The sequence below is a fragment of the Bacteriovorax sp. As-1 genome, assembly GCF_058446905.1.
Genome location: NZ_CP184341.1, coordinates 398,760 through 512,345 on the forward strand (window position 1 = coordinate 398,760; position 113,586 = coordinate 512,345).

Sequence of the window (113,586 nt, forward strand, 5' to 3'; positions counted from 1 at the left end):
TATGGTGAAAAACTTTTAAAAAGAAAAATCATGGACACCTCGATTTACCGTGGAATCATCGAGCGTGGAATAAAGATGAAGAGAAAACTAGGGATCATCGAAGGGCAAGTCTTTGAGGCCATCAGGCATTTTCCTGCTCATAAAGAAGAATTTGAAGCGCTTTTAGAAGAAGCACAAGCCGCTCTGGCCTGATTAACCTTTACAAAATGGATTGAGTTGAATCAAATCTGAAATCTCTCCACCATCTTTCTTTTTTAAGTGTTGCCAGTAAGAGCTCGAACCTCTTCCCCAAATCTCACCGTTACCTTTATATTCACCTTGTTTTCCCTTAAGTAACTCTTCCAGAATATCGAGTCCACAACGCAAGTTCTCTTTTGGATTGCTTACAGATTTAACACCGCAATTTGGGCCACGCCATTTTCTGGCCGAAGATCTTTCATCGAGCTGAAGAAGACCTACGGCCGTACCGTTTGTCGCTTGCCCATTTCTGGCCTTTGGATTACATGTCGATTCGATATGGGCAATGGATGCCATAACCCACACCCAAAAGTGCTGCTTTTCATCTTTATTCATCTTCTCCCAATTAGGGCAAGCCTTTATACCACTGCTCATCCCATTGAGGTCATTGCTATAAAAAATAGAGTCATCCCCTTTAGCTTCGAGATAGCTGACGATTTCCCGGCCCCATGGCCCATAACCTCCGGACTCAGTGGTAGAGATGAACTTGTCACAATCTGCTGACTTGTCATTGAATTCTTCTGCCAGCGGTGGACACGCTGGATTGTCTTTATCAAGTGTACTAGCGCAGGCAACTGGAGGAATCCCGGCCTCTTTAACCGTGATTAAAACTTCTTCGATACATCTTTTAGTTCCTAGCTCTGTCGAGCTATCACAAGCGTTGGGATTGTTGGCCCAACTTGATGTCGAAATCATGAATAGAGTAAAAAATAAAAACTTCATCTATTTTTTTCTATTGTAGTGACAACTATAAGTTGTTTTCTTTTTATTCTGAGAAACGAATTCATAATTATAAGTCAGTTTATTATTATTCAAATTGAGGCTTTCATTAATCAGTCCATTCTCGGCGACATCCGGACAGTTTGTCCTGATCGTTTTAGCCGTGAAAGAGTCTACTTTGATTTCGTAATTGACTTGATAAGAGCATCCGCCTTCAACCACTTCCTTGCTCTCTCCTTTATCTTCAAGAGAAAGTGCAAAACTCAAACTTGAACCGAATAAAAGAACACGCTCTTTTTCTTTTAAATGAGATTTGATCCCCAGGTTTCCTGTGGCACAGATATCGGGTCCGCTGATTTTTTCAAACTCTCCCGCAAGTTCAGCATGGAGATTAAATGAAACAAAAAGCAATGATAACAGTAAGAGCATTTTCTTCATAAGTTCTTGTTTACCTTCGATTCTTAAACATTTCTAAGGTTGACTCACTAATTCTAAAATCATCCTGGATTTTAGAAAAGCATTTATTTATGGCTTTTGAATAATTTTGAGCAATTAAAGCCCTTAGAGGGACAAAATTTCCTCGGGAGCTTCCTCTAAAAAGTGGCAATGCTCCCGTGAAATTTGTGAAAACTAAGCTCGTTGCTCAACCTTCTTGGAATTTCCGTAGATCACTTCAAGAAGAGAATTGACCACCTGATGAGTGTTTGAAACCTGAACTTTTAATTCATCTGCGGCCAGTGAACACTGTCTTGAAGCATCGGCGTTCTGATTAGTCGCCAGACCAATTGACTCCAGGGCCGAGTTGATTTCACTCACTCCCATCGACTGCTCTTTTGTGGCCTCTGTAATTTGCTTACTCATCGACACCATTTCAGTGATGTCGTTATTAATTTCATCTAAGGCGCGCTTACAACCATCGGCCGTGCGCACTCCTGCCAGAACCTTATCTTCCCCTTGAGTGATCAGTCTTGTAACATTCTCTCTTGTGGCACTAATAATGCTCTCGACTCGCGCATTACTTTGCTCAAGTAGAGTCCTGATTTCTTCGGCCGCTCCACCTGACATCTCTGCTAATTTTGACACTTCCTCAGCAACGACAGCAAATCCTTTTCCGGCCTCACCCGCTCTTGCCGCTTCTACAGAAGCGTTGAAAGAAAGAAGCTTCGTCTGGAAAACGATTTCATTAATAACTTTTGTTTTTTCGTTGATGTTGTTAATCAAGTCAACTATCTCTCTCATTTCATTGTTACTCTTTTCAACTTGTTCACTGATTTCTCTGTTTGATTTAGAGATCGCATCAATTGAGGCGAGCATATTATTAACTGCGTTTTGCCCGTTAATCGCTGATTGTTTACTAGACTCTGCTTTAGCAAGGCTGTTTTGCGTGTTTTCTGCCGTCGTCTGAATCATACTCGCTACCTCGGTTGTCGCTGTCACTGTTTCCTGAAGTGCTGAAGCCTGCTCCGTCGTACTTGATGAAAGACTATTTGAAGCATCACTCACACGGTCAGCATTTTTTCCTACTTCATTTGAACTAGTGCTCAGCTGATCGGCAATGTACTGAAGAATTTTGCTGAGGCGTAAAGAAAAGATCATCGCCCCAACAATAGAGATAGCAATGGTTAAAACGGCAATCACGCTCATGAGAGTTTTTGATTTCATCGCCAGTTCATTTGAATCTTTTGACCACTGAGCACTTGACTCAACAATATAGTCATCCAGGTCCAGAAGTCTTTTTTGATGGTCTAATGCAGTCGACTCGATCCCTACCAGGACCTCTTTCATTTTTTCAACTTTTCCAGCTTCATTTGAATTAAAAAGCGCGAGTACTTTTTCTCCCGCCGCCAGAACTTTAACTGCTTCTTCATCGACACTGCTTAATTTCTGCTCTTCTTCTTTTGAGAAGAATGTTTTTTCTTTATATTCTTTAGTGATCTCGCGGTAACGAGTGATTGACTTATTTAAACCTTCAATTGCTTTTTTTGATTCTTCTGCATTTTCTGCAAACAGGGTCAGCTTAAGTGAATCAGCACGCAACTGTGCAGCACGAGCGCGTAATCCTGAAATATCCCCTAACTTCGGAACGCTTTGGATAACTAGTTTTTCGTATTCTTTTACAACATTGTTTAAACTCAAATAGCCAGTCAAGGCCAGAATGATTAACCCCAAACAGACAAAGATCATCCCTGCCGTTAATTTTCCTTTTAAACTCATGCACACTCTCCTTAGCTAAATAACTAAGTCTAAGTATACTTTATAAACAAAAAACTTCTAGACTGAATCGAGCTCTTGAGGTGTGATTATCTTTTTACTTGAGCTAATTGATACCCCAATTGAAGCGAAGATAATAAGAGCAATGGCCATACACTGCACAAAAGACAAGCGCTCTTGTAAAAAAAATAATCCTGAAAGAGCTGCACACACTGGTTCAAGGCTCAAAAGAATTCCAAACTTTTTTTTTGGAATGCGCTTAAGTGAATACATCTCCAGTGAGTATGGAATCGCACTTGAAAAAAGAGCGACGCCAATACCAAAAGGCAGAATGCTCCAGGTTAAAAAACTCATGCCTTGTGAAGCAATGCCTACTGGTACGACAACAATTGCGGCCACAATCATCCCAACTGCCGATACTACGCCAGATGAATGATCTTTTCCTGCACGTACACCAAAATGAATGTAAAGGGCCCAGAAGAAGGCCGCAAGGAAGGCCAGAAAAATCCCCAGACCATCAAGGGCGTTTTGAATATCTCCTAGCGGAAGAATTAAAAGCACTCCAACAGCTGCAAGCAGCACCCAAAAATAATCTAAAAGCTTTTTAGAAGATAAAACTGTGATAGCTAAAGGGCCGGTGAATTCAATCGCGACAGCAATCCCCAGAGGGATACGGGCAATGGCCAGGTAGAAAAAAAGATTCATTAAACCCAAGCTTCCACCGTAAAAAATAAGTTCTTTCAGATCTTCTTTTTGAAATGTTGATCTCCAGGGTTTCCAAATCGCGCCGAGGATGACGGCTGCAAAAAATAATCTCAACGCCGATGTCCCCATTGCTCCAGCGACCGGGAAAAGGTGCTTAGCAAGTGAAGCTCCTGACTGAATAGAAATCATTGCCAGAAGAAGAACCATAATGGGAAACAGAGTTGATTGTGGAGAAACTATTTTTTTAATCATCAGCGCTATTATAACAGTTCTTTTTCTAAAGTCAGGAGTTTCTCTTTGACCTTCAGCCCTCCAGCATAGCCAGTCAGTGTACCATTGCTTCCTATTACCCTATGACAGGGAATAATGATGCTAATAGGATTTTTTCCGTTGGCCGCACCTACGGCCCGTACCGCCTTAATGTTTTTTATTTTTTTGGCGATATCAGTATAGGTGCAAGTTTTGCCATAAGGAATTTCAAGCAGGGCTTCCCAGACGCTTTTTTGAAAAGTCGTTCCCTGCAAATCAAGCTTGATGGTAAAAGTTTTGCGTTTCCCGACCAGGTATTCCGACATCTCCTCGACGGTTTTTTTCAGTACCTGATGTTCAGAAATATCTTTGATATAAGGAATGTCTTGTTTCTTCCAGAAAGCTCCCCTGAGTCCGTCTTCCGAAGCCACCAGATAGATTGGACCAACTGCTGAGTGAAATTTCCATTGAAAGAGTTTTGTTTTCATAGAGGGATTGTATCTGAGGAAAAAGAATTTGAATGGCGGGATTCGGACGTGGACAAAAAAAAGCCGGCACATAAAGTGCCGGCCGTATTTCAAACAATTACTTGTTGATTACTTTTTGGATCCACTCTTGTCCGTAAGCTACGTTTGAGTAGATTCCGTATTTCTTAGCTCTGGCACAACCTTCTCCAAAGCTTACCACTCCAATAAGAGTTTGTTTTTTAGACACTTCATCTTTTACGATTAGCGGTCCACCAGAATCACCTTGGCAAGAGTCCTTTCCACCTTGGTCGTATCCAGCAGCGATCATCGATTCATTGATAGCTCCGTTATAAGCTTCACGAGCGTTTGCTCTCTCACGGCTAACAAGTGGAACATCTACCATTCTCATCACAGATGGCTGGCTTCCGTTTTCACGAGTTACACCCCATCCAAGAACTGTCGCTACAAGACCTTCTTCTAAACCACCTGATGTTTCAAGGTTTGAGTCTGCCATTTCGATTTTTGAAAGCTTAGTGTTTTCGAAATCGATTGGAGATGCAAGCTCAAGAAGAGCGAAATCGTTTGAGCTCTTTGAAGATGAGTATTCCGGGTGAACGTATGACTTTAGAACCTTAAGTTTTACTCTGTCTGAAGCATATAGGTTAATGCTTCCACCAGTTACTGCGCGTGTGAAAAGCGACTTACAGTGAGCTGCCGTCAGAATCCATTTAGCGTCGATGATGCTTCCAGCACATCCACCGCCAATGCTTACGATAAAAGAAGCATCAGTTTTAGAATCTACTTCAACTCCACCAACGATTTTTGGAACTACTTTAAAAGCTGGAAGAGCTGCATTTACAGACGTCATTGTCAGAGTTGCGAGCATAAGGAAAATCATTTTCATATTTAAACTCTCTTGGTTTGAAGTGATTTAATGATTTTTCTACCTTCACCATTCTCTGACAAGCGACGAATAAAGATGTGATTTAAAGTTAGAAAGAGGCAAAACCTTTCACTCGGGTATTACATTCCCTTACTTTTCTCTTCTTGACCGTCAAAAATCCCTCGGGCAACATGGACATTCGTGGAGGTTTTATATGGGTAAACAATCTTTTCTTACTAGTCGTCCTCATCCGTGGCATGGAATCCAGATTGGAAAAGGGGCCCCGAAAGTGGTGAAGGCCTATATTGAAATTGTTCCCAACGATGCTATTAAATACGAAATCTGCAAAGAGACGGGTTATATCAAGGTCGACAGGCCACAAAAATTCTCCTCTCTTCCCTCGGTTCTTTATGGATTTGTCCCTCAGACTTACTCTGCTGAGAAATCTACGGCCCTTTCTAAAGTCGCCACTCATGGAGATGGTGACCCCGTCGACATCTGCGTCCTTTCTGAGCTTTCTATCGAGCGCGCTGACATCATTATGGATGTCAGGATTATTGGTGGGATTAAACTCATTGATAATGGAGAGGTCGACGACAAACTTATCGCCGTTCTTGACGGTGACCCTTTTTACGAAGGTATTAACGACATTTCAGAAATACATCAAGTCATCATTGATCGCATGAGACATTACTTTTTAAGCTATAAAACCATTCCAGGTGAACCTCCAAAGACCAAAATTGAAGCGGTCTATGGGCATGAAGAGGCTTTCAAAGTTGTTCACGCCGGAATGGAAGATTACAAAAATCACTTTGATTAATCAGCGTAACTTTTGATCTCTGAATTATGCAGTCTACGGTAGAGATGAGAGCGATTTAAGTCCATATGAGACTTAAGCCCCATGGCCCCAAGCATTTCAGCGACAATCTTAAGTGTTTCCTGGTGATAGTTTTTCACCCTCAAACGTTTACTAGGCACATGCAGCCCCTGAGCAAGATCTGGGTTTTGAGTGGCAATCCCTGTCGGACAATTATTAGTGTTGCATTTAAGCGCCTGAATGCAGCCCAAGGCCAAAAGCATGGAGCGGGCACTGTAAACAGCATCGGCCCCCAGACATAAAAGCCTGACGAGATCAAAGGCCGTGGCCACTTTTCCTGTCGCAATGATTTTGATTTCATCTCTAAGCCCTGCTTCCTTTAATTTGTCAGCAACATAAATCAGGGCGTCTTTCCCAGGTGTCCCGATATGATTCGAAAACTCCAGCGGAGCTGCTCCGGTTCCTCCTTCGGCACAGTCCACGACGATAAAATCCGGGTAAAGCGCAAGCTTTTTCATCGTGCTGATTAGTCCATCAAACTCATGGGCATGGCCTAAGCACATTTTTATCCCAATGGGCTTTCCTCCTGAAAGTCCTCTGAGTCTTTGAATAAACCAAATCATAGATTCAGGATCGTGAAACGCTGAATGTCCTGGAGGAGAAATAACATCTTTATTCATCGGAACATTTCTGATCTTTGAAATTTCCTCTGTCACTTTTCTTGCCGGTAAAATCCCTCCGTGTCCCGGCTTTGCCCCTTGAGAAAGCTTAATTTCAATCATCTTCACTTCAGGTCTAAGCGCATTGAGCTTAAAATAATCCGGATCAAATTTTCCTTCTTCATCACGGCATCCAAAATACCCGGTTCCAATCTGCCAGATAATGTCTCCCCCATTTTTGAGGTGGTGTGAAGAGAGTCCTCCTTCTCCTGAATTGTGGGCAAACTCTCCATCGCGTGCTCCACCATTAAGAGAAAGAATAGCATTTTTTGAAAGTGAGCCGTAACTCATGGCCGAAATATTTAAAAGTGAGGCCGAATAGGGTTGCGTACAAAGCTTGCTGCCAATGCGCACCCTGAGCGTTTTTGGATCAATATGTGTTGGATAGAGAGAATGAGTCACAAACTCATACCCTTCTTCATAAAAATTTTGTTGAGTCCCAAAAGCAATAGTGTCCACTTGTTTTTTTGCCCTCTGATAGACAATCGATCTGGCCTCACGGCTAAAAGGTCTCCCTTCAGTATTGGATTCAATGAAGTACTGATTAATCTCTGGCCTGATTTCTTCCAGAAGGTAGCGCAAGTTTCCCACTACTGGGTAATTCTTCTTAATCGCATGAGAGTTCTGCCATAAATCTCTCAGTCCAACGATGGCCAGAGGTAATAAAATAATTAAAAGTACCAGCGCCCATGGCATAAAAAAATAAGCGAAAACTGAAAGTGCAGAAACACAAACCAAATACAAGTAGAAGAACTTCTTCATAAAGATTCCTAAAAAGTTGTCTTAAAAAATGTGAGGGAATCAATGGGGTGACTGGGGTAAGAAATCCAGTCCTAACTATAGTGTGATAGTTTTTCTAGAAGAAATTTGAAAAAGTGATGTGTGTCTCATGCTCATGGCCAGAGATATTAGCAGAATAATTTTTTAGGTCAACCGTAAGCTTTGACTCAATAAAATTATCATTTTAAGATCGCTTTATGGAATTTGGGAAACTAGAAAATATTGATTCCGTCCATTGGGAGCTTCCGATTGAAGATCCGGGCAATGCTTCGAGGGTTTCCCCGGGGCATGATTTTACCCTGCATTTTGGGTCCCCGGCCTGGGGGGCCAAAAATTGGCTTGGGAAAATCTATCCTCCTAAAACACCGCCGCAGGAATTCCTTTATTACTACTCTCGCAATTTTAACTCCATTGAGCTCAATACCACTCATTATAGAATCCCGGACAGTAAAACTATCAGTGAGTGGCTTTCAGCGGTCCCTGCTGATTTTAAATTCTCTCCAAAGCTGCACAAAGATATCTCCCACGCTAGAAATGGTTTAGTAGACACTACTCTCTTATCTCACTGGTGGGAATTTCTAAGCGGAATTCAAAACAACCTTGGACCTTGTTTTATTCAACTTCACGAGATGTTTTCTTATAAAGATAAAATGCTTCTTTTTCGTTTTTTAGAAAACTGGCCTTCGGAGTTTAAACTCTCACTCGAACTTCGCCATCCCAGCTGGTTTCAAAACGGAGTGATTCTTCCTCCGTTGGCCGATTATTTAAATAGAAAAAATATTGGTTTAGTTAAGGTTGGATTTGTCCCATTCGCCCCGATTGAAAATCGTTAAAGGCTTCCTGGATCTCGTTCATCGTGTTCATGACAAAAGGTCCATACCCTACAATTGGCTCATTGATCACTTCTCCACCCAGGAAAAGGATCTTAGCGTCCTCAGTGGCTTCGATTTCAAAAGTTGTTCCTTCTGTTTCAAGCACTGCGATCTCAGCGGCCTCTACCACTTTCCCTTCTGGGAGTTTAACTTTCCCACTCAGGACTAAAAAAGCGCTCGTATGGTTTTCCGGAACTGTGAAAGTTTTTCTATGCCCCTTACTTAAGCGAATGTCCCACAGGTTCATCGGTGTAAAAGTCATCGCAGGCCCTTTGTGCCCTTCAAATTCTCCGGCAATCACGCGCACGCTTCCAGCACTCGACTCAATTTTTGGAATATCGCTGTCTTTAATTCCCTGGTAACGAGGCTTCGTCATTTTATCTTTTTTAGGTAAATTTACCCACAATTGAACCATTTCAAACATTCCGCCTTTTTTGGCGAATTCTTTTCCATGTTTTTCAGTGTGAATAAGTCCACTCGCCGCCGTCATCCATTGAACATCTCCGGGACCAATAAGGCCTCCGCCGCCAGACGAATCTCTGTGTTCAACTTCTCCAGAGTAGACAATCGTCACTGTTTCAAAACCTCTGTGTGGGTGCTCACCTACGCCTCTGATGTGCTCACTTGGAGCAAACTCATAAGGGCCGGCATAATCCATCAGTAAAAATGGTGAAAGATGGCGTGCCTGGTTGTTGTAAGTGAACATGGATCTTACAGGAAAACCATCACCAACCCAGTGAGACTCGTGACTCTTAATCGAAAATAACATCTTTTTCATAACATAATTCCTTCCCTGGGATAGATAGGGGTCAGGGAGTAGCTTAAGTCTTTATTATACTAAATTTTTTGAGAGTTGATTAGAGAGGCAGGCAAGAAAGACTTTTCAGGCTATTGGATAATCCGCCCCGACTTTTCAGGGCGGATATTTATCCTAGGGAATTAGAAGTGTTTTTTTACAGTGTCGCAAACATACTGAAGCTCTTCAGTCGTGATGTAAGCAAAACATGGAAGGTTTAAAACCGCTTGAGAAATGTAGTGAGCATTTCCGTTGTCGATTTTTCCAGCTAAATAAGCAGGAGCTCCTGATTGCATGCTCATGGCACCAGGATAAATCGTCCCGAAACCAACGTTTGCTTTTTTAAGCGATTCAATAAGTGCAGGCCTTAGAGATGGATCAATCATCCCTACTGCACAGTAACCGTTTTCTTTTACGTTTTTAGTTGCACGAACTGGCTTAAATGGAAGACCTTTTAAAGCTTCTTCATAGAAGTTTACTGCGTTCATACGGCTCTTAATACGAGCGTCGATGTGCTTAAGTGACATATTTAAGAATAGCGACTCATAAGCACCAATGCGCGAGTTCCATCCGATCATTCCGTGAGAGTAGTGATCAGTTCTTCCGTGGTTAATGAGTGTACGGCAGTTTTTTGCGTACTCATCATTTGATGTAAAGATTGCTCCCGCGTCCCCTGAAGCCCCAAGAACTTTTGCAGGGTAAAAACTTGTTGTTGAAATTAAAGCTGTTCCTACAACTGATTGCCCGTCGATTTCTGTACCAAAGCACTGAGCTCCGTCTTCAATTAAAATAACACCTGCGTCTTTAGCAAATTTTCTGATCTCTAGAGTTTCTGGAGTGACCCATCCGTAAAGGTGAACCATGATGGCCGCTTTAGGTTTGAATTGCTCTACAGCTTTTTTAAAAGTTGCCAAGTCCCAGTGACAAGCTTCACGGTTAACGTCAACAGTAACCGGATTTGCTCCTACGTTAACAACCGCTTCGAATGTCGCCCAGAAAGTCATATCAGGAACAAGAACTTTGTCGTTCTTATCAACACCAACTGCACGTAGAGCAATTTGAATAGCGTCCGTTCCGTTAGCACAACCAATTGCGTGCTTTGATTTTGTGTATGTCGCAAGGTTGCCTTCCATTTCAGCAACAATCGGCCCGCCAACGAATTGAGTTTTATCAAAAAGTGAAGCCACTCCAGCTAAAAACTCATCGCGGAAACCTGGCTCAAAACGATTTAAAGTAATAAATGGAACTTGTTGAATGCTCATATGTATTCTCGAGGATAAAGTGTTAAATAACGCCTCAATTATCCAGTAGCTCTATCGAAGATGCAACCTCTCAGATGGGGATTTTTAATAACGCCAATAGCAATCCAGAGCTGTTAGTGCGTACATTTTCTAAAAAGCCAGGCGTTTTTCAATGAATTGTGAAAGCGCCTTGGTTTCTTCTGCTGAAACACTTGCTCTGCCTTCCATATCTCTTAACCAGGCCACACATCCAGTCAGATCAGCGAGTTTAAAAGCAAGTTCACGGGCTTCAGTTTCTAAGGCCACATCTCCCGCTTTATATAACTCCATTACCCATTGGTTGAGTTTCTTTAAACTCTCTTCGACTTTGCTTTTATCAGCGCGTTTAGATTTCTCTAATTCCGTTTTTAAGAAATTAATGAGAAGAGGCCACGACTGATCTTTTTTTAGAGCGCGAAGAAGATCTAAACTAAGAACATTCGTCGTTCCTTCCCAAATAGCAAACACTTGATTGTCTCGGTATAAAAGAGGAATCCCTGTGTCTTCGATATATCCTGCTCCACCAAAAACTTCTAAAAGTTCACTCGTCCATTGAACCGTTCTTTTTGCCGTATAAAGTTTTAAGACGGGAGTCAGAAGACGAAGAATCTTATTTAAGTCTTCTCTACTTGCTTTAAAAATATTGTTATCTTGATAAACTTCTTCATTGCCAAAAATTTCAGCAACTAAAAAAGTAAAGTGAAAAGCACCATTAAAATCAGATCGTGCTGAATCAAGGAGTCTTGCGGTTAAAGGATGTTGATCGATAATTTTTTCAAAGGCCCTTCTTCTCGTTGAATAATCTGTGGCAAGAGCAAGAATTCTTCTAAAGGCCGCAATAGATGTGACCGAATTATAAAGTCTCGTGACATTAAACATCGAAGCGATCTGCTTAACACCTTCGCCAACATTTCCGACCAGCTTTGCTTTTGCTCCGTGGAGCCTTAATTCTGCCGTCGGTAGTGCTTTTGTTCCCAATTTATCTTTTAAACGAAGAACTTCGATATTATTTAAAGATCCATCTGCTTTTTTTATTTCAATATAAAAAAGAGAAAGACCGCGGCTTCCTTTCACTGCATTGCCGTTTTCATCTTCAATGCGGGCAAGGGCCATCGACATCTCACTGGTGATCGCTGACGTAAACCACTTTGTTCCAAAGAGTCTCCACTCCCCATCAATCTTGCGGGCAATGGTTTCAGTATGAGAGACATCTGATCCACCTGTTCGCTCAGTCATCCATTGTCCTGAAGTCCAGAACTCTTTTGCCACATCAGACGTCAGGTGATTGTAAGTCGACTTTAACTCCTGATCTCCATAGAGCTCAATGAGTTTTGCCGCTCCATCAGTCATTGCTAGCGGGCATGAATAAAAAGCGCTCGAAGGGTGAAAGAGATAAAGTTTTGCAAATTGAACGATGCGCGAGTGGCTTCCGTATTTTCTTTCATAGCCAAGTTTGACGATTTGCTCTTCAGCGCTCACTTGGTGCAAATCAGTCCAACCGCGGTCAACCACAACAGTGTCGATGCGTTTTCCCCAAGGATCAAACTGCACAAGCTTAGGAGGATTGCTCTCAGCACTCTTGGCCATCTCTAAAACATCTTTAGTGACTCTTTCACCAAAGCGTTTTAAATCAGCTGTGACAGTGGCCTTCATACTCGCCGGAAGTTTTTCTTCGATGTAATTTTTTAAGACTTGATCATTATCAAACTGATTTCTTAAAACAGGACCATCTTGAAAAAATTCTTTCATCGCTCGCTCCCTAATGAGTTTTACCGTCCAAGTTTAACAAAGGAGAGCGTTTTTTCCAAACCTGCATTACCTGAGTGGAAGACTACAAAAATGAGAGTCTAATCCTGACGCAGGAATATGACCTGCGTCCTGGATAAAATGCATAAATGTTTTGACGAGCGCTGAGTTATTTTTCGTGTTCCAATAAGCGTAAATTTTCATCTTGGCCGAAAAGTCTTCTAGCGGAACAAAAACGGCATCGTGACGTGACTCCACCATTCGCTTAGATGTAAGTAAGTGACCTTTCCCGATAACCACTAAGTTTGCACAGCCTTCATTGTTTTTTTTGTAATAAGGTCTGATGATAACTCTATTGCCTCTTAAAAACTCCTGAAAGTCTTTTTGAAAGCCGAGATTTTCTGATTTTGGGTGAAAAATAAAAGGTTCATTATTGAGATCAGCTAGCTTAATTTTCTTTTTCTTTGAAAAAGGATGAAGGCGATTCACCCAAAGCCCCAGTTCTTGAGACTGAACTTCTCTGCAAACAAGACCTGGATCATTTAATCGCGAAATCGTAATGAGCACATCCACATCACCGCTTTTTAAACTTGATAGTTGATCGACATAAAAAAAGAAGGAGTACTCTTCAGAGGTTTTTTTGAAAATGGACAATCTGTACAGGCAAAAAAAGTTATCCTCGCTCACGGAGTTAAAGATGACCTCGATAGCCTTCCCAACCTTCTCGAATACTGGGGAGAAACAGCGATTCACTGCCCTTACTGCCATGGGTATGAACTCAAAGGATCTGATTTCGCCATCGTCGGTGAACCAGAGTACACTTTATATATTGCCGGGATTGTTAAACCGCTTTCAAATTCAATCAGCATTTTTGCCAATGGATCACAAAGATACAGCGAAGAGAATTTAAAGTTTATTCAGGATAAAAAGATTGAATTTCATCCAGAAAAAATTATACAACTCTTAGGAGCTAGTAAAAACTAGAAAGCCTCACTCTGGAAAATGGTGAAACGTATAAAAAGAACGCCATAATGATCAGACCATCAACATCTCTAAGCTCTGACTTAGGCGTAAAACTTGGGTGCGCTTTAACTCCTGAAGGAAATTATCCTGTCGAGATGAAAGTTAAATCAAGTATTGCCGGAGCTTTTGCTTGCAGTGAAATTGGTCACGAAGAACTTTAAATCAATTTAAAGTCTTTAGGGAAGTGGCTCCATTTATCAAGGTCACTTTCCTCTACTTCTTCTTCCGTCGCATTTCTTGCATTCCAAGCAATATTCACATGATGAATAAGGTGCTGCATGGATTTGTAAAAATCCTCATGAGCATACTCTTTTCCACTTTGGATTTTTTTCAACATGATTTCGATTTCTTCCTGAGCTTCCTGGAGATTGTAAGCGATATATTTGACGTTCATTTGTCTGGCCTTTTTTTGTGGTTTCTAAACAAAATAGTGCTCCTTTTTCCTATAAAAGACATGATGCTCATCGCAAAAAGCCCCTTTTCCTTTCCAGATGAAAGAGGACCTTGCTATCCTAGGCCGGTGAGTCTCAAAAAAATCAATCTTGATGTCAGACATTTTGCCCTTCCCGCTCCGCTGGTCGGAAGCATTGAAGTCCACTCTGGATTTGGTGGCACTCCTCACTCTGCTTTAGAAATTCATCAGATTTATCAAAAAGACAGCGCTAAAAAACGACCAGGCTATACGTCTGAAAAATTCTTAACATTAGGATTTGAAAAAAAGCCTTATGAGTTTGTCGTTTCGGGACGAGCTGATGGTTTTATTGAATCACCGACTCCGCTTTTTGAAGAAATCAAAACGGCCTTCAATGCTGAAGAGTTAAAAGAAAAACTCATTGAAGACAAAAATCATCCTTACCGTTGGCAGCTTCGCACTTATGGTTATCTTTATTACCAACAAACAGGCATCATTCCTGATTTAAAATTTATTCTTATTTCAACCCGTAACTTCAAAACAGTTGAGCTTGATATTGAACTTGATACTTTAGGTTATGAAGAATGGCTTGCACGCCGTTTAGAAGAGTTGGTAAAAGAAACGAAAGTTAAAGAAAAAATTTATAACAAAAGATTGGAAACTGCAGAGAGCATGCCCTTTCCTTTTCCTCACCCCAGACCTGGACAAATGGAATTAGTGCAAACCATTTTAGAAAGCTTTGCTGAGACTATTCCTCTTTTAATTGAAGCTCCAACAGGTCTTGGAAAGACAGCTGGCGTTCTCTACCCTTCACTCAAAGAGTCTCTTTCCCGCGGACAAAAGACTGTTTTTGTTACACCAAAAAACTCTCAGCACCAGGTGGCCGAAGCCGCCGTTGAACTGATGCAAGAAGGTGGAGCAAAAATTAAGAGTGTGACCATTACTTCTAAAAGCAAAATGTGCTTAAAAGAAGAAGTGCTCTGCAATCCAGAGTACTGTGAATTTGCCCGCGATTACTATACTAAGCTTGCTGAACATGACTTAGTTAATAAAGTCGCCAAAGTCAAAAAACTTACGATGAGGAAATTAAAGGCCCTTGGAGAAGAATATAAAGTCTGTCCTTTTGAACTTTCTCTTGAGGCCATCGACCGCTCAGAAGTTGTGATTGGTGATTATAATTACGTCTTTTCACCAAGAAGTTTAATCGGAAGGCTCACAGAGCCGATGATTAAGCCTAAAGAAAAACCTAACCTGATTATTGATGAAGCCCACAATCTTCCTTCAAGAGCTCAGGATTACTTCTCTCCTGCTCTCTCACTTGCAAATATCAAGAAGATTGAACTTGCCATGGCCCAGTCGCTCTCTTCAGAACATTTTTTAGATGAAGGAGTCGCGCTCACTCAATACCTGGCCGCTTTAATCAAAAAATATGCTGAGGGTGGTTCGCGCAAAATTACTATTGATCCTAGGCCATTTTTAGATATGGCCCAAAGTGTGCGCGAGTTTGTCACCCGCTATTTAGAAAGCGATGCCGATATCCGCGCCCATGATCCAGTGCTGGAGCTTTCAAATTTGATGAGTGGTTTTGTCGAAAGCCTCGAATTAAATGGAGACGAATTCTTTCAGACGTATCAGAAAACATATAACGATGAATTGTTAAAAATCACTTGTTGTGATGCCAGCAAAGAGCTGGCCCTTGCTTATAAAGAATTTAAAAACACTGCCGCTTTTTCAGCGACACTTAAGCCTTTTTCTTATTATCAACAACTCATGGGGTTTAATGAGAAAACAAAATGCGTGGAGTTCTCTTCACCTTTTGACCTGGATAACCGCAAGATCATGGTGATCCCACAAATTTCCACCAAGTACAAAGACCGTCACCAGAGTGCTCCAAAAATCAGTGAAGTCATTGAACGAATCCTTGCCGTTAAGTCAGGCAACTACATTGCTCTTTTTCCAAGCTTTGAATTTATGAAGATGGTTGAAGATAAAATCACTCTTCCAGGCTATCAGGTTCTTACTCAAAAAAAAGAAATGAAGATCAACCTTATTAAGGATTATCTGCATGAATTAAGAGAGGGACAAACCCCGACTCTTCTTCTAGGGGTGCAAGGAGGAGTTTTCTCTGAAGGTGTCGACTACCCGGGCGATATGCTGATCGGGGCCTTCGTTGTAGGTCCAGCTCTTCCTAACTTTGATTTTGAACGCGAACAAATTAAAAGTTATTACGAGAAACGCTACGGCAGTGAGAACGCTTTTGACTACGCATATGTTTTTCCGGCCATGGCCAAAGCGATCCAATCCGCTGGTCGAGTTGTCCGCACAGAAACCGATAGAGGGATCATTATACTGATTGACCCGCGCTTTTTAGAAGAAAGCTATTACCAGACGATGCCTAAGGAATGGTTTCAAGAGACGCCAAGAGAGCTAGTCTCTCAAAAAATTCTTCAAGACATTAAAGATTTTTGGGAGAAGAGTTCATGAAACTAAGTAGTCTTCCTCTTTTTTTCCTCGACCTGCAAACCACTGGCCCAAAACCAGGTAACGCTCATATTTTAGAGATGGCCTATGCCACCCTTACCTCTCCTGTCGAAAACTTCTTCGTAGAGCAACCGCAAGGTCTGGAAGTTCCAAGACGAATCCAAATGATCACAGGAGTAAGTGCCGAGAATATGAAGACGGCCATTGCCTTTCCTGAAGCAATGAGAAGACTTTCTTCTTTTGTTGAAAAGATTTCTTCTGATAAAAAAGCTATTTGCGTGATTCACTTTGCCCAATTTGAAAAACCGTTTCTGATGTCGGCCTTTGAGGCCATAAAAGAAGAACTTCCTTTTGTTATTCTTTGCACCCATGAAATCGCCAAGCGCCTTCTTCCCAATTTACCGACCAGAGGAATTAAAGGTCTCGCCGGGTATTTTGGATATGATGCGGGTGAATTGAAGCGCGGCCACTCTCACGTTGAGGCCACAAGGCTTATCTGGGATAAACTCCTTTCTCTTTTGGCCGAAAAAGAAATTTCAACTTTCGAAGAATTAGAAAACTGGCTTTCCATAACTCCAAAGGCGACAAGAACCAAATACGAATACCCACTTCCCAAAGAAAAGCGACTGACACTGCCTGATGTCCCTGGCATCTACCGCATGCTTAACTACAAAGGCGAAGTGCTTTATGTCGGTAAGGCCACGTCGTTAAAATCCAGAGTGAATAGTTATTTCCGCGGACAAAAAAAGCGCGATCCAAAAAAATTGGAAATGCTCACTCAGGTTCTCGATTTAAGAGTCACTGAATGCGCGACTCCACTGGAAGCGGCCCTGATGGAAACTGACGAGATTAAACGTTTAAATCCGCGCTACAATATCGCTCTTAAAAAAGGACAACGCTCACTTGTCTTTTTTGACCGCGACTTTATTTCCCTCTCTTCTACGCCAGATGATCTTCATACCATCGGTCCTTTTTCCCATGCCATGGTTTTTGAAGCGATGATGAAGTTTATCGAGTATTTAAAAGAAAAAGACCAAGGACTGCCCGATGAAAATACTTTCTTTGATCCCATGGACCCTGGGCTGATAAAAGCGGGGTTTGATCTTTTCTGTGAGACTCATGGCTTCTCTCCTGAAACTTTTACTTCAATGAGATCAATCATCGCTCAAGGCATCCTATGGCATAGACAAGAAGAACCAGAAGAAGAAATCGCCGACTTTGACGAAGAGACCATTGAAGAAATCGAAGAAGAGCTGGAGGAAGCAGAAGTTGTTCTCACTCCAGAAGATGTGGCTGCAAAGTTTGAAAGGCATTTCACTCGCATTGGCCACAGCTACCTGCGTGCGAGAAAAATTAACCGCATGTTAAACACTGATATCGATTATGCTCCCTTAAATTACCCGGCACGCTCTTTAAAAATCAGGAATGGTTACCTGGACAATGATGAGCATTCACACATTAATCACAGCTGGGCCGATCATTCGATTGAGACTTATGACCGCATGACAGTGCTTTTAAGTGAACTCGACAGGATTCGTTCACAAAATGGAACTTATCACATCTCTTTTATTTAATTTTTTGTGAAAAGTTATTAGCATCCTCTTCTAATAGACATTGTCTTTAAATTTTCTTATTCATAAACTTTCACTCTATGAAAACAAAAATCTTAACAGCACTAATGTTCTCTTTTATCACTCTAAACGCACATGCAGTAAGAACCCTTAACTGCACACCTTCAATTGACGATCGCCTGGGCCTGACTATCACTTTTTCAAAAGACATCTCTCCTGAAAAACCGTTTATTGGTTTCTATGAATTCGGCGCCACTCTAAAAGTCAAAAACCTAAATTCTAACCAGTCCTATACCAATTCAAATATCCGCATCACTCCTGAATTTTATACAACCGACTTAAATCTACGTGGAGATGCCGCAGGCGTTTACTTGAGACTGTCCCCACACTTTAGCGAGCACAATGTTTTTACTCATTACACAGGACAAGTGTTAATTAACGACCTTGATGTAAGAGCTTATTTCAATTTCACAGACAGGAATGGACAACCAGGATTACTTTGTAGGTAACTTTTAGGCGTCGGCAAATTTTAAAATCACTGAGCCAAGAACAATACAAAGAATGCCCAGGACATGGGCGATTTCGATTCTTTCCGAATAAAGAAGCCATCCGATTAAAACAGCAACCGCTGTTCCCATCCCTGACCAGATTGCATAGGCCGTTCCAATAGGAATGGTTTTAACGACTAAAGAAAGCATATAAATCGTCAGCCCATAAAAGAAAAGCACACCAAAATTGGGCAGCCAGTTCGTCATACCGTTTGAATGTTTTAAAGAAACTGTTCCTAAGACTTCAGAGACAATAGCGATCGTAAGATAAACCCAACTCATACGTTAAACATACTGTTTAGCTCCTGTGAAATTTCTTCCACAGAATAAAGCGTAGACTCAAAAGGTTTATACATTAATCCTTTATCTTCTTCTAAAAAGAAGCCATCACTATCAATGCTGGAAATATGATGATCAGCAAAGCCCTCTGCTAAAAGGGAAAGTTCGATTGGCGATACTGGAGGATTCACTTTCATGCCTTCAATAGAAAGCGATTGGAATTCATTTGGATTAGTGAAATAGCGGGCAAAATCATTCTTTAATAAATAGAACGCATAGTTGCTCGTCTCTTCAAGTTCCTGCATCTCTTTGTGGATGGCAAAGAACTGAGATGCCATGCGGTTGTAGCGAAGATCTGTTGGTGAAAACAGGATCAGGCGGCCCATGATCTCAACTGCTTCAAGACCCTTACTCGCGTAAAGGCCTGCGCGATTATAATCTTTAAGGCCCCTGTTTTTGATCTCAAGATTATTTAGGTAAAAAAGAATCTCTCCCTCTGTTGATAAGACGAAAGGGAGATTTTGAGACATCGGGAAATACTCATTGTAGTGCTTGGTTAAAAGCGTGAGAGTTCCCTGGTTAGTGCTCTTTAAAAGCACTCTGGCATTTCTGGCCGTTTCCATTATTAGCCCTGTGCAAATGTTCCCGGACGACCCTTTGGAATTGCACCAATTAACTTCTGCGTGTAAGCGTTTTGTGGATTGTTGTAGATTGTTTCTGCATCTGCAAGTTCAACAATCTTACCGCTGTTCATAACAGCGATTTCATCCGACATGTACTTAACAACTGAAAGGTCGTGAGAAATAAAAATATAAGTCAGCCCCATCTCGTCTTGCAGGTCCTGAAGCAGGTTTAATACTTGAGCCTGAACAGACACATCGAGAGCAGACACTGATTCGTCACAAATTAAAAATTCTGGTTTTAAAGTCAGAGCGCGCGCAATACAGATACGCTGTCTCTGTCCACCAGAGAACTCGTGCGGGTAACGGTTTAGAGCATCGGCCGAAAGACCTACTTTCTCTAAAAGCATCGCCGCTGTTTCCAGGCGCTCTTTTTTCGTCCCGATATCGTGGATCACTAGAGGTTCAGTGATGATATCTCCAATCGTCATTCTCGGGTTCATTGATGAGAACGGGTCCTGGAAAATGATCTGCATTTTTCTTCTTAGTGCACGCATCTCTTCCGGGTTTTTCTCAATGATATTTTCACCCATGTAAATGATTTTCCCTTCAGTAGGTTCAATCAGACGCAGGATCGTTCTTCCCAGAGTTGTTTTACCGCATCCAGACTCTCCTACCAGACCGAAAGTTCTTCCCTTTCTGATTTTGATAGAAACATCATCAACTGCTTTAAAGTCTTTAACTTTGCGGCCAAATAGTCCGCCTTTAATCGGGTAGTATTTCTTTAAGTTTTGAAGCTCAAGAATGACTGGGTTTTTTGCTTCATCAATTGATCTTGGAACTTTGTAATCTACCAGTGCCTGGTAGAAAGCTTTTTCATCTTTTAGGATTTCCTCAACAGTCGGAAGACGTCTTGGATTTTTATCTAGCTTTGGTCGACACGCCAGAAGGCCTTTGGTGTAAGGGTGCTCTGGGTTTTCGAAAAGCTCTTTACAAGTTTTTTGCTCTACCATGTCTCCACGGTACATAACTGCAACCTGGTCTGCGATATCAGCAACAACTGAAAGATCGTGCGTGATAAAGAGCATACTCATCTTGTGTTTTTTCTGAAGTTCAATCATCAGGTTTAAAACCTGCTGTTGAATCGTTACATCTAGAGCAGTTGTCGGCTCATCACAGATTAGAAGCTCAGGCTCACATGCCATTGCCATCGCGATCATTACACGTTGTTTTTGTCCACCCGACATTTCGTGCGGGTAAGCGTTTACTTTGTTTGATGGATCAGGAATTCCTACTTCAGTGAGTAGTTCAATTGTTCTTTTTCTTGCTTCTTCACGCGAGATATCCTGGTGAAGAAGAATGGTTTCATCGATTTGCTGACCAACAGTGAAAACCGGGTTTAAGCTGGTCATCGGTTCCTGGAAGATCATAGAGATCTTGTTTCCTCTCACCTGTCGCATATCTTTCATTGAAAGATTTAAAAGGTTCTGACCTTTGTATAAAATTTCACCGGTGATTTTAATCCCACCGTGATCTGGAAGCAGTCTCATGATTGCCAGAGATGTTACAGATTTACCTGAACCAGATTCACCTACTAGACCGATAGTCTTTCCGTGAGGAATATTAAGGTTTAAATCTTTAACGGCCTTAACCACTTTTCCATCAGAGATGAAAGTGACGTTAAGATTTCTGATCTCAATTAAGTTTTCTTGATTTGTACTCATAATAAATTCTTCTTATCCTCTCTATTTTTCCTATAAGAGAACATTGTAGCTGGCATCGGGCGAAGTTGAACGAAAAAAAGACAAGAATGCTGGATGAGTGTATTAGAAAAAGTTTGATAGGTCAAACATTAGTATTCCAAATTAAATCACAAAACATTTAACGAGATAATGCGACTCAAATTAACTCATTCGCGTAAATGCTTGGCCTCTTCAGGAGTTAAAAACTGCTTTTCTATCATGATGTGGTGCGAACCAAAATATAAACGCTGATCCACAAGCAAAGTATGGGAGGCCACACGCTTTCCGCCAAAATGGATTCCATTTTTTGAATTGAGGTCATAGACCTGAATAAAATTATTGGGATCAATCTCAATCATACAATGAGTTGAGGAAAGACTGGGATCATCAATAGCAATATCATTTTCCTGGCTACGGCCAAGATAAGTTTTCTTTTTTAGCTCAACAGTCGTGAGCTTCATCTCGCCTTGATAAAAAGCAATATGAATAGACATGCAATGACTCCTCTATTGTTAATCATTGACCTGAGATAATTTACTGTCAATTGTGAAAAGATTTTTTTTCGACTTCTTACTCGGACACTGAAAGGATTAACCTCTATGAATGAAGCTCTTGTGAATTTTGATACGATTTGTGAAAACTTCTGTGCATTAAAAAACCGACTAAAGCACTAACAAGCCAGATACTTCCCCCAATGAGAATAGACGTACGGACTGATGTCGTACGGATTAACCAAGGTGAAATGAGTGTAAAAAACAGAGTCATAGTCGACTCTGAGGCCAGGCGCAGTCGAAACATTTTGGTCAAGTCCTGCACTTTAAATTTTTTCTGAAGCATATCGATGAAGGCCAAATCATTCATCGGTCCAAAGAATCCAGCAAAGGCCGAGGCCAGGATAATCCACTCAACATCGGGGGCCAGTCCAATCAAAATGAAACCTATCCCTAAAAAGAGAAGCCCGTAAAAATAAAGCTCCCATAACCTTTTTCTTTCCCTATTCCCAAAATAAAGGGCACCAATAAAGTTCCCTACCCCGTATGAGGCCATAACCAATCCGAAATAACGAGGGTCATTGCCACTCATCTTATGCACTAGAAGTGGAAAGCCAATCGCGATAACCAAGTTCCAGCAACCGGCAGTGACGGCCTTAGAAAAGAAAACGTAACTCATTCCTGGAACACTGCGGGCCAGGTGAAAACCAGAGAGCACTGCCGTTTTAAAATTGCTCTTGGGCATCTTCGAGTAATCCATTGGCGGAAGGTATTTTTTTAACGAGTAAACGCAGTAAGCTGACACGCAAAATGTCACAGCATCAATAGTGAAGAAATGAATCATTGGAATAAAGGCAGATAAAAGTCCAACGATGGCCGGACCTATCATGCGGGCCATGCGAATGGTAGTGCTCATCAAACCATTCGTTGACTGCATCAGCTCAGTGTTGCCGGCAAGAATAGGAATAAGACCTTGAGTGGCTGGATCAAAAAAAGCACTGAGTCCGGCAAGTGTAAAGGCCATAACCCACAATAGGACCAGTGGTGTCGGCATAAAAAAAGAAACGACTACAGGAGTAAGAACAATCAATGCGCGGATGAAATCCACACACATCATCGTTCGCCTGGGATTCCAGCGATCGGCCCACTTGCCTCCGATAAAAGAAAGCAGCATAAGCGAAGCAGTCTGTCCTGCCGCCAGATAACCTGTGTCGGGACCCATAATCCCCACAGCAAGCCAGATAAGACCTACCCGGTAGATTTCATCTCCAATAGAAGAGAAGGCCTGGCCAAACCAGAGACGCAAAATTTGAGGCTGCTTAAGTGCCTTGATCATAGAAGATAAATTAGCACTTATTTCAGAAGTCGCCTCGATAAATATATCCGAGCGATGCACTTTTATTTCTGCGTAATATTTGTTTAAAGACGCTTTTATCCGATAGGGTTTTCATGAAAAAATTAAACATCACATTCTTGTTTTCTTTGCTTATTCTTAACTCTGGATGCGCTCAATTTTCTGAGTCAGAAAGAATCCCCGCTTCTGGAGCAACAAATATTGTTTCAACTCCCAAGAGCATTGGTTTTATCTTTTTAGGGAAAACAAAATCATTAAGAGAAGAGATCTCTTCGGCCAAGTATGTTTTAGGCGAAGACATAGAGCGCGATAGATTAATCCAAAAAGACTGGACGCCAATTGGCGACTTCATTGTCAGACCTGGAACAGTTTTAAAACTGACAAAAGACACCTATATGTACACCAAGGCAGCAGACATCATCCGCGGTGTCGATAAAAATAGCGCGCTTTTTCTAAAAGAAGGCACTAAGGTGCGCATTCTTCAATACAACCAAAGCTCTCTGACGGCCACGACGGCCATAATTGAAGTAATAGACTAATTCTCACACTGCAACATTCTACTTATTATCTTCATTTTTTCTAAATATCTTAATATAGTATTGGGCATAACAATTTTTTGGAGATTTTATGAAGAAGAGTTTATCCCTGATCGCTATGTTGGCCGCAGCACTTGTGGTTTCAAGCTGCGCAAGCAACAAAACAACATCTGAAAAAGTAGAACAAGAAGTAAAGGCCGTTCCTGCTTCAATGACAAAATCAATTGAGCACACTGTAAAGGAACAAATCCAGACGTCTACTCTTTCTCAAGACAAAAAAGACAAACTTCTTGCTCTTGAAGAAAAAGCAGCAGCTGAGCGCAAAGAAATTACAGAAGAAATCGAAAAAACAAAAGTTGTGATGATTGAAACTGTTCTTGCTCCAAAAATGAACGAGAAAGAGTTCAATTCGCTAAGAAGCAAAATCATAGCTCTTGATAAAAAGAGACTGGACAATGGTTTTAAAACTCTAAGAGAAGTTCGTAAAATCATCGACCCAAAATCAGCAGATCACCAAGAAATCTACAAAGCAGTTATTGAAAACCGCCTAAGAGGCTTCTAATATCAAGGCCCGCTTTAAGCGGGCCTTTTTTTTGCAATCTTTTCTCTTAAGGAATAAACCTTAGGGGATAACAATGGATTTGCGCTCTTCTGAAAATTTCTGGCCGATCAAAAATGGACTTTTGGGGATTTTTCCCTCACTCAAGCAATCACTCAAAGGCGACATTGCCATCATGGGGGCCGGTATTTCCGGGGCCATCATGGCCGACGCTCTCTGCAAACTTGGATTTGACGTCATCATGCTGGACAAGCGCCACTGTGGATTTGGCAGTACAGCTGCAAGCACTGCCCTCATCCAATATGAGATCGACACTCCCCTTTATGAATTAATAAAAAAACGCGGAGTCAATCATGCCGTCCAAAGCTACAGGCTTTGTGTCGAGGCCATCGGGCATCTTGAAACCCTGGCAAAACAATTTCCCCAAACCGGATTTAAACGTCATCCAAGCTTTCAATTTACTTCCTCAAAATCTCATCTTCACGACCATCAAAAAGAAGAAGAACTCAGAAAGCTCTACCATATTTCAGACACCGAATGGCTCACCTCTGCCGATATCAAAAAAATGTTCTCTTTTAATAAGCATGGGGGAATATTCTCAAAGGACGGAGCTGTTCTTGATCCCTTTCAGCTCACGTATGCTCTTATCTCCTCTCATCATAAAAAAAACCTGCGCGTCTTCGACAACACAGAGGTGCTCGATATCATCCACCACCAAAAAGGCGTCACTTTACAATGCCATTCAGGTTTGAAGATTGAAGCTAAAAAACTCATCATTGCCTGCGGGTATGAATCGCAAAAATATCTTCCAAAACAAGTTGAAATTCCCAAAACAACTTATGCGATTTTAAGTGAAGTCATGGATGAAAAATTCTTCTGGCACAAAGAATCCCTTATCTGGGAGACTGCAACTCCATACCTCTATCTAAGAACAACCGGTGATAAACGAATCCTCATTGGCGGAAAGGATGACCCCTCCCACAATCCTCGAAGACGGGATCAAAAACTTCCGATAAAACAAAAAGCTCTCGAAGAGAGTTTCAAAAAACTCTATCCGCACATCCCCTTTAAAACTGATTTTTCATGGGCCGGAATTTTTTGTGGCACCAAAGATGGACTGCCTTACATCGGGGCTATTCCCGAGAGGAAAAATACCTACTTCTCATTGGGTTTTGGTGGAAACGGAATCACATATAGTTTGATTGCCGCTCACATTATCGCCGATCTAATCCAGGAAAAGCGCAATGAAAACGCTGAGATTTTTACTTTTAACCGGGATTAAATTCTTTTAATTCGTTTTAAATTTCTTCTTAATCTCCCGAGAGCAAGATGGCCTCATGAACAAAGCCATTCATGGTGAGTGACTTTCATCGAAGGAGAGATTTATGAAAAATGCACTAGTTATTATGGCCTTAACACTTTCATCAATGAGTGCTTTTGCTGGAACAAAAGTTGAACACAATAAAGAACTAAGAAAAGCGGCCTACGAATCATGTAAGGCAGAAGGCAAAATCAAAAAAGAATTAAAAAACTGCGTGAAAGAAAAACTGGCCCAACCATCCACACAATCTACTGTTAACAAATAGTAGATCTTCTCCCCCCTCATAGAGACAGCAGTGGGAAGTAACCCTTCCCACCTTCCCTACGCGCTCTGCCCAAGATAAAAGCCTATAATATATCCAATCTCTTAGGGTAATTACCCGTCGCATATAAAGGTTTAAACTTTAAACTTCCCGAATCAAGTGATAAGTTTGCCTTATGAAACATGCAATTGATCCAAACACTTTCAAACGCTTTAGTACTCGTACCGTTGTTATTCCAGTTGTCGGCTCCTTTATCCTTTCAGGAATTTTTGTCTATATCATCTTCCAACTTTTAGCGGCCAATCAGCTGGTTGTTCAAAGTGCCCGTGTCTTAAGACAGGTCAATGAGAATATGAAGTTGATGGTTAATGCTGAAACTGGAGTGAGAGGATATTTACTCACGGGGGATGAAACTTATCTCGAGCCTTACACTGCAACCATTGAAAGAGGGCCAGAGCAATTCAATAAACTCATTGAGATGACCGAGGATAATCTTGGCCAAACCAATCGTGCTAAAGACATGCAAATTGCATTCAATGCCTGGAATAATGAATATGGCGCTAAGGCCATCGAGTTAAGACACACTAACAAAGACATTGAAAAACTCCTTCCTGCCGCTGAAGGGAAAAAACGCATGGATGCAATTCGTGCCATCTTCACCCGTTTTGATGAAGTCGAAACCACTCTTCGCGACAAAAGAAATCAAGAAACACAGGATACGATCAAACTCGCCCTCTCTGTTATCCTTGGTTGTAGTATTATCGGTGGAATCGCTATTGCTCTTTTTACCAGAAGGCAACTTACATCCCTATCATCAACATACAACAGTGTTATCCAAAAACAACTTGAACAAAACCAAGCCTTAGAAGCGCAGGAATGGATTCAAACTGGAAAAACTGAATTAATGGACAGTATCAGCGGAGACATTTCAGTTGAAGAACTTTCAAATAGAGTTCTTCAGTATCTCTGCAATCGTATCGATGGAAAAGTTGGAGCACTTTACAATGCCGAATCAGGTATGTTGCGCAGAACGGGCACCTATGCTTTTACCAAAGACCCGGAAACTGCCATTGTAAAATTTGGTGAAGGACTAGTTGGGCAAACTGCTCTTGAGAGACGCCTCATTGTGATCTCTGATATCCCAGAGCGATACCTCACTGTCTCTTCAACAGTCATGTCTGCAAAACCAAATCAAATTGTTCTACTTCCACTTATCGCAGAAAAAGCAATTAAAGGCGTTTTGGAAATCGGATTTCTTGACCATGTTTCAGACAGAGTGCTGGAGTACTTAGACGAAGTCGCTGACAGCATCGCGATCGCTCTTCGCTCTGCTGAGTACCGCGCGACTTTAAATAATCTTCTGGAAGAATCACAAAGACAAACAGAAGAGCTTCAGGCGCAGCAAGAAGAGCTTCAGGCCAACAACGAAGAGCTTGAAGAGCAAACCAATGCTCTTAGAGAGTCTCAGTTAAAGCTTGAAACACAGCAATCTGAGCTTGAACAAACGAATCAGCAGCTGGCAAAACAAAGTATTGAGCTTGAAGCTCAGTCCGATGAAGTCAATCGCAAAAACGAAGAGCTTCGTCAGGCGCAGTTAAGACTTGAACACAAGGCCCGCGAACTTGAGCAATCGAGCCAATACAAGAGTCAGTTCCTGGCCAACATGTCTCACGAGTTAAGAACGCCGCTAAACAGTACACTAATTCTTTCTCAGCTTCTCCTTGAAGATAAACGTCAAAGGCTGGGCGATGAAGAAAAAGAATTTGCTCAAACTATCTTCTCTTCGAGCAACGACCTACTCAACCTGATCAATGACATTCTTGATCTTTCAAAAGTTGAGGCCGGAAAAATTGATCTTGAGCCAGAAGATATTATCATAAGAGATTTCTCTGACAGCATGGAAAGACTGTTTAAACCAATTGCTCAAAATAAGAATATTGAATTCAAAATCAACATTGCTCCTGGCACTCCTGCTTCTATTTTCCAGGACCGTCAGAGATTAGAGCAAATCTTAAAAAACTTAGTATCAAACGCGATTAAGTTCACCGACAAAGGTTCAGTCACCATTCGTATTATGACCAGAAATGGCCGCATTGATTTTTCAGTCATCGATACAGGAATTGGTATTCCATTCGAACAACAAGAGATTATCTTTGATGCTTTCAAGCAGGCAGACGGGACAACCAGCCGTCGTTTTGGTGGAACAGGCCTTGGGCTTACAATCTCTAAAGACCTGGCAAAACTTTTGGGTGGCACTATTTCCGTTAGCAGTGAACCAGGAAAAGGAAGTGTCTTTACTCTTAATCTTCCCGAAAAACACGATGCCGATGCTCTTTCAGAAGCAACTCTTCCATCGCGTTTAGAAAAATCCGTTATCACACCTACTCCAGTCATCACTCCAAAAGCGAAAGGGCCTCTTCCTCCAATGGAGTACAGTCCTCTTCCTTTTGAGGATGATAGAAATAGAATTAACGACAAGATTAAAATCCTTTTAGTTGTTGAAGATGACACTAACTTCTCTAAAATTTTATACGACCTGGGCCATGAACTTAAATTCAATTGCCTTGTGGCACAGAGTGCAGATGAAGCTTTAAAAATGGCAGAAGAATTCTTACCGCAAGCGATTCTGCTAGATATGCATCTGCCAGACAGAAGCGGTCTGACGGTTATTGATGATTTAAAATACAATCCAAAAACCAGCCACATCCCTATTCACATTATCTCTGCTTTGGACCATGCCAACATGGCGCTTAAAATGGGAGCTGTTGGTTACCTGAAAAAACCGGTTTCCCTCAACGACATCAAGATGGCCATTTCCAAAATGGAAGAAAAACTCACTCATGGGCTAAAGAAGGTTCTGGTGGTTGAAGACAATAAAGTTCAAAGAGAAAGCATTAAAGAACTTATTCAAGACAAGACGGTCGAAGTTATTATGGCAGAAAATGCGACAAGCGCTCTTGAATCTCTAAAGAAGCATTCATTCGACTGTATGATATTAGATTTAAATCTTCCAGGTATGACAGGGTATGAACTCTTGGAAAAAATGACTGCGACTGAAGGCATCTACTCCCCTCCAGTTATTGTCTACACAGGAAAAGACCTTTCTAAAACAGAAGAGCAAAAACTACAAAGATACTCGCAGTCCATTATTTTAAAAGGTGCTCACTCGCCTGAAAGACTTTTCAGCGAAGTCAGTCTCTTCCTTCATCAGGTAGAAGACAAACTTCCAAAAGAGCGCCAGAAGTTGCTACAAAAACTTCGCAGCAGAGAAAAAATCTTTGAAGGAAAAAAGATCCTCCTGGCCGACGATGACGTCCGAAATATCTTTGCCCTAAGTGCTGCGCTTGAAGGACAAGGTGCGGTTATTGAAACAGCAAGAAACGGAAAAGAGGCCCTGGATAAAGTGAAAAGCGACCTGGGAATTGACCTGGTGTTAATGGATATCATGATGCCCGAAATGGACGGATATACGGCCACCAGAGAAATCAGAAAAGATCAGCGATTCGCAAAACTCCCTATCATTGCCGTCACCGCTAAAGCGATGGCCGATGACCAGGAGAAATGCCGTGAGGCCGGCGCCAATGACTACCTGTCAAAGCCAGTTGATTTAAACAAGCTCCTTTCTCTTTTAAGAGTGTGGATGCCGCAAAACGGACGAATATAAACAATGATGGAAGGACAAGTCTTCGACATTGAAGTAAAGCTTTTTATTGAAGCAGTCTTTATGAAGTACAAGTACGACTTCAGACAGTACAGTCTTGCCTCGGTTAAAAGAAGACTTTCCAACGCCCTTATCACTCACAATATAAAAACCATATCAGCTCTTCAGGAAAAAGTTCTACATGAGCCGGAGTTTTTTACGGCCATTTTACAACATATGACCATTTCAACCACAGAAATGTTCAGAGACCCTTTATACTTTAAAGCTTTCAGAGAAAAAGTTGTTCCCTACCTGAAGTCTTATCCATCGATTAAAATTTGGGTCGCTGGCTGCAGCACTGGAGAAGAAGCTTATTCATTTGCTATCATTCTTAAAGAAGAGGGTCTTTTAGAGCGTGTGATGATTTATGCTACCGACATCAACCCTCTCTCTCTCGAGAGGGCACAGCAAGGTATTTACCGACTGGAAGATATCAAAAAGTACACGCAGAACTACCAGCAAGCCGGTGGACTACATGCTTTTACTGACTACTACACTGCCGACTACAATGCAGCGGCGATAGATCAGTCATTAAAAAAGAATATCATCTTCGCTGACCATAGCTTGGCCACAGACTCGGTGTTTTCTGAAATGCAGTTTGTCTCATGTCGAAACGTACTCATTTATTTTGATAAAAAATTACAAAACCGTGCCATCACTCTTTTTCACGACTCCTTGTCGATGAAAGGATTTCTGGGAATTGGTTCAAAAGAAAGCTTAAAATTTTCTTCAATGAGCTCGGCCTTTGAACCATGGGCCATCAATGAGAGAATTTACAGGAAGCTTAAATAGATGAAACACCACAAGCCTCACATTAAGGCCATTTTTATCGGTGCTTCTGCTGGTGGTGTGACTGCGCTCAATGCACTTTTCAAAAACCTTCCAGAGCATTTCTCTATTCCCATGATTGTTGTCCTGCATTTAGGTGAATACCAGTTCATCCCTAATGCCTTTTATGCTCCTCCAGGGATAACACTCAAAGAAGCTGATGAAAAAGAGCCCATTATGCCTAAGCATATTTATTTTGCCCCGGCCGATTATCACCTTCTGGTTGAGCACGATTTTACTTTCAGTCTCTCGACTGAAGAAAAAGTCCAGTATGCCCGTCCCTCACTCGACATTACAATGGAGACGGCCGCTGAAGCTTATAAAAACTCTCTCTTAGGAATCGTTCTTACAGGTGCCAATGAAGATGGAGCTCATGGCCTATGGACAATTAAACATTTTAAAGGACTCGCGATCACTCAAGACCCTCGCGATGCTCAATACCCGACAATGCCTCAAGCGGCATTTAAAAAGGCCAAACCGGATTATGTCATGTCTATTAAAGAAATGAGCACTTTCCTGGCCGGATTAGAAGGAACATTATGAGTACTGAAAACACCATCAACATCCTTATTGTTGACGACAAACCTGAGAACTTGATTTCTTTGGAGAACATTCTTCAGGAAAAAGATGTTAACATCTACAAAGCTCAGTCTGGAATCGAGGCCCTTGAACTACTTTTAGTTCACGGCTTCGCCCTCGCTATCCTCGATGTTCAAATGCCGGAAATGAACGGCTTTGAACTGGCAGAATTGATGCGTGGGAAAGAAAAAACCAAATCGATTCCTATCATCTTCGTGACCGCCGGAGCTATTGATGCCCAACACACTTTCATGGGATACGATGCCGGTGCCGTAGATTTCTTATACAAACCACTGGATATCAGAATTGTAAAAAGTAAGGTAAAAGTTTTTAAAGAACTCGAAAAACAAAAGCTCATTATTCAAAATCAAATTGACCAGCTCTCGCAGGCACTTAAGTGGCGCGACGATTTCCTCTCTATTGCTTCTCACGAATTAAAGACGCCGATCACTTCTCTTCGCCTGCAAAACCAACTGGCGATGAGGAATTATGAAAAAATGGACATGAAAGCTTTTACTTCTGAAAAGCTTAAAAAGATTTTCACGAACTCAGGTAAACAGCTCGATAAACTTACCCACCTGATCGATGACCTGCTGGATGCTACAAAAATCCGTGCAGGGACTCTGACAGTGGAGCCTATTAAAGTAAACTTCGCAACTCTGATGACTGAAGTACTTGACCGATACTCTGACCAATTGGGGGCCATGAAATCCATTAAGATCGATATCCAGGACCCGGTCATGGTTTATTGCGATCCTTTTAGGGCCGAGCAAGTTGTAGTGAACCTTTTATCCAATGCCTTTAAATACGCTCCGGGCTCTAACCTTGAAATCTGCCTAAAACAAGAAGGCGCCAGTGCCATTTTAAAAATCAAAGATGAAGGCCCAGGAATTCCAAAAGAAAAACTTCTATGCGTTTTTGAACGTTTTAAAAGAGGTAGCAACAGTGAACATGTCAGTGGTTTGGGATTAGGTCTCTACATTGCAAAGCAGATCATGGATGCTCATCGCGGGGCCATTGCCGTAGAAAGCAACTTGGGTAAAGGAACAATGTTCATTGTCTCTTTCCCTGCAGTTAGCGAATAAAAGGCATTAATTTTTTTTAATCCCAATTAAATATCCTATTAATATCCTGAGCGCACTATGAACTCATCAGATTGGCCATTCACAACGAGTGACTAGAGACACACAGGAGATAGATATGAAAAATGCACTAATGATTGCTTTAGCTTTAACTTCAATGACTGCTTTTGCCGGCACAAAAATCAACAGAGAACAAAGAAAAGTAGCAGTTGAATCATGCAAAGCTGAAGGAAAAACAAAAAATGATTTAAAGGCATGTGTTAAGGAGAAGTTAGGTCAGCCATCGGCCACGCAGCCAGCTTCGAAAGCCCAGCACTAAGTAATTAGCTTCTGGCACTCTCCTTTTTAATCGGCGGGGAAGGCTTGTTCTCCTTCCCCGTCTTTGTCGTGAATTAAGCTCCACAACACTTCTTAAATTTCTTCTGACTTCCACATGTGCAAGGATCATTGCGACCGACTTTCGGTTGATCACGCATGATCGGTTTTAAAGGTTCATGATGATGGTGATTGCAATGAGGTCCGTGAATATGAACGTGACCATGGTCGTGTGCTTTGGTCTCTTCAGAGACTTTTTCTTGTTCTTTAGTTGAATTCATTTTGACTCCGTAACAAAAACTAAAAAAGAAAAGGCCGGAAAACCGGCCTTTCGTATGGATCTATTTACCGTGACATTTTTTATATTTCAAGCCGCTTCCGCAAGGACATGGCTCATTACGACCAACTTTCGGAGTTTCTCTGACGATTGGAGTAAGAGGCTCGTGCTCTACTTCCGGCCCTTGCTCGTGTCCATGTGGGTTTGGATCATCATGCATAGTCTTAGCGATTTTTAGTTTAAGGAAATCGTTTTGTTCGATTGTCTTAATGTTTTTATTTTCAGTTCCTACTGGAATTGAAATCGTTTTTGCCTCAGGAGCTTTTTTAGCTACTGGCTTTGCTGCAGGCTTTGCTACTTTTTTTGGAGCTGCTTTTGCTTCAACTTTTTTAGCTGGCGCCTTTAATGCTTTTGTTGCTGGCGCTTTTTTCGCTACAACTTTTTTTGCTGTTTTTGTTGCTGCCTTTTTTGGAGCTGCTTTTTTTGCGACTACTTTTTTAGCTGCTTTTTTAGCAGTTTTCTTTTCAGTTTTTTTAGCAACTTTTTTTGCTGCCTTTTTTGGTGTTGCTTTTTTCGCAGCAGCCTTCTTTACAGTTTTCTTTACATTTTTCTTTGCTGCTTTTTTTACAACTTTTTTAGATGCCGCTTTTTTTGCTACTTTCTTCTTCACTGCCATTTCGATTCTCCCGTAGAATTAAAACTCATAGCCACCTACAAGTATGCTACAGGGGGCGATACTGGTCAAAATTTATTTATGACACTTCTAGTTGTTCTTGCCATATTTACAAATGAATTGCAATATTCGGCAAAGTCAAATAATGCAAATCAATTGCAAAAAGGACAAATTATGCCTACGGCACTCAACTCTATAACATTTGAAGAACTCTCCACAATTCATCAAAAGGAATACAACATTGCTCTTATGAGTGTCGCTCCCTTTGAACCTCAAAACATAAAAATTTATTTGGAGAAAAATTTCGAAGAACTTCCCCAAATGTTCAAATGTATCATTTCAAAAGACAATTTCGATGAATCAATCAAGCAACTAGATGAGATTTTCTATATTCTTGACGACAACGAGGAAAAGATGGAATTCATCAATTACATCAAAACTCTGACTTTCCACTATGCAGATATCTCAGATGCTCCCGACCTGGGGCTCAACCTGGAAAAAGTCCAAGGAGATATGTGTGAGTACTTTCATTGTGATATGAATTCCTTGAGACTTGTCTATAACCTCATCGGAACAGGCACACTTTGGGCCTATGAAGAAAATGTGAGACGTGAAAACTTAGGTAAAGGAAGAAACGAAGAGGTCATTAAAAACCAAAACCAGATCCAAAAGGTTTCACCTCAAACGATCACACTTTTAAAAGGTCACGCCCACCCAACGGCTTTCAACCAGACCATCGCACATGCCTCTCCTCCGGTATCTGTGACTAAAGAAAAAAGAGTCTTGCTAAGAATCGAATCAATATTCTAACGAGACATCCCGGATAGTATTGTAACATCTCAAAAACGAAAGGTTTTACTTATTGTCTTTTTTACATACGGGCTACCCGATCCCAATCCCTTTAGTTAAGGTCACATCAAATTATTCAACTGATGAGACCCTATGAAAAAGCTATTTCCATTTTTAATAATGCTCATGCCTCTTGTCTCTTTTGCTGAGACCAAATTATCGGCCGATCTTACTATCGACAGTCTTCGTTTCCAGCGCCCGGTTAAAGGTGTGGGTAAAGCTGGAACTCTGATTTTTAAGAGTGCCAATGTAAATAACAACGGCATTATCCTAAACATCAATAACGTAAATAACTTTTTTGATTCACAAATTTTTATCAGACCAACTTTCCTTGGTTTTACGACTCAATTTGGAAACTACGGTTTCACTCTGGAAGCTGGGAGCCTTTTAGGAACGATCAACACTCTTGAACTTACCAATTCAAAACTTATTCTTGATGAAACTCAACTCAATCTTGCCGGTGAACATGTGGCCTACGTCGATGCAGAAAACAGCATCAATATGAAAAATTTCCGCCTTTACTGCCAGACTCCAGTGTTGGAAGGAACACCTGGCGGAAGTTCAAACGACATCATGGAAAACTGCGCGAGCTATTTAACTCTTAACGGAAGTTATGCCCTTGCAAATGACACTGCCATTCTTGAATACAAAGGCCTCAACACATTAACAGGTGATAAAACCACACTAAAATCAAACGTAAAGTCTTTTGATATCAGAAAAGATAAACTCTCTTTCAAGCTGGATCAGACAGAAACTGTCAGTAACGGCACCTACATCATTAAGACCAGTCAGGTTGTCGCTGATTGTGCAAAAGACCCTGCTCTCAAAGAACTAAACATTGAGAAGCTTCAAAAAGACTGTTTAAACAAAATCAAAGTGGCCCCTATGAAGGCCAACTTGATCGACAACGAAGCTAAGAGTAAATTTGACCTAGATATTAAAGACATCACAGTTCAAGATAAGATTGTTTATCTTTCACTTAATAACGGGGCCCTTTCTGACCCGGCATCAACGACTTTTATCAATGACATGTTATTAAACTGCAAAAAGGAAACTGACACCGACTTGCTGGAACTAAACCAGGTTCTTAAAGACTGCACGACATACGCCCGCATCTCTATTGGCGAAATTAAAACGACAAAACCAGATGACAAAAAAGGAAGCTCGATTAAAAAAATCGCTATCAGCTCTTCTGCTGGTGATTTGATCGTTCAGGCCGACGTTAAGATCCTGGGGTTTAACTCGCGCGTTTCAATTTATGGGCTAGTGAACTTCAATGAAACTAAAAATGAGCTGGTTATTACAGTGACTGATACAAAGCTGCCTCTGGGCTTTACATCTGTCAGCATGCTTATGTACTTTTTAAAGAGAAGTTTAATTTCCAAAGATATTAAATATAATAAAAACGTTATCACTATCGCTATGTAAGGACTTTTATGAAAAAAATGATTATCGCTCTTTCTCTTGTTCCAACACTAAGTTTTGCAGGCCTTTACAACTGTTCAGGCGCAGGCTTTTCAATTGACGTTTCTGCGAATCCTTCCGAAATGAAAATTGTTGGAAATGGATTTAACACTGTTACTCAGAACTTAAAAATGACAGCGACATTTGACACTGTCTTTGCTGCTAACACGACAAATCCAGCGGCTTCAGTTCGTTTAACAATTAAAGACTCAAGTTTTGCCAATCCGGGAGACCGCTTTACTTCAAGTGTGCAGGTTTCATCTGCTCAAGGTGTAAAAGACTACGTCGGACTGACTTGTATTCGCGGAAACGAATAATCGATCCTAGGATTTCTCTTGAGAGTCTCTCTCCCATAAGAGATAACCAGACATTTTTCTAAATGGTCTTGCCCACTCTTTTCCTTTAATGGCGGCGACAAGCTTAAATATGAGAGGAAAAGGAGTGGGCCTTTTTAGTTCTTCAGAAAGTTCATAATAAAATCTCTCTTGATTTAACTTCCATCCTTTTGACTCAAAAAACCTTTCCAGTTTTCAGGAATAGGCGTAAAAGCCTGAGCCAATAGATTCAAGTGTATTAAAAATGAGTGCCTGAATTCGCTCATCAATTGGATTTGGATTTTTTAAATTTATTGTTTCGGGAGGTATAATATTTTTTGCTAATTCATAAACCCTAAGGCTTGAAAGGTGATTTTTTAGCTTAACTTCGTTGTTTCTTTTCGGAAAGGTCTCTGCATTTTAAGAATCATTTCCGAATCTTTCGGAATGTTTCCGAAACTTTCCGAAAGGTTTGCCATCTCGAACTCATATTTTTCCGAAAACGAGATAAAACTAGCGTAGTCAATAAACCAATCTCGCCCGACTTTGATTGCTTCGATCTTTTTTTTGTTTGATGAAATTTAAGACCGTTCTCTCGCTCAAATTAAGGAGTTGAGATGCTTTTTTTACTGAAATTTCTTTACCTGATTTTTTCAAAACTTCTCCATCCATGGATTTTTTTCAATTTTTAACTTCGCGAGTTCTTTTCCGAATCATTCGGAAATTTTCGGAAACTGACTCAGTGCTAATTCGGAAACTTTCCGAAATGTTTAACTTCTCAAACTTTTTCTACTCAGTTCAGTCTCAATTCCTAGTTCAAAAAAATCTCCCAAGAACCAAGAGTGCTTCGCACTTCCAAGGGGCTTACGCCCTCCAAGAACTTGCCTCAAGGGCTCTCCACATTATCCTCATTTCGCTGCGCGGATAAATGCACATTACGGGACGAACACACAGCGGAAGCCCATGCCCGTGCCCGTATCCGTAGGAGCGTTGCCCAAATGCGACACAAACACGCCCGCGTTCACGCCGCTGGCCCAGCTGCCACCGCGTAAGACGGCACCACCAGTGTAATTAAACGCCCCGTACCCCATGCCACAATAGGGTGAGCTTCCTGGAGTTTCACATATAGTGCCTGAAGCAGCCCCATAACGAGTTTGTCTTATATCACCACCACTCATAGTAGAAATATATCCATCGGCTCCATTAGAGACGTTAGAGTCGTTTGTTACCCATTCCCAGACGTTGCCAGCGAAGTCCCAGATCACGTTTTCGTTTGAAAGCGTGTGGGTACGTCTTTGGCTGTTCCAAGTTGAGCTCGAACATGTCTCGCCTGTTCCAGAACAATTTCCATTTACATCATCTGCTGAAGCGGCAAGCGGGTTTGCAGGGGTACCGTCTGAATGACCTCGGTTTAATTGTCCAGAGGCGACAGTTCCAGAATCCCAATTGCTGGCAACTCCTGCAATGTTTCTCGCTATCGTTTGCCACTGATCGTTTGAAATCATATCGTAACCAGAGCCTAGTGCTTGGCATTTACTTCTAGAAGTTGGGCGGTCAATACTTACCCAAGGTGTTCCGGTCGCTTGAGACACTGCAGTTCCATATCCATCGTTTTTCATTTCATATTTGGCGACACAGAATTGCTTAGGAAAATATGTAGTATTGGCCGGAACTAAAATATAATTTGTCGGGCAAGTGACAGCGGGAGTTGAAACCACGCTATCGACATAGGCTTTATTAGCTACTTGGTTTGCTGTTGATGGGTTTGGAACTCCGTCAATTGTTCCAATGGTTAATGTGCCACCTGTAGTTTTTAAAGTTGTTCCATTAAGGTCTGTAATTTGCTTTTGTAGTTTTCCAAAGGCAGAAAGAATCGAATCCGTTGCAGTGATAACGGCGTTAGTTGCTGTTGATAATCCATCAAGTAAAATTGCTCTTACATCTGCCGCCAAAGTTGAAGTGTTTTGTTTGTTCCCAAGATCAGTCGTGAGGTTTGTTATTTTACTTTGGGCGATTGATCCAGCAAGATCAGCATCAGCTATTGTTCCATCTAAAATATGAGTTGATGTAACTGAGCCTGTGCCAAGTGTTCCTTGTTTAGCATTTAATTGAGTTTGAATGGAGCTAGTTACTCCTGAGAGATATCCAAGCTCTGTACCTGTAACAGAGCTTGCGACAACAAACCCACTTCCATCGGTTGCAAGTGCTTTACTAGCACTTGGTGCTCTAAGATTTAATCTTGATGGATCAATGGTCTGCACACCTGTTGTTGACCAATCAACAAATGAACCGGTACTATCAGTTACACAACTTAAACTTGTTCCATTTGCTTTTAATACTTGTCCAGCTCCACAAGTCGGAAGCGTGGTTTTAGCAAATGCTGTGACGTTTGGATCAGTTTCTGTATAAGTGTTCGCGGCATTTACCCAATTCGTCCCATTAAATTTTAAGAACTGGCCATTTGCCGGTGCTGAAATAACAACGTCACTAAGATCATTTAAGTCTGCTGTAATATTACCTGTTCTTCCAAACACGCTCAGAATTGCTTGGGAATTATCTATGCGATCAAATGTTGTTCCGTTAAATACATGCCAGTCACCTACTTGATAAGCACCGCCTGCGACACTCACAATCCAATATTCGCCTGCGGTTGTTGCCGCTGGGTCTAAAGAGTTAGCATCCCATGATCCTCTATAATCTAGTCCGTTCACATTTTTTGGCTTCCATTTTTGCGTAACCGCATCGTAAGCTAAAACCTGTTTATCAGTTGGTGTGATGGTACAATCAAAACCTTTCCCACCTAAGAGTGAATCACATAAAGAAAAATTCACGGTAAAAGTTGAAGCGGCCTGTGCGTTTGAAAAAATAAAATCAAATATTTTTCCTGCGGCAAAAGTCACATTCGACATTGTATTGGCAATGATCGTTGTTGATGTAAGGGATTCAATTTGTAAATTTGTGTTGGTACTTCCCTCTTTAATTTGAAAGCCACTTACATTGGTTAAATTTGTCCCCGTGATAACAACTTGATGATTTACTACTTGGATATTTGAAACGGTAATGTTTAGAGATTCTTTCGGCGTGGATTTTTTTGCCTTTTTTAAATTTACTTCGACTTCGTTTTTGCCTATGCAACTCGATACTACAGCGACAACTACGATGTAGCTTAATAGCTTATAGGGGGTGAGTGAGTAAGTGAGCGCAATTACCAAGCCATTCTTACCACCAACTCGTCCTAAAATCGTTTTCATAGCATAACCTTTATTTTTACAATTTCACTTCTTCCTTTCAATTATCGTTCATAACCAAGTAATATTTTAAGGAAGAATTGTGGATTTTAAAAATCAGGAACTTATTGCCGAATTATTGCAATCTGAAGAACGAGACCAAAATGGTTCTGACAACGTTTAGTGGCGTTTGAGGTGAAATATTAATGCTTTTTTATTGGAAGCCTTTGGGACTTCCAATTAAAAGTAAATTTCAGTAAACACTTATGTCATTGAATCAATATTTCCTTTTATAAGAGTCAACTTTTCATCTGATAGGTCTAGAATTTTCTGAGTACAATTGTCAATGATCACATCTCTTGTTATTTCGGCCAGTAATAAACGACTCATCGACTTGAGTTGAACCTGCGATTATAATTCCATCAACTGGAATTTTTTCACCAGGTCGAACGACAACAATATCTCCCAGAATTAAATCATCAATCGACATTTCAACTTCGCTGCTTTGCCCACGTTTTACTCTGGCAATATCCGGTCTCAATGACTGAAGTGCTTTTATCGCTGCAGATGTTTGTTGTTTTGCTTTTGATTCAAGATATTTTCTAAAAGTACTAAAGTAATTACAACAGCGGCACTTTCAAAATAAAGTGGTCCTAATCCATCATGACCGGCATGTTCACCATATAGAAATAAATGATACAAACTTAATCCATAAGCGGCAGTCGTTCCGAGCGAAACAAGCAAATCCATATTTCCTGCACGTACTTTAACTGCCTTCCATGCAGCTTTATAAAAGCGAGCTCCTAACCAGAATTGTACCGGTGTTGCCAGAACTAACTGCAGCCACCCGAAAGCATAAAGTCATACCCAAAAGGTTCAAAAATCATTGGTAAAACTAAAGGTGCAGATAACAGAGTTGCAATTAATAATTTAAAAAGTTCTTTTTTTAATAGTTTTTCTTTTTCGTTAATTTCTTCATTAATATTAGCTTTAGGCCTAGATGCTTTGTAACCAGCCTTTGCAATGAGTCTGATAATATCTTCTTCACTGAGCAAGCCTTCTACGTACTTGATTTTCGCTTTCTCTGTAGCAAGATTGACTGAAGCGCTGATCACACCTTGATCTTTAGCAATACTGACTCTATAAGATTTACGCAACTGGCACAGGTCATACCTTCTACTTTAAATTCATACATAAACTTCTCCTTAAATAGCATCCCCCCCCATGGGTATATCTGTAAAAAATACGACACATCGAAGGGAATTATGACATTCCCTCTCAAGTGTACGATTTTATAGATTAATTTTATTTTAAAGTAGAGGCGTTTGCTTCTTCAATGCTTAGTATGTATTCGAGCTGATGCTCAATTAAATCTTTTCTAGCTTCTAAATACTCTTCTGTTGCTTCATTAAGGGATAAGGCCTCTTTTAGGCCAATTTTAAATTCTGAAAAGGTCCTTTCCATAATATCTTTAGATAAATTAACTTTCTCTTTTGAGATTTCTATCATTGTTTTTAGATGATTTAAAGAAACTAGAAGTTTCTCTTCATTAGATGCTAGTTCCAGCGCTTGTTGCTTATTTCTAAGTTGCGCCGATACAAGCTCTGTTTTTTTGATTTGATCTTCAATTGAGTCGACATTCTTTTCACTAAGTAATGGAAGAGTAACTCTTAAACCGAATACCTGCTTATCGTCATCTTCTTCAAGAAATTCTCCATTTACATGATTTGTGAATGAACGTTCAGCATAAAAATTTACTCTTGGCATGCGCCAAAGACCTGAAAGTTTTTTTTCTGAGATGGTTTGTGACTCCAGCGATTCTGCCAATGCCAAATCAATTTTCCTTTGCCCTTGCTTATATTCAAACTTGCTAATATCAAAACTTCCAGCAACCTCGATTTTTTCATTGGGGTCTATAGATAATATTTTACGAAGATTGCTGTAAACTAATTTAAGCGCGTTTTCCTCTTTGATTCTTTGTTCTTTTAAATCAAGCTCTATTTTTTTGAAAATTAGCTCTTCCGATCTTGGACTTAATCCACTGGATACTTTTTTTAAGATTTGATTTCTATTGCTGCGATTAACTACTTCATGCTCTGTTAAAATCTTTATATTTTCATTAATTTTCAAAGCTTCAAAATAATATTTCCTGGCTTCAAGAATTTGTGAATTATAAGTTTTCTTTGATTGAAGCTTAGTCGATTCATAAGCGAGAGTGTTAACTTTAATTTGTTCAGTATCGCGAAAACCGTTGAACAAATTGATGTTAGCATATACCCCGGAAGTGGGTTCCTTGGAAATCCGGGAAATCTCATCACTCTCACCTTGAGCATACAATGATACTTCTGGAATAAAGGAAGTACCCAATGAAGTTACCTTAGCCTTTGAGGAATTTACACTTTCATTGCTAATCCTGACTTCAAGGTTAGACTCTATCATTTTTTGTATTTGATCGTAATCAATGATCATAAGCGCCTCGTATTTTTAGTTTTTTTCTAATGGAAATGAAACTGTTTCTTCTTTGCCATTAGTTTTCATGGTTACAATCAACTTGAAATGCTTTTCTTTGGAAAGATCAGTTACAACAATGTAGTTAGTTTTTTTCATTTCAAGTTTCAATGGAAGTTTTTTTCCTTTAATTTCAGCAACCGCATTTACACTAAGCTTGGGGCCAACAATACTTTTGTAATCATGACTGGAAATATAAATTTCAATAGCATCATCTTGCAAAACTTCTACAAAGGCATTGGCTGTTTTTTTAACAATTCCCCCGTACAGACTTTTTGCCGTTGCAGAATCATGTCCTTCATGAGCAAAAGCAATAGTGAACGAAAGCAATAGTGTGAGTAGGACCAATAGTTTTTTAAAAATCATGATTATCTCCTTGAGTATTTATTTCTAATGCTTTTTTTCCAAAATTATAAAAAATGACTGGAGTTACAATAATATCAAGTAAAGTTGAGCTTAAAAGCCCCCCTACAATAACAACTGATAGTGGATAGAGAATTTCTTTACCAGGTTCGCCTTTGGCTAAAATTATTGGAATTAATGCCAAGATGGCAGTCAGTGCAGTCATCAATACTGGTACTAACCTTTCTAAAGATCCTCTAATGATCATATCCTTATTAAAACTTTCACCTTCATATTTAACGAGATGAATATAATGTGTAATCATCATAATTCCGTTCCTACTCGCAATCCCACAAAGTGTTACAAATGCAACCAGACTAGCAAGTGAAAACGTTCTGTCTGTCAGATAGACGGCTATAATACTTCCAATCAATGCCAGAGGAATGTTTATCATGATTTGTAATGCGATCATTGTAGAATGAAAGTGCATGTAGAGAACAATGAACACGCCAACGATTGCGAGCATTCCTAAAAGTATTAATAACTGCATTCCTTTCTTTTGTGACTCTAGCTGGCCATCATAATTGATAAAGTATCCCTCTTTCAGTTTTAGATCTTTTAACTTCAATTCAATATCCTGAACAACAGTCTCTAGGTCCACATTTGATGTATTTGCAGAAACGACAATTCTTCTTTGTGCATTTTCGCGATTAATTACGTTTGGACCAGTTGCCTCGTAGACTTCGGCCACTTGAGATACTCTTATCTTTGAACCATCGGGCAAGACTTTAATTATCGTATTCTCAATTTTCGAAATATCTGAACGTGAATTATCATCAAAACGCATATAAACATTAAAGTACTTAGTATCTTCAAATAATTGAGCTACTACTTCACCTTTCAAAGCTTTCTCCAAACTTTCGGTAACTTCACCTACTGGCAAATTGTACTTACGGGCCATGTCTCTTTTCAATTGGATTTTAATTTGAGGTATTAATACTTGCTGCTCTACTTGTAAATCAACCAAACCATTTACTTCTTCAAGTTTGGATTTGATTTCATAACCTTTTTTACGGAGCGTATTCAAGTCAGGTCCGTAGAGCTTTATTGCAATAGCTGCACGAACACCTGATAATAAGTGGTCCAGTCTATGTGAAATTGGTTGTCCGATGTTGAAAACAACACCGTCAATTGATTTTAGTTTATTTCTAATGTCATTTAATACTACTTCTTTTTCTCGAATTTCAATATTCGAATTTTCTTTAGTTTTAAAATCTACGTCCAGTTCAGATGAATGCACGCCTTCAGCATGTTCATCTTGCTCTGCTCGCCCAGTTCTTCTAGATACTGAACTTACTTCTGGTACTGATAAAATTAACTGTTCAGCTTTTTGCCCAATTTTATATGATTCTTCCAGTGAAATTCCTGGCTGTGCTAATAGTCCAATGACAGCTGTACCTTCATTAAACTTAGGCAAAAAGTCTTTTCCGAGCTGAGGAACTAATGCCAGTGAGAGTAACAACATTAATGCAAGCGAGGATAAAACCAACCAAGGCCTATCAAGAGTCTTATCTAGAATTTTTCTATCGTATTTCTTTAAAAATCTTACTAAAAAACCATCAGGTTTCTCAAGAATATCTGATTTCCCAAGAAATAATGAACAAAGTACTGGTGTAACTGTTAATGAAACGAAGAGCGAAGCGATCAAAGAAACGATATATGAGATCCCCAAAGGAATGAATAGTCTTCCTTCTAAACCACCTAAGTAAAATAAAGGCAACATAACAAGAACGACAATAATTGTTGCAAAAACAATCGAATTTCGAACTTCTGAGGAAGCTTCAAAAATTACTGTTAAGACACTCTTTTTAACTTCAGCTTGTTTGTTTTCTTTAAGCCTGCGGAGTACGTTTTCAACATCAATGATAGCATCGTCTACTAGTTCTCCAATTGCTATGGCCATGCCTCCAAGCGTCATCGTATTTATCGACAAACCGAAAAATTTTAAAACAATAAAAGTTACTACAAACGATAGTGGAATGGCTGTTAAAGTGATAAGCGTGGTTCTGACATTCATTAGAAAAAGAATAAGAACGATGACTATGAATATTCCGGCATCTCTTAATGCCTCTTCAACATTGTTGATTGAATTTTTGATGAAATCTGCTTGTTTAAACAAATGAGAATGAAGCTTCACACCCTTTGGCAAAGTCTTTTCCATTGATTTCAAGACTTCATCAATTTTTTCAGTCAATTCAATTGTGCTTGCACCGGGTTGCTTAGCAACGCTCAAAATTACTCCAGGTCCACCATTAATTCCAGCATCCCCTCTTTTAATCTGTGCATCGATTTCAACTTTTGCAATATCTTTGACCAGTACTGGTCGACCTAAATGCTCGCCTACAACTGTTAGCTCTAAATCTTCAATGGTCTCAGCACGCGCAAGGTTTCTTATAAGATATTCCTGTCCTTCTTTATTGAGATAACCACCAGTTGTATTTTGGCTTATTAGATTGAGATTCTTTTCAACTTCATCTAAATTAAGTTGATAAAAATTTAACTTATCTGCTGAAATTTTAATTTGAAATTGTTTTACTCCGCCGCCAATTGATATAACTTGGGAAACACCTGCAATACTCAACAACCTTGGCTTGATGACCCAGTCAGCATAAGTTCTTAAATCAACCGGAGTAATTTCACTTTGTGCTTTTTCATCAATTGATAAACCAATGAGCTGTATCTCGCCCATGATCGAGGATATAGGACCCATTACCGGAGTAACATTAGCTGGAAAATGTTCTTCTGCCTCAATCAGCTTCTCTGAAACTAATTGCCTGTTTCGAAAAATATCTGTTCCCCATTCAAATTCCACATAAATTACTGATAGACCAACTCCCGAAGTTGATCGAACACGATTAACACCGGGTAAACCATTAAGAGCATTTTCTAGTGGAATGGTAATAAGTGTTTCAACCTCTTCTGGCGCCATACCTTCAGCTTCAGTCATAATATTAACTGTTGGTCTATTTAAATCGGGAAACACATCTACCGGTAGATTTGCGACAATAAATCCGCCATAGATAAGTATCGCAACAGAAAGAAAAACAACAACGAGTCTATTCTTCAAAGAAAATTTAATGATACTATTTAACATGATAAACCTTTATTTGTGACGCCCGATTAATTCAATTAATTCTTCAATTTTCTCGTTTGCTTTTTCTTTATTTTTTTCATGTAAAGCCTCGCTAACGCAACTTGAAAGATGAGTCTTTAAGATAGAATGTTCGATTGCCTGAATGGCTGATTTAGCTGCCCTGACTTGAATCAGAATATCTGGACAGTAACGTCTATCTTCAATCATCTTAAGAATGCCTTCTAGCTGGCCTTTAACCCTTTTCAACCTAACACCCTCTTTTGAGTGATCAGGGTGAACTTCCATTTGGCAATCTGATTTAGCTTTTTTAACTTTAATGACTGATTTCTGATTCTTGGTCACAAAAAACTCCTAATATACGTATACCCTGCATAGGTATGAACAAGAATAACATGATACTCAACCCGGGTGTCAATTAAAAGGAATACGTAATGACTATCAAAATTGTGACTTTGCTCTCTTTACTTCTTTCTACAGAAACACTTTTTGCCCACGGTATGAACAAGCATGGACCACATGGCGGGTACATTAAGATGCCAGGCGCTTTTCATACCGAGCTATTAGATAAAGGAACTGTTATGCATGTTTATCTATTAGACATGAGTTTCAAGAATCCAATCATAACTGATTCAACTGTCAAAATTAAATACAAAGGGAGCATTGAATCAGAGTATTCTTGTACGAAAAGCATTAATTACTTCGTTTGTGAAAAACCAAAAAATGAACTTAGGAGTTACAAGGAAGTGATCATTAATGCTGTCAGATCTAATAGTAAAGGAAGAGATGCAATCTATTCACTTCCACTACAATTATAAGGTGAAATGAAAATGACGACTACTTTTTTGAAAAACAATAAGAACTAGAAAGCTAAAACTAAAAAAGGCCCTTAACGGGCCTTCTCAAACTATTACTATATCAAATGTGCTTACTCTGAATATACGAGCGCACCACCTTTTATTCTTTCAATAACATCTTCAAAATATCTCATTTCAAGTGCTGGTCAGCCCCTCGGGTGATGCCCACATTCCTTGAACCACACAAAGGCAGGTCTTCTTTATTTCTCTTGATTCCAAGAGGTTTTGCAATTCTTGATTGATTTCTGATTTTTTAAAGACCACTAGTATCTTTATCTAATCGATGAATGAGGTAGAGCTCTTGGTAGTTTTGTTTTAGGAGATCGTATAAGTTGGGACGTGATCGATCGAGAGTTGCATGGACGATCAACCCTGCTGGTTTTTCAACAATGAGGAGTTGATCGTCTTCATAATATTTTATAATTTCTTTAGTCATTATTCACAGTAATAACTTTCATCGTATTGTGCTTTGCATGACTTATAAGCTCTTGCTCTTTTCATGTCATATCTCTCATACTCACAACCTAGTGAACCGTAGGCTCCATCGTCTTCATTAAATGTACATTTATAAACCATTGGCCCAACTTCAAATCCACCTTTGTTTTTTTGAATAACCACTTCACCGATGTAAATGCTGTGATTAATCTGAGTAAGTTCTGGTGAGTTAAAAATAACTTTTCCATGCTTAATAGGTGCTTTTTCTGCACTTGGAAAGTAAGGGCCTCTTTCAGCAAAAGCTAAAGTCGAGAAAAGGCTTAATGATAAGATCATAATTGCTTTCATAATAGAGAACTCCTTTTTGAATATTTTTCTTAAGGAGCTTATATCAAGAGCTATGCATTCCTTCAAGTTTAGTGAACGATGAATGGGCAACTGTATAATTTTTATACAGCTAGTATGTTTTCATGCACCTATAAATACTACGCTTTTTGACGGCATTGGAGTTGCAAAATTGTTCCTTGATATTGACCTGACCCCAAATGCTAGACTACTTTTAATCTCACATCCTGATCAAAACCGTTTATCTTATTCATTTCAAATTGCCTAGTAAATTCTTCTGGAGTCAGACCGTTCAAAGAGCTGGGAGGTCTGAAGTTGTTGTATTCTTTTCTCCATTCTTCAATTAAAACCTTTGCTTCTTCAAGTGTTGAGAACCAATGCTGATTCAAACATTGCGCTCTAAATTTTCCGTTGAACGATTCAATAAACGCATTTTGAGTTGGTTTTCCTGGTTCGATAAAATGTAATTTAACGTTGTTTTTCATCGCCCATAATCCCAAATCTTTTCCAGCAAACTCCGGCCCATTATCTACAAAAATGACTTCAGGCAATCCAATTTTTATTTTCAAACTATCGAGCGCTCTTGCTACTTCGGCCCCTGTCATAGTTGTTCCTACGTTTATCATTGGGCAATTTTTAGAAAACTGATCAATGACAGTAAGGCACTTAATTTTTCTAACGCTAAAACATCTGTCATGAACAAAATCCATCGACCACGCTTTAAGAGGAGCATCTGGTGGAACTTGAGCTACTCGAAGATGCCTCGATCTTTTGTTTTTCTTTTTTAAGCGAAGCGAGAGTTTTTCTTCTTTATAAATTCTCTCTGTTCTCTTGTGGTTTACGACAAGATCTTCTCTTTTAGCTATCTCATGTAAAGTTCTTAGGCCAAAGCCTGGATGCTTGTCTGCAAGTTCTTTTAAACGGTTTCTAAGCTTGATTTCTCCAGCGTCTTCAACTTCTCTGTAATAGAAAGTTGCTTTTTGTAAATTAAGGATTCTGCAGGCCCTAGAGCAGCTCATCCTATAGCTGTCTCTTATGTAATTTACCATTTTCCGCTTTAATTTAGGGCCTACCACTTTTTTGAATTGATATCCTTCAAAATCAGATTATCAAGAGAGAGATTGGCGACAAGACGTTTAAGTTTGGCGTTCTCAGCTTCAAGCTCTTTCATCTTTTTAAGCTCGGCCACTTCAACGCCGTTGTATTTTCTTTTCCAAGCATAAAAAGTGGCGTTCGTAATTCCATGTTTTCTACAAACTTCCAGAACCGTTGAAGTACCTGACTGCGCTTCTTTGAGAATGGCGACGATTTTCTCTTCGCTGAACTTTGATTTTTTCATTTTTTATCCCTCTACATGTTAAAGTTTAACAGAGTGTGAGGTTTTGAATAGTCCAGTTTTTTGGGGTCAGGTCAAAATCGATAAAAGATCTTGATAAATATATAAACTCATCCCATAGATTCCATCATTCCCCAAACTATCGCTAACTTTTCATCTGATAGTTTCTTCATCTTGGAAAAACAAAGATCAATAATTTCATCCCTTAACTTTGCCTTGTGAAAGTTCCTCTCAAAATCTGAATAAGTGAAACCATAGCAAGTAACAATATGAGAAATTCTTTCTTTATCAAGAGTAATGCGTCCGTTTTCAATATGCCCTATTGTGGGCCTTGAGTACCCACATAAAGCAGAAGCTTGATCTTGTGAAATATCTTTCAATCTACGCAAACTTTTTAAAACTTGAGACTCTTTCGTAATTAATTTGCGGTAACTTCGTCGATCATTGTTTGTGATAACAATTTTAACTCTCTCGCTTTTTGTAATTTTTTTCCCACGCTTAATTTTCAAAAACTCTTCATTCGTAATCCCAATTGCCTTAATAATATTTTGCAGACGCTCCACTGATAATTTATCCCTTCCATTCTCTATTTTTTCAATTGCCTTATAGGAAACATTTAATTTCTTCGCCAAATCTTTACGCGACAAGCTCTTTAAAATTCGGGCCCTTTTTAATGCTGTAGCATGAGATTTAGTCACTCTTTCTTCGTTGGACATTCCTAGCATTTTTTACTCCTTTGTTTGCATTGCCAGCGTCCGCTCTCTAAAAAAATGTCTATGGAAAACTTACCAAACAATCAAAAAATGCTACCAATTCGTGCTACCAAAATTTGACTTGCTACCTACGCAGCCAAATTAAAAGCCAAAAAAAGCCAACCCTAGAGATGTCTAGAGATGTTTCATTTTTTAATCGCCTGGATACAAAAGAAGCAACAGAGAAGAACTCGCAGAACTTATTGATTCTGTTAGTTTAAATATTTTTGGTAGTTAGCAGTATTTGGCATAAAAAAAGCCGAACTTAAATTCGGCTTCTCTTTTTTATAAATTTTTTGTTCCAGAAAAATGGTGGACCCATGCGGGATCGAACCGCAGACCTCAACACTGCCAGCGTTGCGCTCTCCCAGCTGAGCTATGAGCCCACTTACGTGAAGACCTATTATTGAATAAAATTTTCAGCTTTGCCAGTTTTTAGATCAACTTTCTTTAACGCATGATCTCCTGTATTCACAACAATCAATTTCCCGTCTGAGACAAGTACATCGTTTGGCTCTTTTAGCCCACGAGTAAGAGTTGAAAGCTTCCCACTCTTCACATCGTAAACACGAATGGCATTGTTATAAGTGTCCGCCAGGTAAACCTTATCGGCCGTCGCAAAAACTCCTGTCGTATGTTGCATTAGAGCACTCGCCTTATCCCCATCTTTAAGCCCAAAATCAAAAAGCCCTTTCCCAATTAGGGTCGTAATCTTTCCATGGTCTAAAACGCGCAGAGAGCTCGTCTCCGCATCAACAAAGTATAGCTTTCCATTAACCAGAGAAAGCCCCGACGGCTGCGATAAAGAGTTAAACGGCAAGATCCCATCATTAATTGATTCTTCTCCGCTTCCGGCCACCACGCGGGCCTGTTTCGTTTTGATATTAAAACCTAAAAGTTGATGAGTTCCGGCCATGGCAATGGTCAACTCATCTGGTGACGTGAATTTCACATCCCAAGGAGAGGCCCAGATGCTTCCGCGTTTCCCGTCGCCTCCGATAGTCGTGATTTTTTTTGTTTTAAAATCGTAAGCGCGAAGAGCATTGTTTGCTGTATCGGCAATATAAAGAATACCGTCTTTAAAAGCTGTTCCCTGAGGACGAGAAAGAGTGTCTGCACTAAATCCTTCTTTCCCGCTTCCAATACGCATGAATTCTGTGCCGTTCTTTTCTAATCCAACAATTTGATGGTGGCTTGAATCAGTTAAGAAATAAACTGAGCGGGCAGGCTTCCCATCAAGAGAGAAACTTTCCACTTCAATAATCTTTGAAGGAAATTTAAAGCGCATCTTATGGTTGTCATCTTCAACTGCGACGATTTTTTGATTGATCTTTCCTTTGAAATTCTTAACCAATGCCGCAATGTCTTTATCCAGGTCATCTCTATGCCCCTCGCCTGAATAACCTTTATAAACACGGCCATCAGGTGAAACCAGCACCAATGTCGGCCAGGCCTGAACACCAAAAGCATTCCAGATTTCAAACTTCGAATCATTAATCACCGGGTGATGAATCCCGTAGCGGGCGGCGGCCTTTTTAATTTCAAAATTTCCCTTTTCGTTATCAAACTTCGCAGAGTGCACGCCTAGGATCACCAGGTCTTTAGGGTATTTTTTTTCCAGGAAGTCTAAGTCTGGAATCACTTGCATGCAGTTAATGCAGCCATAGGTCCAAAAGTCGACTAAAACGATTTTCCCTTTGAGATCCCCTACCTTAAGTGGCGATTTTGTATTGAGTATCGGCGCTGTTTCTAAGAGCACTTTTAAGGCCGTTGTGTCGTTTTTCCCTTGGGCAAAAGTATTAAAACTAATAGCAAGAATAAGTAAAATAAATAGATTTCTCATTATCTTCTCCTCATACATTCTTGACCAAAATTGACGTGAGCGAAGTCTTCCTGATATGATATAATGCTGTCCAACCCTGCACTTTCAAAAGAGGTACCCAGAATGGGAATTTTTATTAATCGTACTCTTAATCTAAAGAAAATCAAAGCCATTGGCTTTGACATGGATTATACGATCGTTCGTTACAACTCAGAGGCCTTCGAGAGATTTACTCATCAGGCCACATTAAAAAAACTTGTTAGTGATAAGAACTATCCATCAGAGATTTTAAAACTTGAATTTGATTTCAAGCGCGTTATCCAAGGTCTTGTTATCGACAAATCAAAAGGAAATCTACTAAAGGTTTCTCGCTTTGGAAAAGTGAAGTCGTCTTACCATGGACTTTCTCCACTTGATTTCAAAGAGCAACAACGCATCTACGGAAATGGCGTTATTGATCTTTCTGATCCACACATTCAAAGTTTGGATACAAACTTTGCGGTGTCTAACGGTGTACTTTACTCACAGTTAGTTGACCTGAAAGAAAAAGGTCTCGCTCTTCCAGACTTCGACACTCTTGCGGTAGAAATCAAGGAAGCGCTGGATGTTTGTCACTCAGACGGGACACTAAAAAATCACGTGCGCAACAACATCTCTCAGTTCATCATTCAGGACCCTGAAGTGGTGGCGCTGTTTGAACGCTACAAGCGTTACGGGAAAAAACTTTTAGTTATCACTAACTCTGACTTCAACTACACGAAGCTTCTTCTCGACTACACGATCAATCCGTTCTTAAAAGAACACAAAGACTGGTCTGAGCTTTTTGAGATCACGGTAACTCTTGCGAGTAAGCCAAGATTCTTCACGATCAAGACACCGTTTCTTTCAATTGACCCGGCAACAGGGCTTATGAGCAATGCTGAAGGGAAAATCACGAAAGGGATTTACCAAGGTGGATTTGCCGGAAAACTGCAAAAAGACCTGGGACTTGAAGGTGATGAGATCCTGTATCTTGGGGATCATATCTACGGTGACGTTGTAAGTATTAAAAAGACGTTTAACTGGAGAACGGCTCTTGTTTTAGATCCTCTAGCTGAAGAAATTGAAGCGATTAAAAAAAGCGCTCCTATTCAGGCTGAGATTGATAAGCAAATGCTAATCAAAGAAAACTTAGAAACAAAACTCAATGAACTTGATCTTAAAAAGCACGAGTTCCATGAAGAAGTTCCAAAAGAAGAGTTAAACAACTTGTTTGCGGAAATTGATAAGGTCAACTCGACGATCTCTGATTTATTAGAGCAACACCGTCAGTTCTTTAACCCATACTGGGGAGAGATGATGAGAGCTGGTCTTGAAGAGTCGCGCTTTGCTGACCAGGTAGAAAAGTATGCTTGTATTTATATGACGAAGGTCTCAGACCTGATTGAATACTCGCCGAGAACGTATTTCCGTCCTCACCGCCGCGTTCTGCCTCACGAATCTTAAATCTATTCCTTTGGCCTGTTACTCAATACAGCAGAGTTTCAGGCCAAGGCTTTCCATCTTAAATTCGTTTTCAATTTGTCCGATTAATTTTTTGATATCAAAAGGCTTGGTGAAATAGTTTCTCGCTCCGGCAGCGATACACACTGTTGCTGAATACTCTGACTGACCAGTGAGAAAGAAAAAAATGGGAGCAGATTTCATTGTCTTTACAAATGACAAAACATCGGGCCCATTCCCGTTTGGCATTTTCAAATCTGATAAAAGGATGTCACACCTTTCTTTTTTTAAAATCTCAATTGCATCGTTACCACTGCCAGCAGCGATCACTCTGTGCCCTTGAGCACTAAATCCTTCTTTAAGGATTTCCAGTACCATCGGTTCGTCTTCAACTAGGAGAATTTTAAATTTTGTCTTGCTCATGGCCTCATTCTAATAGAAGGGCCGAACGCTTTGAACTGGTAAGAAAATTCCGCTCGATAAAAATCACTGAGAAACAAATGATTTTAGTGCAGTTTAAGTAAGCTTTTATTTACGAAGGAATACTTATCTTAAGAAAGAGCAATCTCAATAGATAATTGTAGGAGTAAACCAAATCTTTCTGATTAATCCATTCTGGATTTCGTTGATACTGACCACCTCAATCCCATTCGGGTATCTGGCCGCCCCATGTACGATTTCATGATCTGTAACATAATTTCCACAAACAATTCTGCTTTTAATGACCAAATTGAGCTTAGGGCTTGATTCAAAAAGTTTTGTAAAATCCTCTCTCACGTTCTCTTTGCCATTTAAAACTCTCTGTGAATCGTGAAGGTTAAAAAATTCAATGTCGTCTGTAAAACATGAAAGAAATTTTTCCATATTTCTTTCATTGTAGGCTTCAACTTGTTTTTCCATGATTGCTTGAGCTTGATTCATACTATTCCTGTTTGACTCTAAGAGAAGAGTTCTCTCCAACAAATTTTAAAAACTGCAGATAGATCTCCCATGCCTTCGCGCCATAACCTCCGGCCATAACATATGACTGAGGAATATTTCTCTCTTTAAAAAACTGATAAAGAAACTTATCGCGGGCAAGCATCTGCTCTTTAGAAAGATTAATAAAGGCTGCACTTGGAAGTTCATCATGTTCATAAGGATCGGCCCCATTCACGACGATAACGACATCTGGATTAGGAAAGCGCTCTTCCATATCTAAGAGACCTGCTTCCAGGCGCGCTAAATACTGATCATCCTCACCTACATCAATCCCTACATCGATTGATGAAGGAATAAACCATGGGGCGCGGACAGTTCCTGAATTGAGTGGCCAGCCTTCTTTCATATGAATAGAAAAAGTTCTGATCGTCGTATCATTTTGTAAAATTTCCGGGGCACCATCACCTTTATGAACATCGACATCGACAATCCATGCAGTCTTGATTGCGCCTTCGTTTTGTAATTTTCTTAATGTGATGACAATGTCATTGACCAGACAAAAACCACGGCCGGCAAAACTCATCGCATGGTGCATGCCTCCGCCGAGGTGATAGCTGAAGCCATTTTTAAGTGCGTACTTCGTCGAGTTGTACGTCATCGAGACTTGCATAAGAATGGTTTCGACCAACTCTTTCCAATCTCGCTTTTGATTTTTTGGATTGTATCTTTCAAACTTACCTTGATCATTAACCAGTTCATAACACTGATAAATCTCCCCTTGTCTCTCGCCTGCTGTCCCCAATAAACGATGGATAAAATCTTTATTGTGAACGCGTTCAAGGTCTTCGCGAGTGATGCGTGGAAGAGTTTTTAAATCGGTGTATTCAAGAAAAGGATAAAGATACTTTAAGGCAGAAAAAACGTGCGCAGCTCGTTCATCCACGATTGGGATCTCGATTCCATATTCGCTAAAGCGTAGATCACAATCGGGATGATAAAAGATCATTGATTAATTACCAGATTTGACAGTCGATCTGTGCCCAAGCTTGAACCATTGGATCGTAGAAGTTCGAGTGAATATAAACGTTCGCAGCAGCACCTGGATAAATAACAAGTCCATTAACCCATGAGTTAAGGACAACACCTTGCCAAGTTCTTCCGAAAGCATTTCCGTTACAAACAATTGGACGGTAAGTTGTGTTCCATACACGAGCAGTAGCAACTTCGCGGTTAACGAAAAATTCCATTTGCGGAACAAATGCAAAAGCTTGTGAAGATAGAGTTAAAAATGTGATTGCAGATAAGATGAATTTCTTCATTTTAGGTCTCCTGATGATGCATTTTAAGCTCGTCTTTTTAATCATTTTTGCGCCGGTTGTGCAAGGGCGATATACTCTTGTAACTGTTCGTTTTTTGGTAAATTTTTCGTAGCTTTTAGGAGCGACTCAAGCTGAGCTTTGCTCTTTGCGCCACAGATGGCCACTGAGAGCTCCGGAAAACTTAGGTTATAGGCCAAAGCAAGCTCCAGACCCGTATGGTGATTTTTATCTAAAACCGGCCAGAGTTTTTTCATCGCTTCGAACTTGGCCGAGTTGTCCATGTCTTTCCACCAAGGCGCCCATGAACGGCAGTCGCTTTTATCATAAGCTTTTCTCGTTTCATCTACGCGTCCAGTGATAATCCCTTTATCCAGCGTACCCCAGCTCATAAAGCTGATGTTTTTTTCTTTCAGGTAAGGAAAAATTTCAGTTTGAACAAACTTGTTAGTGAATAAGTTAAATTCAGACTGCACCACTTCTACGCGGTCAATTTCAAACGCCTTATTAAGCTCGTCTAAGTTAGTGTTGCATAGACCGATATGCTTAATTTTCCCCTGGTGTTTTGCCTTAGAGAGCACTTCCATTGTCTTTCTGATATCCACGCGGGCATCAGGCCAGTGAACCATGTACAGGTCAATAAAATCCGTATTTAAATCGCGCAGAGACTGCTCCAGCATTTTTTCAGCAATCTTCGGATCATTGGTCATGTCGACACGCTTATTCTCATGCCAAGTCACCCCTGACTTTGAAACCAGGAAGACCTTCTCGCGCATGTTTTTAAATGCTTTGCCCATTCTTAGTTCTGACAATCCAAAACCATAAATTGGAGCTGTATCAAAAATTCGGATTCCGCCCTCATAGGCCTGGTGTAAGAGGTCAATAGATTCACCTTCGCTAATTTCACCAAAACCGTAACCTCCTCCTTCTCCGCTGATAGCGGCGCCACCGAAGGCAATTGGGAGTGAACTAACCATTTTTAGTAATTGCGTCATATGAACATATCCTTGTGAAGCTTTTCTAATAGGTGTAATAATAAACACCTAAATTTTAATCTGTACAGGAATGAGAGCATTCGTCATGAAAATGTCCCCGCGGTTTTTCTTTTTCCTAAGTTCTGTTTTAGTTAGTTGGTCTTCTTTTGCTGATTCAACGACATTGGTCGAAAACTTTCGCTCTCTGCAGGAAAAGTCTAAGGACACTTCGCCAGAATTAAAAACTGTAAGGGCCTTTCGTTCCCAGAAAAAAGCAGAAAACTACACTCGCTTCACAAGCCACCTTCCCAACGTCAACTTAGTTTTAAAAAGAGAAAAAGACTTCTTTGAAGATAAAAACGCCGCTCTTCGCGCGCTCGGGATTGGAGTTCTAAATTCTTCATGGGCCATCCAGTACGAATGGTCGCTGGTGAATTTCAACCAGATTCAAAACACCAGAAAGTCTTTTGCCGAAAAAGATAAAAGTGAAATTGATGTTGAGATCAAAGAAAGCGAATACCCTATTCAGTTTACGACTTACTTCCTGAACTACTTGCTGGCCAAATATAAAACGGCGGCAGTAGAGAACTCGCTAAAAAAAGCTGAGACAGGAAAAAAAGAAGCTCAGCTTGGATTTGATCTGGGACAAAAAACAAAGATTGATGTTCTTCGCTCAGACGCCAACTTAGTTTCTCTGACTTCAAAAAAGACTTCTTATATCGAAGAAGAGCAAAACGCGAAAAACCGTTTTGTTGAATATACTGGTCTTGAACAAAAAGACTTAGACTTTGTTTCCAACCTGAGTGAAGAGCAGATTTTAGAAATGATTAACTCGCTAAGCACTGTGGCCGCAAAAAAAGAAGTTCCCAACTTGACAGCAAGTCCTAAATACCAAAGTCTACAGATGGAAGAGAAGATCAACCGCCTGGCACTTTCAGACTTCACGAGAAACGAATACCCTGATTTAAGAATCCAGGGCTCTTATACAAACGCGGCTGAAAACTGGGAAGGGACAATTCATAACCCAACCCGCTCGCATACAGTGGCCTTAGTCCTGACGATTCCTCTTTTTAGCGGTGGAAGTTTTGCTTCAAGCCACTTTGAAAAATACTTTGCTAAAAAACAAATCGAATACTCAATCGGTTTAAAAAAACAGCAACTGGAAAATGACTTAAATACGACACTGATTCGTATCAATGCTCTGGAAACGCTGGTGTCATCACTGACCTTGAACGTATCTCAGTTTGAAGAGCTCTATCGCTTAACTTCAAAATCATATCAATTAGGAAAGAGTTCACTCTTTGAGCTGCTGGAAGTTCAGGATGATCTGCTTGATTCTAAAATCAATCTTGCGCAAAACAAGATTCAATTCTACACCCTTTCACAAAATTACCTATGGCAGGCCGGCTTATGAAAAATATTGTATCTCTTTTAGTTCTTACTCTTCTTCTTGCTTCATGTGGAAGCAAAATTGAAGTCACTGGGATTAAGCTAGGAAAAGGAACAGTTGAAAGCACTGTCACAACAACAAACTCAGGAACCGTTGAGGCCAAACAACAAGCAGAGCTTGCTTTCGGAACTCCCGGACGTATTTCAAAGATTCACGTGTCTCTAGGAGATAAAGTCAGTCAGGGAACTGTGATTGCGGAGCTTGAGAATGCGGATCTTCGAGCTGTGTACAACGAAGCTCTAAAAGACTACGAAAGAAGCCAGGAGCTTTATAAAAACGGGCTTGTGTCTGTGGCCAACCTTGATGGTGTTAACCGCGCCAGAGAAGTAGCAAGAATCAACTTAGATAAAACCATCATCAAGGCCCCTTTTGATGGAATGATCACTGCTTTAAATTTAAAAGTTGGTGAGTTCTACCAAAGTGGAGCAAGTCTTGCGACGACGGATAAAAAGATCGACGTTCAGATCATCGATTTAAAAACTCGTTTGATTAAAGGTGAAATCGATGAAGTCGATTTGCAAAAAATTCAGATCGGACAAGATGCCAGAGTCAAAATCCCGGCGATGAAAAACCAAATCATCAAAGCCAGACTTACTAAAGTTGTTCCGTTTGTCTCGACAGTTAAGGATCAGGACAGAACAAGCCAAATCGAACTGGAAATTTTAGAAAACCAAAATCTGATTCCAGTTGGTGCATCTGCTGACGTAGAAATTGTGGTTGAAGCAAAAAAAGATGCATCGATTCTTCCGGCCATGGTTTTAACTGGTGTCGGTAAAAACCGTTCAGTTTTCGTGATTGAAGATTCAAAGCTTGTTAAGCGCCCTGTAAAAGTAGGAACTGGAAACTACGAGCGCGTGGAAATTCTCGATGGTGTAAAACCAAACGAACTGGTGGCAAAGCCACTTGAAGGAATTGAACTCACTGACGGCATGAAAGTAAAAGTCAAAGAAGCGACCTGGTTATAGGATTAAAATGTCTCTTATCGAATTAAAAAACATTCATAAGAATTTCATCATGGGTGAAGAAGAGATTCATGCCCTGAATGATGTTTCGATTAAAATCAACGAAGGTGAATTCACATCTATCGTTGGTGCTTCAGGTTCAGGGAAGTCAACCATGATGAACATCATTGGTCTGCTCGATCTTCCAAGCGATGGAACCTACTATCTGGATGGAACAAACACAACCGAGATGAACGATGATGAGCTTTCTCATTACCGCAATCAAAAGATTGGCTTCGTTTTCCAAAGCTTCCACCTACTACCCAAAGCTTCTGCTTTAAAAAATGTGGAAATGCCGATGCAGTATGCTTCGGCCTACAATAAAGACCTTACAGACGCTAAGATAAGAGAAATGGCCCTCCAGACTCTGGATAAAGTTGGACTCGCTTCGCGCGTTCACCACCTTCCCAATGAACTCTCAGGTGGACAACGCCAACGCGTGGCCATCGCCAGAGCACTGGTGAACAATCCAAAAATCCTCTTGGCCGATGAGCCAACAGGGGCGCTGGACTCAAAAACGTCAGAAGAAATTTTAAACCTGTTTGAAGAACTTAATAAACAAGGTGTAACAGTTATCATTGTTACCCACGACAATAACGTGGCCCGTAGATGTAAACGCGTCCTGCGCATGTCAGATGGAAAAATCCGTGAGGAGTCCGTATGATCATGAAAAAAATTGTCATCAACTCTTTTGAAGCCTTAGTGGAAAACAAACTCCGCTCAATGCTGACGATGCTTGGAATGATTATCGGGGTAAGCGCCGTGATCCTTCTCGTCTCAGTCGGGACGGGAGCAAAACGCTACATCACCAATGAATTTGAAAGTCTCGGGACGAACATGATCATGCTTCAACCCGGGCGAACTGATAAAGAATCAACCATGGGTCCTCCGGTTTCTTCGAGTAAAGGAAAACTTCTTTTAAGCGACGTTGAGGCTCTGCAAAGATACGCCACTTCCCTTTCGGCCGTCTCTGGTGTCATGTTCGGCGCCGGTGTGGTTAAAACCGAACAAGGGACAAACAACATCAACATCCTTGGATCAAATGACCAGTTCATCAAGATCTTTAACATGGTCATCATTCAAGGAAACTACATCAGCAAAGAAGATGATGAATCCGGAAAACGTGTGGTCGTTTTAGGTTACAACGTTAAGAAAAACCTCTTCGGCGAATCCATGGCCTTAGGTCAGCTGGTCAAAGTTAACGACAGTGAACACAGAGTTATCGGGATCGTTAAACCTACCGGCGATAAGATGGGCTTTAACGTCGATGACATGGTTTTCATTCCGACGAAATCTGCTCTTAGATTATTTAACACCGATAGGCTCTTTGGTATCAGGGCCGCAGCTAAAACCAGAAATGGTCTTAATGATGCCGTTAAAGACATCACAGAAATCTTAAAAGAGCGCCACAACGGCGAGGAAGACTTCACCATCATCACTCAAGTGACTATGCTTGAGAGTATGAACACGATTTTAAACATGCTGACCTACGCTCTTGGGGCCATCGCTCTTATTTCGATGCTAGTTGGTGGTATCGGGATCATGAACATCATGCTGGTGTCGGTCACTGAAAGAACCAGAGAAATCGGTATCCGCCGGGCCGTGGGTGCACGCCAAAGCGACATCTTAAAACAATTTATCATTGAAGCCGTGGTGATTTCCGTTTCAGGCGGACTCGTGGGGATTTTTATCTCAGCTGTGATCACTTATACTCTTTTCTTCTTTTTTCCTGGCTTTGATATGCGCCCGCCGTTTTGGATCATTCCTCCGGCCTTTTTCCTTTCTTTTTTCACCGGACTTATCTTTGGAGTCTGGCCCGCACGAAAGGCCGCACGTATCCAGACGATTGATGCTTTAAGGTACGAATAATGAAACTTTTAGTTTTCGCTCACAGAGGAGAGGCCCAGGCCTTCTTCAATCAATGGGAATTTGCCCCGGTTGAATTTTATTTCAGCGGTCTTTTTAAAACAAAAAAATACTACCTGCTTATTACTGGTGAAGGATTAAAAGACGCCAGCGAAAAAACCGTTGCCGTCATCGCCAACTTCAAAGAAGAGTTAGATGAAGTCATCAATATCGGAATCGCTGGAAGCTTAAGTCCTAAACTTAAAATCGGCGATACCGCTTGGGTGAGATCAAGTTATGCTCAAAACGCTGAGAGATGCGAGTTTAAGTCTTTTACGACAACTCAACACTCTGGCCTCGATTGCATCAGCGCTTATTCAAGAGTCACAACTCTCGAAGAAAAGAAAATGCTTTCTAGTTTTGCCGACATGGTTGACCGCGAACTCTGGTCGATTATGAGTGCCGCTCACCTTTTTTCTCTTCCGGCCTTTGCCTTAAAGCTTATTTCTGATGAAGCAGAGTCTGATGATTTCTGTAAATTAGTCAAAGAAGAAGCCCCTGCCCTTTCTAAAAAAATGCTTCAGGCCTTTTTAGAACGCGAAGAAAAGACAGTGAAAAAAGCCGTCGCGGTTCAGGCCGAAACGCTGGAAGATAAGCTTCTCACCCACCCCAAGCTTTATTTTACGACATCACAAGCGCGAAAACTTCATACCGTCCTTAGAGGTCTTGCAATAAAAAAAACGATGAGTGAAGAAGACATTCTGACCACTCTTTCAAATATCATTGAAAGAGAAGGATTGGAGCGCACTCCTAAAGAACTAAGTAAAATCCTTCTCATGAGACTGGATCAAAAACTAAATCCACTCATCACTAAAATCAAAGAAAAAATCACTCAGAATCTAAAACCACTGATTGAAACAGGTGCTCAAGTGAGTTTTGATCCTGAATTAGAGCAAGACTATGTTCAGCTCAATTTCCAGATCAGAAACACCAAAGATCAAAAGAAACTCATTCTCGCTCTGGAGCAGTTTAATTACCAGAAGATCAAAGAAATCTTCCAAGGGAACCTGGGCGATGATGTTTGAAAAAATCTTCATTGAAGAGCATTTAAAATCACACCCGAAAGTTCAGGAAATCCAAACGAGATTTCCCGAGAGTGAATTTAAATTCATCAAAAAAGTTGAAGACGTTTTTGGCAGAGTCAAAAAACCGTATTTACAAAAACGCACCAATCTCAACTTATTTATCGGAGAGAAAAAAGGACAGCTCGTTAAGCCAGCTCCTCCAGCTTATGGATTATCAGGTGAGCCTCACTACTACTTTGTTCACGCTTATAACTGCATTTACGAATGCAACTACTGCTACCTGCAAGGATATTTTCAATCTCCCGACATCGTGATTTTTCTTAATCACCAAGAAATTGGCGACGAGATTAAGCGCTTAGCAGACGAGCATGCTAAAAATCATCCAGGCGAAAAAATCTGGTTTCACGCTGGAGAATACAGCGATTCATTAGCGCTGACTCACTTAACAGGTGAACTTCCCCACTACTTTAATCTCTTTAAAAATCTGCCGAATGCTTACCTGGAACTAAGAACTAAATCAGTGAACATTAAAGAACTCATTAAGCTCGAGCCTTCTCCTAATATTGTAGTGAGCTTCTCCCTTGCGCCTGAACACAGGGCCAAGATGAACGACTTAAAAACACCGGGCCTAAAGGCCAGACTTCAGGCGATTCGCGACCTGCACGAGCGCGGCTTTCCTATCGGAATTCACTTTGACCCGATTATTTACGACGACAAGCTGGAAGAGTCCTATTCCGACTTGATCCATCAACTCTCTCTCGCTCTTCCTCCTGAGGCCATCCGTTATATTTCTATCGGCGTGGTTCGTTTTACTAAAAACGTTTACCATCAGGTCTTAAAAAATTACCCCGACTCGGATTTTCTCATCGATGATTTTGTAAAAAGCTTCGACAACAAAATCCGCTACAACCGCCCCACTAGAATGTGGATTCTAGGCAAAGTAAAATCCCTGTTAGTTGAGGCCGGAGTTCCGGTGGAAAAAATCTACGAGTGCATGGAAGACGAATGATTAAAGACCTTGAACTCGAAGAAAATCACATCATCGAAAGACAGTTTCCCTTAAACGAAGAAATCATCTCTCTTTTAAAGGCCGAAAACTGGCGCGAGCTCGATCAGTACTTCCTAAAAGCAGAGAAACCAGGCGGAGTCCTCTTTGACTTCTTAAAACCGCTTTTAGACTTTGAGAGTATCGAACACATCATCGCCATCAGGAGTGCCCCCGAAGATGAAGACGGAATCTGGCACGATGACGGTTCCCGCATCCTGGGTTTTTCCCTTTCTTTAACTCAAAACCATGCCCAAACAGTGGGTGGCGAGCTGAGATTTAGGCCCAAAGGCCTTCCGGAGTACCATAAAATCACTACCCGTCCGATGGGAACGATCCTGATCTTTAAAACGGGAATTTATGGATTTGAGCACATGGTGAGTGCAGTTACAGAGGGAAAAAGGGTGGTCATTGCCGGATGGTGCTCCTAGACAAGGGGCAGCGAAAGCGGCTAACACAGGGAGCTAAATAAATGAGTATAGAAAGCTTCTTGTCATTTTGCCCCTATTGAGTTATCTTTTTGACTCTTTTTAAGAATTTAATAAATAACTACTATCTTTAATAAAGGATTTTTTATGGCACGCACATGTGATTTAACAGGAAAGAGAAGACTACTTGCCAACAAAGTTTCTCACGCTAACAACAAAACAAAAACTAAGAAACAAGTTAACCTACATACTAAAAAAGTTTTCGATCCAGCGACTGGTTCAGTTGTTCGTCTAAAACTTTCTTCTGCAGCGATCCGTACTCTTGATAAAGTTGGTTCAATCACTAAGTACGTTAAGAAAAACGCTCACCTTTTCGAATAATAAATTAAAAAAATTTAAAAAAAAGTAGGCTTCCTTTTACGGAAGCCTTTTTTTTGGGTATTAGTTGTCTTCAATTTAGGAGATGTTCATGAAAAAACTAATGCTGGTCTTACTTACCTCTCTCACGATCGCCACTTCTCTTTTTGCCAAAGACGGAGTTCCAAGACAAAAAATTAATCTTATTGGAGAGCTTCTTCCCTCAGCTCCTAAGGCCATTTCTGTTAAAGACATGGAGTCGTTTAGAAAGCCTGAATCAGTCACGATATTCGATCCCTACAATAAAAATATTAAAACTGTTTTCTACGGGTTTTACCTACATGAATTAGTAAAGGCCTATGCAAAACCAGACTTTAAAACTTTAAAAGTTGTGGCCATTGACGGTTACAAAGTCGACATACCAAAAGCAGACATCATCAGTGCCAATCTTTTTATGAGCTACAAAGATGACAAGGGTTACTTAACTGTAGACCGTATGGGGCCAGGCAGGATTGTTGCTCCAGTTAATGGAATCATTCATAAAGACTTATTACTTAAGATCGGTATTTATTGGGTATGGCAGGTGAAGTCCCTTGAGTTTTCTAAAAAATGATGAAACTCAACGACTTTAACCGCAACTCCATCATTACGGGAGTGCTCCTGAACCTGATCATGACGATTATTTTTATCGTCTTTATCATTTTAGGTTACAAGAGCACGAGCGAGAATGCGGCCATTCAGGATGACACCTTCAGGACTCACTTCCAGTCGAGGCTTATTCTCAAGTCTATTAATGGACTTAACCATTCACGCGCAGATATTCTTCTGGGTCTAGAGCATAAAGACCCTGAGCTGATTTCTACTGCCGAAGACCAGGTCCTTGGCGCCAAGTCTAACTATCACCTTCTCTTATCTGAACAGAGCTTAAATCAAACAGCGCGTGTTTCAAATGCTTTTGAAAAACAGTTCACTGAACTGACAGATCTTTATGATCAGATTTTTGCCAACGAACGTCCTCTGGAAAATAAAGCGCTTTTACACGCAGTGATTGAAAAGACAACAACCCTCATTACCAGTATGCATGAGGAGGAGAGCTCCCTCTGGGTGGATGAGGCCATGAAGCTTCACGCTTTTTCCAAAGTTAAAGTGCGAAACCTGCATATTTTCTACGGGCTGACCCTATGTTTTGTAGTGATCCAGTTGGTGCTTATTTATTTCACGATCGTGAAATACCGCCTGAATAAAAAAATCAATCTTCAACACGAAAGATTAGTCCTTCAGACTCGCCTTTCAACTCTGGGGATGATGAGTGCCGAGCTCGCTCACGAAATTAACTCTCCTTTAATGGTTATTGATGGAAGGCTGCGCATTCTTCACAATGAGCTTCTTTCACAGGAACAAACCAGCGACAAGTCTCTTAAAAACATTGAAATCATCAAGCGCAACTCTCAACGCATCCAGGGCATTATTAAAAGCTTTAAGACGATGTCAAAAAGCGGAGAAAATGATGACTTTGAATATTTTGAACTCTCAACTATCTATGAAGAAGTTCAGGACCTGGTAAGCCAAAAAATTAACGATGAGAAAATTGATTTTAAAATTAGTAGCATTCCAGATGACACCAAGATTCTTGCCAGAAGAATCCAGATTGTCCAGGTGCTCACAAATTTGATTAATAACTCCACTGACGCCATTCGCGGGACTATTAATCCCTGGATCAAGCTTGAAAGTGTCATAACACCGGAAAAAATTGTGATTTCAGTGACAGACAGTGGACTGGGAATCCATGAAGACCATGTGGAAAACATCTTTGATCCATTCTACTCGACCAAAGGATCTGCTGAAGGAACAGGGCTTGGCCTTTCGATATCTAAAAAAATCATGCGCGAGCACGGTGGAGACCTTCACTATAACCGCTTGTCGACTCATACTCAGTTTATTTTGACCTTCCAAAATAAAAAGGCCCGCGAAGATCGCGGGCCCGATAGTTCATCAATTCTTTCTTAACACTTACTGCACTTCAATTTCTTGAATTAAGTAACCCCATTTAGTCATTGAACGGTCTGTAACGAAGTTGATTGTTACAGTGTTGCCTTCGATGTAGTCAGTTGTGTAGTTAGTCCCTGCACCTGTTACTTTCTCTACAGTATTTCCAGCTCCGTCAGCGATTCTTAGGTAGTCGTATCCTTGCTCAAGATCGTACTTCGCTACTTTTACTCTGATGTATTTTGCACCAGGAATAGTAATTGTTTTAGCAACGTTCATGTTGTCTGAGTATGGGTGATCAGACTCTAGAGATGATTCAAGAGTTTGCCTCTTCCATGCATCGTTCTTTGGCCCTGATCTTTCTGGTCTTACGTCAGTTAGAAGGTTGTAAGCGTCGATTCTTCCCGCAGTTTGAGTTTTACCTCTTAGAGCAGTTACTGGAACACTTGTCAAAGTCAGGCGTTCACGCATTACAGAGTGAGGCATTCTTCCTTCTTTAGCCAGTAGAAGACCTAGAACCCCTGAAACGTGTGGAGTGGCCATTGAAGTTCCAGAGTAAACATCATACCCACCACCGTTTACAGTAGAAAGAATGTTGTGCCCTGGAGCTGCGATATGAACTGAGTTTCTTCCATAAGAAGAAAATGATGCCAGACCGTTTTGTGCCGTTGTCGCTGCAACTGCTACCATGTTTGGTACATCGTAAGAAGCTGGGTACGAAGGTGATGAATCGTTGTTAGATGAGCTGTTTCCAGCTGCAGCTGTGAAGATGATCCCTTTATCAGAAGCTCTCTTAATAGCGTCTAGAAGCGCTTCTGAGCGTCCTCCTCCACCCCAAGAGTTACTCATTAGGTCTACGTTCATCATTGTTGCGTAATCGATAGCTTTAATTGCGCCTTCAAGAGATCCTGATCCGTCATCACCTAAGAATTTAACGGCCATGATCTGAACATCAGACATTACACCAGAAACTCCGATTTTGTTGTCGTGAACAGCACCGATTGTCCCTGAACAGTGAGTCCCATGTCCATTTCCGTCCATTGGGTTTGAATCATTGTTAGCAAAGTCGTATCCGTAAACGTCATCAATGAATCCGTTGCCGTCGTCATCAATTCCGTTTCCTGCGATTTCTTTTGTGTTGACCCACATATTAGCTTTTAAGTCAGGGTGTGTGTAATCAACACCTGTATCGATAACAGCGATTCTCACCGCTCTTGATCCTTTTGTGATATCCCACGCCTTAAGAGCGTTAACGTCCGCCCCTTCTACTCCGGCAGATCCATTTGGCTCGTTAGATCCTGTGTTTCTTAGACCCCAAAGCTTTCCGAAACTAGGATCGTCTGGTGTTGCTGCTGTAAAGTCAGTGAATGGTGACTTAAGTAGTTTCTTAGAAACTACGTTTTGCTCTTTAATTGGATTTACTGAATAGATGTAGTTTGGTTCAGCGAATTCAACGTTCGGGTTATTCTTTAATGAAGCAATAACAGACGCCATTGACTTATCTTCAGACACCTTTAATACAGATAGCGTGTCGTAAGAAAGTTTAATATCTCTTTGACCTTGAATACCTAATGATGAAAGAGTTTTAGCTGATAAAAAGTTTTTGCTTTTTCCTGCTTTAAACTTAACTACGATTTCGCCCGGTACATGTTTAGCCTCTGTAGCAGACACTCCTGTCGCTAATGCCAGAGTCGATAAACCTAATAGCATCTTCTTCATAACTTCTCCCTCCTTGGAGCAATTGTAGATCCGTCATCATTTGTCAGAATTATTACCTGAACATTTGAATCAAACTTCTTTAAAGAAATGTGGTCTATAAACAAGTTTATAGGGTGGTGCCAAATTGCCCAGACTTTTTTCAAAGGTATTTTTTTCCGAAAAACGGCCATCTATCTTTTTTTACAGGTTGAGGTGATAATTCCTGTATATGATACACAACAGTTCTTCTGACCCTGTATTGATCAAAAAAATCTCCCTTAAAATCTGGTCTCTTAGAGATGAGATTGAGTCGCGCATTCAAGCAAAGATTGATGCCGGCGAACTTCTTCCTGAATCTATGGAAGAAAAAATTAATGAACTCAGAAATGAATACACTAAAAAAATAGCATTACCTGACAATGTCGTTCAGTTAAAATCTGGCGATGATCTTCCAGCTGACGGTGAAGATGAAATGGCAAAGGCCATGGCGGCTGCGATGGAAAACCCTGATGAGGCCGAAGCCAAAGAAGGTGCTCCTTCAGAAGCAGGTGCTGACAATGTCGTTTCAATGAACGGTGACTCCCCTGCTCCTGGTGCCGACAATAATGTCATCACCATTGGTATCGAAGCCCCGGTAAACCTTTCAGATGATAAAATTTCGAAAGGAAAAACGATCCTGTCTGAAATCAGTATGGATAAAATGTTTTTCTTCTCTAATAAGGCCTTTACTGAAGGCCAGTCTATCGTGATTCAGTTTTGTATTCCAAAGACTTTTATTATTAATGCCGACGTCATCTACTGTCGTCCGTTTAATATCAAGAGCCGAATCATCAGCCAAAATAACTACACCCACAGAATGCTGGTTAAGTTCAACTTCCTTAAGGAAGGAGAGCGCGCCCTTCTTAGACAATTTATTCAGTCCATTGAGCCTGACATCTCTAAAGTGGTTAAAAAGGCTGCTGCTGTTGAAGATGACGGAGGAGATGGGGACTTTAATGACTTGGATGACCTAGGACTATAATCTCCATGCTTCATAAAAAGAAATGGCTTTCTAATATCGTCCTGGTCGCTTTCCTACTTTTAGTTGGCGCCACAGCTTTTTTATCTGACCTGCTAAAAACTCCGGTCAAAACCCATAACGAATTTATTGAACAGTCACTGGTATTTAATAATAAAGAACTCGAGACCATCACTCACCTCTCTTTAAAAAACAAATTGGGTGAATACACTTTTGAGCGCGTAGGAACTGACCCGGCAACTCCGTGGCACATGACTAGCCCGAAAGACATTTCTACCAGCTCACTTTTTATTGAAAAACTTTTTTCTTCTTTAAATACGATTAAGACAAAAAAGCTTTTAATCGATGATCCGGCCAACAATTCAAACTTCTCTCTGGATAAGCCTACGGCCATCCTGACTCTGACTGACGATGGTCAAAAGAGCATCATCCTGAGTGTCGGGATTATGAACACGATTGATAACTCGACTTACCTGAAGATCTCGGGGAAAACTGGAATCTATCACGTTGAAGCCCCTTCCATCTCGCTGGAAAATATCACTCTTGCAGACTTGATTGAATCGAATGTCTTTGATGTCGATGTCAAGGCCATCACCAGCTTCAAGCTATTTAAGCAAGGCTCAAACGCTCCCCAATTCGAAGTACATAAAAAGGACAATGTTTGGGTAAGCGCTGAAGAAAAAGCACTGGATGCCACTCGCTTAGAAGATATGCTGGATGATTTCATTAAGCTTAAGAGCTCACATGTTATCGAAGAGCCCACAGATGCTCAGAAGAAGGCCGTTCAAAAACTTATGTCGCCTCCTACTCACTTAATCAAACTGGAAGTGATGGCCGAAGACAAAAAAGAAGAATACACTTATCAGATCAGTGATGTCACAAAATCACTTCCCGATGTGGACCTAAAAGATGAAGGGCATTTCCTGATCATCGAAAACCACGCTCCCATTATCTACGTCATTAAAAAAGACGCCCAGAATCTTTTTGAGCTTAAGAATGACAGCTTAAAGAGTTTGGAATCAGCTCCAAAGAATTAAGAAGCTTTTTTAGAACCGTTCACAATTCTTGAGTTCGAAGGAAGAACAGTGTCCTTGTTGAGCTTATCAGGGTCTACGAAGACCTTAATAAACTTCTCAATCAGGATTGAGTTGTAGCGCTTGACCCCTTCTTTATTTATCAGGATCTTTTTTAGGGCCTCAGTTGGCTGAAGCTTGTGGTCAATCATAATATGAACGAAGTCATCTGCCAGGCAGACAATATTCGCGAGTGTTAAAACCTTGCTCCCCTTCTTTCCAAAAGGAAATCCAGTTCCATCAAAAGCTTCATGGTGCTGAAGAATAATCTGTTTAACCGAGTTATTAAGCGTTCTGATGTTCTCTACAATCTCAAAGCCTAGTTCTGGATGCTTCTTGTAGATCTCGAATTGCTCTGGGGTCATATCCTGCGTGCTGAGCCCGATAAATTCTGGAGGAAGCTTGGTCTTGCCGATATCGTGAAACATACAGGCCATAGCCGCTGTTTCTATCGTGGCCTTTGACTGCCATTCGAATTGCTTAATAATGGCCGTTGTATAAAGTGTTACCAGGAAAGCGTGAGAGTATGCCGTCGGATCAAAATTTTGATACGAACGAAGAACGTTATAAAGGTCCGTCTGAGACTCTACTAGCTGGAAGACGTTCTCACAGACTTCTTTTCCCTGCTCAACAACCTGAGGTTTAATACCTACAGTAAAGGCCTCTTCGATGTATTTTTCAGTTACGTTTTTTAAAACGTTTACTTTGTTGTAGGCAGGAACATTTTTATTATCGATTAATTTCTTGGTTAAGAAGTTGTTGTACTGAATAAACTTTCTGCGGTCGTTATTGTGGAAATAAAGCGACTCTACTTTCTTCTCATTTTTATATTTATCCAGGCGCTCTTTTGAGAACGTATCTCCTGTATGCAGAATCTTAAGATACTTGTTATCTGAGAGTTTAATGTAAATATCAAAGAGCACGGCCTGAGAAGAATAGAATTCATCAATTCTGATTTTTGAAAAACTCTCATCATTCATCGACACTTCTTTCTCTTCACTCACCCCTTCTTTCTTTGGAACAGAAGACATTAAATCAGAGAGAGACTGGTGACCTTCAAGCAGCTCTTTTAAGTAAGGAACCTCAAAAGGCCTGACAGCAACTTCCGTCACTCCCAGCTTTAAGAGTTTCTCTTCAGTGATTTCACCGTCATCGATAAGTTTTCTATCGTCGATGACAATGATCACGCGCTGGCTTGTATAATTAGTTTTGATGAATTTGAGAACCTGCATGCACGAATGATTCTCGGTTGCATAGTTCATGATGACGGCGAAAAACTTGTCGTTGTACATGGCAAGCTGAGCTTCTTTACCATTTACAACAGTGGTGACTTCATACATTTGCTCGACGAAATAAGTTTTTGACTTGGAGTTCCAAGCCTCATCAGGGTCAACAATGAGAAGTTTTAAAGCCAAGGTTTCAACCTCAAAAAACGCGTTTCCTACTCGGATTTATCGGTTTTTCAGAGGAAAAACTAAAGAAAAAAACTCACCGATAAGACAAGTCTTTCCGGTGAGTTAGAGTATTTGATTAGATCTTATTTAGATGCTGTTTGAACTTTTAAAAAAGGAAGTAATCCTTTTTAATCTTTCAAAATGAATAAAAATGCTCTTGTTGAGCATTTCTTCAAACAACTACTTAATTTCTTTATGAAGAGTATGACGTCTTAGAAATGGGTTGTATTTCTTAAGTTCAAGACGGTCAGGTGTCGTCTTCTTATTTTTTGTAGTAGTATATCTTGAAGGAGATTTTCCTTCTTTTCTAGCTTCAGTACACTCAAGCGTTACGATTACTCTAGGACCTTTTTTAGCCACAACTGCCTCCAGCAAAACGTGATAACACGTAAAAAAATTAACAAAGGTGAAATTACACGTTTAGCATTGGCATGACAACCAAAAATTGTTAAACCTTTTTAAAAAAGCGAGAAATCTATGAATATCACGCACGAAAACTGGACATCATCGCATTATTACTCTGATCCTCTAAGGGCGTTCATCTCCCTTGGGGCCGCTCCTATTGAAACCGAAGAAGGTCTTCCGGGAGTCGAGTTTCAATACCTGGTCACCATGACTGATAAGGATTACGCAGAGCTCTTTCAAAGTGCTCACAAAACACTGGAAGAGGCCCTACAAGTCCTAAATGAAAAATATGGACACTGGGATATGAAAGATGCTGGTGCAAAAGCCACTGGAGACGGGTGCTCCAGCTGCGAAGCTCACTAGAAGAAGCCACCAAGCTGAAACCTATTGACTAAAGACTATAAATTGGCCATATTACTGGCTTACAAAAAACCTGGTTCTGTATACAAAGCAGAGATCACTATAAAAAGAGGTCTACAATGAAAGAAGGAATTCACCCAAAGTATGAAGCTGTAACTGTAAACTGTGTTTGCGGAGCTACATATGCAACTGGTTCAACAATTAAACTAGAAAAAATCGACATCTGTGCTGCTTGTCACCCGTTCTATACTGGTAAGACAAAAGTAATCGATACTGAAGGAAGAATTGAAAAATTCAAAAAGAAGTTCGGTACAGACTACGCTGCAACTACAAAAAAGAAGTAATTCACAAGGGCCTCGAAAGGGGCCCTTTTTTTTGTCTACTTTGTCCACAAACTGCATTCTCTTTAGCCTATCTTACCTTGATCTTTCATTTCATCCTTGTAACTCTAATCAAGAGAACATTCTTTATGAGGAGAAATACACATGAAATACTTCACACTATCCCTGCTTCTTCTTTCAAGCCTTGCCTTTGCTGGCGACAGAAACACTGCTTACAACCAGATTTGTAAACCAATGTCTTTTGATTCTGACCGTACAAAATGTACAAATACAATCAGACCATTTTCTTATTTTAATGACGATGTTCTTCAAATGTGTGCGGGCTTTAACTTCGATTCTAAAAAGATCGAATGCCTTGGTTACATCGGCGATAAAATGTATGAGTTCTTTGAAATCGATACATGCAGAAACATGGTTTTTGATTCTGAAAGAATGAACTGTCTAAAAAACAGCGGATCACCAAACAGACAAACTTGTCTTCCAAAAACAGAAGTGATCAACCAGCTAAGAGCTGCTCAATACGAGATCCGTTCTGGCCAAATGGGGACAGCTGATAAGAGACTAGAATACGTCATCGGGCGTTTCTCAAATCCAAACTGCCAATAAGTTCTTGAATATGGGGGGCGAAGCCCCCCTTTAAAGTATCTAAAGTTTTGACACCCGTGTAAAAAAATCCAGACTCCCCCACCGGCCTCCTCTTTTATGAGACAATGCTCTCATTATGAAAAAATCAACTTCGAAAACATTCGTCCTTGCCCTTTTATTAACGTCATTCTTTGCGGTGAACTCTGAGCTCCACGCCCAAGTCTTTGGAGTCAATTTAGGGAACGCAACTGATACAGCTAAAGACATTTTTAAAAATGCCAAAGACGCTGCTAAAAAGGCACTGGAAGAAGCGAATAGAAAAAAAGCTGAAGAAGAGGCCAGACGTGCTGAAAAAGCAAAAGAAGAGGCCCGCTCACGAACAACCAATACAAGTATTATTGAACTTCAAGGCACTATGGGTGCTGATATCAAGTGGATCATGTTCAATATCACCAAGGGATCCTACAACGAGAAAGTGACAATTCCGGCAAACAACGGCTCATATAAATTCCGTCTTGCTCTTCGCGATGGTGCTGGCAATTATACCATTCAGGTTTTCCAAAACAATAAAGTTGAACGTTATACGAGTTACTCTTATCTGAGTGAAACTCAAATTGAAAACACAGATGAAAGAGATATGAGTTTCCTTCTTCCATCAACGATGGTTCAGTCGGAAGACCCAGAAATTGTCGCTCTTACAAAAATGATTACAAAAAATGCGACCAGTAAAACGGAAGCAGTCAAAGCTATCCACGATTACGTAGCGACAAACATTGAATACGATTTCCCGGGCTATAAAGATGGATCATATGTTCAGAAAGAATACGATGCTGTCTCTATCTTAAAGAGAAAAATCACTGTGTGTTCTGGTTATGCTAACCTCTTTGCGGCGATGGTGCGCGCCTATGGTGTAAGAGTTAAAGTTATCCACGGAAAAGGAGTGGTGATTGGTGGTTTAGGCGACCACGCTTGGAATGAAGTTGAAATTAATGGCGAATGGAAAATGGTTGATACGACTTGGGATTCAAACCTAAAAAGGAGCAAGTACTTTTTTATGGATGAGGACAAATTCAACCAAGACCACTTAAAAGAAACTGAAATGACGAATTATTAAAAGGACAAAAGCTTAATTCTATACTTCTCGCCGATCACTTTCTCTACGGAGAAGGTGATCTTTTCTCCGACGTTTAAATTCTTAAAATGCTTCTCGACTTTTTTATCCAGTTGTTTCTTCTGGATTTCTACGATGACATTCTTATTTTGTCCTTCTTCACAGAAGCAGACTTCGTACTCAAAACTAAACTTAGTTTCAGTGATAAAACGGATAATAGTCGCTTCAGCGCTTGGAGCAAGTCCTGTTTTTCGTTTGTACACGTGAGCTGTCATTGGGAGAATTTTGCGGTCAAGACTCACTAACTGCGAAAGTCTCTCAACACTTGAGTCATGGGAGGTCCTTAAAACCTGATGGCACCAATCATTCGGACAAAGAGCACTGCTTGGGCATGGATAAAGAACATCGTAAGAATCCAAAAGGGCCTCACGAAGTTTTTTAAGTTCAGTAAAGAGTTCACTTGTTCCCGGTTCAATAAAGACCACATATTCCGGGTCTACCATCATGATTTGGTCTTGAACTCTCTGGATACCAATTTCATTGATTGAGTGGCCGTAGAATAAAACACTCTCAGTTTTCTTTTCGCTAAAGCGTTGGAGAGTTTTAAGATTCACCTCAGAGAAAAAACCTTTCAGGATTTTTTCGGCCTGATTGAGCATAACTTTTGAAGAGTCGACGCAAATCACTTCCGGTGGTGTTTTTTCAAAAAGCAGGCTTAATCCCAATGAAAAAGTCCCAGGTCCACAGCCGATATCGATAAAAGGTCTTTTGATAATATCGTTTAAAACTTCTGGTGAAAGTTTAGATAAGAGAAAATGCAGCTTGGGAATATTAGTCGTGAGATAAAGGGCCGCATAACTAGAGACGTGATCGTCATCTAAAACATAGTCCCCTATCTGCTCTCTTTTTTTAGTGAACTTCATGGACATCTCTTTAATGAAATGAACCATGTCAGATTCTTTTAAATCTGGATTTAAAAGATGCGGACGAATATCTTCAATAGACAAAAAAAAGGGCCCGAAGGCCCCTTTCTCAATATTGTCAGAGTTTAGATTATCTCTTTCCAAGATCAGTGTACTCGCGAGTTGTTGCCCCAGTGTAAACCTGACGAGGACGAGAAATCTTAGTTTCTTTTGTCTCTCTCATTTCTTTCCACTGAGCTAGCCACCCTGGCATTCTTCCTAGAGCAAACATAACTGTGAACATGTTTGTTGGGATACCAAGAGCGCGGTAGATGATTCCTGAATAGAAATCTACGTTCGGGTAAAGGTTACGTGACTTGAAGTAGTCATCAGCAAGAGCAGTTTGCTCCAGTCCTTTAGCGATATCAAGGTATGGGTCTTTTACACCAAGTTGAGCAAGAACTGTGTCACATGCTTTTTTGATGATCTTTGCACGTGGGTCGAAGTTCTTATAAACTCTGTGTCCGAATCCCATTAGTTTGAATGTATCGTTTTTGTCTTTTGCTCTTTCAAGAGCTTTTTTGTAATCGCCACCAGCGTTTGAAATCTCTTCCAGCATTTCTAGAACTTCTTGGTTAGCTCCACCGTGTAGTGGTCCCCAAAGAGCGTCGATACCAGCAGAGATAGAAGCAAATACTGAAGCGTTTGAAGATCCAACAACTCTTACAGTTGATGTTGAACAGTTTTGTTCGTGATCAGCGTGAAGGATTAGAAGAACGTCTAGAGCACGTGCCACGTCTTTAGAAGCTTTCATTCCCATCATCGACATAAAGTCTTCAGTGTAAGAAAGAGCTGGGTTAGAAGCTACAAGTGGTTGACCTGTTGTCACTCTTTGAATCGCAGCTGTGATGATTTTGAATTGACCAAGAAGAAGCGCGAAGATTTCATCTTTTTGCTCTTTTGTTGGGTTTGGATTGTTTAGTTCTGGGTAGTGAGCTGATAGAGCTACAGTTACCGAAGAAGCGATCGCCATTGGGTGAGCAGTTTTTGGGAAAAGCTCAATCATGCGTGTGATGTATTCAGGAAGTTTTGAATAACTTGCTACTTTCTTCTCGAAAGCTGAAAGTTCTGCTTGAGTTGGAAGGTTACCCCAGTTTAGAAGGTAAGCGACTTCAATGAAGTTTGATTTTTCTGCAAGTTGCTCAATTGGGTATCCTCTGTAACGAAGAATCCCTAACTCACCATCAAGGAAAGTGATAGCTGAAGCACAAGAACCAGTATTTAAGAATCCGTGGTCAATAGTAATGCATCCAGTATCTGCACGTAGTTTTGCAATGTCGATTGCTTTTTCTTTTTCCGAGCCCTCAATAACCGGGTACTCTAAAACTTTTCCGTCGATTTCGATTTTTGCCTTTAAAGACATATGATTCCTCCAATGATTTGGCGTAAAAAACTTGGTTTAAAATACCGCAAAGAAAAAAGTCCCGCTAGAAATTTCTCTCTATAATCTCATAGACCACGCCTTAGGATCAGCGTGCCATTCTTTGAGTAGGTCCATTCCCTTTTGATCAATTAAGTTTAACTCGAAAGCTGCAAGAGTTAACGAGGTAAAATCTGTCAGTGAGAATAGTTGAATGGATAGGTTACTTAATCTATCCTTAGCCCCTTGCATTTCGTAATCTACGACGCAGAGACAAGCGTCACATTTTAACTCCGCTCCCTGAAGTCCACCCATCGCCTCTTCCAGACTCGCGCCTTGATTGACCAGGTCTTCAAAGAGAAGAACTTTTTCACCAGCGTTGAATGAACCTTCAACCTGATTTTTTCTTCCGTGTTCTTTTGCTTTTGGTCTTACATAGACCATTGATCTTTTCATGCGGTCAGCGATAAAAGCTGCGTGAGGAATCCCTGCAGTAGCAATCCCACCAAGGTGATCGAAGATTAAGTTATTTTGTTTAATCACATCCATGAAGGCCTGGATGACTTGGTCCCTAAATCCGACGTGAGAAAGGATAATGCGGTTATCGCAATAGATGGGGCCCCTCAGTCCTGAGGCATACTTAAAAGGGTCATTGGGAGAGAACTTCACAGCACCTAAATTAATAAGGTTTTTGGCGATGTCCATTTTCATTGGTAATTCCTCGGCTTCTCCCCGGTCACAGGGCCTCTGGCAACTGCTGATTATTCCATAAAAAGAGCAAAATTCAGCATATTACCGGATTTTACGTTAAAATGAGTAAGCTTATGAATTATCTACTATCAAATACGAGTTGTCGCGATTGAAAGCATTATTTATTGGAAATACTCCCGAAGATGACAAGAACATTATCCGTCTGATGGGAAACAACTATCCTAAGGTCCAGCTCGTGGGTTTAAAAACTCCTGAGTCGCTGCTGGATATGCTCACGGCCGATGGGCCGTTTTCTTTTATTGTCGTCAACATCGACAACAAGAACCTGGTGATTGCTGATCTCTACACACAGATTAACGACACTCTTGGTGTACGCCCCTTTGTTTTTATCGGAACACCTAATTCAGTTAAAGCACAGCTGACAAACGACATGGTTCACAATCAACAGACTAACGCTCTCGTTGAATTGCCTCTCGTCTTAGAAGAATTTAAAAAGGCCGTGAACCTGGCCATTGATTGGGTTAAGAAAGAAGAATTCGAAGAGTCTATTTTAGAATTCTCCCGCGATGACCTGCACCCGATGCGCCTTAGAAACTTTTATCTTTTTGAGCAGGTGCCTTACGATGTTTATATCGAATTGACGTCCACGAAGTTTGGTAAAGTTATCACTAAAGATAAATTCTACTCTCACCAGATCATTCAAAACTATTCGCGAAAAAACATTAAGTATCTTTACCTAAGAAAAGATGAACACTTGAAATTCCTCGACACTTCTATAAAAAACCTGCTTAAGATTTACGATGCGAAACTTTCAGACAGAAAAAAATACCTGACTCTGCACCTGAAGACTGCTTTTTTCATGCACCAGTTTATCAAAGCGGCCAGTGTTTCTGATGAAGTCAATAAACTCGCTCATTTTTTTATCGAGTCAGTTTCAAACCTGGTGCGCTCGTATGAGAATCTTTCAGATCTTCTCGACAGCATTAGTGAAATGGGGAACATTACTTTTGCCGAACAAAGCGTGGCGACAGCTTACGTCTGCGAAAGAATCCTTTTAAACATGGGATGGACAGCGGATATGACCCGCGGAAAACTCCTTCTTGCCTCTCTTCTTCAAGATGTGACCTTAGGAAATGATGACCTCATCAAGATCAGGTCACTCAATGACCCGAACTTAAAAATGTTCAGCGAAGAAGAGCAAGAAGACTTTAAGAACCATCCGCAGAAGGCCGCTCACCTTTCAACTTATTTTAACGGCTTCTCCGATGTCGATTTCATTTTATTAGAACAACACGAACACCCGACAGGAGACGGTTTCCCAAAAGGGTTGAACTCTTCAGGACTCACGACGATTTCGTGTATCTTCATTCTTGCCAGTAACTTCGTCTCGCGCATGGCCTTAACACCTAAGTCGCCCACTCAGCACAGAGACATTTTAAACAACATGAAGCGTGTTTATAACACTGGTAACTTCAAAGACCCGCTAAAGGCCCTTGAGAAGTCTTTAAGAAAGGTTTAATTAGTTCCCCGGGAAATTTTCCAGAGTTTCGATGATTTTCTTATAGGTCGTCTTTTTGAATTTTTCAGTCAGGATTTCGATGATCTTCTTAACATCCAGAACATAATCTGGATTCTGATCGCGAAGTTTCATGAACTCTTCAACGAAGGCCTCTGAGATAAGAACGATTTTTGAAAGCGGAGAAATATCGTCTTTAAAATCGATGGCAAAACCAATGCCGTTGGTAATCCCGTGGTGCTGCTTGATTAAAAGATCTGCACCAATTGGAGCGCGCTTATAAGTCACGATCACTTCAGCAGCTAAACGAGCGTGATTCAGTACCACTTCTTTTTCTTTGTCATTGAGAGAATCGCTAAAGAGCAGGTCTTCTTCGTACTTCAGAGTCGGGTGCTTTAAGTAAATAGGCGCCAGCATGATGTCGTGGAAGAAGAGCACGAAATTGATTTTCTCAATATGGCTTTCTCCACCCCATGAGACACGTCTGATAATATGGTTACTAACGTAAGCTGCCAGGATGGAATGGGTATAAACATAACCATCACGCTGGGAGTTGAGAATGGACAATAGTTTTTTCAAGCTTGGAGTTTCGTTAACGATCTCTTCCATAACTTTAGTACAAGCATTAGCGATATTGACGATTTCAGCTGTGACTTCCGGAGAAGTGCTGAAACTTTGGGAAGCAAAATTGAATCCGGTTTTAACCGCTTCACTCTTTTCAGTTGTGTCCAGGCCTTCTGTGTTTTTTAAGAAGTCGACAATGGAAAGAGAGATCATGTTGATGATTAACAAACGATCAAGACTGTTCACGTAAAGAGTAGTGATCCCTTCTTTTACGAATTGTTTAATCGTTTCACCAATCGTGTCGCCTTTTTTAGCAACCATCGTGTAATTGCCGTTTTTCATCTGGATATAAACAGCACACGGCACTTCTCTTAACTTAGAAAGAAATTCCTGCTCAATCGGGTAGTACCGAGGCATTTCTTTTTCGGCCATATCTTTGGCCGTGACTCCCAATTCTTTGGCACAAGAGCGAATTAAGTTTTGCAGGTTGTACGAGTTAGGAACAACGATAACGTCATCCATTTCCTTGCCGAGATTACCGATGACAATTAAACGCGACTTGTATTTATTGAGAACGATGTGGTTATGAATTTCAGAAGCAGAATCATGACCGTTAATCATGCTTAGAGTAATAACTAAATCCGGAACACTCTTTTTAAAAAGCTCTACACCTTTTTTCGTTGCATCCACAAGAGTCACTTTTGCGCCCAGGTAAACTTCCAGGTTGGTCACATAAAGCTGATTGAGAATTTCGTTGTCCGAAATGACGAGAATCTGACTCATTGTTGGCCCTTATAACAATAATGACTTTAAGTTTATCACCATTTTAAGTCAGCGCTTTTTTATTTTTCTTGAAAAAGGGCACAAAAGAGAACTAAATTAGTAACCTATTATGAAATTTAAAACACCACTACACTCTGGAATTTTTCTAAAACGTTACAAGAGATTTTTCGCCGATATTCAAATGGGTGAAGAAACTGTTGTGGCCCATACCGCTAACACTGGGACAATGAAAACTTGTTTGGGTGAGGGATGGCAGGCCATGATGAGTTATCACGACTCTCCAACTCGCAAACTTAAATACAGCTTCGAGATGATCAACAACGGCAAAACCTGGATCGGCATCAACACATCACTGACGAACGGACTGGCGATTGAAGCCATCCAAAATGGAGTGATCAAAGAACTTCAAGGTTATAAAGATTTAAAACCGGAAGCAAAAATCGGCCAGAGTCGCATCGACATCCTGCTTTCTAATTCGCCAGACGAACAATGTTACGTGGAAGTAAAAAATGTCACCTTGATCGATGACCAGGGACACGCCCTTTTCCCTGACGCTGTCACGGAAAGAGGTTTAAAACACCTTGGGGAGCTTTTAGAGCTTAAAAAACAAGGAATCCGCACTGTCATGCTCTTTGTGGTTCAAAGAGAAGACTGCCACTCATTTAAAGTTGAACAGGACATCGACCCTGCTTACTGCAAAAAACTTAAGGAAGTCATCAATGAAGGTGTAGAAGTGCTGGTCTATCAGTGTAAGCTTTCGCCGGTAGAAATCATCGTTCACAAAAAATTATCTATCGTCTAAAAAACAAAGGCCCGCGTCCTTAACACGCGGGCCTTTGTTATAAAAAAAGCAGATCAAAAAAAATTAAGCTGCTTTTTTGTCTTTGTTATAGTTTCCATTTGCTTCTACAGTAGTCGATCCTGTGCGATCTTTCTGTCCCTGCATAAGCTTCAAATGGTTTTGAGCTTTCTTTTCTTTCGTCGTCAGTTTCTTTCCGTGCTTGTTCTTGTTGTCGTGCTTATCACCCATGAGACTACCTCCTCATACAAATGCACATTTTCTTTATTGTACTATTCTTATCGGACATTGCTTTTATTACTTTAGCTTTTTCCTCTGTTTTTAATGCTTTATTCCATTAGAATCAGTACCTTAAGACACTTTAAAGTTAGGTGAATTTGGCCAATTTTGGGGGCATTGAGGGTCCGCATTAAAAGACAAAATGACTCCATTATTGGAAGCTGGCCTAAAGTAAGGCTAACGACAACTCTGTTTTTGGTGTCAATACCACACCGAAACAGTTGGCATAGCCCGTGCAATCTCTCCTCGTCGCCTAATTTATTTTGTTTTCGGGGGGAAACATTATGAACACAACAATGTGCCTTTTTATGTTCGTCACTTTAGTTTTTTCAGGAAGAGTCCTGGCCAAAGAAGAAACCATCGCCACTATTACCAATGATGAAAACAAAGAAATCTACACCTTCGTCGCTCAGACTGACGATGAAACAGATACGATCAAAGCTTTCTACAAAGATGATTTTTTAAATGGCAAAAAAATCGAACGCGAAATTCTTTCAACAGATAGTCTTCTCTCTTCTGGATTGGTTTTAGAAAAGCGTGGAGAACATGAAGTCATCGCTCTAAAGAGTAACAACTTTGATATGGAACAAGGCGGGATCGTGACGATTGATACGCTCTTTAACGGCGTAAATGGCCAAAGAAAAGAGTATGATCTTCAATTGGCCAAGTCTAAATCCGGATGGAAGCTTTTTAAAGGCAAACAAGTGATCTCGAAACTTCACATTGTGGTAAATAAGAAATTTTTATTGGGCGCTGTGGGAGTTAAAGAAATTCAAATGAAATAATTTATCCAAAAAAAAGGCCGCTCTTAGGCGGCCTTTTTCACAAATTGCTTGTTCTGTTTAATTTTTTCGTATTCTTGAAGATCCTGGGTAAAGTGATTTTTTGTCTTTTCCACAAGCGGAGCAAAAATATTGCGCAACTCCGTCTCATGGCCGTCTGGCAGCAGGTCTTCATAGCGGGCAAAGATGTAAAACTCTTCGTTCGTACTTCTCTTAGCGTTGTTTAAATTCCCGTAGAAATTCAATATACGCGACTCGAGTTTAAAGAGCATTGAGTCCCGCTCGACTGAGATCTCGTGCTGATCAATACGTTTAAAGACTTCTTCCATTGCCATGGCATCAATCTTCTTATACGGAGCGACCGGGATAGTCAGCTCGAGCGTATGAGAATTTTTTATTTTGTTTAAAAAATTCTTGTCACTGATTTTGAAGATAAAACCCATTTCCGACAACTGGTGAATCTCAACTTTATCCTTATAGATCTGAACATCGTTGTCCATTTTGAAAAGGACAGGAATCGTAGCGTTCAGGCGGAATGATCTAAGCGTATAGTGCTCAAGAAGAATTTTTCTCATGACAAACTGGGCATAGATATCTTTATCCAGCCACTTCATTGATGTCAGGGTGTAGTACGGCCCCTGTTCGCTGTCGTATGAAAAAAGAATTTCTTCTTTTCTTTCAAACCACGTCAATCTCAAGCGACTGTCGAGGTATGATTCATATAGAGAAAACAGGTCGGTTCTGATCACCTTTATCTTATTACAAAGCCACACTGGCTTTGACTTGAGTTCGTTTAGGGCCTGATTCATTCTCATCAGGTGAAAGTTGTTATTGAAGTTTTTATAGTGACGTCTTTGCGCTAAACAAGTTTGATCCCAGTTTGCCCAGTGAAACGACAGCTCTTTTGTCAGCTTCAAGTGCTCTGTTAAATCTCTTGATCCAAGATAATCTTTCAGACTCTGTGGATTAACGACACCTCTGATTGTCATACAACTTTCTCCGCAATGAATATTTCTTAACGGCATTGTAGAACGAGAGAGAGGCTCATTGGGGAGGAAAAAAAAGAAATTTAAATCCTATTGAAATTGTTCCTTTTTTTATGAATTTAAGAATTTTTTAAGTCTAGAAAATTTGAGAATTTTTTGAGGCACTTATCATTTTCGTTTAGTAAGTGACGGGGATCTGACCGTTTTTGCCTATGCCACTGAAGCTTAAGAGGTGGATTCGAGTTCTGCTATAATGAAAAAAGATGAAGAACCCATTTGATATACTAGAGCAAAACGCCCTTAACTTTAAGCTGACTCCGATTTCTTTCAGAGAAATCTTCTTTATTGCCGAAGCCCCTTGTGACATTTATGCGCAAGTTGACGGTCTCTTGAAGGTTGTCCTTCATAAAAAAGCTGAAATCAACACTTCACTACTTAAGGAACTACTGCAAAAAAAATTGGCCAATCTCTTTGTTATGGAAGAGGACCGCACTCTTCTACGAGTGGCCCAACAAGAGAACTTAACTAACGTCACCCGCTCTCTTTCAATTGGCGATCCACTGGAGAAGGCCAGGCTACAGACAAATTTACTAACCCTGAATCTTGGTTATCTTTACGAAGACCCGACCGATGATAACGTTTTAAACCTACAGGTTCAGTCTGCAAAAAACTTAGCGACTTTTCTTTTTAACAAACCACAGATTCACGAGGCCCTTTACAAAGAATTCATTAAACAAGGGCACCATTACATTTTCGCGCAACCATTTCTCTCAACTTTGTTTTTGTTAGGTGTAATGAAGAACTCGCGCATGTATATCGACAAAGATATTGAGCTCTTTTTTCTTACCAGCTATTTTAAAGACATCGGGATGTCGGCGATCCCCGTGGAAAAATACAACAATGAGCATTTATCCGATGATGATAAAAAACTCCTCGCCTCTCACCCACAACTTTCGGTGAACATTTTAAAAGGCAGAGTGCCCCTACCGCCAAATCACTTAAAGATTATTGAGAACCACCACATTTACAGCACTCTAACAAACCAGATGAATTTGTCGGCAAAAGATGATCCAAATAATATTTTTGGATTCGAAACCATGATGATTTCCGTGATGGACACTGTGGCCGCTATGACAACAGATAGACCTTTTAGAAAAGCTGAGTCTTTATACAAAAGTTTAGACCTGATTCGCCTCCTTATTGGTGAACAATACCCGCAAGAGTTCAAACTCATCGTCTTCTATTTCAAGAATTTCTTTAAATCACTCTAATTGGAATATCAGAGTAATTTCATCCTGCATAAAATTCTTTTCAAAGTGTTTTTTGATGTGAAACACTACTAATACAGATTTTTAAACAGCCAAGAAATTCTACGGAGGGAAATAATGGCGACGACTGATATTAGTCCATTGACTGGCATAATTGCCGAAGAACTAGTTTATGTTGATTTTGGAGAGCACGAAGGAAAGTCAGTGCTTGAAATCGCCGACACAGTTCCTGATTTTTACGAATTTCTGTTAGAGTCAAAAGAAGGCGGAAAATGCACTATTCGCCGCTCAAAAGACAAAAGCTTTCGTCTCTATGTCTCTCAGACAGCTCACTAAGAACAAAATTATCATGCGGGGAGCACAATTCCCCGCTTTCTTAACCAAATCCTGACATTTAAAGCTTTATATTTTGAGTAAAATTGTCGATTATAAGTCTATGTTTAAATTGAAGTCTAAGACCCAGGATGCCCTGCTCTTTTATATCTTGAGAACCATCTCATTAGTCGTGATCGCACTGCTTTTGGGAATCATCTACATTTTAATCAAGGCCGCATGGCCCTCGATTGTTGGAAATGGGTTAAGTTTTCTTTTACGTAAAGACTGGAACCCGGTTGAAGACCAGTACGGTGCCCTCCCTTTTATTTTTGGTACTGTCGTCACTTCACTGGTTGCGCTTTTAATCGCCACTCCAGTTAGTATCCTAATCGCCCTTTTTATTACTGAGTATTTGCCAAAAACATTTTCACGTATCATTGCTCTTTTAGTTGAAATGGTTGCGGCCATTCCAAGTATCGTGTTTGGTCTTTGGGGGATTTTCTATCTCGCTCCTTTTGTGAAATCGACCATCGCTCCGTTTTTAAAAGCACACCTGGGCTTTCTTCCGCTTTTCCAGGGACCAAGTTTTGGTATCGGGATTTTAACAGCGGCCCTTATTTTATCGATCATGATCGTGCCGACGATTTCTTCAATCTGCCGCTCGATCTTTGAACTTATTCCTGCTCACCAGAAAGAAGCTTCATACGCCCTTGGGTCAACGAAGTACGAAATGATTAAACTGGCGATTATCTCGCCATCGCTTTCAGGTATCTCTTCTGCTGTTGTTTTAGGTTTAGGACGCGCCTTGGGTGAAACGATGGCGGTGACTATGTTGATCGGGAACTCTCCAGTTATCTCTTCATCACTATTTTCTCCAGCAGCGACGATGGCCTCAGTGATGGCCAATGAATACGCAGACGCCAACACACCTCTGCACGTTTCTTCACTTTGTTACTTAGCGCTTCTGCTCTTTTTAATAACCTTCCTTTCAAATCTTTTCGCCAGAACTATCGTGAAAAGTTTTTCAAAGGGGTAATGAATGAACTACAGAGTTTATAGAAAATTTAAAAACTATCTTTTCTTAGCGCTTACCTTGGCCAGTGCCCTGGCCGTGCTTGCTCCGCTTTTCATGATCATCCAATTCGTTCTGGTTCAAGGAGCAAGTTCCTTAAACCTGAATTTCTTTACCGAGCTTCCAAAACCAGTTGGTGAAACTGGTGGCGGGATGAAACATGCTATTTTAGGGACAATCTACCTGGTGCTTTTAGGTGCGGCCATCGCCATTCCTGTCGGGGTGACTTGTGGGGTGTACTTATCAGAATTCAGTAAAAGTAAACTTTCTAAAACACTTAAACTCACTGTTGATTTAATGAGCGGTATCCCTTCAATCGTTATCGGGATCTTTGCTTATCTTATCGTGGTTGTTCCACTTAAGAGCTTCTCTGCCCTTGCCGGTGGTATTGCTTTAGCGATCATCATGCTTCCGATCATCATCAAAACTTCGGAAGAGATTTTAAAACTGGTTCCTAATCATATCAGAGAAGCAGGCCTTGCCCTTGGTCTCCCAAGATGGAAAGTGATTCTCTTTATTGTTCTCAAGGGATCAATCTCAAATCTATTGACCGGGATTATCCTGGCAATTTCCAGAGCGGCCGGTGAAACAGCCCCTCTGCTTTTTACTGCTTTTGGAAATATGTACTTTAGCTACCAAATCAATGAACCGATGGCCTCGCTTCCGGTTCAGATCTACACCTACGCCATTTCACCTTTCAAAGACTGGCAACGCCAGGCCTGGGGTGGAGCTTTCGTGTTGATGGTTTTAATTTTAACGATGAATCTTATTGCCAGATATATCCTGGCCAAGATCAAAGATAAGAAGGGAATTTAGTAATGAACGATTACAAAGATGCCAAAGTTATTCTTGAGGCCCGCGATCTGCAGGCCTGGTTCGGTGACTTTCATGCGGTAAAAGGAATCACTGTCGAGTACCGCGAAAAGACCATCAATGCCATCATCGGTCCTTCTGGTTGTGGTAAATCGACTTACCTTCGCTGCTTAAACCGCATTCACGAAGAAATCGAAGGCGCTAAAACGGCCGGAGAAGTTCTCCTTGAAGGAAAAAATATTTACGATAAAAAAGTCGACGTCGTTGATGTCAGAAGAAGAATTGGAATGGTTTTCCAAAAGCCAAACCCATTCCCTTCAATGTCAATTTTGGACAATGTTGTTATTGGATTAAGACTTCAAGGGATTTCAAAACGCTCTACTCTTCTTGATACAGCGGAGAGCTGTTTAAGAAAGGCCGCTCTTTGGGATGAAGTCAAAGATAAGTTGAATTCGATGGGTACATCGCTTTCAGGTGGTCAGCAGCAGCGTCTTTGTATCGCGCGCGCCCTGGCCGTTAACCCACCAGTGCTCCTGATGGACGAACCTACATCGGCCCTGGACCCGATTGCGACGGCAAAAATTGAAGAGTTAATGAACGACATTAAAAAAGAGTACACGGTTATTATCGTTACCCATAACATGCAGCAGGCAGCTCGTATTTCCGATTTCACATCATTTTTCGTCTACGGGAATATGATCGAACACGGATTGTCTTCGGACATTTTTACTAACCCTAAAGTGAAGCAAACTGAAGATTATATCTCAGGGCGCTTCGGTTAAATCAAAGGAAGGATTATATGGATATTTGTACAAGAGATTTACGCGATCACGTTTTAAAAATGGCGAGTCTTGTAGAAGCATCTCTTTCAGGTTCACTCAACCTGGACAAGACCATGGAAGATATTTTTGACCTGGAAAAAAAGATCAATGAGTTTCATATGCTCATCGACGACGCTTGTTTTAAATACATCGCTTTAAAAAGTCCGACAGCTAAAGACTTAAGAACAGCGATCGCTGTTATGAAAATCAACGCTGACCTTGAACGCATGGGCGATCAATCAGTAAAAATTAAACGCCATCAAATCACGATTGGAAGAGAAATCCTTCAGCTAAAGAATATGGCCTTAGAAGTAAACCTGATGGTAAAAAATGCTTTAGACTCTTTTGTCAGAAGCAATACATTCCTGGCAACTGACGTGATTCACCACGATCAGGAAATCAATGCCATGAACCGCGATATCGTTAGAGACTATATCAACAAAATTAAAAATAATGAAATCGGCTTTGATGAAGGCTACAGCATCATTAAAATCTCTAAAAATCTTGAGCGCATCGGTGACCACGCTAAGAACATTGCAGAAGACGTTATCTTCTTAGAGTCGGGCTCGGATATCCGCCACAACCCTGAATATAAGACTGGTAAAAAGGAATAGTTATGGAAAACGCTAATGTTGTCGTTGTTGAAGACGAATTAGAAATTAGTGAGATGATTCAAGGTCATCTAAAAAGTTTAGGTCACAATGTTTTTGCTTTTGGCGATGGAAAAAAAGCACTGGACTTTATTCAGGCCAATGACGGGAAAGAAGCTGGAGGTATCCATCTTTTTATCCTGGATCGCATGCTTCCTTCAGTAAATGGAATGGAAATCTGTAAATTCATCAGACTTTTTAATCCGACAAAAGGAACTCCGATTTTGATGCTGACAGCATTAAGCACGCCTGAGCAAATCGTTGAGGGTCTGGATGCCGGCGCTGACGATTACATGACAAAACCTTTTGACCTGGCGATTTTAATGGCGAGAGTAAGATCTCTGCTTCGCCGTCAGGAAATCAAAAACACTCCACAAGAAAATAAAAATATTCTTCGTCACAAAGACCTGATGCTGGATATGGATCAGTGTAAAGTGTGGATCGAGGGGCAACCACTGGAGCTGACACTTTCTGAGTACAAGATCCTTTGCTGCTTCCTGCTTTCTCCAGGAAAAGTTCTGACCAGAAACCAACTGGTAGAATACATCCAGGACGGGCCGGTTCATGTAACAGACAGAACAATCGACACCCATATTTTTGGTCTAAGAAAGAAGCTGGGAGATTACTCGGCCATCATCGAGACTATTAGAGGGATCGGTTATAGAGTTGTGGCCCAAGAGTAACGTATGATCGAAATTCGCTATCAAAGAATTCTATTCTTTCAAGCGCTGTTTCTCTTACTCTTAGGGACATTCGTTTACAATTTTTTCAAGAAATCTTTCGGCCTGCATGTAGGCGCATCCTTTTGGAGCGTCTACCTTCTGGTCTGGTTTGTTTTCATTTTTTTCAACCTGCTTTTTATCAAGTTCTTCGCCCTTCCAACCAAGGGTCTTTTGAAAAAGCTTGAGTCCACAGTTCCGCCCGATGATTTGAGCTGGGCCGTGATTGAAGACTCTCTTTCTAAAAGAGATGTCCATCACCAGATTATTCAATCAGAGTACGAGATCGAAAACTTAAAATACAAAATCCTCCTGGACTCTCTCCACGATCCGGTTTGTATTTTTAATAAGGAAGAGATGATCCTCTACTCTAACCACGCCTTCAACAGTCTATTTTCCCTTCCTGAGCAAGCGGCAAGATCAAGCCTTTTAGAAGTGACCAGAAATCTTTATTTTCAGGATTTCATCAAAAAGTCGGTGGAGAGCTCAGAAGTTCAGAAGATCAGCGAGTTTTCTTTCAACCCGATCCAGGATTCTTTCAAGCAGTTTTTTGAGATCACTGTTTTCCCGTTAAAAAACATTCAAAACTACCTGATCATCATGCACGATGTGACGGAAAGAAAAATGGCCGATCAGATGCGCGAAGACTTTGTCGCAAACTTCTCTCACGAAGTGCGCACTCCGCTGACGATTCTTAACGGTCAAATGCAAACCTTGAAATTGAATCTGGAGAAAAAACCTGAGTTCGATACAGAGTTCAGACCTGTTTTTGAAAAGATCGACAACAACTCCCGAAGACTCATCAGTCTCTTTAACGATCTTTTAAGATTAACTTCTGTGGAAAAGAAAAAAGACCTGCAACGAGAAGAAGTCTCTTTAGAAATGCTGATCGAAACACTGGCCGAAGAAATTGCTCATAACTATCCCAACAAGAAAATTCATTTCTCTTTTGATTTTAAAGTTCCAATGGTCATGGTGGATTACAACCTCTTTGAACAAGTCATGATCAACCTAATCGATAATGCAATCAAGTACAGCAAAAACGAAGGTGAAGTTAAAATCAATTCTTACGCTCATGAAAATTCTACTATCATTGAAATCAGCGACCATGGCGTTGGTATCCCGGAAGATCAACATCATAGGATTTTTGAGCGCTTTTTTAGAGTGGATTCTTCAAGATCGAGTGAGATTGAAGGAACTGGGCTGGGACTTTCAATTGTTAAGCACATCATTCAAAAGCACGACGGGAAAATTAAGGTGGCCTCAAGGTCTGGAGGAGGAACTATTTTTACGATCAGCTTACCAGCTTCAAAATAGCCCCTGGAGCATCATTAGAAATTTTTAACATTGAAAGGCTGGCACTTTGAGCAATCTGGGACTGAAGTCTAATTGCAGCTTCTTTAGCGATATCAGTGTCGCGGATCTTTGAGTTACTTGCTGAAATGTTTTCTCTTGAAACCATCAGGTTCTGGACAACAGAATTAATTCTATTTCCCATACTCCCTAATTGAGCACGGCTGGCACCAATTTGAGACATCATATTGTCGATAGCGCTCAGTGATTTTTGAGCTCCTTCTTTTGTTCTTAAGTCGACATTGGCGATACCAAAGTTATTTTGTGAGTCCATAACTTTACTCATGTCGTACTGGATTCTATCCAGCTCTGCTACCCCATCAACTCCAACCTGAAGATCGTAAGTGCTGCTTGCTCCACCCTTAATAATATGGTTTCCGTTAAAGCTGGTTGAAACAGTAATACGCTTAACTTCATTTTTTAGTTGTTGGAATTCAGAGTCGACAACTCTTCTTTCTGCCTCACCAACTGTATCGTTGGCCGCTTGCATAGCTAGTTCACGAAGACGTGACCCCATTTGTTGCATAGTCGAAAGAGAGCCTTCCGCTACTTGCATTAGAGAGATTGAATCGTTTGAGTTTCTTTCCGCCTGATAGTTACTGCGGATTTTTGATTTCATGGTTTCTGAGATCGCTAGACCTGAAGGATCTACAGCTGAGCGAACAATACGATCTCCAGAAGATAATTTACTATCTTCCAGGGCCTGCTCTTCAGAGTGTGCACGCACATATCTCTGAGCAGTCATCGAATTAATATTCGTTGATACTCGCATTAAAAAGTCATCCTTGAGGAACACAAACAGGCTTCAACCGTGAAACCTTGGTATCCTATCGGAAATAAATTCCTAGAGCATTAATTGCCGATTGAATTAAAAAAGACGAGCGTAGCACTCAAGAAGTTTTTCATTCACCTTTTGACGGTGAAACTGTTGAACGAAATCGTATCCTTTAGTTATCATTCTTTCCTGAAGGGCCACATCATTTAAAACAAGAGTGATTTTCTCTGCTAAATCGGCGACTGATAGTGGATCAATATAGACGGAATCAGGTCCTGCGCTCTCCGGAAAGCATGACCCAAAACTGGTGATAACTGGAGTCTTGGAAAACAATGCTTCCACTATCGGAAGACCAAAACCTTCAAAGTGTGAAGGAAAACAAAAGAGATCTGCAGCCTGGTAAAAAAGAGGGAGTTCATCAAAAGGAATGTTTGATAAAAAGCGCACGCGGTTAGAGAGCTTAAGCTCCTCGACTTTCTTTTTACAAGCTTCAAGATACTTTTTCCCGTTTCCAATCAGCACTAAATCCTGTTCATACAGATGACAAGTTTTAGAGAAAGCTTCAATCAGGTTGAGTTGATTTTTTCTTTCTTCAAAAGCCCCCACGCATAAAATAAACGGGCGCTCGAAGTGATACTTTTTCATGAGTTCACGCTTTTTTTCAAAAGGGCGCTCTTCATAGAAAACCGGATCACAACTTTGGTAGTGAACTAAAATTTTTCTTTCATCAACACCTAAAAATTCAATCAGGTCTCGCTTAGTTTGTTCACAGATTGCCAAAACCATATCAGCGTTCTTACTCGCATATGTGAATTTTTTCTTATATGTCACGCGGTCAATAAATGGAAAGAACTCCGGATAACGAAGAAAAATCAAATCGTGAATCGTAACAACAGACTTAAAAGGAAGCGCGCCAATCCCTACAGGAATCTCATGAGAGAGTCCGTGGTAAAGGTCCAGGTGGTCTTTTCTTAAATCTTTAATGATGGAAAACGATCTCCACAGAGAAGGAACCTTTTGTTCGATAGATCCCTGTGGCTCTCTTAAATGCAGACGGTGATTTTCATTTTCTTTAAGCCATTTAATGGCCCTTTGATCTTTGACTGGAGGAGAATACAAAAAGACTTCTTCATTTGAATATTGAAGAAGACCTTCAAGAAGACCTCTGGAGTAATTGCCTAGCCCTCTGAAATTTTGAGTTGCTCTTTTTCCGTCAAAACCAAGACGCATGAATGTCCTAAATGTTAAAAGCCCAGGTTGAATTTTATACTAAAACTCACCGATCCAGCTAGGGCCATCGTGCTTTTAGGAACTGAATTAATGCTAATCTTCGGCTGAAGCTTCACTTTCGGGTTATTTTTGATGATTTCTTTCCAATTAACTTTCTCGATTCTAAGATTCAGGCATCGCCCATTACACTCAAGAGGGTGAACTTTTTTGTCAAAGTACACCAGTCGAGTCATTCCATTATCATCTACAGGAAGACTTGCGATCGGTTTACTTAATAGCGCATAGATTTCCACTTTTTCGATGAACTCTAATGAGTCTTTCTTTTTAGCATTATCAATATGGGCCAGAAGTGAATCTAGTCTAATCCATTCAATATAATCAAAATCAATATCCCCTAGTGAATTGAGGTCTACATCAATAGGGTCTAATTCAAGCTCGTGCCCACCCTTTGAAGAGATCGTCGTATTAGCTAATACGAAGGCGATTGCCTGGAATAGCTTACCAAAAACCGGGAATTTTCCGGCCCCACGGGCATACTCATCTATCTGTGTGGAATCAATACGGTATGAGAAATTAATAGGTTGGTCGTTGCGAAGCTCATTAACCGTTACTGCACTCACCATAGGAGTAAGCTTCTCCTTCCCACAAGATGTGAAAAGGACAAGGGAGGCCAGAATAAGGGTTAGAAGCGCCGATTTTTTCATTGTTAGATTTATATCATTTGTACAAATTTTGTGGGGTGGTTTGTAGTTTTTTCATTCCCTCCAGAATCTTCCCCTCCCTATCCCTTTTATGGCTAAAATTCGTTTAATAATGAAATCAACACTTCTAACCATTCTTGCCGTAGGAATGATTGGCCAAAGCGCCTGGTCAGCTTCGTACGACACCCTTCCAAAAAACGTCAACACTATCGTTTTTAAGCAGGTTATGGTTTCAAAGATTGAATCTCAATACGATGCTAAAGGACAGCAGGAAACTCTGGACCTTAAAGAAGAATTTACTTCTAGTCGTCTGGAAGATGTTAGCTCAGTTATCAAATCATACTTCGAACAACTAAAGGCCATTTCTCCAGAAGCTTATTCTAATTTCTCATTAGGTGAATTCTCTGCCGATGTTGAGGCCAATGTAAATGCACAAGGTTTTGGATACGGCTTCGGTATCACTGACAGACTAACTGTTTATGGTTCAGTGCCGATGTATCACATCACTACTGATATCAAATTCCGTCAAAGTAAAGAAAGCAACATCGCTGCTGTCCAGGCAACAATTAGAAATGCAAATCCTGATTCAGCGATTGGAAAATTCGTTAAAGACTTAACTCTTCAACTGCCAAGCACCAACTCAGAACTGCTACAGTCTCTGGTTGTGAATTACTACAAATACAAACCAATCGGAAAATGGGAAAAGGACGCTCTTGGAGATGCGGAAATTGGATTCATCTACCGCCTAACTGATTACTCTGACCGTGGGATGTCGATTTCCGCTGGTGCAGTTTTACCAACAGGTGAAGCTGATGATCCTGATTCATTACAAGACGTTTCAACTGGTGACGGGCAATACGATGCTTTTGTTGAAGCTGCGGCCGGAATTTCCTTTCTTGATAACACACTTCAATTTGATATCAAAGGGCGCTACACATACCAATTTGCTTCTGAAAAAGAAGTTAGATGGATTGACGATGTAGATATGCCTCTTTCTTCTCAGAAGAAAACTGTTAACCAAAAACTGGGAAATAAAATTGATACAACTTTAACTCTGACTTATAACCCGACATACTGGATGAACCTAAACAGTTCACTGATTCTAGGACAAACAGAAGTGACAACTTATACCAACGTGGCCGACCCAAAAGTAAGAAGAGCTCTTGAGGAAGACACTGGTAGTGAAAGCCGCTGGGTAAGAGTTGGTATTGGTTTCTCGACAATTGAAGCTTATAAACGCAAGCAGTTTGAATTACCTTTTGATGTTGGTGTTTCTGCGCAAAGACTTCTTAATGCCAAGAATACGGCCAGCTACGACCGCATTGATTTAGATTTAAAACTTTATTTCTAAGTCTGTCGAACTCTTAAATTTAACAAATAAAAATGCTTCGCACTTTTTCGACAAACTATTGAATATAAGAGTAAAAGATCTTCCCTTTTTCTTCACTGACCAATTTGTATGGATCATCTTTAATCAACAAACATCCATCCAGGTCAAAGAAATCCACTCCACCTGAAATGTTAAGTGCACTGGAAATCCCAAGGCTCGTTTCAACCATACAACCAAGCATAGTTTTAAGACCAAGCATCTTCGCTTGTCTTAATTGCTTAACGGCCTTCAAGTATCCGCCCGACTTCATCATCTTGATATTCACACCGTGAAAGCGCTCAACGTGATAACTGTTTACTTCTTCTTTCGTCACAGACTCATCGGCCATCAAAAAGACACTTGAATGTTTTTTTAGTTCAAGAGCTTCATCGTGCTCATTGCTTGAAAGCGGCTGCTCTAAAAACTCAATGCGCTTGATATCGGGAAATTGCTCCAGGAATTTTAAGGTTTCCTGTGCTGATACAAAAGACTCGTTGGCATCAATGCGCAGAGGAACATTAGTTAAACGCAGAACTTCCGCACAAAAATCATGGGCGATTTCTCTGTTTACTTTCACTTTTAAAACAGAAAAGCGCTGAAGGTTATTGTCTTTGATAAAACTTTCAATCTTCCCGATCTCCATAATAGGAATGGAAAAAGACGTCTTCACTGAACTCACTGTATTGCAGCCCATAAGTTGAGGGACAGTCTTACCCGACAAAATCGCTATGTAATGAACAAAACTTGATTCAATTCCAAACTTAAGTGACTGTGGAAGATCCGTTGTTTCCAGGTAGGCTACCAAACTTTCAACGCCGGTGAAGTCTTGAGGAGCATTATTTTTAAACTCTTCGAACTTCTCCAGGATTTGTTCTCTGGATTCACCGTATCTAACGTTAAAGGCCACTTCGCCGAAAGCTTCGATTGAGCCATTCTTAACTTTTACAATGAAATTTCTCTTAATATCTGAGCTATTTCGTGAAATATTCCAGGTAAATTTTAAAGGGAGTTCAATTTCTTTTATCGACCAGCTAAACATTGCCTACTCTTTGATAACTATTTTTATTAAATGCACGAATCTTTTTAATGATACTATAGTTTATGCCTCTTAATAAAGAAATTATCATTCGAGTCGTTCTTGGTGTCATCGTTCTTTTCATGTTTGTAAAGATCGTTCTTCCCGTCTTTTTTGAGGCCATCAAAAAAAAGATTCCCGGTCAGTATGAACCCGACAACGACATCGACAGTATGATCCGCAGACAAAAAGAAAGACTGCGTGCTCAGTATGGCCTGACAGAAAGATCAAACAATCCTCAAGCAACCTCTCGCCCTTTGCAGGACAATTCACCTCCTTCACCTCCACCGACAAAAGAAGTTGAAGCACTATATAAAGAGACCCGTTGGGGTGGCGGCGATTTTTCGAAGAAAATCCAGAACGATATCACCCGGCACTACGGCTACACATTGGCCGAAAGTAAAGTGAACGCTTTTATCATGCTGGCGGAAAAAAGAAATTATGCACGTTTCCTGACGGTGGATAACCAAAAAAATCCTGAAGCTCTTAAAAACTATTTTTCTGTCCTGATGTTAGTGTTAATGATGATCGACGAAATCAGAACTAAAGACCTGACTCTGATTGAACGAGTCGCCAAAAAATGTCATGTAACTTCACATGAATTTATGCTGGCCCTACAGCTTAAGGTTCTTTTTACCATTAAGTCTAAAGTAAAAGATGATCGCTTATTTTCCGAGTCCCCTATTTTAGGGCAATTCTCAGAAGAGACAATGAAAGAAGCTGTTGACTTAATCATTACCAAAGAAGCGAATATGTGGGCAAAAAACCCTTCACTCTTTTTTGAAGAGATGTCGCTCTATTTAAGTTATGCCGACATCATGACTCCGCTTCCAAAACTGCAACACAAAAAAGATTTAGAGACGGCCTATGCCATTTTAAAAATGGACGAAGACTCTGAACTTGAAGACATAAAAAAGACTTATAAAAAAATCGCCATGGCCCGCCATCCGGACAAAATCGGACAGATGAATCTGCCGTTAGAGCTGGAAAAAAAGGCCCTGAGCAAATTTAATCATATTCAAGAGGCCTATGATTTAATTCTTACCAGCAGGAAAAAATAATGTTTGTGAAAAAAGAAAAAATCATCAATGAAATTAAAAACGCTCTGATTGATATCATCAGCGAAACCAACGGGATCACCATTAGCGACACTTTAGAGCTTCTGGCCTATCACCCGGAATTAAAATGCAACCCACTTGTGGAGAAGTCTCTGCAGGAGTTTAGAAAACTCATAGCCGGCTTTCATAACAATGAAGTGGATATTTCAACCATCCTCTCACATCCCTTTTCAGAAGCTTTTTTTGGCTTCTTTAAGGAATTTCCTCTCTCTTACCACGAAGAGCATATCCATTTAACCGGATCACTCTCTGCAGAATTTATCTACCCGAGACTAAAAAAACTCCTCGATGGGCCGGATAAAAAGCTTTACGAAGATAAAATTAAGCAAGTCTATGGCGAGGACTCTATTCCAGTCACTTCAGTCGATGACGTAGACCGTTTAATCAGGCTTAAAGAAGGCGAACAGTTTAAGACTTACCTCAAGATCCTTTATCTTTCAAAATTAATCCTGACGACTAAAGAGGCCCATGTTGAAGCTGCTTATCATATGGCCTCAGAGCTTTATGATAAATATAACGTTGGAAAAATCAGACTAAAGTTCACACTTTCTCGCAGCACGGGAATCAGTGATGAACAAATCCCTGGTCTTGAAAACCTGACAGAAGATGATGTTGTCCTTGGACTTTATGAAGGATTCATGAAGTTTAAATCAGAAAAACCTTTTTTCAACTTCATCCTCTCTCCTAGTTTTAGAAAGGAAAGCAACTTTTTTGACCAGAATGCTTACGACTCTAAAAAAGAGCATTTCGACGAACAAGTTGTGAGCATTCTCGACATCCTAAAAAAATACCCTTTCTTAAAAGAAGTTTTAAGTGAAGTCGACACAGTCGGTGATGAAAGAGAGCTTTATAGAAAAAAACATTTCATGGAAATGAAATCGGGGCTAAGAAGACTTCAGTATCAAGGCTTCAGGATCAGGTCTCACCACGGAGAGACCTGGAAAATTTTGAGACTCGGAGTTCAGGCGGTGGATAACGCTTTAAACATCTGGCATATCGATACACTTGAGCACGGTTTAAGTTTAGGGATCAATCCTAATTATTACTTCCATAGGCTTTACCAGAGAATCATGGAAATGAATCAAAACCAAAAACCTCTTGACCCTAAGAGTTTTGAATACGACGAAATCATGGATATGGAATGGCAGGATGAGGAAGTCCGCGATAAAATCGTCAAAGGTGAAAAGCTTACACAAAAAGAGCAGGTTAAATTTTTAAAGACAAAATTCCACACGGCCAGAGAGATCGAGCATTACCAGCACGATGTTTTAAACCGTATGATCAATAAAAAAGTCTCACTAGTGGCCCTTCCCTCTTCTAACCTGAAATTAACCGGTGCATTCCCTGATTACAAAGACCATCCGTTTTCATGGTGGGAGAAAAAAGGTGTATCGCTGGGGATTGGGACAGATAATTACATCACTCTTTCGACTAACTATATTCAGGAACTCTTGATTCTTCTTTATTCAAACCCAACGAGCTTAAAGATTACGAAGCTTCTCATGGTGGCCACTAAGGAAACCAGAAGACCTTACATCAGTCATTTGTTGTGGGAAATGAGAAAGACTATCCGCGGATCAGAAGGAGCGCTTCATCAGCGACTTTCTCAGGAGTAATCTCTACCATGCAGCGCTGGTAGACTTGTTGAGAGCAACTTCCGCGCCCGTCTTTTGTGCACGGTCTGCAAGGAAGTTCGATTTCTAAAGTTTTAATTTGTGGGCCGGTTGTAAAACCAAATGCAGTCGGCCCCATTAATGAAAGCGCTTTAATTCCTAAAACATCCGCCACGTGAAGAAGTCCTGTGTCTGCAGAAATCACTAAATCAGAACGAGAAATAAGCGCACAGCTCTCAACTAATGAAAGTTTTCCCGCCAGGTTTTCTACTCTTTCCGGTGAGACTTTTTTTAAGTCTTCACAAAAATGATCTTCTTTTCCACCTAAGACTACAAAGTGAGTTTCCGGCATCACCTGAATCAGTTTTTTCCAATGATCCAAAGGCCATCTTTTCATTTCCCATGCTGCTGATGGAACCAGCACAATGGTTTTTTTACGTTGGATATAAGGCAAAACTTTTTCTAGTGCAGCAGGATTAAAATCCCATGCCACTAGTTTTGGATCTGTATGCGGAGTGATCCCCCACTTATTTAAAGGGGCTTCATAGGAATGAATCCCTTTAAATGGTTTGGGAAACAAATTGACTCTGAAAGTAAAAAGCAAAAGACGCTTTAAGCGCTCTTTTGATCTCGTCACCCAATAAGGCGAAGGAAAGGCCGATCGTAAAATAAATGAAAGAACTGATGAGCGTAGGTTGTTGTGAGCATCGTAAACACAATCATAACCTTCCTGGCGCAGTTTAAATCCCAATTCAATAAGACCCTTAAATCCTGCTTTTTTATTAAATGACCACACGTGATTGATGTCATGGTTAAGTTTTACCAGGTAATCAAAATCACTTCGCGTCACCCAATCAATCTTGGCGTCAGGAAATTTCTGACGAATTAATTCAACAACTGACGAGCATTGAACAATGTCACCAAAGCTGGAAAAGCGAATAATTAGAACTTTCTTTATTTTCATTCTCCTATGATAATAAACTAGATTACTCATATTGGAAAACGATATTGGAAACACGAAAACCCATGGCCTTTACATTAAAAAACCTCGCTTCACTGATTTCGGTGGCCATCCAACACAAGGCCAGTGACATTCACATCAGAACGGACGAAGTCCCATGTTTAAGAATCCGAGGGGAACTCATCCCAGTTCAAACAAAAATATTTACCCCTAACGACGTCAAAGACATCGTTAAAATCCTGGTCTCTGATCAAAATATTGATAATCACTTTAGTGCCAAGGCCGAACTAGACGGGGCTTTTGCTATCCCCGACTTATGTCGTCTGCGCTACAATATCTTCAGTTATTTTGGAAATATTGGGATCGTTCTTCGTGTTATCAACACTAAAGTTCCCAATCTTACCGAACTGGATATGCCAAGAACACTGGGAAGAATCGCTCTTCAAAAACGCGGTCTAATCCTGGTAACCGGTGCCACAGGTTCCGGAAAGAGTACGACTCTTGCAGCAATGATCGATCATATCAATGAAAACCGCGCCTCTCACATCGTGACGATTGAAGACCCGATTGAATATATGCACCCACAGAAAAAGGCGCGTATCTCTCAACGTGAAGTGGGACGCGACACTGAGGACTTCGCTTCAGGTTTAAGGGCCGCTTTAAGACAAGACCCTGACGTTATCTCAATTGGAGAAATGCGCGACCCAATTACCGCTAATATCGCTTTAAAAGCAGCAGAGACAGGACACATTGTCTTCTCTACTCTCCATACAACAAATACAGTGACAACTATTGGCCGAATCATTTCCATGTTCCCGACTCACGAGCAGCCAGAAGTGAGAAAGAGACTTGCTGAAAATCTATACGCCATCATTGGACAACGTATGCTTCCTGGGATTAACGGGCGCGTAGTGATTGCTCAGGAAATCATGGTGACTTCACCTGGTATCCGCGACTGTATCAGTGGCAAAGACGATTTAAACCGCATCCCGCACATTATTTCTCAGGGACAAGGTAAATCGACAAACGGTGGTCAGACTTTCGATCAACACATCATGTTCCTTTACCAGAAAGGATTCATTGAAAAAGAAGTGGCGCTGGATGCAGTTTCATCACAGGCCGATTTCATTCAGAAATTGATTGTTGAATAGTTAGTCGCGAATGATAAACGTTCCTGACATCTTATCGTGAAGTGACTTCTTCTTTTTATCAAAGAACGGCAGCACAAACCCAACGACGCAGGCAATACTTAAAGGCTTCCAGATAAGTTCACGGCAAAACGCTTGAGAGATAGAAAGCGTGTATTTCTCATCCCCTCTGATTCTTTGTTTGGTCAATTTTTTTCCAAGGCTTGAATTAAAGAAGGCTGCGGGAATCACCACAGCAAGGATTAAGGCAAAACCAAGGCTTGCAACCAGCACCACTTTTAACAAAGCAGCCTCGCCAAACATAAACTGCAGCTTATATTTATCCAGAAAATAATTGATAACTTTGACTTCTACAGAAGAGAGTTTCCAGATCAGTTTATAGATCCCAAATAAGAAGGCTGCATCTATCAATAGCCCCAGGCCGCGCTGGATCGGAGAAGAGAAATCATAATAATCCTCTTCATCTTTAACTTTGTCGTTTTTAGAAAGTTCCTGGTAGTGCTCTGTGCGAGTTTTCGCCTTGATGCTTGGCTCATCAAGAATAAGTTTTTCACCATGGACGGGTTTTTTAATAATGCTTGTGCGCCCTTCAGGCATACATGTAGAACCAAGTTTTTTGCTCGAACTGCCCTTCTTGTCACTCATTAAAAGCTTCCTTTCTCTTAATTCGCAGAAATCTTATAAATCGTTAATTCGTTTTACAATTTTGTCCAAGTCTTTTTGGGCCTTATCACACTCCCCTTTCCACTCATCATGAGCGAGAGACTTGTCCAGATTCAGAAGTAGTTTTCCTAATTTCCCAGAGGCAGCGTTGAACTCCTTAAGGAGTTCAACGGCCAGGGTCTCGTCTTCGAGATTTTCTAATTTTTCTAAAATAGCATTTACTTCGCGGTTATCTAACATAATTTTATTTTGAAGAAACAGTACTCTTTACTCTTAGTGACTTCACGATGTCTCCAGCGATCATCACACCCTCTTCTAACACAACGTCTTGTCTTAGAGTTTTAACCCACTCTTCTTTTCTTTGCTCGAAGTCTTTCGACCATTTCTTCATATCGCCAGGGCGGATGTTTTCGTGAGCTTTAAGTGAGTCTTCAAAGCTTGTGACAAGTACATTTTTGTTTTCTTCTTCAAGCTTAAGTTCTTCGGCCATTTTCTTGTTGGCCACTTCTTCTTCCTGAACTTTTTTCAGGTTAAGAGAAACAATTGTTTCTTTCTTTTTCTTGTTTAAGTAATCAACGTTGCGGTTGATCTTAGCAAAACGAGGATTAGCTTTTACTCTAGCTGCACTCTTTGCTTTTAGGTCTGGAAGGTTGTAAGTAAACTTCGACCATTTAGTGAATGGCTTGGCCTGAATCTGATCCCATGGAAGTGAATACTCCAGGTCTTTTTCACGGCTTTCTACATAGCTAAAAATATCAGGAAGGATCAAATCTGGTGTAATTCCCTTATACTGAGTTGAAGCACCTGTTACACGGTAGAACTTCTGAATTGTAACTTTTAGTGCTCCCATTGTTTCACCAAAGATTGAAACTAATGGTCCACGGTTTAGGTCTAATACCGCCTGAACAGTTCCTTTTCCGTGAGAGTAATCCCCACCAACGATAACAGCACGACCGTAATCCTGCATTGCACCCGCTAGAATTTCTGAAGCTGAAGCTGAGAAACGGTTCTGAAGAACAACTAATGGTCCGTCGTAGCTTACACTTGGATCATCATCTTCCAGGACTTCGATTTGACCCATGTGGTTTTTAACTTGAACGATCGGCCCTTTTTCCAGGAATAGTCCTGACATTAAACGAGCATCTTCTAAAGCTCCCCCACCATTGTTTCTTAGGTCAAGAATGATAGCGTCTACTTTAGCTTTCTTTAGTCTTTCAATTTCTTTTCTTACGTCATCTGTACAATTGATCTTTGCATTTTCAAAGTCACGGTAGAATTTTGGAAGTTGAATGTAACCAACTTTTACGTCAGAGTCTTTCATCTGGATCACAGAAGACTTAGCAAATGAAGCGGCCACTTCAATTTCATCGCGGATAATTGAAATGATCTTTCTTGTCCCATCAACTTTTTTAATTGTCAGACGAACTTCAGTTCCTTTTTTACCACGGATATAGCGGACAGCATCGTCCACTTTCATATCAGTCAGGTCTACACTTTCTTTGTTTCCTTGAGCAACTGAGAGAATGATGTCATCTGCTTCCAGTTCCTTTCCTCTCCAAGCAGGGCCTCCTGGAACGATCTGAACAACCTTAATGAACGATCCATCTTCCTGCAGAACGGCACCGATTCCTTCAAGTTTCCCAGTGATGTCGATATCGAAATCTTCTTTCTTTTTTGCTGCAAGGTAGTTTGTGTGCGGGTCAAAAACCGCAGAGATTGAGTTATAGAAGTTATCTAATTGATCGTCTCTGTCTAAAGCTGCAAGACGCTCAAAGATTTTTTGGAATCTTTTAGAAACTGATTCATGAGCTTTTGCTCTCATTTCGGCGTCAGTTAATTTTTTCTCTGCTTTCATTTTCTTTACAGGCTTCGTTGAAGCTTTTGCTCCTTTTGGAGTTGACTTCTCAGTTTGCTCATCAATTAATGAAAGATATTTGTTAAGTGTGGCCTGCTTAAAAACAATTTCCCAATTGGCCTTAAGTTTTGACTCATCATTTACCCAGTCTCTTTTCTCCGGGTCTAGCTCAAGAGTTTCATTACCATTGAAATCAAATTGTTTCTTGAACACTTCTTTTCTTAGTGCTTCTGCAAGAGCAATTCTCTTCTTTAAAACAGCGCCCGCTTTTTCAATTAAAACATAGTCACCGCTCACCATCTCATCGTCCATCTGGAACTGATAAGCTTCAAGCTCTTTAATGTCCCCTTTTGTCAGGAACTGCTTTGAACCATCAATCTTTTTTAAGTATTGCTGGAAAGCTTTCTGAGACACTTCGTCGTTAATTTTGATTCCACGGTAGTGGTATGTTTCTAGTGCATTTTTTAGAATGTTACCGATGAGCTTTTCGCGCCTCGGATCTCTTGGGTCTTTCGCCTGCGAGAACGCGTTAAAAGAAAGTAAAAGCACCAATGCGAGACACAGACGTTTCATTTTTTCTCCAAGATTGTATAGGACCTAAAGTCTATCAATCAATAATACCCCAACTTAGGGAGGAGGAGTCAAAAGAAAAAATTGCTCGGTAGGCCTGTGTCTGGGCCTACCGAGAGTATCCGATCTTAGATGTTAACTATTTCTCTTCAAGAACCTGAGCAGCTTTTTGTAACCAACCAAGGTTATTTCTTGTGATATCAACCATAGTGTTTGAGTATGCTACGTCTGCCTGTGTTGGCATGTTTTCCGTACACATTTTTGAAACACTATCAGCTTCGAAGATGTTGATGTCAAAAGATTTACCAGGTAAACCAAACAGGTAGTTTGGAACTCGGCTTGAAAGCACTCTTAGAGGGTCCGTCCACTCTGTGTTTAGCTCAGAAGTTGATAAATACCCTGCTCCAGTACCATTGCTATGTGTTCCAATGATCGTCGCTCTTTTTGACGATTTTAGTAGGAAAGACATTTTATCACATGCACTAATACAGTCGGCCGTTACCAGGGCCACAATCTTATTACTGAACCCCTTTACTTTGGCATCAAATGGCGTCGGGTCAGCCGCATACATTGGCGAATAATCCAGACGGTTATCAATGGCATCTTCAAACATCGCGTTGAACTCGTCCCCTGTTAGGATCGTATTTTCATTTTCCGCGTTAACCATTTGGTGCATAAATGGTTCTTGCAATTGGCGCATATAGTGAGTGATTCTCATCCCTGAAGTTGCTCCCGGGTACACCACTCCTTCTTCAGCAAGCATTGATAAAACTGCTGACGGGAAGTTTCCATTACCACCACCGTTTGAACGAAGGTCAAAAATCAGTGGAAGTTCATTTTCTTTTAGCTCGATAATAAAACTTCTGATGGCATCAAGGAAAGTTTGAGTTGTATTTCCCGACTTGAAGTTTTTTGTCGCAAAAGTCATAAGCTGTAGGTAGCCGTATGTTTTTCCCTTGTTGATATAGTAACCAGTTCTCATTCCAACACTTCCACCGTCATCAGCGTACTCAGTTAGACCTTTAATATTGCCCTGGATTTTTCTTACTGAGTAACCTTCAAAAGCTAAACCAGAATCAGTCCATTTATTTGTCGCTCTATCAAAAGTGATTCCGATAGCCGCTGTGTCTGAAGGAATATTAAACTGCTTCATAAAAGCGCGTGCATCAGGTCTTAGCGTTTCTGAAGTTGGGTTGTTAACAAAAGTCGGCAACTTCAGGTTGCCGGCATTCTTTAACCTGATATTGATATAGTTTTTCTTGTCGTACTTAAAGTTTCTTAAAGTCAGTGAACGCACCGCTTGTGAATCTCTAAACTCGTCAGAGCTTCCCGCGATATAGGCCTTAAGTTCATTGACCTTGTCTTCAGTGCTCATTCCATCAATTGCCAGAAGCTCATCACCCACTCTTAGGCCTGATAAATCTGCACCTGAAAGTTTTTGTACCATTGAAATGAACTTTGGCTCAATAGAACCGATTACGACTTTTCCTTGAACTCTAAAGAATCTGATTCCGTTATAGATAAATGGTCTTGAGATTGTTTCGTTGATACCAAAATGTGTGTCTTCAAACTTAGCAACAAGAAGCTGCATTCTATCTAAGAACTCCATGTTTGCCACGGCCTGAAGATCAGCAATTTTATCTTTTAGAACCGGGTCCTTTCTATCGGCCGCTGAAAGTGTGATTGATCCTGCCGCTTCTTCAGCTGCTAAGGCCTCTGCTTTGACTTTCTTAAAGTCTAATCCAATTCTCTGTGCCTTAAGTGGTAGAAGTGCATACTCAAGTTCAACAGTCTTTAAAAAGCTGTTAACTATAAGAAGTCTGTCTTCTGTATCAAGGTATGTGAACTTCACACCTGAATAAACATCTTTAACAGCTTCTGACTGAATGTTTGGTTTCTTAAAAAGATCCAACAATCCGGCCTGTGCAGGCATAGCTGATAAAGCTGAAGTCATAAGCAGAACTGACAATACTGATGTCTTAAACATGGTGTCTCCTTTCCATTTCAGTGAATGCTTGATTCTAGCTTTTTAAGGAGGACCTATGGGAGGAAGAGAAATAGTTACATGATAAATAAAAAAGGGGTGTCTAATATTTAGACACCCCCTTCTCATTTCCAGCTAGTTAAAGCTGTTTTGGCTATTTTAAATTACGTAGTACATACTGAAGGATACCGCCATTTGTGATGTAGTTTAGCTCATCAGCAGTGTCCACACGTGAAGTAAGCATTGTTTTAACCACTTCGCCGTTAGCTCTTGTGATTGTCATTTCATACTTCATTCCAGGTCTGAACTCTCCTTGAGGGTTTAGAGAGATTGTCTCGTTACCTACAAGCCCAAGAGTTTTTCTGTCTGTTCCCGCTTCAAAGACTAGCGGAAGAACACCCATACCAATCAGGTTCGATCTGTGGATACGTTCAAACGATTCAGTCACTACTGCTTTTACACCTTGAAGGAATGTTCCTTTAGCTGCCCAGTCACGTGATGATCCTGTTCCGTATTCTTTACCAGCGATAACCACAAGTGGAGTTTTTGTTTCGATGTACTTCATCGCTGCATCGTAGATTGGCATTACTTCACCAGATGGTACGTATTTTGTTACGCCACCTTCAGTTCCTGGTGCAGTTTCGTTTTTAATACGGATGTTAGCGAATGTTCCTCTCATCATAACTTCATGGTTACCACGGCGTGATCCATAAGAGTTGAAGTCTGCTACCGATACACCTTTCTCAGTTAAGTAAGCTCCGGCAGGAGAAGCTTTTTTAATGTTACCAGCTGGAGAAATGTGGTCAGTCGTAATCGAGTCACCAAATAGTGCCAGAATGCGAGCGTTATCAACTTTAATTGTGCTGATTTTTCCACCAGTGATGTCTTCGAAGAAAGTTGGGTTTCTGATGTAAGTTGAATCTGGTTCCCAAGAGAAGAAGTCTCCTTCTGTCGTCTTGATTGCTTGCCAGTGAGCGTCCCCATCAAACACGTTTTCATAACGCTTTTTGAACATTGCGCTTGTTAACTTCCCGTTAAGGATTGTGTTGATTTCTTCATGAGTCGGCCAGATGTCTTTTAGGTAGATATCTTGTCCATTAGCACCTTTTCCGATTGGATCTTTAGTGATGTTAATGTTGATGTTACCTGCAAGAGCGTAAGCAATAACTAGAGGAGGTGAGGCCAGGTAGTTAGCTTTTACGTCTGGGTTGATACGACCTTCGAAGTTTCTGTTACCAGAAAGAACTGACGTCACAACCAGGTTGTTTGTGTTAACTGACTTAGAAATGTTTTCTGGAAGTGGTCCAGAGTTCCCAATACAAGACATACATCCGTATCCTGTCAGTGTGAATCCTAGTTCATCAAGAGATTGCTGAAGTCCAGATTCTACAAGGTAGTCAGTTACAACTTTAGACCCAGGAGAAAGAGCTGTTTTTACCCATGGCTGAGACTTAAGCCCTAGAGCTCTTGCCTTTTTCGCCACAAGACCAGCTGCAATCATAACAGATGGGTTTGAAGTGTTAGTGCATGAAGTGATTGTAGCGATTGCCACAGCACCATGCTTAAGTTTGAAGTCTGCACCTTCAACGGCATACTCAGTATTTACTTGCGATGGGTCTACTTTGAAAGCTCCCACAAGCTCTTTTCCAAATGCGTCTGCTGCCGCAGTTAGTTCAATTTTATCTTGAGGACGTTTTGGTCCTGATAGAGAAGCCACAACTTTAGAAAGGTCTAGTTCAAGAGTTGAAGTAAACACTGGATCAGCGTCACCTTCGTGTAGCCATAGACCTTGCTCTTTTGCGTAAGCTTCAACAAGAGCTACCTGGTCAGCAGTTCTTCCTGTGAATTTTAAATAGTCGATTGTCTTTTCATCAATTGGGAAGAATCCACATGTCGCTCCGTATTCCGGTGCCATGTTCGCAATTGTCGCTCTGTCTGCAAGAGAGAGAGCTTTAACCCCTGGTCCGTAGAACTCAACAAATTTTTCGACTACACCGTGCTTACGTAACATTTGAGTGACAGTTAAAACGATGTCTGTCGCAGTGATGCCTTCATTGATTTTTCCTGTAAGTTTGAAACCTACAACTTCTGGAACAGTCATTGTTACTGACTGACCAAGCATTGCCGCTTCAGCCTCGATACCACCAACACCCCATCCAAGAACGGCAAGACCGTTAATCATAGTCGTGTGTGAGTCTGTCCCAACACATGTATCTGGGTATGCAGTCGTTTCACCATTTTCAGTTTTTGTCCAAACACCTTGAGCAAGATATTCCAGGTTAACCTGGTGACAGATTCCTGTTCCTGGAGGAACTACGCGGAAGTTTTTAAATGCTTTTTGTCCCCATTTAAGGAACGTGTAGCGCTCTTTGTTTCTTTCGTATTCAAGAGCAACGTTTTTATCGAATGAATCAGATCTCCCGAAGAAGTCTACTGCTACCGAGTGATCGATAACTAAGTCTACAGGAATAAGTGGGTTGATCTTTTTTGGATCTCCACCGATTTTTTTCATCGCTTCTCTCATCGCTGCTAAGTCTACTACTGCTGGAACCCCAGTGAAGTCTTGCATTAGTACGCGCGCAGGATAGTAAGCGATTTCGCGGTCAGATTTTTGTGTTTTTGCCCACTCGTTAATTGCTTTAGCATCGTCGAATGTTACGTCTTTGCCGTTTTCATGGCGAAGTAAGTTCTCTAATAAAACTTTTAATGACTTTGGAAGTTTGTCGATGTCAGTTAGACCTAAGTTTTTTGCTTCTTTTAGTGAGTAGTAAGCGTAATTCTTAGAACCAACCTGTAGTGTTTTTTTCACCTTGCTCATGGTGTCTCCTTTGTGAGATTAAATGTTATGATGGGCCTAGTATAATCTTTATAAAAAAGCTCGTCACGAGGGAATTTCCCTCCATTATGAGAAATTCCACGTGTTTGCCGTCTCGAACTTATTCTAGCGTCATTCTATACAAGAAAAAATTGAATTAATTGAATATAATATAGTAGAATATGGAATATGTTGGATGGAATTGAAGCCCTTATAGCCTTAGAAAAACATGAAACAGTCTCTCAAGCGGCCCTCGCGTTACGTCTGACTCAGTCTGCAGTGAGCAAAAGGATCCATGCCCTACAAGTTGAGTTGGATATGAAGCTGGTCGAACCAGATGGCAGACGCCTTAAGCTAACTCCTGAGGCCATGCAGTTTTTAAGTAAAGCGAAACCTCTGCTCTTAGAACTTAAAAATCTTTCTATTGGACCTGAAACAAAGAGCTCTCATATTTCACAATTCTCTTTAGCTCTCTCCGACTCTATTGCCGGAAGTTTTGGACCTAAGGTCATCAATCAGACTCTGCGATCTTTTAAAAATCTTCGCCTGGATATTCACGTTCACCGAAGCTTAATGCTACTTGAAAACGTGACTCTGGGAAAATACCAATTGGGGATCTGTACTTCAAACGATATGCGAAAAGACCTGGCGAGTTTTCATTTAGTCGATGAGCCTCTTGCTCTTTTGCACGCAGAAAATAAAACGAAGCCTAATAAAAACCTTCCGCTTATTACCATAGAAGAAAACTCAGCGACCTGGAAAAGTATTGGGCCTACGGTCAAAAAAGAATATCCTCACCTCTTTTCCAATTCTGTGATTTACGTTGAGTCATTCCTGGCCGTCTATCAAATGGCCAAAGTTGGTTTAGGCAACGGGCTTATTCCCCTTGGCCTTTGTAAAGAACTTCATATAAAAAAGAATCATTATAGAACACTGAAAGTGAATCGTCCGATCTCGCTGGTGACCAGAAAAACCATTGCTCAGCTGGAAATTTTCACGCCGTTTTACAATGAATTAAAAACTAACATTACAGAGTATTTCGACGATATAGACTCATGAAGAAAATTACGTATCTTTTACTTGGCCATCTAAGCCTCGCACTGGGGATCATCGGCGCTTTCTTGCCGGTTCTTCCAACGACGCCTTTTTTACTGCTGGCCGCTTTCTTCTATTCTAAATCGAGCGCCCGATTGCACATGTGGATGCTCGAACATAAATACCTTGGACCACCTCTTAAAGACTGGCAGCAAAGTGGAGTCATCGGAATCAAGGCCAAATGGCTGGCAACGGTGATGATTCTTCTGGTTATTGGCTGGCGCTTTCCAAAACTTAATATCGATTTATGGATTAAGATTCTTGCTTCCTCTGTTCTTCTGGCGGTGCTGGCATTTATCTGGACTCGTCCTTCAAAGGCAAAACAATGAAAATCTATCTCGTTGTTTATTTCCTCTTTTTTATTCTCTTCTGTTTGGTGCTTCCCAATGTCTGGTCTCTGGTTGTTTTTTTAATCGCTCACATCTTAATGCAAATACAGACGCGCTTAGAAGAAGAGTATTTAGAAAAGATGCACGGAGCTTCTTACGTCGATTACAAAAACAAAGTCAGACGCTGGCTGTGATTATTTAGAGACGCAGTCTGTGAGCTTCAATCCCATTGGATCATAAGTCACCTTTACTGGTTTTTTGCTTTTAAGCGAGCTTTGCAAGCACGAAAAAAATTTATCTTCAGCTTTATAAATCCCCGCTTCGTTGAGAAAATCTACATCGTAAACTTTTTTAGCGTCGTTGAATTTAAGTCTTGTTGTCACTAAGTCTTTAGTAAGAGTCATCGCTTGCGCATTGGCCGCAACTAAAAAACCAAAAAGAATGACTAGTTTCATTATTTACCTCTGCTCGCAAGCACTTCAGAAAATTGTTTTAGAACCTGAGTCGAAAATTCCATCTTCTGCTCTTCAGTGGCGATCATATCCGCTGGAGCAAGAGGCTCTGCTGATGAAATTGCCACAACTGTGCGATCAAAACTACCACCGTTTAATGGAAATGGATAAGTCGTCTTCATGATCGGCCCTTTGTATCCTCGATCCATTGTCGCCACCCACTGATCCACTGTCACGGCCTTATCAGTTAATGAAGGATCGATAACATACTTTTCAATATTTCCATCTTTCTTTTTAACTTCTACAACTGGAGCCACGTGATAGTTCCACTCAATATCTGTCCCAGGAACAGTTAGAACTCCCTTGATCCAAACTTTTTGAGCAGCAATGCCCATCTGTTCAAAACGGCGAGACATAATGTGAGCACGTGCATAACAGCCATCGTACTTGTAGCCAAATGGAATATCCTTCATGTTTTTAGCATCAGTAAAAAGCTTCTGAACTTCCTCTTCCGTTAAATACTTTGTCACCGGTTTAGGAATTGAAATATCCTTCAAGTGATCGAATTTTGCCAGGACACTGTTATCAACAATCTTTCCTTGGTATAGACATCCAAGCGATTGTCCTTTTTTCTTATCTACGTAATAAGAACTGATACTTCCATCAACCATTTTTAAGTATTCAACCAACTCCGCCTCAGAAAGGTGATCTCTCATCTCCTTTCCTATTTTCTTTTGAAGCGCAAAAAGATCTTTAACATTGCTGCTGTTACATAGGCCTTCCGAATCTGCCTGGAAATTATTTTCTGCAAGACTGCTTAAATAACTAAAGCTCGTTTTACTCTCTTCATATTTTGAAGGAATCATTAAAGAGGGATCAATATCTGCTTTGGCCAGGCGAGGATCATAAAGTTCATCATCAGATTCACTCTTCCCTTCTTCTAAATAAGTCATTCCATCAGAAGCCGTCGCTTTAAAACCGCCAGTTAGATACTGTGCCTGTCCATCTTTCATCTTTAGAACAGAAGCATTTTGAAAAGATCCTTCATTTGGTAAGAAGGCCAGGACCTTTTCATCTGATCCAGATTTTTGGCACGAGTAGTACTCACACTTAACATTACCGTACAAATCATTTAATATCGTTTCAGTTTGAAAAAGTTTTCTCGTATCTCCCATTCGACACTGATAAGCCCCTTCGTCTCCACTAATGGTAAGACTAAGTTCTTTTTCTCCGTCCTTATGACTTTTTAAATACTCTTTAGCGTCGGCAATAATCTCTTGGGCCAATGGATGTTTAACTCCATTGAGAGAAGTGATAATGGACTTAGAATCATTAAATCTTTTAACTTTTGAATCAGGAGCTTTTGATTTTAAGTAATCAGAAGCTTCAAAAAGAACTCGGCTTCCGTCTGAAACTTTATCGACTAGTTTTATAATGGGATACTTGCTACTACTTTTTGAAACAGCAGAAAAGCCATACCCTGTATCAACGACAAGAATTTTTGATCCGTCTTTGTCACAAACAAATACACCAGTTGAATCTTTTGGGCAATCTAGTGCTTTCCCCTCAATTTCAATCGTTGCTCCATGAACAACGGCATTTAGAACGAAATAACAAACGACAAATAAACCAGCGCAAAGCTTTCTCATTTTTTCTTCCTAAAAAAATTAACTGCAATTAGCCCAGATAACTTGAAATGGTGAACTTCTTTCCCTGGAAAAAGACATGACTTTTCCCGCAGAAAGAGAGTTGATCCTTCTCAATAATGATACCTCCCCCGTCTGCGCAGGCATATAGAGGTAAATTTGACTTCTTAGAATGGTGTTTCAATTCAGCGTCGTAGCGCTTTGAATTCTTATAATGAGGAAAGAACTCAAAATTGACTAGTCTCATGGCCGAGAGGTTTTTCATATCCCAAGGGTTCTCATCGCGGTCAAAATGCGGAAAACTCGCCGTATGCACGTGTGGAGTGAGCACAATGGCCCCGGCCGAAAGGCCACAAAGAACTCCACCTCTTTTAAGAAACTTCTTAAAATGGCCGAACATTTTGTTCTTCTTTAAATGCTTTAAGAAATAAAAAGTGTTCCCTCCTCCCAAAAAGATTAGGTCGCTTTTTAACACTTCATTCAAAAGAGTTTTAGTAAAGGGCGTATCTACACAAAAGTGGATAAAACGCTGAACGCCGAGCTTTGAGAACTCTTCTACAAAGAACTTAAAATCTTCTTCGGCATCGTATGAGCTTGAAGGAATGAATGTCAGTTTAGGAACATCAGCACCAGTGAGTTCGAGGGCGCGCTTATTAAGGAATTGATTTTCCTTTTCGCCGCCTCCAGAATAGAGAACTATTTTCATATTCCGTCTCTAAACTCTCGTACGATCTGAAGCATGCCTTTTACCAGGCGCGATTGTTCTTTTTCACTTTCAAAGTTAGAAGGCTTTCTATCTTTATCTGGATTCAGGTTCTGATAGTCAGTGAATTCTTTTAGAATTCCCTGGATCTCTTCTGCTCCCAGCTTCGGACGTTGGTTCATCACTTTTTGAACGATTGTTGTAATCGAATCACCTGTCACTCGGTCGTACTTGTTAATAACTGACGAGCGCATAGACACGTCTAAGAGGACTTTTTCCGGCGCTGTCTTAAACTTCGCCGCTACTTTGTTTAACATTTTGATGTAATTTTTCTGATAGCTTCTGATCTTTAAGTCTCTTCTTAACGAGCGCTTTAAATCGGCCTTCGTCGCGTAGCTTGACTTGATCACGTCCAGGAATTCAGCCTCACTCACCTTTCCGTCCAATCCGCGAGAAAGATAAATTTGTGGCAACTCTCTTAGAATATCGCGCATACAAAAGATCGCGTTCCAATTGATTCCATCTGGTACTTTTTGTGGACCTTTAACTGACTTGGCCATTTCAAAATAGCTGAAGTCTTCCCTGAAATCTTCCACGTCTTTTCTGCAATTCTCCAGAAGGAAATCGACATACTTTTGCGGGTATCCGATTTTTCTTAGGATATTTCTGTTTTTATAATCGAAGAAGCGCTTATCAAACATCACTACCGAGTGATGATTCTTATAGTCTTCAATTGATTTTTTCTTTTCATTTTTAATGTAGTCAACAATCTGAGCAAAGGTCTGAACAATGTAGCGAGCTTTTTGTTTTTGCTCTTTAATTGATGTCGACCAGCGCTGAACGTCGTCGTAGCGGTATTCGTGGTGGTAAAGACCGAACTGACGGACTGATCCGTAATCGATGATTCCCCCATCCATCAGGATGTTGTCCCCGTCCCAGTCTAACCAGCAGAAGATATACTGGTCTTCAAAGTTTGCGGCCATTTCAGCAAATGTCTCAGTCACTTGATTTAAGAAATAGTCGTAAATTGATTTTGAATCTGTTGGTACGTTCTTCCAGACTTTATTTTTTGTCTGGCGTTCAATATAGTAATCCACCACTCTCTTAAGTGTCGGTAGATTGTTTTGTTTTAAGTGATTAAACATGTGCGATGGGCGAAGAAGATTGTCGTGCACGCGGATGTTGATTGCCAAACCTTTTTGGAATTCGATGATCCCTAAAACGCGCTCTGTCTCCAGACCATTTTTAGCAAGAACTTCACTAAAAAAGAGTGAACTCAATCCTTCGTCTTTCTCTGAATAACCACAACCGTAAGAAACCGTCGGGTCCCCTGTTTGATAGAATTTTTTATTGATATTGCAGGCCGGGCTTAATTTCGTCGCTCCCGTTCCACAACTAGAAACGTCCCACGTTTTTCCGCCTTTAGAAATTTGACCATTCCAGATACTTCTTCCATCTCCCGATGTCGTTCCCTTCTTGCACGGGTGCTGCAGCTGCAGGTAACGAGTGGCCATGTAGGTATTTGGTTTGATTTCATCTTTTGGAAAATTAAAATTATTCATCATATCGTATTCGTTTATGATGACGATACTGAATGTGTTTAGGATTTCTTCTTTGAGTTCTTTAGTGAGTTCGTTTGGGTGATTTTCTGGGATGAGTCCGATTTCACGAGCGAGATCAAAATTGAAGAAAGCCACTTGTCCGCCATGCCTAGTCCTCACCTGATACTCTACCACCGCTTCAGGGACGTTTTTCTTCAGAGGGTGACTTCCATCTATCTCCCTGAATTTTCCGTAAGGGTTAGTGTCTTTGTTTGGTTTTGACTCTTTTAATTTTGTATTTCCCATACCTTATTGTCAGAGATTCCAAAAAAAATTCCAATAAATTTTCACTGGGCAAATTCTCATAGGCAAAACATTCCCTTACATGTGGCCCCAATGGGCCTCCTAGGGACTCTCCAATGAGAACACCAATGTGATTAATTAACTGGCCGAAGTATTTTGATACATGAAAAAGACATCTCTTATTCTCCCTAATAAGTATTTTACTCCAGTATTTTATTTTCAACAAAACACTGAAATATTAAATACATCCACCGATACGATGGTTATCAAATAATCTCTTTCTCGAGGACCCCGTATGTCTCTATGCTTATCTCTTCTCTTATTTCTCTCTCTTGCGACTCTGTCTTCATGTTCAACCATCAGTAAAAAAGACTGCTTCAAAGATATGAAAGAGCTTGGTCTTCAACAAGGAAGACAAGGCTCACCTGTAAAATACACGGACGACCTCAGAAACGTATGCATGGGACGAAACCCAAGCATTGATCTAGAAGCTTATGAAAAAGGATTTTATCAAGGATGGATGGAGTACTGTCTTCCCAACCGCGCCTTTGAAATGGGGAAACGCTCTGATCGCTACTTCAGCTTCTGTCCGGCAGAACGCGAGAGTATGTTCAGAGAAAAATACCTCATTGGAAAACACGTCTTTGAATTAAAAGATGAAGAAGAAGAATTAAAAGAGCGCTTGGAAGAATTGAAACCAACCATCACAACAAACTCTGCCGACAGCGACGAGTACCACAAAATCCAAAAAGGACTGGAAAAACTAAGAAGTGAAATCCAGGCCCTGGAAATTGAAGGGGCTAAAAATACGTTTAAATTTCGTTAATCTACTCTGAAAAGAGCAAACTTCAAGTAACGAAGCTCTTCCATCGCCAATGGGTATGGATGGTCAAAAGGCTGTCCGCCCAGATAAACGAGTGTCCCTCTTTTTCTTGTTTTAGAAAAAGACTCGCGGCAGATATCTAGGAATTGGTCTGTTGAGATATGGCTTGAGCAAGAGCTGGCCGCGAAGAACCCATTGCCTTTAACCAGCTTAAGTGAGTTGGCAAAAACTTTGGTGTAAGCAGCTGTCGCAGTCTCCACAGCTTTTTGATTGGGAGCAAAGCTTGGTGGATCGGTAATGACCAGGTCCCATTTCTGTTTGCTCTTAATTTGTTCATCGATAAAAAGAAAAGCATCATCGGCCACAGCATTGTGCTTAGTCTTCAGGTCGTTGACTTCAAAGTTTCTTTTTGAAGCTTCAATCGCTGCTTTAGCAATATCCACGCTGGTCACTTCACTCGCTCCCCCATGGGCAGCAAATATAGAAAATCCCCCAGTGTAACTAAAAAGATTCAGGACGCTCTTGTTGTGAGAGAACTGAGAGATGAGTTTTCTGTTGTCTCGTTGATCAAGAAAGAAACCAGTCTTGGCAG

Annotated in this window: 118 protein-coding genes, 1 tRNA gene and 2 pseudogenes (2 of these 121 running past the window's edge); 57 read left to right on the forward strand and 64 right to left on the reverse strand. The window is 40.6% G+C overall.

What is annotated here, in order from left to right; genetic code table 11:
* On the forward strand, positions 1-192 hold the final stretch of the coding sequence (locus tag ACN20O_RS02000) for a hypothetical protein (protein ID WP_491636692.1). 1,152 nt of this gene lie to the left of the window's left edge; the window shows 192 of its 1,344 coding nt (coding positions 1,153-1,344); its start codon lies off the left edge, out of view; its stop codon occupies positions 190-192.
* On the opposite strand, the gene ACN20O_RS02005 is transcribed toward ACN20O_RS02000, so the two are convergent.
* The 6 genes from ACN20O_RS02005 to ACN20O_RS02030 all read right to left on the reverse strand — a co-directional run bounded on the left by ACN20O_RS02005 (position 193) and on the right by ACN20O_RS02030 (position 5,493).
* Complete coding sequence (locus ACN20O_RS02005; protein WP_491636694.1) at positions 193-960, reverse strand: transglycosylase SLT domain-containing protein; 768 nt, start codon at positions 958-960, stop codon at positions 193-195.
* On the reverse strand, positions 961-1,395 hold the full coding sequence (locus ACN20O_RS02010; RefSeq protein WP_491636696.1) for a hypothetical protein: 435 nt from the start codon (positions 1,393-1,395) through the stop codon (positions 961-963). It abuts the gene before it with no gap.
* A 192-nt stretch (positions 1,396-1,587) separates the two neighbouring features.
* Positions 1,588-3,171: a HAMP domain-containing methyl-accepting chemotaxis protein gene (locus ACN20O_RS02015; RefSeq protein WP_491636698.1), complete on the reverse strand. Its 1,584-nt coding sequence runs from the start codon at positions 3,169-3,171 to the stop codon at positions 1,588-1,590.
* 57 nt (positions 3,172-3,228) lie between these two features.
* The gene (locus ACN20O_RS02020) at positions 3,229-4,125 is read right to left on the reverse strand and encodes an EamA family transporter (RefSeq protein ID WP_491636700.1); all 897 of its coding nucleotides are present in this window, start codon (positions 4,123-4,125) and stop codon (positions 3,229-3,231) included.
* 8 nt (positions 4,126-4,133) lie between these two features.
* A complete protein-coding gene (locus tag ACN20O_RS02025) occupies positions 4,134-4,610 on the reverse strand; it encodes a methylated-DNA--[protein]-cysteine S-methyltransferase (RefSeq protein ID WP_491636702.1) in 477 nt (158 codons plus the stop codon).
* Between the two features lie 97 nt (positions 4,611-4,707).
* Positions 4,708-5,493, reverse strand: a complete 786-nt coding sequence (locus tag ACN20O_RS02030; protein WP_491636704.1) for a S1 family peptidase — start codon at positions 5,491-5,493, stop codon at positions 4,708-4,710.
* A 193-nt stretch (positions 5,494-5,686) separates the two neighbouring features.
* Between ACN20O_RS02030 and ACN20O_RS02035 the strand changes: the two genes are divergently transcribed.
* Positions 5,687-6,292: an inorganic pyrophosphatase gene (locus tag ACN20O_RS02035; protein WP_491636707.1), complete on the forward strand. Its 606-nt coding sequence runs from the start codon at positions 5,687-5,689 to the stop codon at positions 6,290-6,292.
* Here the strand turns inward: ACN20O_RS02035 and ACN20O_RS02040 are convergent.
* Positions 6,289-7,770 (reverse strand): FMN-binding glutamate synthase family protein, encoded by a 1,482-nt coding sequence (locus tag ACN20O_RS02040; RefSeq protein WP_491636709.1) that lies wholly within the window; start codon positions 7,768-7,770, stop codon positions 6,289-6,291. The two genes, ACN20O_RS02035 and ACN20O_RS02040, sit on opposite strands and share 4 nt — an antisense overlap.
* A gap of 215 nt (positions 7,771-7,985) precedes the next feature.
* Between ACN20O_RS02040 and ACN20O_RS02045 the strand changes: the two genes are divergently transcribed.
* Positions 7,986-8,621 carry a DUF72 domain-containing protein gene (locus ACN20O_RS02045; protein ID WP_491636711.1) on the forward strand — a complete coding sequence of 212 codons (636 nt, stop codon included), beginning with the start codon at positions 7,986-7,988 and terminating at the stop codon, positions 8,619-8,621.
* Here ACN20O_RS02045 and ACN20O_RS02050 read toward each other — a convergent pair.
* From ACN20O_RS02050 to ACN20O_RS02065, 4 genes are all read right to left on the reverse strand, one after another.
* Entirely contained in the window at positions 8,578-9,438 is an 861-nt protein-coding gene (locus ACN20O_RS02050) for a pirin family protein (RefSeq protein WP_491636713.1), read from the reverse strand. The two genes, ACN20O_RS02045 and ACN20O_RS02050, sit on opposite strands and share 44 nt — an antisense overlap.
* Positions 9,439-9,599: 161 nt before the next feature.
* Positions 9,600-10,718 carry a DegT/DnrJ/EryC1/StrS family aminotransferase gene (locus tag ACN20O_RS02055; RefSeq protein WP_491636715.1) on the reverse strand — a complete coding sequence of 373 codons (1,119 nt, stop codon included), beginning with the start codon at positions 10,716-10,718 and terminating at the stop codon, positions 9,600-9,602.
* Between the two features lie 129 nt (positions 10,719-10,847).
* Positions 10,848-12,485, reverse strand: a complete 1,638-nt coding sequence (locus ACN20O_RS02060) for an acyl-CoA dehydrogenase family protein (protein WP_491636717.1) — start codon at positions 12,483-12,485, stop codon at positions 10,848-10,850.
* 66 nt (positions 12,486-12,551) lie between these two features.
* Positions 12,552-13,049, reverse strand: coding sequence for a LysR family transcriptional regulator substrate-binding protein (locus ACN20O_RS02065; RefSeq protein WP_491636719.1), 498 nt, complete (start codon positions 13,047-13,049; stop codon positions 12,552-12,554).
* A gap of 30 nt (positions 13,050-13,079) precedes the next feature.
* Between ACN20O_RS02065 and ACN20O_RS02070 the strand changes: the two genes are divergently transcribed.
* Positions 13,080-13,466 (forward strand): hypothetical protein, encoded by a 387-nt coding sequence (locus ACN20O_RS02070; RefSeq protein WP_491636721.1) that lies wholly within the window; start codon positions 13,080-13,082, stop codon positions 13,464-13,466.
* A gap of 47 nt (positions 13,467-13,513) precedes the next feature.
* Positions 13,514-13,666, forward strand: coding sequence for a hypothetical protein (locus tag ACN20O_RS02075; RefSeq protein WP_491636723.1), 153 nt, complete (start codon positions 13,514-13,516; stop codon positions 13,664-13,666).
* Here the strand turns inward: ACN20O_RS02075 and ACN20O_RS02080 are convergent.
* The gene (locus ACN20O_RS02080; protein WP_491636725.1) at positions 13,663-13,899 is read right to left on the reverse strand and encodes a hypothetical protein; all 237 of its coding nucleotides are present in this window, start codon (positions 13,897-13,899) and stop codon (positions 13,663-13,665) included. The genes ACN20O_RS02075 and ACN20O_RS02080 overlap by 4 nt on opposite strands.
* A 126-nt stretch (positions 13,900-14,025) precedes the next feature.
* Here ACN20O_RS02080 and ACN20O_RS02085 point away from each other — a divergent pair, with 126 nt between their 5' ends.
* From ACN20O_RS02085 to ACN20O_RS02095, 3 genes are all read left to right on the forward strand, one after another.
* Positions 14,026-16,401: an ATP-dependent DNA helicase gene (locus ACN20O_RS02085; RefSeq protein ID WP_491636727.1), complete on the forward strand. Its 2,376-nt coding sequence runs from the start codon at positions 14,026-14,028 to the stop codon at positions 16,399-16,401.
* Positions 16,398-17,972, forward strand: coding sequence for a GIY-YIG nuclease family protein (locus ACN20O_RS02090; RefSeq protein WP_491636729.1), 1,575 nt, complete (start codon positions 16,398-16,400; stop codon positions 17,970-17,972). The genes ACN20O_RS02085 and ACN20O_RS02090 overlap by 4 nt, the downstream gene beginning before the upstream one ends.
* A 77-nt stretch (positions 17,973-18,049) precedes the next feature.
* On the forward strand, positions 18,050-18,478 hold the full coding sequence (locus tag ACN20O_RS02095) for a hypothetical protein (RefSeq protein WP_491636731.1): 429 nt from the start codon (positions 18,050-18,052) through the stop codon (positions 18,476-18,478).
* Positions 18,479-18,481: 3 nt separating this feature from the next.
* Here the strand turns inward: ACN20O_RS02095 and ACN20O_RS02100 are convergent, their stop codons facing one another.
* The 5 genes from ACN20O_RS02100 to ACN20O_RS02120 all read right to left on the reverse strand — a co-directional run bounded on the left by ACN20O_RS02100 (position 18,482) and on the right by ACN20O_RS02120 (position 22,985).
* Positions 18,482-18,799, reverse strand: coding sequence for a DMT family transporter (locus ACN20O_RS02100; RefSeq protein WP_491636733.1), 318 nt, complete (start codon positions 18,797-18,799; stop codon positions 18,482-18,484).
* The gene (locus ACN20O_RS02105) at positions 18,796-19,419 is read right to left on the reverse strand and encodes a hypothetical protein (RefSeq protein WP_491636735.1); all 624 of its coding nucleotides are present in this window, start codon (positions 19,417-19,419) and stop codon (positions 18,796-18,798) included. Before ACN20O_RS02105 ends, ACN20O_RS02100 begins: the two co-directional genes overlap by 4 nt.
* A 2-nt stretch (positions 19,420-19,421) precedes the next feature.
* Complete coding sequence (locus tag ACN20O_RS02110; RefSeq protein WP_491636737.1) at positions 19,422-21,140, reverse strand: ABC transporter ATP-binding protein; 1,719 nt, start codon at positions 21,138-21,140, stop codon at positions 19,422-19,424.
* 185 nt (positions 21,141-21,325) lie between these two features.
* A complete protein-coding gene (locus ACN20O_RS02115; RefSeq protein WP_491636739.1) occupies positions 21,326-21,652 on the reverse strand; it encodes an FHA domain-containing protein in 327 nt (108 codons plus the stop codon).
* A 103-nt stretch (positions 21,653-21,755) separates the two neighbouring features.
* Positions 21,756-22,985 (reverse strand): MFS transporter, encoded by a 1,230-nt coding sequence (locus ACN20O_RS02120; RefSeq protein ID WP_491636741.1) that lies wholly within the window; start codon positions 22,983-22,985, stop codon positions 21,756-21,758.
* A 113-nt stretch (positions 22,986-23,098) separates the two neighbouring features.
* On the opposite strand from ACN20O_RS02120, the gene ACN20O_RS02125 reads away from it, so the two are divergent.
* The 9 genes from ACN20O_RS02125 to ACN20O_RS02165 all read left to right on the forward strand — a co-directional run bounded on the left by ACN20O_RS02125 (position 23,099) and on the right by ACN20O_RS02165 (position 32,189).
* The gene (locus ACN20O_RS02125) at positions 23,099-23,542 is read left to right on the forward strand and encodes a hypothetical protein (protein WP_491636743.1); all 444 of its coding nucleotides are present in this window, start codon (positions 23,099-23,101) and stop codon (positions 23,540-23,542) included.
* 88 nt (positions 23,543-23,630) lie between these two features.
* On the forward strand, positions 23,631-24,101 hold the full coding sequence (locus ACN20O_RS02130) for a hypothetical protein (protein WP_491636745.1): 471 nt from the start codon (positions 23,631-23,633) through the stop codon (positions 24,099-24,101).
* Between the two features lie 73 nt (positions 24,102-24,174).
* Positions 24,175-25,380, forward strand: coding sequence for an NAD(P)/FAD-dependent oxidoreductase (locus tag ACN20O_RS02135; RefSeq protein ID WP_491636747.1), 1,206 nt, complete (start codon positions 24,175-24,177; stop codon positions 25,378-25,380).
* 103 nt (positions 25,381-25,483) lie between these two features.
* A complete protein-coding gene (locus ACN20O_RS02140) occupies positions 25,484-25,684 on the forward strand; it encodes a hypothetical protein (RefSeq protein WP_491636749.1) in 201 nt (66 codons plus the stop codon).
* Positions 25,685-25,856: 172 nt separating this feature from the next.
* Positions 25,857-29,345, forward strand: coding sequence for a response regulator (locus ACN20O_RS02145; protein ID WP_491636752.1), 3,489 nt, complete (start codon positions 25,857-25,859; stop codon positions 29,343-29,345).
* Positions 29,346-29,348: 3 nt separating this feature from the next.
* A complete protein-coding gene (locus tag ACN20O_RS02150; RefSeq protein WP_491636754.1) occupies positions 29,349-30,173 on the forward strand; it encodes a CheR family methyltransferase in 825 nt (274 codons plus the stop codon).
* Complete coding sequence (locus ACN20O_RS02155) at positions 30,174-30,752, forward strand: chemotaxis protein CheB (RefSeq protein WP_491636756.1); 579 nt, start codon at positions 30,174-30,176, stop codon at positions 30,750-30,752.
* Complete coding sequence (locus tag ACN20O_RS02160) at positions 30,749-31,873, forward strand: hybrid sensor histidine kinase/response regulator (RefSeq protein ID WP_491636757.1); 1,125 nt, start codon at positions 30,749-30,751, stop codon at positions 31,871-31,873. Before ACN20O_RS02155 ends, ACN20O_RS02160 begins: the two co-directional genes overlap by 4 nt.
* Positions 31,874-31,988: 115 nt before the next feature.
* The gene (locus ACN20O_RS02165) at positions 31,989-32,189 is read left to right on the forward strand and encodes a hypothetical protein (RefSeq protein ID WP_491636758.1); all 201 of its coding nucleotides are present in this window, start codon (positions 31,989-31,991) and stop codon (positions 32,187-32,189) included.
* 73 nt (positions 32,190-32,262) lie between these two features.
* On the opposite strand, the gene ACN20O_RS02170 is transcribed toward ACN20O_RS02165, so the two are convergent.
* Both ACN20O_RS02170 and ACN20O_RS02175 read right to left on the reverse strand, forming a co-directional pair.
* Positions 32,263-32,466, reverse strand: a complete 204-nt coding sequence (locus ACN20O_RS02170; RefSeq protein WP_142409200.1) for an SEC-C metal-binding domain-containing protein — start codon at positions 32,464-32,466, stop codon at positions 32,263-32,265.
* A 60-nt stretch (positions 32,467-32,526) separates the two neighbouring features.
* Positions 32,527-32,613 (reverse strand): annotated as a pseudogene (locus ACN20O_RS02175) (SEC-C metal-binding domain-containing protein); the annotation flags it as partial.
* Positions 32,614-33,309: 696 nt separating this feature from the next.
* Between ACN20O_RS02175 and ACN20O_RS02180 the strand changes: the two are divergent.
* From ACN20O_RS02180 to ACN20O_RS02190, 3 genes are all read left to right on the forward strand, one after another.
* Complete coding sequence (locus tag ACN20O_RS02180) at positions 33,310-33,945, forward strand: DUF1826 domain-containing protein (protein WP_491636760.1); 636 nt, start codon at positions 33,310-33,312, stop codon at positions 33,943-33,945.
* A 132-nt stretch (positions 33,946-34,077) separates the two neighbouring features.
* Positions 34,078-35,412 (forward strand): hypothetical protein, encoded by a 1,335-nt coding sequence (locus tag ACN20O_RS02185; protein ID WP_491636762.1) that lies wholly within the window; start codon positions 34,078-34,080, stop codon positions 35,410-35,412.
* Positions 35,413-35,420: 8 nt separating this feature from the next.
* On the forward strand, positions 35,421-35,765 hold the full coding sequence (locus ACN20O_RS02190) for a hypothetical protein (RefSeq protein ID WP_491636764.1): 345 nt from the start codon (positions 35,421-35,423) through the stop codon (positions 35,763-35,765).
* Positions 35,766-36,697: 932 nt separating this feature from the next.
* On the opposite strand, the gene ACN20O_RS02195 is transcribed toward ACN20O_RS02190, so the two are convergent.
* The 9 genes from ACN20O_RS02195 to ACN20O_RS02235 form a co-directional block, all read right to left on the reverse strand.
* A complete protein-coding gene (locus ACN20O_RS02195) occupies positions 36,698-38,671 on the reverse strand; it encodes an SUMF1/EgtB/PvdO family nonheme iron enzyme (RefSeq protein ID WP_491636766.1) in 1,974 nt (657 codons plus the stop codon).
* Between the two features lie 661 nt (positions 38,672-39,332).
* Entirely contained in the window at positions 39,333-39,530 is a 198-nt protein-coding gene (locus ACN20O_RS02200; RefSeq protein WP_491636768.1) for a P-type ATPase actuator domain-containing protein, read from the reverse strand.
* A 14-nt stretch (positions 39,531-39,544) separates the two neighbouring features.
* Positions 39,545-39,739: a hypothetical protein gene (locus tag ACN20O_RS02205; RefSeq protein WP_491636770.1), complete on the reverse strand. Its 195-nt coding sequence runs from the start codon at positions 39,737-39,739 to the stop codon at positions 39,545-39,547.
* Positions 39,740-39,822: 83 nt separating this feature from the next.
* Positions 39,823-40,146 carry a hypothetical protein gene (locus tag ACN20O_RS02210; RefSeq protein ID WP_491639307.1) on the reverse strand — a complete coding sequence of 108 codons (324 nt, stop codon included), beginning with the start codon at positions 40,144-40,146 and terminating at the stop codon, positions 39,823-39,825.
* Positions 40,101-40,205, reverse strand: a complete 105-nt coding sequence (locus ACN20O_RS02215; RefSeq protein WP_491636772.1) for a cation transporter — start codon at positions 40,203-40,205, stop codon at positions 40,101-40,103. Before ACN20O_RS02215 ends, ACN20O_RS02210 begins: the two co-directional genes overlap by 46 nt.
* 89 nt (positions 40,206-40,294) lie before the next feature.
* Positions 40,295-41,458, reverse strand: a complete 1,164-nt coding sequence (locus ACN20O_RS02220; protein ID WP_491636774.1) for a TolC family protein — start codon at positions 41,456-41,458, stop codon at positions 40,295-40,297.
* A gap of 15 nt (positions 41,459-41,473) precedes the next feature.
* Positions 41,474-41,863: a hypothetical protein gene (locus ACN20O_RS02225; protein WP_491636776.1), complete on the reverse strand. Its 390-nt coding sequence runs from the start codon at positions 41,861-41,863 to the stop codon at positions 41,474-41,476.
* Positions 41,853-44,993 carry an efflux RND transporter permease subunit gene (locus ACN20O_RS02230; protein ID WP_491636778.1) on the reverse strand — a complete coding sequence of 1,047 codons (3,141 nt, stop codon included), beginning with the start codon at positions 44,991-44,993 and terminating at the stop codon, positions 41,853-41,855. Before ACN20O_RS02230 ends, ACN20O_RS02225 begins: the two co-directional genes overlap by 11 nt.
* Positions 44,994-45,002: 9 nt before the next feature.
* On the reverse strand, positions 45,003-45,335 hold the full coding sequence (locus ACN20O_RS02235) for a metal-sensitive transcriptional regulator (RefSeq protein WP_491636780.1): 333 nt from the start codon (positions 45,333-45,335) through the stop codon (positions 45,003-45,005).
* An 89-nt stretch (positions 45,336-45,424) separates the two neighbouring features.
* Between ACN20O_RS02235 and ACN20O_RS02240 the strand changes: the two genes are divergently transcribed.
* Positions 45,425-45,808 (forward strand): hypothetical protein, encoded by a 384-nt coding sequence (locus ACN20O_RS02240; protein ID WP_491636782.1) that lies wholly within the window; start codon positions 45,425-45,427, stop codon positions 45,806-45,808.
* Between the two features lie 292 nt (positions 45,809-46,100).
* On the opposite strand, the gene ACN20O_RS02245 is transcribed toward ACN20O_RS02240, so the two are convergent.
* The 7 genes and pseudogenes from ACN20O_RS02245 to ACN20O_RS02275 form a co-directional block, all read right to left on the reverse strand.
* Positions 46,101-46,283, reverse strand: a complete 183-nt coding sequence (locus tag ACN20O_RS02245) for a pseudouridine synthase (protein WP_491636784.1) — start codon at positions 46,281-46,283, stop codon at positions 46,101-46,103.
* The gene (locus tag ACN20O_RS02250) at positions 46,283-46,630 is read right to left on the reverse strand and encodes a hypothetical protein (protein ID WP_491636786.1); all 348 of its coding nucleotides are present in this window, start codon (positions 46,628-46,630) and stop codon (positions 46,283-46,285) included. The genes ACN20O_RS02245 and ACN20O_RS02250 overlap by 1 nt, the downstream gene beginning before the upstream one ends.
* Before the next feature lie 200 nt (positions 46,631-46,830).
* Complete coding sequence (locus ACN20O_RS02255; protein ID WP_491636788.1) at positions 46,831-47,646, reverse strand: IS3 family transposase; 816 nt, start codon at positions 47,644-47,646, stop codon at positions 46,831-46,833.
* A gap of 56 nt (positions 47,647-47,702) precedes the next feature.
* Positions 47,703-47,966, reverse strand: a pseudogene (locus tag ACN20O_RS02260) (transposase); the annotation flags it as partial.
* A gap of 107 nt (positions 47,967-48,073) precedes the next feature.
* Entirely contained in the window at positions 48,074-48,688 is a 615-nt protein-coding gene (locus ACN20O_RS02265; RefSeq protein WP_491636790.1) for a helix-turn-helix transcriptional regulator, read from the reverse strand.
* 337 nt (positions 48,689-49,025) lie between these two features.
* Positions 49,026-49,101: transfer RNA gene (locus ACN20O_RS02270), tRNA-Ala, on the reverse strand.
* Between the two features lie 17 nt (positions 49,102-49,118).
* Entirely contained in the window at positions 49,119-50,558 is a 1,440-nt protein-coding gene (locus tag ACN20O_RS02275) for a thioredoxin-like domain-containing protein (protein ID WP_491636793.1), read from the reverse strand.
* Positions 50,559-50,660: 102 nt separating this feature from the next.
* Here ACN20O_RS02275 and ACN20O_RS02280 point away from each other — a divergent pair, with 102 nt between their 5' ends.
* Positions 50,661-52,022: an HAD-IG family 5'-nucleotidase gene (locus ACN20O_RS02280; protein WP_491636795.1), complete on the forward strand. Its 1,362-nt coding sequence runs from the start codon at positions 50,661-50,663 to the stop codon at positions 52,020-52,022.
* A gap of 18 nt (positions 52,023-52,040) precedes the next feature.
* On the opposite strand, the gene ACN20O_RS02285 is transcribed toward ACN20O_RS02280, so the two are convergent.
* The 5 genes from ACN20O_RS02285 to ACN20O_RS02305 all read right to left on the reverse strand — a co-directional run bounded on the left by ACN20O_RS02285 (position 52,041) and on the right by ACN20O_RS02305 (position 55,251).
* Positions 52,041-52,442 (reverse strand): response regulator, encoded by a 402-nt coding sequence (locus tag ACN20O_RS02285; RefSeq protein ID WP_491636797.1) that lies wholly within the window; start codon positions 52,440-52,442, stop codon positions 52,041-52,043.
* A 144-nt stretch (positions 52,443-52,586) separates the two neighbouring features.
* Positions 52,587-52,940 carry a nuclear transport factor 2 family protein gene (locus ACN20O_RS02290; protein WP_491636799.1) on the reverse strand — a complete coding sequence of 118 codons (354 nt, stop codon included), beginning with the start codon at positions 52,938-52,940 and terminating at the stop codon, positions 52,587-52,589.
* Between the two features lies 1 nt (position 52,941).
* A complete protein-coding gene (locus ACN20O_RS02295) occupies positions 52,942-53,946 on the reverse strand; it encodes a histone deacetylase family protein (RefSeq protein WP_491636802.1) in 1,005 nt (334 codons plus the stop codon).
* Between the two features lie 7 nt (positions 53,947-53,953).
* Positions 53,954-54,259: a hypothetical protein gene (locus tag ACN20O_RS02300; protein WP_491636804.1), complete on the reverse strand. Its 306-nt coding sequence runs from the start codon at positions 54,257-54,259 to the stop codon at positions 53,954-53,956.
* A gap of 41 nt (positions 54,260-54,300) precedes the next feature.
* Entirely contained in the window at positions 54,301-55,251 is a 951-nt protein-coding gene (locus tag ACN20O_RS02305) for an aldo/keto reductase (RefSeq protein WP_491636806.1), read from the reverse strand.
* 70 nt (positions 55,252-55,321) lie between these two features.
* On the opposite strand from ACN20O_RS02305, the gene ACN20O_RS02310 reads away from it, so the two are divergent.
* The 10 genes from ACN20O_RS02310 to ACN20O_RS02355 all read left to right on the forward strand — a co-directional run bounded on the left by ACN20O_RS02310 (position 55,322) and on the right by ACN20O_RS02355 (position 64,448).
* A complete protein-coding gene (locus tag ACN20O_RS02310; protein ID WP_491636808.1) occupies positions 55,322-56,644 on the forward strand; it encodes a TolC family protein in 1,323 nt (440 codons plus the stop codon).
* On the forward strand, positions 56,641-57,645 hold the full coding sequence (locus ACN20O_RS02315) for an efflux RND transporter periplasmic adaptor subunit (protein WP_491636810.1): 1,005 nt from the start codon (positions 56,641-56,643) through the stop codon (positions 57,643-57,645). Before ACN20O_RS02310 ends, ACN20O_RS02315 begins: the two co-directional genes overlap by 4 nt.
* Before the next feature lie 7 nt (positions 57,646-57,652).
* The gene (locus ACN20O_RS02320; protein ID WP_491636812.1) at positions 57,653-58,345 is read left to right on the forward strand and encodes an ABC transporter ATP-binding protein; all 693 of its coding nucleotides are present in this window, start codon (positions 57,653-57,655) and stop codon (positions 58,343-58,345) included.
* A complete protein-coding gene (locus ACN20O_RS02325) occupies positions 58,342-59,550 on the forward strand; it encodes an ABC transporter permease (RefSeq protein ID WP_491636814.1) in 1,209 nt (402 codons plus the stop codon). The genes ACN20O_RS02320 and ACN20O_RS02325 overlap by 4 nt, the downstream gene beginning before the upstream one ends.
* A complete protein-coding gene (locus ACN20O_RS02330; protein WP_491636816.1) occupies positions 59,550-60,611 on the forward strand; it encodes a 5'-methylthioadenosine/S-adenosylhomocysteine nucleosidase family protein in 1,062 nt (353 codons plus the stop codon). Before ACN20O_RS02325 ends, ACN20O_RS02330 begins: the two co-directional genes overlap by 1 nt.
* Positions 60,601-61,620: an SPL family radical SAM protein gene (locus tag ACN20O_RS02335; protein WP_491636818.1), complete on the forward strand. Its 1,020-nt coding sequence runs from the start codon at positions 60,601-60,603 to the stop codon at positions 61,618-61,620. Before ACN20O_RS02330 ends, ACN20O_RS02335 begins: the two co-directional genes overlap by 11 nt.
* Positions 61,617-62,087, forward strand: coding sequence for a 2OG-Fe(II) oxygenase (locus ACN20O_RS02340; protein WP_491636820.1), 471 nt, complete (start codon positions 61,617-61,619; stop codon positions 62,085-62,087). The genes ACN20O_RS02335 and ACN20O_RS02340 overlap by 4 nt, the downstream gene beginning before the upstream one ends.
* A gap of 144 nt (positions 62,088-62,231) precedes the next feature.
* Positions 62,232-62,465: a 50S ribosomal protein L28 gene (gene rpmB, locus ACN20O_RS02345; protein WP_102244253.1), complete on the forward strand. Its 234-nt coding sequence runs from the start codon at positions 62,232-62,234 to the stop codon at positions 62,463-62,465.
* Between the two features lie 88 nt (positions 62,466-62,553).
* Positions 62,554-63,054 (forward strand): hypothetical protein, encoded by a 501-nt coding sequence (locus ACN20O_RS02350; protein ID WP_491636823.1) that lies wholly within the window; start codon positions 62,554-62,556, stop codon positions 63,052-63,054.
* On the forward strand, positions 63,051-64,448 hold the full coding sequence (locus ACN20O_RS02355; RefSeq protein WP_491636825.1) for a sensor histidine kinase: 1,398 nt from the start codon (positions 63,051-63,053) through the stop codon (positions 64,446-64,448). Before ACN20O_RS02350 ends, ACN20O_RS02355 begins: the two co-directional genes overlap by 4 nt.
* Positions 64,449-64,451: 3 nt before the next feature.
* Here ACN20O_RS02355 and ACN20O_RS02360 read toward each other — a convergent pair whose 3' ends face one another.
* The gene (locus tag ACN20O_RS02360) at positions 64,452-66,146 is read right to left on the reverse strand and encodes a S8 family serine peptidase (protein WP_491636827.1); all 1,695 of its coding nucleotides are present in this window, start codon (positions 66,144-66,146) and stop codon (positions 64,452-64,454) included.
* A 208-nt stretch (positions 66,147-66,354) separates the two neighbouring features.
* Here ACN20O_RS02360 and ACN20O_RS02365 point away from each other — a divergent pair, with 208 nt between their 5' ends.
* On the forward strand, positions 66,355-67,146 hold the full coding sequence (locus tag ACN20O_RS02365) for a hypothetical protein (protein WP_491636829.1): 792 nt from the start codon (positions 66,355-66,357) through the stop codon (positions 67,144-67,146).
* Between the two features lie 5 nt (positions 67,147-67,151).
* The gene (locus ACN20O_RS02370; RefSeq protein ID WP_491636831.1) at positions 67,152-68,180 is read left to right on the forward strand and encodes a DUF4340 domain-containing protein; all 1,029 of its coding nucleotides are present in this window, start codon (positions 67,152-67,154) and stop codon (positions 68,178-68,180) included.
* Here ACN20O_RS02370 and ACN20O_RS02375 read toward each other — a convergent pair.
* The gene (locus tag ACN20O_RS02375; protein WP_491636834.1) at positions 68,177-69,631 is read right to left on the reverse strand and encodes an HD domain-containing phosphohydrolase; all 1,455 of its coding nucleotides are present in this window, start codon (positions 69,629-69,631) and stop codon (positions 68,177-68,179) included. The genes ACN20O_RS02370 and ACN20O_RS02375 overlap by 4 nt on opposite strands.
* A 219-nt stretch (positions 69,632-69,850) precedes the next feature.
* A complete protein-coding gene (gene rpmG / locus ACN20O_RS02380) occupies positions 69,851-70,030 on the reverse strand; it encodes a 50S ribosomal protein L33 (protein WP_102244260.1) in 180 nt (59 codons plus the stop codon).
* Between the two features lie 117 nt (positions 70,031-70,147).
* Between rpmG and ACN20O_RS02385 the strand changes: the two genes are divergently transcribed.
* The 4 genes from ACN20O_RS02385 (at position 70,148) to ACN20O_RS02400 (ending at position 72,475) form a co-directional block, all read left to right on the forward strand.
* Positions 70,148-70,438, forward strand: a complete 291-nt coding sequence (locus ACN20O_RS02385) for a hypothetical protein (protein WP_491636837.1) — start codon at positions 70,148-70,150, stop codon at positions 70,436-70,438.
* 116 nt (positions 70,439-70,554) lie between these two features.
* Positions 70,555-70,779 (forward strand): 50S ribosomal protein L31, encoded by a 225-nt coding sequence (gene rpmE, locus ACN20O_RS02390; RefSeq protein WP_491636839.1) that lies wholly within the window; start codon positions 70,555-70,557, stop codon positions 70,777-70,779.
* Positions 70,780-70,920: 141 nt separating this feature from the next.
* Complete coding sequence (locus ACN20O_RS02395; protein ID WP_491636843.1) at positions 70,921-71,382, forward strand: hypothetical protein; 462 nt, start codon at positions 70,921-70,923, stop codon at positions 71,380-71,382.
* Positions 71,383-71,497: 115 nt separating this feature from the next.
* Positions 71,498-72,475, forward strand: a complete 978-nt coding sequence (locus ACN20O_RS02400; RefSeq protein ID WP_491636847.1) for a transglutaminase domain-containing protein — start codon at positions 71,498-71,500, stop codon at positions 72,473-72,475.
* Here ACN20O_RS02400 and ACN20O_RS02405 read toward each other — a convergent pair.
* The 3 genes from ACN20O_RS02405 to pyrE form a co-directional block, all read right to left on the reverse strand.
* The gene (locus tag ACN20O_RS02405) at positions 72,472-73,395 is read right to left on the reverse strand and encodes a small ribosomal subunit Rsm22 family protein (RefSeq protein WP_491636849.1); all 924 of its coding nucleotides are present in this window, start codon (positions 73,393-73,395) and stop codon (positions 72,472-72,474) included. The two genes, ACN20O_RS02400 and ACN20O_RS02405, sit on opposite strands and share 4 nt — an antisense overlap.
* A 130-nt stretch (positions 73,396-73,525) precedes the next feature.
* Positions 73,526-74,797: a citrate synthase gene (locus ACN20O_RS02410; protein WP_491636851.1), complete on the reverse strand. Its 1,272-nt coding sequence runs from the start codon at positions 74,795-74,797 to the stop codon at positions 73,526-73,528.
* Positions 74,798-74,875: 78 nt separating this feature from the next.
* Positions 74,876-75,505 carry an orotate phosphoribosyltransferase gene (gene pyrE / locus ACN20O_RS02415; RefSeq protein WP_491636853.1) on the reverse strand — a complete coding sequence of 210 codons (630 nt, stop codon included), beginning with the start codon at positions 75,503-75,505 and terminating at the stop codon, positions 74,876-74,878.
* Between the two features lie 148 nt (positions 75,506-75,653).
* Here pyrE and ACN20O_RS02420 point away from each other — a divergent pair, with 148 nt between their 5' ends.
* On the forward strand, positions 75,654-77,024 hold the full coding sequence (locus tag ACN20O_RS02420; RefSeq protein WP_491636855.1) for an HD domain-containing phosphohydrolase: 1,371 nt from the start codon (positions 75,654-75,656) through the stop codon (positions 77,022-77,024).
* Here the strand turns inward: ACN20O_RS02420 and ACN20O_RS02425 are convergent, their stop codons facing one another.
* Complete coding sequence (locus ACN20O_RS02425) at positions 77,025-78,368, reverse strand: hypothetical protein (protein WP_491636857.1); 1,344 nt, start codon at positions 78,366-78,368, stop codon at positions 77,025-77,027.
* A 109-nt stretch (positions 78,369-78,477) separates the two neighbouring features.
* Here ACN20O_RS02425 and sfsA point away from each other — a divergent pair, with 109 nt between their 5' ends.
* Positions 78,478-79,170, forward strand: a complete 693-nt coding sequence (gene sfsA / locus ACN20O_RS02430) for a DNA/RNA nuclease SfsA (RefSeq protein ID WP_491636859.1) — start codon at positions 78,478-78,480, stop codon at positions 79,168-79,170.
* A 63-nt stretch (positions 79,171-79,233) separates the two neighbouring features.
* Here the strand turns inward: sfsA and ACN20O_RS02435 are convergent, their stop codons facing one another.
* Complete coding sequence (locus tag ACN20O_RS02435; RefSeq protein WP_491636861.1) at positions 79,234-79,398, reverse strand: hypothetical protein; 165 nt, start codon at positions 79,396-79,398, stop codon at positions 79,234-79,236.
* A 332-nt stretch (positions 79,399-79,730) separates the two neighbouring features.
* Here ACN20O_RS02435 and ACN20O_RS02440 point away from each other — a divergent pair, with 332 nt between their 5' ends.
* Positions 79,731-80,231: a hypothetical protein gene (locus tag ACN20O_RS02440; protein WP_491636863.1), complete on the forward strand. Its 501-nt coding sequence runs from the start codon at positions 79,731-79,733 to the stop codon at positions 80,229-80,231.
* A gap of 23 nt (positions 80,232-80,254) precedes the next feature.
* Here ACN20O_RS02440 and ACN20O_RS02445 read toward each other — a convergent pair whose 3' ends face one another.
* Positions 80,255-81,217 (reverse strand): hypothetical protein, encoded by a 963-nt coding sequence (locus ACN20O_RS02445; RefSeq protein ID WP_491636865.1) that lies wholly within the window; start codon positions 81,215-81,217, stop codon positions 80,255-80,257.
* A gap of 260 nt (positions 81,218-81,477) precedes the next feature.
* On the opposite strand from ACN20O_RS02445, the gene ACN20O_RS02450 reads away from it, so the two are divergent.
* The 8 genes from ACN20O_RS02450 (at position 81,478) to ACN20O_RS02485 (ending at position 88,189) form a co-directional block, all read left to right on the forward strand.
* Positions 81,478-82,485: an HD-GYP domain-containing protein gene (locus ACN20O_RS02450; RefSeq protein ID WP_491636867.1), complete on the forward strand. Its 1,008-nt coding sequence runs from the start codon at positions 81,478-81,480 to the stop codon at positions 82,483-82,485.
* 114 nt (positions 82,486-82,599) lie between these two features.
* A complete protein-coding gene (locus ACN20O_RS02455; protein WP_102244274.1) occupies positions 82,600-82,818 on the forward strand; it encodes a hypothetical protein in 219 nt (72 codons plus the stop codon).
* Positions 82,819-82,918: 100 nt separating this feature from the next.
* Positions 82,919-83,833, forward strand: coding sequence for a phosphate ABC transporter permease subunit PstC (gene pstC, locus ACN20O_RS02460; RefSeq protein WP_491636869.1), 915 nt, complete (start codon positions 82,919-82,921; stop codon positions 83,831-83,833).
* A gap of 3 nt (positions 83,834-83,836) precedes the next feature.
* On the forward strand, positions 83,837-84,685 hold the full coding sequence (gene pstA / locus ACN20O_RS02465) for a phosphate ABC transporter permease PstA (RefSeq protein WP_491636871.1): 849 nt from the start codon (positions 83,837-83,839) through the stop codon (positions 84,683-84,685).
* Between the two features lie 2 nt (positions 84,686-84,687).
* Complete coding sequence (gene pstB / locus ACN20O_RS02470; RefSeq protein WP_491636873.1) at positions 84,688-85,464, forward strand: phosphate ABC transporter ATP-binding protein PstB; 777 nt, start codon at positions 84,688-84,690, stop codon at positions 85,462-85,464.
* Positions 85,465-85,481: 17 nt separating this feature from the next.
* Positions 85,482-86,117, forward strand: coding sequence for a phosphate signaling complex protein PhoU (gene phoU / locus ACN20O_RS02475; protein WP_491636875.1), 636 nt, complete (start codon positions 85,482-85,484; stop codon positions 86,115-86,117).
* Positions 86,118-86,119: 2 nt separating this feature from the next.
* Positions 86,120-86,836, forward strand: a complete 717-nt coding sequence (locus ACN20O_RS02480; protein ID WP_491636877.1) for a response regulator transcription factor — start codon at positions 86,120-86,122, stop codon at positions 86,834-86,836.
* Between the two features lie 3 nt (positions 86,837-86,839).
* Positions 86,840-88,189 (forward strand): sensor histidine kinase, encoded by a 1,350-nt coding sequence (locus tag ACN20O_RS02485; protein WP_491636879.1) that lies wholly within the window; start codon positions 86,840-86,842, stop codon positions 88,187-88,189.
* Here the strand turns inward: ACN20O_RS02485 and ACN20O_RS02490 are convergent.
* The 3 genes from ACN20O_RS02490 to ACN20O_RS02500 all read right to left on the reverse strand — a co-directional run bounded on the left by ACN20O_RS02490 (position 88,167) and on the right by ACN20O_RS02500 (position 90,934).
* Entirely contained in the window at positions 88,167-88,997 is an 831-nt protein-coding gene (locus ACN20O_RS02490; protein WP_491636881.1) for a flagellin, read from the reverse strand. The genes ACN20O_RS02485 and ACN20O_RS02490 overlap by 23 nt on opposite strands.
* A gap of 96 nt (positions 88,998-89,093) precedes the next feature.
* Positions 89,094-90,230 (reverse strand): glycosyltransferase family 4 protein, encoded by a 1,137-nt coding sequence (locus tag ACN20O_RS02495; protein ID WP_491636883.1) that lies wholly within the window; start codon positions 90,228-90,230, stop codon positions 89,094-89,096.
* 14 nt (positions 90,231-90,244) lie between these two features.
* A complete protein-coding gene (locus tag ACN20O_RS02500; protein ID WP_491636885.1) occupies positions 90,245-90,934 on the reverse strand; it encodes a hypothetical protein in 690 nt (229 codons plus the stop codon).
* Between the two features lie 109 nt (positions 90,935-91,043).
* Between ACN20O_RS02500 and ACN20O_RS02505 the strand changes: the two genes are divergently transcribed.
* The gene (locus tag ACN20O_RS02505; RefSeq protein ID WP_491636887.1) at positions 91,044-92,282 is read left to right on the forward strand and encodes a hypothetical protein; all 1,239 of its coding nucleotides are present in this window, start codon (positions 91,044-91,046) and stop codon (positions 92,280-92,282) included.
* A gap of 55 nt (positions 92,283-92,337) precedes the next feature.
* Here the strand turns inward: ACN20O_RS02505 and ACN20O_RS02510 are convergent, their stop codons facing one another.
* The gene (locus ACN20O_RS02510) at positions 92,338-93,339 is read right to left on the reverse strand and encodes an enolase C-terminal domain-like protein (RefSeq protein ID WP_491636889.1); all 1,002 of its coding nucleotides are present in this window, start codon (positions 93,337-93,339) and stop codon (positions 92,338-92,340) included.
* 62 nt (positions 93,340-93,401) lie between these two features.
* Between ACN20O_RS02510 and ACN20O_RS02515 the strand changes: the two genes are divergently transcribed.
* Positions 93,402-94,436, forward strand: coding sequence for a DnaJ domain-containing protein (locus ACN20O_RS02515; protein ID WP_491636891.1), 1,035 nt, complete (start codon positions 93,402-93,404; stop codon positions 94,434-94,436).
* Positions 94,436-96,109, forward strand: a complete 1,674-nt coding sequence (locus ACN20O_RS02520) for an amidohydrolase family protein (RefSeq protein ID WP_491636894.1) — start codon at positions 94,436-94,438, stop codon at positions 96,107-96,109. The genes ACN20O_RS02515 and ACN20O_RS02520 overlap by 1 nt, the downstream gene beginning before the upstream one ends.
* Here ACN20O_RS02520 and ACN20O_RS02525 read toward each other — a convergent pair.
* The gene (locus tag ACN20O_RS02525) at positions 96,060-97,070 is read right to left on the reverse strand and encodes a glycosyltransferase family 9 protein (protein WP_491636896.1); all 1,011 of its coding nucleotides are present in this window, start codon (positions 97,068-97,070) and stop codon (positions 96,060-96,062) included. The genes ACN20O_RS02520 and ACN20O_RS02525 overlap by 50 nt on opposite strands.
* A 62-nt stretch (positions 97,071-97,132) precedes the next feature.
* Here ACN20O_RS02525 and ACN20O_RS02530 point away from each other — a divergent pair, with 62 nt between their 5' ends.
* Complete coding sequence (locus tag ACN20O_RS02530; RefSeq protein WP_102244288.1) at positions 97,133-98,218, forward strand: type IV pilus twitching motility protein PilT; 1,086 nt, start codon at positions 97,133-97,135, stop codon at positions 98,216-98,218.
* Here ACN20O_RS02530 and ACN20O_RS02535 read toward each other — a convergent pair whose 3' ends face one another.
* The 5 genes from ACN20O_RS02535 to acnA all read right to left on the reverse strand — a co-directional run bounded on the left by ACN20O_RS02535 (position 98,219) and on the right by acnA (position 106,105).
* A complete protein-coding gene (locus tag ACN20O_RS02535; protein ID WP_491636898.1) occupies positions 98,219-98,860 on the reverse strand; it encodes an RDD family protein in 642 nt (213 codons plus the stop codon).
* A gap of 33 nt (positions 98,861-98,893) precedes the next feature.
* Entirely contained in the window at positions 98,894-99,118 is a 225-nt protein-coding gene (locus ACN20O_RS02540; protein ID WP_491636900.1) for a hypothetical protein, read from the reverse strand.
* A 4-nt stretch (positions 99,119-99,122) separates the two neighbouring features.
* Positions 99,123-101,306 (reverse strand): carboxy terminal-processing peptidase, encoded by a 2,184-nt coding sequence (locus ACN20O_RS02545; protein ID WP_491636903.1) that lies wholly within the window; start codon positions 101,304-101,306, stop codon positions 99,123-99,125.
* Between the two features lie 136 nt (positions 101,307-101,442).
* Positions 101,443-103,290 carry a S41 family peptidase gene (locus ACN20O_RS02550; RefSeq protein ID WP_491636905.1) on the reverse strand — a complete coding sequence of 616 codons (1,848 nt, stop codon included), beginning with the start codon at positions 103,288-103,290 and terminating at the stop codon, positions 101,443-101,445.
* A gap of 151 nt (positions 103,291-103,441) precedes the next feature.
* Positions 103,442-106,105 (reverse strand): aconitate hydratase AcnA, encoded by a 2,664-nt coding sequence (gene acnA / locus ACN20O_RS02555; RefSeq protein WP_491636907.1) that lies wholly within the window; start codon positions 106,103-106,105, stop codon positions 103,442-103,444.
* 186 nt (positions 106,106-106,291) lie between these two features.
* Here acnA and ACN20O_RS02560 point away from each other — a divergent pair, with 186 nt between their 5' ends.
* From ACN20O_RS02560 to ACN20O_RS02570, 3 genes are read left to right on the forward strand one after another with little or no spacing between them, the layout of a single operon-like run.
* Positions 106,292-107,161 (forward strand): LysR family transcriptional regulator, encoded by an 870-nt coding sequence (locus ACN20O_RS02560; protein ID WP_491636908.1) that lies wholly within the window; start codon positions 106,292-106,294, stop codon positions 107,159-107,161.
* Entirely contained in the window at positions 107,158-107,526 is a 369-nt protein-coding gene (locus ACN20O_RS02565) for a YbaN family protein (RefSeq protein WP_491636911.1), read from the forward strand. Before ACN20O_RS02560 ends, ACN20O_RS02565 begins: the two co-directional genes overlap by 4 nt.
* Positions 107,523-107,720 (forward strand): methyltransferase family protein, encoded by a 198-nt coding sequence (locus ACN20O_RS02570; protein WP_491636914.1) that lies wholly within the window; start codon positions 107,523-107,525, stop codon positions 107,718-107,720. Before ACN20O_RS02565 ends, ACN20O_RS02570 begins: the two co-directional genes overlap by 4 nt.
* Here the strand turns inward: ACN20O_RS02570 and ACN20O_RS02575 are convergent, their stop codons facing one another.
* Genes ACN20O_RS02575 through ACN20O_RS02590 form a run of 4 tightly spaced genes read right to left on the reverse strand, consistent with a single transcriptional unit; the run spans position 107,721 to position 112,174 of the window.
* Positions 107,721-107,981 (reverse strand): hypothetical protein, encoded by a 261-nt coding sequence (locus ACN20O_RS02575; protein ID WP_491636916.1) that lies wholly within the window; start codon positions 107,979-107,981, stop codon positions 107,721-107,723. It abuts the gene before it with no gap.
* Positions 107,981-109,627, reverse strand: a complete 1,647-nt coding sequence (locus ACN20O_RS02580) for a protein-glutamine glutaminase family protein (protein WP_491636918.1) — start codon at positions 109,625-109,627, stop codon at positions 107,981-107,983. Before ACN20O_RS02580 ends, ACN20O_RS02575 begins: the two co-directional genes overlap by 1 nt.
* Before the next feature lie 28 nt (positions 109,628-109,655).
* The gene (locus ACN20O_RS02585; RefSeq protein ID WP_491636920.1) at positions 109,656-110,330 is read right to left on the reverse strand and encodes a Type 1 glutamine amidotransferase-like domain-containing protein; all 675 of its coding nucleotides are present in this window, start codon (positions 110,328-110,330) and stop codon (positions 109,656-109,658) included.
* Entirely contained in the window at positions 110,327-112,174 is a 1,848-nt protein-coding gene (locus tag ACN20O_RS02590) for a hypothetical protein (protein WP_491636924.1), read from the reverse strand. The genes ACN20O_RS02585 and ACN20O_RS02590 overlap by 4 nt, the downstream gene beginning before the upstream one ends.
* Before the next feature lie 292 nt (positions 112,175-112,466).
* On the opposite strand from ACN20O_RS02590, the gene ACN20O_RS02595 reads away from it, so the two are divergent.
* Positions 112,467-112,997, forward strand: coding sequence for a DUF2799 domain-containing protein (locus ACN20O_RS02595; RefSeq protein ID WP_491636926.1), 531 nt, complete (start codon positions 112,467-112,469; stop codon positions 112,995-112,997).
* Here the strand turns inward: ACN20O_RS02595 and ACN20O_RS02600 are convergent.
* A protein-coding gene (locus ACN20O_RS02600; RefSeq protein ID WP_491636928.1) for a class I SAM-dependent rRNA methyltransferase crosses the window boundary here: on the reverse strand, positions 112,994-113,586 show its 3' portion. 625 nt of this gene lie beyond the right edge of the window; only the last 593 of its 1,218 coding nucleotides appear in the window; its start codon lies beyond the right edge, outside the window; it ends in the stop codon at positions 112,994-112,996. The genes ACN20O_RS02595 and ACN20O_RS02600 overlap by 4 nt on opposite strands.

Coding starts and splice junctions, on each gene's coding strand:
- ACN20O_RS02330 (WP_491636816.1), top strand. CDS start 59,550: ATGAAACTTTTAGTTTTCGCTCACAGAGGAGAGGCCCAGGCCTTCTTC.
- ACN20O_RS02130 (WP_491636745.1), top strand. CDS start 23,631: ATGAAGAAGAGTTTATCCCTGATCGCTATGTTGGCCGCAGCACTTGTG.
- ACN20O_RS02410 (WP_491636851.1), bottom strand. CDS start 74,797: ATGTCTTTAAAGGCAAAAATCGAAATCGACGGAAAAGTTTTAGAGTAC.
- ACN20O_RS02045 (WP_491636711.1), top strand. CDS start 7,986: ATGGAATTTGGGAAACTAGAAAATATTGATTCCGTCCATTGGGAGCTT.
- ACN20O_RS02110 (WP_491636737.1), bottom strand. CDS start 21,140: ATGAGTACAAATCAAGAAAACTTAATTGAGATCAGAAATCTTAACGTC.
- ACN20O_RS02455 (WP_102244274.1), top strand. CDS start 82,600: ATGGCGACGACTGATATTAGTCCATTGACTGGCATAATTGCCGAAGAA.
- sfsA (WP_491636859.1), top strand. CDS start 78,478: ATGAAATTTAAAACACCACTACACTCTGGAATTTTTCTAAAACGTTAC.
- ACN20O_RS02560 (WP_491636908.1), top strand. CDS start 106,292: ATGTTGGATGGAATTGAAGCCCTTATAGCCTTAGAAAAACATGAAACA.
- ACN20O_RS02030 (WP_491636704.1), bottom strand. CDS start 5,493: ATGAAAATGATTTTCCTTATGCTCGCAACTCTGACAATGACGTCTGTA.
- ACN20O_RS02550 (WP_491636905.1), bottom strand. CDS start 103,290: ATGTTTAAGACATCAGTATTGTCAGTTCTGCTTATGACTTCAGCTTTA.
- ACN20O_RS02590 (WP_491636924.1), bottom strand. CDS start 112,174: ATGGGAAATACAAAATTAAAAGAGTCAAAACCAAACAAAGACACTAAC.
- rpmB (WP_102244253.1), top strand. CDS start 62,232: ATGGCACGCACATGTGATTTAACAGGAAAGAGAAGACTACTTGCCAAC.
- ACN20O_RS02575 (WP_491636916.1), bottom strand. CDS start 107,981: ATGAAACTAGTCATTCTTTTTGGTTTTTTAGTTGCGGCCAATGCGCAA.
- ACN20O_RS02405 (WP_491636849.1), bottom strand. CDS start 73,395: ATGAAGTTCACTAAAAAAAGAGAGCAGATAGGGGACTATGTTTTAGAT.
- ACN20O_RS02435 (WP_491636861.1), bottom strand. CDS start 79,398: ATGGGTGATAAGCACGACAACAAGAACAAGCACGGAAAGAAACTGACG.
- ACN20O_RS02565 (WP_491636911.1), top strand. CDS start 107,158: ATGAAGAAAATTACGTATCTTTTACTTGGCCATCTAAGCCTCGCACTG.
- phoU (WP_491636875.1), top strand. CDS start 85,482: ATGGATATTTGTACAAGAGATTTACGCGATCACGTTTTAAAAATGGCG.
- ACN20O_RS02190 (WP_491636764.1), top strand. CDS start 35,421: ATGAAAAAAATGATTATCGCTCTTTCTCTTGTTCCAACACTAAGTTTT.
- ACN20O_RS02195 (WP_491636766.1), bottom strand. CDS start 38,671: ATGTCGAATGTGACTTTTGCCGCAGGAAAAATATTTGATTTTATTTTT.
- ACN20O_RS02445 (WP_491636865.1), bottom strand. CDS start 81,217: ATGACAATCAGAGGTGTCGTTAATCCACAGAGTCTGAAAGATTATCTT.
- ACN20O_RS02275 (WP_491636793.1), bottom strand. CDS start 50,558: ATGAGAAATCTATTTATTTTACTTATTCTTGCTATTAGTTTTAATACT.
- ACN20O_RS02060 (WP_491636717.1), bottom strand. CDS start 12,485: ATGAAAGAATTTTTTCAAGATGGTCCTGTTTTAAGAAATCAGTTTGAT.
- ACN20O_RS02325 (WP_491636814.1), top strand. CDS start 58,342: ATGATCATGAAAAAAATTGTCATCAACTCTTTTGAAGCCTTAGTGGAA.
- ACN20O_RS02365 (WP_491636829.1), top strand. CDS start 66,355: ATGATACACAACAGTTCTTCTGACCCTGTATTGATCAAAAAAATCTCC.
- ACN20O_RS02180 (WP_491636760.1), top strand. CDS start 33,310: ATGCCTACGGCACTCAACTCTATAACATTTGAAGAACTCTCCACAATT.
- ACN20O_RS02395 (WP_491636843.1), top strand. CDS start 70,921: ATGAAATACTTCACACTATCCCTGCTTCTTCTTTCAAGCCTTGCCTTT.
- ACN20O_RS02335 (WP_491636818.1), top strand. CDS start 60,601: ATGATGTTTGAAAAAATCTTCATTGAAGAGCATTTAAAATCACACCCG.
- ACN20O_RS02570 (WP_491636914.1), top strand. CDS start 107,523: ATGAAAATCTATCTCGTTGTTTATTTCCTCTTTTTTATTCTCTTCTGT.
- ACN20O_RS02040 (WP_491636709.1), bottom strand. CDS start 7,770: ATGAAGAAGTTCTTCTACTTGTATTTGGTTTGTGTTTCTGCACTTTCA.
- ACN20O_RS02310 (WP_491636808.1), top strand. CDS start 55,322: ATGAGAGCATTCGTCATGAAAATGTCCCCGCGGTTTTTCTTTTTCCTA.
- ACN20O_RS02290 (WP_491636799.1), bottom strand. CDS start 52,940: ATGAATCAAGCTCAAGCAATCATGGAAAAACAAGTTGAAGCCTACAAT.
- ACN20O_RS02350 (WP_491636823.1), top strand. CDS start 62,554: ATGAAAAAACTAATGCTGGTCTTACTTACCTCTCTCACGATCGCCACT.
- ACN20O_RS02490 (WP_491636881.1), bottom strand. CDS start 88,997: ATGCGAGTATCAACGAATATTAATTCGATGACTGCTCAGAGATATGTG.
- pyrE (WP_491636853.1), bottom strand. CDS start 75,505: ATGAAAATGGACATCGCCAAAAACCTTATTAATTTAGGTGCTGTGAAG.
- ACN20O_RS02495 (WP_491636883.1), bottom strand. CDS start 90,230: ATGCGTCTTGGTTTTGACGGAAAAAGAGCAACTCAAAATTTCAGAGGG.
- ACN20O_RS02320 (WP_491636812.1), top strand. CDS start 57,653: ATGTCTCTTATCGAATTAAAAAACATTCATAAGAATTTCATCATGGGT.
- ACN20O_RS02160 (WP_491636757.1), top strand. CDS start 30,749: ATGAGTACTGAAAACACCATCAACATCCTTATTGTTGACGACAAACCT.
- ACN20O_RS02285 (WP_491636797.1), bottom strand. CDS start 52,442: ATGAGCAAGACAAAATTTAAAATTCTCCTAGTTGAAGACGAACCGATG.
- ACN20O_RS02505 (WP_491636887.1), top strand. CDS start 91,044: ATGAAATCAACACTTCTAACCATTCTTGCCGTAGGAATGATTGGCCAA.
- ACN20O_RS02545 (WP_491636903.1), bottom strand. CDS start 101,306: ATGAAACGTCTGTGTCTCGCATTGGTGCTTTTACTTTCTTTTAACGCG.
- ACN20O_RS02265 (WP_491636790.1), bottom strand. CDS start 48,688: ATGCTAGGAATGTCCAACGAAGAAAGAGTGACTAAATCTCATGCTACA.
- ACN20O_RS02170 (WP_142409200.1), bottom strand. CDS start 32,466: ATGAATTCAACTAAAGAACAAGAAAAAGTCTCTGAAGAGACCAAAGCA.
- ACN20O_RS02015 (WP_491636698.1), bottom strand. CDS start 3,171: ATGAGTTTAAAAGGAAAATTAACGGCAGGGATGATCTTTGTCTGTTTG.
- ACN20O_RS02245 (WP_491636784.1), bottom strand. CDS start 46,283: ATGACTAAAGAAATTATAAAATATTATGAAGACGATCAACTCCTCATT.
- ACN20O_RS02225 (WP_491636776.1), bottom strand. CDS start 41,863: ATGATTTTTAAAAAACTATTGGTCCTACTCACACTATTGCTTTCGTTC.
- ACN20O_RS02050 (WP_491636713.1), bottom strand. CDS start 9,438: ATGAAAAAGATGTTATTTTCGATTAAGAGTCACGAGTCTCACTGGGTT.
- ACN20O_RS02090 (WP_491636729.1), top strand. CDS start 16,398: ATGAAACTAAGTAGTCTTCCTCTTTTTTTCCTCGACCTGCAAACCACT.
- ACN20O_RS02035 (WP_491636707.1), top strand. CDS start 5,687: ATGGGTAAACAATCTTTTCTTACTAGTCGTCCTCATCCGTGGCATGGA.
- ACN20O_RS02255 (WP_491636788.1), bottom strand. CDS start 47,646: ATGAGCTGCTCTAGGGCCTGCAGAATCCTTAATTTACAAAAAGCAACT.
- ACN20O_RS02150 (WP_491636754.1), top strand. CDS start 29,349: ATGATGGAAGGACAAGTCTTCGACATTGAAGTAAAGCTTTTTATTGAA.
- ACN20O_RS02355 (WP_491636825.1), top strand. CDS start 63,051: ATGATGAAACTCAACGACTTTAACCGCAACTCCATCATTACGGGAGTG.
- ACN20O_RS02205 (WP_491636770.1), bottom strand. CDS start 39,739: ATGGATTTGCTTGTTTCGCTCGGAACGACTGCCGCTTATGGATTAAGT.
- ACN20O_RS02025 (WP_491636702.1), bottom strand. CDS start 4,610: ATGAAAACAAAACTCTTTCAATGGAAATTTCACTCAGCAGTTGGTCCA.
- ACN20O_RS02020 (WP_491636700.1), bottom strand. CDS start 4,125: ATGATTAAAAAAATAGTTTCTCCACAATCAACTCTGTTTCCCATTATG.
- ACN20O_RS02370 (WP_491636831.1), top strand. CDS start 67,152: ATGCTTCATAAAAAGAAATGGCTTTCTAATATCGTCCTGGTCGCTTTC.
- ACN20O_RS02080 (WP_491636725.1), bottom strand. CDS start 13,899: ATGAACGTCAAATATATCGCTTACAATCTCCAGGAAGCTCAGGAAGAA.
- ACN20O_RS02055 (WP_491636715.1), bottom strand. CDS start 10,718: ATGAGCATTCAACAAGTTCCATTTATTACTTTAAATCGTTTTGAGCCA.
- ACN20O_RS02075 (WP_491636723.1), top strand. CDS start 13,514: ATGATCAGACCATCAACATCTCTAAGCTCTGACTTAGGCGTAAAACTT.
- ACN20O_RS02185 (WP_491636762.1), top strand. CDS start 34,078: ATGAAAAAGCTATTTCCATTTTTAATAATGCTCATGCCTCTTGTCTCT.
- ACN20O_RS02535 (WP_491636898.1), bottom strand. CDS start 98,860: ATGAGTGACAAGAAGGGCAGTTCGAGCAAAAAACTTGGTTCTACATGT.
- ACN20O_RS02095 (WP_491636731.1), top strand. CDS start 18,050: ATGAAAACAAAAATCTTAACAGCACTAATGTTCTCTTTTATCACTCTA.
- ACN20O_RS02385 (WP_491636837.1), top strand. CDS start 70,148: ATGAATATCACGCACGAAAACTGGACATCATCGCATTATTACTCTGAT.
- ACN20O_RS02510 (WP_491636889.1), bottom strand. CDS start 93,339: ATGTTTAGCTGGTCGATAAAAGAAATTGAACTCCCTTTAAAATTTACC.
- ACN20O_RS02500 (WP_491636885.1), bottom strand. CDS start 90,934: ATGAAAAAATCGGCGCTTCTAACCCTTATTCTGGCCTCCCTTGTCCTT.
- ACN20O_RS02485 (WP_491636879.1), top strand. CDS start 86,840: ATGATCGAAATTCGCTATCAAAGAATTCTATTCTTTCAAGCGCTGTTT.
- ACN20O_RS02145 (WP_491636752.1), top strand. CDS start 25,857: ATGAAACATGCAATTGATCCAAACACTTTCAAACGCTTTAGTACTCGT.
- ACN20O_RS02240 (WP_491636782.1), top strand. CDS start 45,425: ATGACTATCAAAATTGTGACTTTGCTCTCTTTACTTCTTTCTACAGAA.
- ACN20O_RS02595 (WP_491636926.1), top strand. CDS start 112,467: ATGTCTCTATGCTTATCTCTTCTCTTATTTCTCTCTCTTGCGACTCTG.
- ACN20O_RS02140 (WP_491636749.1), top strand. CDS start 25,484: ATGAAAAATGCACTAGTTATTATGGCCTTAACACTTTCATCAATGAGT.
- ACN20O_RS02120 (WP_491636741.1), bottom strand. CDS start 22,985: ATGATCAAGGCACTTAAGCAGCCTCAAATTTTGCGTCTCTGGTTTGGC.
- ACN20O_RS02315 (WP_491636810.1), top strand. CDS start 56,641: ATGAAAAATATTGTATCTCTTTTAGTTCTTACTCTTCTTCTTGCTTCA.
- ACN20O_RS02250 (WP_491636786.1), bottom strand. CDS start 46,630: ATGAAAGCAATTATGATCTTATCATTAAGCCTTTTCTCGACTTTAGCT.
- ACN20O_RS02010 (WP_491636696.1), bottom strand. CDS start 1,395: ATGAAGAAAATGCTCTTACTGTTATCATTGCTTTTTGTTTCATTTAAT.
- ACN20O_RS02155 (WP_491636756.1), top strand. CDS start 30,174: ATGAAACACCACAAGCCTCACATTAAGGCCATTTTTATCGGTGCTTCT.
- ACN20O_RS02525 (WP_491636896.1), bottom strand. CDS start 97,070: ATGAAAATAAAGAAAGTTCTAATTATTCGCTTTTCCAGCTTTGGTGAC.
- ACN20O_RS02515 (WP_491636891.1), top strand. CDS start 93,402: ATGCCTCTTAATAAAGAAATTATCATTCGAGTCGTTCTTGGTGTCATC.
- ACN20O_RS02540 (WP_491636900.1), bottom strand. CDS start 99,118: ATGTTAGATAACCGCGAAGTAAATGCTATTTTAGAAAAATTAGAAAAT.
- ACN20O_RS02215 (WP_491636772.1), bottom strand. CDS start 40,205: ATGCTATTTAAGGAGAAGTTTATGTATGAATTTAAAGTAGAAGGTATG.
- acnA (WP_491636907.1), bottom strand. CDS start 106,105: ATGAGCAAGGTGAAAAAAACACTACAGGTTGGTTCTAAGAATTACGCT.
- ACN20O_RS02300 (WP_491636804.1), bottom strand. CDS start 54,259: ATGAAGAAATTCATCTTATCTGCAATCACATTTTTAACTCTATCTTCA.
- ACN20O_RS02340 (WP_491636820.1), top strand. CDS start 61,617: ATGATTAAAGACCTTGAACTCGAAGAAAATCACATCATCGAAAGACAG.
- ACN20O_RS02400 (WP_491636847.1), top strand. CDS start 71,498: ATGAAAAAATCAACTTCGAAAACATTCGTCCTTGCCCTTTTATTAACG.
- ACN20O_RS02530 (WP_102244288.1), top strand. CDS start 97,133: ATGGCCTTTACATTAAAAAACCTCGCTTCACTGATTTCGGTGGCCATC.
- pstB (WP_491636873.1), top strand. CDS start 84,688: ATGAACGATTACAAAGATGCCAAAGTTATTCTTGAGGCCCGCGATCTG.
- ACN20O_RS02230 (WP_491636778.1), bottom strand. CDS start 44,993: ATGTTAAATAGTATCATTAAATTTTCTTTGAAGAATAGACTCGTTGTT.
- ACN20O_RS02115 (WP_491636739.1), bottom strand. CDS start 21,652: ATGTCTATTCATATTGCTTTTTATCAAGGCGAGATGAAGCTCACGACT.
- ACN20O_RS02585 (WP_491636920.1), bottom strand. CDS start 110,330: ATGAAAATAGTTCTCTATTCTGGAGGCGGCGAAAAGGAAAATCAATTC.
- ACN20O_RS02450 (WP_491636867.1), top strand. CDS start 81,478: ATGAAGAACCCATTTGATATACTAGAGCAAAACGCCCTTAACTTTAAG.
- ACN20O_RS02480 (WP_491636877.1), top strand. CDS start 86,120: ATGGAAAACGCTAATGTTGTCGTTGTTGAAGACGAATTAGAAATTAGT.
- pstA (WP_491636871.1), top strand. CDS start 83,837: ATGAACTACAGAGTTTATAGAAAATTTAAAAACTATCTTTTCTTAGCG.
- rpmE (WP_491636839.1), top strand. CDS start 70,555: ATGAAAGAAGGAATTCACCCAAAGTATGAAGCTGTAACTGTAAACTGT.
- pstC (WP_491636869.1), top strand. CDS start 82,919: ATGTTTAAATTGAAGTCTAAGACCCAGGATGCCCTGCTCTTTTATATC.
- ACN20O_RS02520 (WP_491636894.1), top strand. CDS start 94,436: ATGTTTGTGAAAAAAGAAAAAATCATCAATGAAATTAAAAACGCTCTG.
- ACN20O_RS02295 (WP_491636802.1), bottom strand. CDS start 53,946: ATGATCTTTTATCATCCCGATTGTGATCTACGCTTTAGCGAATATGGA.
- ACN20O_RS02100 (WP_491636733.1), bottom strand. CDS start 18,799: ATGAGTTGGGTTTATCTTACGATCGCTATTGTCTCTGAAGTCTTAGGA.
- ACN20O_RS02425 (WP_491636857.1), bottom strand. CDS start 78,368: ATGAGTCAGATTCTCGTCATTTCGGACAACGAAATTCTCAATCAGCTT.
- ACN20O_RS02280 (WP_491636795.1), top strand. CDS start 50,661: ATGGGAATTTTTATTAATCGTACTCTTAATCTAAAGAAAATCAAAGCC.
- ACN20O_RS02165 (WP_491636758.1), top strand. CDS start 31,989: ATGAAAAATGCACTAATGATTGCTTTAGCTTTAACTTCAATGACTGCT.
- ACN20O_RS02440 (WP_491636863.1), top strand. CDS start 79,731: ATGAACACAACAATGTGCCTTTTTATGTTCGTCACTTTAGTTTTTTCA.
- ACN20O_RS02105 (WP_491636735.1), bottom strand. CDS start 19,419: ATGGAAACGGCCAGAAATGCCAGAGTGCTTTTAAAGAGCACTAACCAG.
- ACN20O_RS02005 (WP_491636694.1), bottom strand. CDS start 960: ATGAAGTTTTTATTTTTTACTCTATTCATGATTTCGACATCAAGTTGG.
- ACN20O_RS02360 (WP_491636827.1), bottom strand. CDS start 66,146: ATGAAGAAGATGCTATTAGGTTTATCGACTCTGGCATTAGCGACAGGA.
- ACN20O_RS02135 (WP_491636747.1), top strand. CDS start 24,175: ATGGATTTGCGCTCTTCTGAAAATTTCTGGCCGATCAAAAATGGACTT.
- ACN20O_RS02220 (WP_491636774.1), bottom strand. CDS start 41,458: ATGATCATTGATTACGATCAAATACAAAAAATGATAGAGTCTAACCTT.
- ACN20O_RS02125 (WP_491636743.1), top strand. CDS start 23,099: ATGAAAAAATTAAACATCACATTCTTGTTTTCTTTGCTTATTCTTAAC.
- ACN20O_RS02580 (WP_491636918.1), bottom strand. CDS start 109,627: ATGAGAAAGCTTTGCGCTGGTTTATTTGTCGTTTGTTATTTCGTTCTA.
- ACN20O_RS02305 (WP_491636806.1), bottom strand. CDS start 55,251: ATGACGCAATTACTAAAAATGGTTAGTTCACTCCCAATTGCCTTCGGT.